83 protein-coding genes and 1 riboswitch (1 of these 84 running past the window's edge) are annotated in these 115,343 nt (G+C 71.3%); of the genes, 29 read left to right on the forward strand and 54 right to left on the reverse strand.

Going from position 1 to position 115,343, the window contains the following annotated elements:
- Positions 1–664: 664 nt before the first annotated feature.
- From ACYSUO_RS00005 to ACYSUO_RS00025, 5 genes are all read left to right on the forward strand, one after another.
- On the forward strand, positions 665–1,141 hold the full coding sequence (locus ACYSUO_RS00005) for an NUDIX domain-containing protein (RefSeq protein ID WP_461773858.1): 477 nt from the start codon (positions 665–667) through the stop codon (positions 1,139–1,141).
- Positions 1,138–3,117 carry an ABC transporter ATP-binding protein gene (locus ACYSUO_RS00010; protein WP_461773859.1) on the forward strand — a complete coding sequence of 660 codons (1,980 nt, stop codon included), beginning with the start codon at positions 1,138–1,140 and terminating at the stop codon, positions 3,115–3,117. Before ACYSUO_RS00005 ends, ACYSUO_RS00010 begins: the two co-directional genes overlap by 4 nt.
- Positions 3,118–3,138: 21 nt before the next feature.
- Positions 3,139–4,095 carry an NUDIX hydrolase gene (locus ACYSUO_RS00015; protein WP_461773860.1) on the forward strand — a complete coding sequence of 319 codons (957 nt, stop codon included), beginning with the start codon at positions 3,139–3,141 and terminating at the stop codon, positions 4,093–4,095.
- A gap of 70 nt (positions 4,096–4,165) precedes the next feature.
- Positions 4,166–5,035: an NUDIX domain-containing protein gene (locus tag ACYSUO_RS00020; RefSeq protein ID WP_461773861.1), complete on the forward strand. Its 870-nt coding sequence runs from the start codon at positions 4,166–4,168 to the stop codon at positions 5,033–5,035.
- 22 nt (positions 5,036–5,057) lie between these two features.
- Entirely contained in the window at positions 5,058–6,266 is a 1,209-nt protein-coding gene (locus ACYSUO_RS00025; protein ID WP_461773862.1) for a bifunctional class I SAM-dependent methyltransferase/NUDIX hydrolase, read from the forward strand.
- 47 nt (positions 6,267–6,313) lie between these two features.
- Here ACYSUO_RS00025 and ACYSUO_RS00030 read toward each other — a convergent pair whose 3' ends face one another.
- The 9 genes from ACYSUO_RS00030 to eccD all read right to left on the reverse strand — a co-directional run bounded on the left by ACYSUO_RS00030 (position 6,314) and on the right by eccD (position 31,352).
- Entirely contained in the window at positions 6,314–21,811 is a 15,498-nt protein-coding gene (locus ACYSUO_RS00030) for a WXG100-like domain-containing protein (RefSeq protein ID WP_461773863.1), read from the reverse strand.
- 81 nt (positions 21,812–21,892) lie between these two features.
- Positions 21,893–22,276: a hypothetical protein gene (locus tag ACYSUO_RS00035; protein WP_461773864.1), complete on the reverse strand. Its 384-nt coding sequence runs from the start codon at positions 22,274–22,276 to the stop codon at positions 21,893–21,895.
- 2 nt (positions 22,277–22,278) lie between these two features.
- Positions 22,279–22,737, reverse strand: coding sequence for a YbaB/EbfC family nucleoid-associated protein (locus tag ACYSUO_RS00040; RefSeq protein ID WP_461773865.1), 459 nt, complete (start codon positions 22,735–22,737; stop codon positions 22,279–22,281).
- A gap of 152 nt (positions 22,738–22,889) precedes the next feature.
- Positions 22,890–26,720 carry an AAWKG family protein gene (locus ACYSUO_RS00045; protein ID WP_461773866.1) on the reverse strand — a complete coding sequence of 1,277 codons (3,831 nt, stop codon included), beginning with the start codon at positions 26,718–26,720 and terminating at the stop codon, positions 22,890–22,892.
- 34 nt (positions 26,721–26,754) lie between these two features.
- Complete coding sequence (locus tag ACYSUO_RS00050) at positions 26,755–27,228, reverse strand: type VII secretion system-associated protein (protein ID WP_461773867.1); 474 nt, start codon at positions 27,226–27,228, stop codon at positions 26,755–26,757.
- Between the two features lie 98 nt (positions 27,229–27,326).
- Entirely contained in the window at positions 27,327–27,635 is a 309-nt protein-coding gene (locus ACYSUO_RS00055) for a WXG100 family type VII secretion target (protein ID WP_461773868.1), read from the reverse strand.
- Positions 27,636–27,663: 28 nt separating this feature from the next.
- Positions 27,664–27,999: a hypothetical protein gene (locus ACYSUO_RS00060; protein WP_422428805.1), complete on the reverse strand. Its 336-nt coding sequence runs from the start codon at positions 27,997–27,999 to the stop codon at positions 27,664–27,666.
- Between the two features lie 354 nt (positions 28,000–28,353).
- The gene (gene eccB, locus ACYSUO_RS00065; protein ID WP_461773869.1) at positions 28,354–29,877 is read right to left on the reverse strand and encodes a type VII secretion protein EccB; all 1,524 of its coding nucleotides are present in this window, start codon (positions 29,875–29,877) and stop codon (positions 28,354–28,356) included.
- Positions 29,878–29,945: 68 nt separating this feature from the next.
- A complete protein-coding gene (gene eccD, locus ACYSUO_RS00070; RefSeq protein ID WP_461773870.1) occupies positions 29,946–31,352 on the reverse strand; it encodes a type VII secretion integral membrane protein EccD in 1,407 nt (468 codons plus the stop codon).
- 462 nt (positions 31,353–31,814) lie between these two features.
- Here eccD and eccCa point away from each other — a divergent pair, with 462 nt between their 5' ends.
- Positions 31,815–35,798, forward strand: a complete 3,984-nt coding sequence (gene eccCa / locus ACYSUO_RS00075) for a type VII secretion protein EccCa (RefSeq protein WP_461773871.1) — start codon at positions 31,815–31,817, stop codon at positions 35,796–35,798.
- Positions 35,799–35,874: 76 nt separating this feature from the next.
- Here eccCa and ACYSUO_RS00080 read toward each other — a convergent pair whose 3' ends face one another.
- The 4 genes from ACYSUO_RS00080 to ACYSUO_RS00095 all read right to left on the reverse strand — a co-directional run bounded on the left by ACYSUO_RS00080 (position 35,875) and on the right by ACYSUO_RS00095 (position 42,463).
- Positions 35,875–37,104, reverse strand: a complete 1,230-nt coding sequence (locus tag ACYSUO_RS00080; RefSeq protein WP_461773872.1) for a S8 family serine peptidase — start codon at positions 37,102–37,104, stop codon at positions 35,875–35,877.
- Positions 37,101–40,418 carry a right-handed parallel beta-helix repeat-containing protein gene (locus ACYSUO_RS00085; RefSeq protein ID WP_461773873.1) on the reverse strand — a complete coding sequence of 1,106 codons (3,318 nt, stop codon included), beginning with the start codon at positions 40,416–40,418 and terminating at the stop codon, positions 37,101–37,103. The genes ACYSUO_RS00080 and ACYSUO_RS00085 overlap by 4 nt, the downstream gene beginning before the upstream one ends.
- Before the next feature lie 144 nt (positions 40,419–40,562).
- A complete protein-coding gene (locus ACYSUO_RS00090; RefSeq protein WP_461773874.1) occupies positions 40,563–41,720 on the reverse strand; it encodes a ricin-type beta-trefoil lectin domain protein in 1,158 nt (385 codons plus the stop codon).
- A complete protein-coding gene (locus ACYSUO_RS00095) occupies positions 41,717–42,463 on the reverse strand; it encodes a type VII secretion system-associated protein (protein ID WP_461774349.1) in 747 nt (248 codons plus the stop codon). The genes ACYSUO_RS00090 and ACYSUO_RS00095 overlap by 4 nt, the downstream gene beginning before the upstream one ends.
- A 411-nt stretch (positions 42,464–42,874) precedes the next feature.
- On the opposite strand from ACYSUO_RS00095, the gene ACYSUO_RS00100 reads away from it, so the two are divergent.
- On the forward strand, positions 42,875–43,864 hold the full coding sequence (locus tag ACYSUO_RS00100) for a mannose-binding protein (RefSeq protein ID WP_461773875.1): 990 nt from the start codon (positions 42,875–42,877) through the stop codon (positions 43,862–43,864).
- A 72-nt stretch (positions 43,865–43,936) separates the two neighbouring features.
- On the opposite strand, the gene ACYSUO_RS00105 is transcribed toward ACYSUO_RS00100, so the two are convergent.
- Positions 43,937–44,533, reverse strand: coding sequence for a DUF4352 domain-containing protein (locus tag ACYSUO_RS00105; RefSeq protein ID WP_461773876.1), 597 nt, complete (start codon positions 44,531–44,533; stop codon positions 43,937–43,939).
- Between the two features lie 304 nt (positions 44,534–44,837).
- Here ACYSUO_RS00105 and ACYSUO_RS00110 point away from each other — a divergent pair, with 304 nt between their 5' ends.
- The 3 genes from ACYSUO_RS00110 (at position 44,838) to ACYSUO_RS00120 (ending at position 48,403) form a co-directional block, all read left to right on the forward strand.
- Positions 44,838–46,949, forward strand: coding sequence for an ATP-binding protein (locus tag ACYSUO_RS00110; protein ID WP_461773877.1), 2,112 nt, complete (start codon positions 44,838–44,840; stop codon positions 46,947–46,949).
- Between the two features lie 91 nt (positions 46,950–47,040).
- Positions 47,041–47,364 carry an antibiotic biosynthesis monooxygenase gene (locus tag ACYSUO_RS00115; RefSeq protein ID WP_461773878.1) on the forward strand — a complete coding sequence of 108 codons (324 nt, stop codon included), beginning with the start codon at positions 47,041–47,043 and terminating at the stop codon, positions 47,362–47,364.
- Between the two features lie 133 nt (positions 47,365–47,497).
- Positions 47,498–48,403 (forward strand): alpha/beta fold hydrolase, encoded by a 906-nt coding sequence (locus tag ACYSUO_RS00120; protein WP_461773879.1) that lies wholly within the window; start codon positions 47,498–47,500, stop codon positions 48,401–48,403.
- A gap of 21 nt (positions 48,404–48,424) precedes the next feature.
- Here ACYSUO_RS00120 and ACYSUO_RS00125 read toward each other — a convergent pair whose 3' ends face one another.
- From ACYSUO_RS00125 to ACYSUO_RS00145, 5 genes are read right to left on the reverse strand one after another with little or no spacing between them, the layout of a single operon-like run.
- Positions 48,425–49,252, reverse strand: a complete 828-nt coding sequence (locus ACYSUO_RS00125) for an SCO6745 family protein (RefSeq protein ID WP_461773880.1) — start codon at positions 49,250–49,252, stop codon at positions 48,425–48,427.
- Between the two features lie 22 nt (positions 49,253–49,274).
- Positions 49,275–50,300 (reverse strand): NAD(P)-dependent alcohol dehydrogenase, encoded by a 1,026-nt coding sequence (locus ACYSUO_RS00130; RefSeq protein ID WP_461773881.1) that lies wholly within the window; start codon positions 50,298–50,300, stop codon positions 49,275–49,277.
- Positions 50,297–51,016, reverse strand: a complete 720-nt coding sequence (locus ACYSUO_RS00135; protein WP_461773882.1) for a metal-sulfur cluster assembly factor — start codon at positions 51,014–51,016, stop codon at positions 50,297–50,299. Before ACYSUO_RS00135 ends, ACYSUO_RS00130 begins: the two co-directional genes overlap by 4 nt.
- Before the next feature lies 1 nt (position 51,017).
- Positions 51,018–52,019 (reverse strand): amidohydrolase family protein, encoded by a 1,002-nt coding sequence (locus ACYSUO_RS00140; RefSeq protein ID WP_461773883.1) that lies wholly within the window; start codon positions 52,017–52,019, stop codon positions 51,018–51,020.
- A gap of 58 nt (positions 52,020–52,077) precedes the next feature.
- Positions 52,078–52,872: an acetoin reductase gene (locus tag ACYSUO_RS00145; protein WP_461773884.1), complete on the reverse strand. Its 795-nt coding sequence runs from the start codon at positions 52,870–52,872 to the stop codon at positions 52,078–52,080.
- Between the two features lie 218 nt (positions 52,873–53,090).
- Here ACYSUO_RS00145 and ACYSUO_RS00150 point away from each other — a divergent pair, with 218 nt between their 5' ends.
- Positions 53,091–54,896 (forward strand): sigma-54-dependent Fis family transcriptional regulator, encoded by a 1,806-nt coding sequence (locus ACYSUO_RS00150; protein WP_461773885.1) that lies wholly within the window; start codon positions 53,091–53,093, stop codon positions 54,894–54,896.
- A 17-nt stretch (positions 54,897–54,913) separates the two neighbouring features.
- Here the strand turns inward: ACYSUO_RS00150 and ACYSUO_RS00155 are convergent, their stop codons facing one another.
- Entirely contained in the window at positions 54,914–56,350 is a 1,437-nt protein-coding gene (locus ACYSUO_RS00155) for a DEAD/DEAH box helicase (protein ID WP_461773886.1), read from the reverse strand.
- Between the two features lie 281 nt (positions 56,351–56,631).
- Here ACYSUO_RS00155 and ACYSUO_RS00160 point away from each other — a divergent pair, with 281 nt between their 5' ends.
- Complete coding sequence (locus ACYSUO_RS00160) at positions 56,632–57,330, forward strand: phosphatase PAP2 family protein (RefSeq protein WP_461774350.1); 699 nt, start codon at positions 56,632–56,634, stop codon at positions 57,328–57,330.
- 2 nt (positions 57,331–57,332) lie between these two features.
- Here the strand turns inward: ACYSUO_RS00160 and ACYSUO_RS00165 are convergent, their stop codons facing one another.
- The 25 genes from ACYSUO_RS00165 to rpmB form a co-directional block, all read right to left on the reverse strand.
- A complete protein-coding gene (locus tag ACYSUO_RS00165) occupies positions 57,333–58,652 on the reverse strand; it encodes a glutamate-1-semialdehyde 2,1-aminomutase (protein ID WP_461773887.1) in 1,320 nt (439 codons plus the stop codon).
- A 10-nt stretch (positions 58,653–58,662) separates the two neighbouring features.
- The gene (gene rfbC / locus ACYSUO_RS00170) at positions 58,663–59,214 is read right to left on the reverse strand and encodes a dTDP-4-dehydrorhamnose 3,5-epimerase (RefSeq protein ID WP_461773888.1); all 552 of its coding nucleotides are present in this window, start codon (positions 59,212–59,214) and stop codon (positions 58,663–58,665) included.
- Positions 59,211–60,422, reverse strand: a complete 1,212-nt coding sequence (locus tag ACYSUO_RS00175) for a polysaccharide pyruvyl transferase family protein (RefSeq protein WP_461773889.1) — start codon at positions 60,420–60,422, stop codon at positions 59,211–59,213. The genes rfbC and ACYSUO_RS00175 overlap by 4 nt, the downstream gene beginning before the upstream one ends.
- The gene (locus ACYSUO_RS00180; RefSeq protein WP_461773890.1) at positions 60,419–61,366 is read right to left on the reverse strand and encodes a glycosyltransferase family 2 protein; all 948 of its coding nucleotides are present in this window, start codon (positions 61,364–61,366) and stop codon (positions 60,419–60,421) included. The genes ACYSUO_RS00175 and ACYSUO_RS00180 overlap by 4 nt, the downstream gene beginning before the upstream one ends.
- A complete protein-coding gene (locus ACYSUO_RS00185) occupies positions 61,363–62,655 on the reverse strand; it encodes a hypothetical protein (RefSeq protein WP_461773891.1) in 1,293 nt (430 codons plus the stop codon). The genes ACYSUO_RS00180 and ACYSUO_RS00185 overlap by 4 nt, the downstream gene beginning before the upstream one ends.
- Positions 62,652–63,935: a DUF4910 domain-containing protein gene (locus ACYSUO_RS00190; protein ID WP_461774351.1), complete on the reverse strand. Its 1,284-nt coding sequence runs from the start codon at positions 63,933–63,935 to the stop codon at positions 62,652–62,654. The genes ACYSUO_RS00185 and ACYSUO_RS00190 overlap by 4 nt, the downstream gene beginning before the upstream one ends.
- Positions 63,936–63,937: 2 nt before the next feature.
- Positions 63,938–64,963 (reverse strand): NAD-dependent epimerase/dehydratase family protein, encoded by a 1,026-nt coding sequence (locus tag ACYSUO_RS00195; RefSeq protein ID WP_461773892.1) that lies wholly within the window; start codon positions 64,961–64,963, stop codon positions 63,938–63,940.
- Positions 64,964–64,966: 3 nt separating this feature from the next.
- On the reverse strand, positions 64,967–65,644 hold the full coding sequence (locus tag ACYSUO_RS00200) for a PIG-L deacetylase family protein (RefSeq protein ID WP_461773893.1): 678 nt from the start codon (positions 65,642–65,644) through the stop codon (positions 64,967–64,969).
- A complete protein-coding gene (locus ACYSUO_RS00205) occupies positions 65,641–66,435 on the reverse strand; it encodes a glycosyltransferase family protein (RefSeq protein WP_461773894.1) in 795 nt (264 codons plus the stop codon). The genes ACYSUO_RS00200 and ACYSUO_RS00205 overlap by 4 nt, the downstream gene beginning before the upstream one ends.
- Positions 66,432–67,682, reverse strand: a complete 1,251-nt coding sequence (locus ACYSUO_RS00210; protein WP_461773895.1) for a class I SAM-dependent methyltransferase — start codon at positions 67,680–67,682, stop codon at positions 66,432–66,434. The genes ACYSUO_RS00205 and ACYSUO_RS00210 overlap by 4 nt, the downstream gene beginning before the upstream one ends.
- Positions 67,679–68,944 carry a glycosyltransferase family 4 protein gene (locus tag ACYSUO_RS00215; protein WP_461773896.1) on the reverse strand — a complete coding sequence of 422 codons (1,266 nt, stop codon included), beginning with the start codon at positions 68,942–68,944 and terminating at the stop codon, positions 67,679–67,681. The genes ACYSUO_RS00210 and ACYSUO_RS00215 overlap by 4 nt, the downstream gene beginning before the upstream one ends.
- A gap of 2 nt (positions 68,945–68,946) precedes the next feature.
- Complete coding sequence (locus ACYSUO_RS00220) at positions 68,947–70,167, reverse strand: O-antigen ligase family protein (RefSeq protein WP_461773897.1); 1,221 nt, start codon at positions 70,165–70,167, stop codon at positions 68,947–68,949.
- A 16-nt stretch (positions 70,168–70,183) separates the two neighbouring features.
- Positions 70,184–71,719, reverse strand: a complete 1,536-nt coding sequence (locus tag ACYSUO_RS00225; protein WP_461773898.1) for a right-handed parallel beta-helix repeat-containing protein — start codon at positions 71,717–71,719, stop codon at positions 70,184–70,186.
- Between the two features lie 16 nt (positions 71,720–71,735).
- Entirely contained in the window at positions 71,736–73,673 is a 1,938-nt protein-coding gene (locus tag ACYSUO_RS00230) for a heparinase II/III family protein (protein ID WP_461773899.1), read from the reverse strand.
- Positions 73,670–75,841: a bi-domain-containing oxidoreductase gene (locus tag ACYSUO_RS00235; protein WP_461773900.1), complete on the reverse strand. Its 2,172-nt coding sequence runs from the start codon at positions 75,839–75,841 to the stop codon at positions 73,670–73,672. The genes ACYSUO_RS00230 and ACYSUO_RS00235 overlap by 4 nt, the downstream gene beginning before the upstream one ends.
- 18 nt (positions 75,842–75,859) lie before the next feature.
- The gene (gene asnB, locus ACYSUO_RS00240; RefSeq protein ID WP_461773901.1) at positions 75,860–77,794 is read right to left on the reverse strand and encodes an asparagine synthase (glutamine-hydrolyzing); all 1,935 of its coding nucleotides are present in this window, start codon (positions 77,792–77,794) and stop codon (positions 75,860–75,862) included.
- 3 nt (positions 77,795–77,797) lie between these two features.
- The gene (locus ACYSUO_RS00245) at positions 77,798–79,315 is read right to left on the reverse strand and encodes a Wzz/FepE/Etk N-terminal domain-containing protein (protein ID WP_461773902.1); all 1,518 of its coding nucleotides are present in this window, start codon (positions 79,313–79,315) and stop codon (positions 77,798–77,800) included.
- Entirely contained in the window at positions 79,312–80,679 is a 1,368-nt protein-coding gene (locus ACYSUO_RS00250; RefSeq protein WP_461773903.1) for a Wzz/FepE/Etk N-terminal domain-containing protein, read from the reverse strand. The genes ACYSUO_RS00245 and ACYSUO_RS00250 overlap by 4 nt, the downstream gene beginning before the upstream one ends.
- The gene (locus ACYSUO_RS00255) at positions 80,676–81,923 is read right to left on the reverse strand and encodes a glycosyltransferase family 4 protein (RefSeq protein WP_461773904.1); all 1,248 of its coding nucleotides are present in this window, start codon (positions 81,921–81,923) and stop codon (positions 80,676–80,678) included. The genes ACYSUO_RS00250 and ACYSUO_RS00255 overlap by 4 nt, the downstream gene beginning before the upstream one ends.
- 4 nt (positions 81,924–81,927) lie before the next feature.
- Complete coding sequence (locus ACYSUO_RS00260) at positions 81,928–83,253, reverse strand: nucleotide sugar dehydrogenase (RefSeq protein ID WP_461773905.1); 1,326 nt, start codon at positions 83,251–83,253, stop codon at positions 81,928–81,930.
- A gap of 73 nt (positions 83,254–83,326) precedes the next feature.
- A complete protein-coding gene (locus ACYSUO_RS00265; protein ID WP_461773906.1) occupies positions 83,327–84,790 on the reverse strand; it encodes a sugar transferase in 1,464 nt (487 codons plus the stop codon).
- A gap of 630 nt (positions 84,791–85,420) precedes the next feature.
- Entirely contained in the window at positions 85,421–87,427 is a 2,007-nt protein-coding gene (locus tag ACYSUO_RS00270) for a beta-N-acetylhexosaminidase family protein (RefSeq protein ID WP_461773907.1), read from the reverse strand.
- Between the two features lie 130 nt (positions 87,428–87,557).
- Positions 87,558–89,393, reverse strand: a complete 1,836-nt coding sequence (locus ACYSUO_RS00275) for a SpoIIE family protein phosphatase (RefSeq protein WP_461773908.1) — start codon at positions 89,391–89,393, stop codon at positions 87,558–87,560.
- 150 nt (positions 89,394–89,543) lie between these two features.
- Positions 89,544–89,849 (reverse strand): 30S ribosomal protein S14, encoded by a 306-nt coding sequence (gene rpsN, locus ACYSUO_RS00280; protein ID WP_461773909.1) that lies wholly within the window; start codon positions 89,847–89,849, stop codon positions 89,544–89,546.
- Positions 89,849–90,085 carry a 50S ribosomal protein L28 gene (gene rpmB / locus ACYSUO_RS00285; protein ID WP_426896065.1) on the reverse strand — a complete coding sequence of 79 codons (237 nt, stop codon included), beginning with the start codon at positions 90,083–90,085 and terminating at the stop codon, positions 89,849–89,851. Before rpmB ends, rpsN begins: the two co-directional genes overlap by 1 nt.
- Positions 90,086–90,168: 83 nt before the next feature.
- Here rpmB and rpmG point away from each other — a divergent pair, with 83 nt between their 5' ends.
- Genes rpmG through rpsR form a run of 4 tightly spaced genes read left to right on the forward strand, consistent with a single transcriptional unit; the run spans position 90,169 to position 92,060 of the window.
- Entirely contained in the window at positions 90,169–90,333 is a 165-nt protein-coding gene (gene rpmG / locus ACYSUO_RS00290) for a 50S ribosomal protein L33 (RefSeq protein WP_266718001.1), read from the forward strand.
- A gap of 59 nt (positions 90,334–90,392) precedes the next feature.
- On the forward strand, positions 90,393–90,647 hold the full coding sequence (locus tag ACYSUO_RS00295) for a type B 50S ribosomal protein L31 (protein WP_399238602.1): 255 nt from the start codon (positions 90,393–90,395) through the stop codon (positions 90,645–90,647).
- Complete coding sequence (locus ACYSUO_RS00300) at positions 90,647–91,801, forward strand: CobW family GTP-binding protein (protein ID WP_461773910.1); 1,155 nt, start codon at positions 90,647–90,649, stop codon at positions 91,799–91,801. The genes ACYSUO_RS00295 and ACYSUO_RS00300 overlap by 1 nt, the downstream gene beginning before the upstream one ends.
- Before the next feature lie 22 nt (positions 91,802–91,823).
- Complete coding sequence (gene rpsR, locus ACYSUO_RS00305) at positions 91,824–92,060, forward strand: 30S ribosomal protein S18 (protein WP_461773911.1); 237 nt, start codon at positions 91,824–91,826, stop codon at positions 92,058–92,060.
- A gap of 18 nt (positions 92,061–92,078) precedes the next feature.
- Here the strand turns inward: rpsR and ACYSUO_RS00310 are convergent, their stop codons facing one another.
- The 3 genes from ACYSUO_RS00310 to ACYSUO_RS00320 form a co-directional block, all read right to left on the reverse strand.
- Entirely contained in the window at positions 92,079–93,344 is a 1,266-nt protein-coding gene (locus ACYSUO_RS00310; protein ID WP_461773912.1) for an amidohydrolase, read from the reverse strand.
- Positions 93,345–93,407: 63 nt separating this feature from the next.
- Positions 93,408–94,196, reverse strand: coding sequence for a class II aldolase/adducin family protein (locus ACYSUO_RS00315; RefSeq protein ID WP_461773913.1), 789 nt, complete (start codon positions 94,194–94,196; stop codon positions 93,408–93,410).
- On the reverse strand, positions 94,193–95,185 hold the full coding sequence (locus ACYSUO_RS00320; RefSeq protein WP_461773914.1) for a C-terminal binding protein: 993 nt from the start codon (positions 95,183–95,185) through the stop codon (positions 94,193–94,195). The genes ACYSUO_RS00315 and ACYSUO_RS00320 overlap by 4 nt, the downstream gene beginning before the upstream one ends.
- A 177-nt stretch (positions 95,186–95,362) precedes the next feature.
- On the opposite strand from ACYSUO_RS00320, the gene ACYSUO_RS00325 reads away from it, so the two are divergent.
- The 3 genes from ACYSUO_RS00325 (at position 95,363) to ACYSUO_RS00335 (ending at position 99,596) form a co-directional block, all read left to right on the forward strand.
- The gene (locus ACYSUO_RS00325) at positions 95,363–96,262 is read left to right on the forward strand and encodes an Lrp/AsnC family transcriptional regulator (RefSeq protein ID WP_461773915.1); all 900 of its coding nucleotides are present in this window, start codon (positions 95,363–95,365) and stop codon (positions 96,260–96,262) included.
- Positions 96,263–96,474: 212 nt separating this feature from the next.
- The gene (locus tag ACYSUO_RS00330; RefSeq protein WP_461773916.1) at positions 96,475–98,118 is read left to right on the forward strand and encodes an amidohydrolase; all 1,644 of its coding nucleotides are present in this window, start codon (positions 96,475–96,477) and stop codon (positions 98,116–98,118) included.
- 131 nt (positions 98,119–98,249) lie between these two features.
- The gene (locus ACYSUO_RS00335) at positions 98,250–99,596 is read left to right on the forward strand and encodes an MFS transporter (RefSeq protein ID WP_461773917.1); all 1,347 of its coding nucleotides are present in this window, start codon (positions 98,250–98,252) and stop codon (positions 99,594–99,596) included.
- Here the strand turns inward: ACYSUO_RS00335 and ACYSUO_RS00340 are convergent.
- Positions 99,593–100,183, reverse strand: a complete 591-nt coding sequence (locus ACYSUO_RS00340; RefSeq protein ID WP_461773918.1) for a hypothetical protein — start codon at positions 100,181–100,183, stop codon at positions 99,593–99,595. The two genes, ACYSUO_RS00335 and ACYSUO_RS00340, sit on opposite strands and share 4 nt — an antisense overlap.
- Complete coding sequence (locus ACYSUO_RS00345; RefSeq protein WP_461773919.1) at positions 100,183–101,277, reverse strand: baeRF3 domain-containing protein; 1,095 nt, start codon at positions 101,275–101,277, stop codon at positions 100,183–100,185. The genes ACYSUO_RS00340 and ACYSUO_RS00345 overlap by 1 nt, the downstream gene beginning before the upstream one ends.
- A gap of 182 nt (positions 101,278–101,459) precedes the next feature.
- Here ACYSUO_RS00345 and ACYSUO_RS00350 point away from each other — a divergent pair, with 182 nt between their 5' ends.
- The 6 genes from ACYSUO_RS00350 to ACYSUO_RS00375 all read left to right on the forward strand — a co-directional run bounded on the left by ACYSUO_RS00350 (position 101,460) and on the right by ACYSUO_RS00375 (position 109,606).
- A complete protein-coding gene (locus ACYSUO_RS00350; RefSeq protein ID WP_461773920.1) occupies positions 101,460–102,911 on the forward strand; it encodes a basic amino acid/polyamine antiporter in 1,452 nt (483 codons plus the stop codon).
- A 35-nt stretch (positions 102,912–102,946) separates the two neighbouring features.
- A complete protein-coding gene (locus tag ACYSUO_RS00355; protein WP_461773921.1) occupies positions 102,947–104,209 on the forward strand; it encodes an arginine deiminase in 1,263 nt (420 codons plus the stop codon).
- 30 nt (positions 104,210–104,239) lie between these two features.
- Positions 104,240–106,426 carry a PI-PLC domain-containing protein gene (locus tag ACYSUO_RS00360; RefSeq protein WP_461773922.1) on the forward strand — a complete coding sequence of 729 codons (2,187 nt, stop codon included), beginning with the start codon at positions 104,240–104,242 and terminating at the stop codon, positions 106,424–106,426.
- A gap of 52 nt (positions 106,427–106,478) precedes the next feature.
- Positions 106,479–106,668: riboswitch (cobalamin riboswitch) on the forward strand.
- 36 nt (positions 106,669–106,704) lie between these two features.
- Positions 106,705–107,760, forward strand: coding sequence for an ABC transporter substrate-binding protein (locus ACYSUO_RS00365; RefSeq protein WP_461773923.1), 1,056 nt, complete (start codon positions 106,705–106,707; stop codon positions 107,758–107,760).
- A 59-nt stretch (positions 107,761–107,819) separates the two neighbouring features.
- Complete coding sequence (locus ACYSUO_RS00370; protein ID WP_461774352.1) at positions 107,820–108,833, forward strand: FecCD family ABC transporter permease; 1,014 nt, start codon at positions 107,820–107,822, stop codon at positions 108,831–108,833.
- Positions 108,830–109,606 (forward strand): ABC transporter ATP-binding protein, encoded by a 777-nt coding sequence (locus tag ACYSUO_RS00375; protein ID WP_461773924.1) that lies wholly within the window; start codon positions 108,830–108,832, stop codon positions 109,604–109,606. Before ACYSUO_RS00370 ends, ACYSUO_RS00375 begins: the two co-directional genes overlap by 4 nt.
- A gap of 26 nt (positions 109,607–109,632) precedes the next feature.
- Here ACYSUO_RS00375 and ACYSUO_RS00380 read toward each other — a convergent pair whose 3' ends face one another.
- Positions 109,633–110,253: an L-threonylcarbamoyladenylate synthase gene (locus tag ACYSUO_RS00380; RefSeq protein ID WP_426896095.1), complete on the reverse strand. Its 621-nt coding sequence runs from the start codon at positions 110,251–110,253 to the stop codon at positions 109,633–109,635.
- Between the two features lie 158 nt (positions 110,254–110,411).
- On the opposite strand from ACYSUO_RS00380, the gene ACYSUO_RS00385 reads away from it, so the two are divergent.
- Positions 110,412–111,551: a hypothetical protein gene (locus ACYSUO_RS00385; RefSeq protein WP_461773925.1), complete on the forward strand. Its 1,140-nt coding sequence runs from the start codon at positions 110,412–110,414 to the stop codon at positions 111,549–111,551.
- Between the two features lie 62 nt (positions 111,552–111,613).
- Here the strand turns inward: ACYSUO_RS00385 and ACYSUO_RS00390 are convergent, their stop codons facing one another.
- Positions 111,614–111,976, reverse strand: coding sequence for a hypothetical protein (locus ACYSUO_RS00390; protein ID WP_426896099.1), 363 nt, complete (start codon positions 111,974–111,976; stop codon positions 111,614–111,616).
- 74 nt (positions 111,977–112,050) lie between these two features.
- Between ACYSUO_RS00390 and ACYSUO_RS00395 the strand changes: the two genes are divergently transcribed.
- Both ACYSUO_RS00395 and ACYSUO_RS00400 read left to right on the forward strand, forming a co-directional pair.
- Positions 112,051–112,407, forward strand: a complete 357-nt coding sequence (locus ACYSUO_RS00395; RefSeq protein ID WP_461773926.1) for a DUF779 domain-containing protein — start codon at positions 112,051–112,053, stop codon at positions 112,405–112,407.
- Between the two features lie 38 nt (positions 112,408–112,445).
- Positions 112,446–113,678, forward strand: a complete 1,233-nt coding sequence (locus ACYSUO_RS00400; RefSeq protein WP_461773927.1) for a phosphodiester glycosidase family protein — start codon at positions 112,446–112,448, stop codon at positions 113,676–113,678.
- 70 nt (positions 113,679–113,748) lie between these two features.
- Here the strand turns inward: ACYSUO_RS00400 and ACYSUO_RS00405 are convergent, their stop codons facing one another.
- Together ACYSUO_RS00405 and ACYSUO_RS00410 are read right to left on the reverse strand one after the other, a co-directional pair.
- Entirely contained in the window at positions 113,749–113,943 is a 195-nt protein-coding gene (locus tag ACYSUO_RS00405) for a hypothetical protein (protein ID WP_425840184.1), read from the reverse strand.
- Between the two features lie 111 nt (positions 113,944–114,054).
- Positions 114,055–114,948, reverse strand: a complete 894-nt coding sequence (locus ACYSUO_RS00410; RefSeq protein ID WP_461773928.1) for a phosphatidylinositol-specific phospholipase C/glycerophosphodiester phosphodiesterase family protein — start codon at positions 114,946–114,948, stop codon at positions 114,055–114,057.
- Positions 114,949–115,140: 192 nt separating this feature from the next.
- On the opposite strand from ACYSUO_RS00410, the gene ACYSUO_RS00415 reads away from it, so the two are divergent.
- Positions 115,141–115,343, forward strand: the 5' end (the start) of a protein-coding gene (locus tag ACYSUO_RS00415) for an aminoglycoside adenylyltransferase family protein (RefSeq protein WP_461773929.1). 550 nt of this gene lie beyond the right edge of the window; 203 of the gene's 753 nt are visible here — the first part of the coding sequence; its start codon is at positions 115,141–115,143; its stop codon lies off the right edge, out of view.

The raw sequence follows: 115,343 nt of genomic DNA on the forward strand, positions 1-115,343 counted from the left end.
GCCCCCCCCTGCGGCCCCCCGCGGGGGGGGCGCTCACCCGCCCCTCCGGGGCGGGGCGGGGCGGGGGGGGGCCCTCGCCCCCCCCCTCTGTACCCATCGCACACCGGCCGGGCCCCCGCCCCCGTCTGTGGGGGGTCAGACGCCCTTCCGTGTCTCCTCAACGGCGATGCGAGCGAAACACGCGCCTCCTCCCGGAAGCACCCAGCACCCGGACCTCTCCGGCTCGGTCGTCGACGGCTCCTCGGCTCACCCCGGCCGCGCCGCCCGCACGACCCGCCTGACGGCCCATCACCCCCGGTAGCCGCAACCTCCGACACGGGGCGAGGGCGGCGAGACCCCCACACGCGTGACGGACGTGCGGCCTCCTTCCCGACGCACGCCGGAGCACCTGGGCAAACCGGCAGAACAGCACATACGTTCCAAGAAATACCCCTGCCGTGCCCCGAACGACTGGCGCGAACGCCCGTTATTCCGAGCACCTGTCCGAGAAGCACGCACACCGAGGAGGCCGCATGCCCCGCCAACTGATCACCATTGGCGCGCACACCACGCTCGAAATCCCCGTGCCCGTGCACCTCGGACCTCCTGGAACCCGCCCTCCCCATCCCTGTACGTCCGTCGGCGCTCCGGAGCAGCTCGGAGGGACATCCCAGGCGGTGTCCGCGTGAGGGACCGCTACACGAGCATCGTCGACGTGCTGATGCTCCCGTACCGCGACGACGGGCGAATGCCGCTTCTGCGCCGGGCAGAGGGGCGGTACGCGGCGGGTCAAATCACCGTTGTGGGTGGTCATTTGGAGGCGGGTGAGTCACCGCTGGAAGGGGCGATCCGGGAAGCCGAGGAGGAGCTGGGGATCCGGATCGATCCGGCTGACGCGGAGTTCTGCGGGCTCTTCCAGTTCGTCGCCGCCGACAGGTCACGACGACTCGGTGCGGCCTGGGTGACCCGCCGCTGGGGAGGGACCGCGACGAACAAGGAACCGGAGAAGCACGCGGAACTGCTGTGGGCCGAGCCGGGCGACCCGCCCGCGAACTGCCACCCGTACACGCAAGGCGTGCTACGCCATTTCGTCGAGGGGACGTTGTACGCCGAAATCATGGACGCCCCCGCCACGGCTCCCGCGGCCGGTGATGCGACATGAGCGTGCTGCGCCGTCCACGGGTCGTGGAGCCCAAGGTCTCCGCCTCTGAGCAGGAGCTGTTCGGAGGGCCGCTGCGCTACGACATGGGGTGGACCGAACACGAGCACGCACGGGTGGAGTTGACCCTGTGGACCGCCCTTCGCTCTACGCCCCGCCAAGTGTGGGGCACCCTGCGACGAGCCTGGCGGGCCGACCGGGGCGCCCTGCTGAGCGTCGGCGTCTGCGAAGTCGGCCAGGGGATCGTCACGGCGGTGAACCTGCTCGTCCTGAACGCCGTCATGCACGCGTTGCTGGACACGGGAACGCCTGCCGACCGCGTCCGCACGGCTCTGCCCGCGCTGATCCTCGGCGCGGGCGCCGCCGTGGTCAACTCGGCCCTGGCCGGCTGGTCGACCTCCCGCGCGGGCCGTCTGGAGCCGCTCGTCGAACGGATCACCACGACGGAGTACCTGGACGCGGCACAGGCGGTCGAGCTGGAGGCGATCGAGGACCCGGCCTTCCGGCGTCTCCTCGACGTCGCCTACTACGGCCCCACCAACGCACGTCGCATGATCTCCACCTGCGTGGCCGGCCTGAACAGCACGATCGGGCTCGTCTCCACCGCCGGCATCCTGCTGGTGCTCCACTGGGCCCTCATCCCGATGCTGCTGCTGATCGTGGCCCCTCGGGGCTGGGGCGCGATGCGGGTCGCGCAACGCCGCTACGTATCGGTACTGAACTGGGTCGAGCATCTGCGGGCCAGCCGCCTCATCGGCAACCTGCTGACCGAGCGCAGCGCGGCCCAGGAAGTCCGGCTGCACGGCGTGGGGCCCTACCTGCTCACCTGCTACCGGGACATGGCCGAGAACGCGGAGGAGGAGCAACAGCGGCTCGCCAACGGGAAGGCGGCGACGGAGCTGCTGGCGACCGCGCTGTCCGGCCTCGCCACGGCGGCGACGTACGCGGTGATGTTCTGGTTGATCACGGGCGGGCGGATGAGCCTGGCCGTTGCCGGCACCGCGGTCTTCGCCATTCGTTCCGGCTCGGCCAGCCTCGGCTCCCTGGTGATGAACGTCAACGACCTCCACGAGGAGTCGTTGTACGTCCAGGACCACGAACGCTTCTTGGTCGAGGCCGCCCGGCGTGCCATCCCCACAGGCGGCGAGGCACCGCCGGAGCGCATCGACGCGATCGTTCTGGACGAGGTCACGTACCACTACCCCGATCGGGACGAACCAGCTCTGGACGCCGTGTCGTTGACCTTGCCCATGGGCAGCGTTACTGCTGTGGTCGGTGACAACGGCGCGGGCAAGTCCACCCTGGTGAAGATCATCAGCGGCCTCCTCGTCCCCGGCACCGGCTCGGTCTCCTGGGGCGGCTCCCCCGTCACCGGCCTTGACCGCTTCCAGCTCTTCAAGCGGGTGGGACAGCTGACCCAGGACTTTCAACGCTGGCCCATGACTGCATCGATGAACATCCGCATCGGCCGCCCCGACCACCCCGCCACCGAGGGCGAGTTGAACCACTCGGTGCAGTTCGCCGGGGCCGCGCCGGTACTCGCCAAACTGCCGGGCGGGCTCAACACCCTGCTGGCACGCATGTTCCGTGGCGCGAGCGAGTTGTCCGGCGGCGAGTGGCAGAAGGTGGGCCTGGCCCGCTCACACCGGCGCACCGAGACATCCACCGCGGACAGCCTCCTGATCGTCGACGAGCCGACTTCCGCCCTCGACCCCGAGGCCGAGATCCGCGCCTTCGACCGCATCCGGGAACTGGCGTCGCCCGACCGCGCCGTGGTGCTGGTGACGCACCGCATGTCCGGCGTGCGATGGGCGGACCAGATCTACGTCCTGAACAAGGGGCGCGTCGTCGAGCACGGCACTCACGACGAACTCATCGCGGCCAACAAGCAGTACGCGTCCATGTTCCGTGTCCAGGCCGCCCAATACGCCGGCGCCCTTCCCCGCCCCGCCCGGCCCACGACCGCCGAGCCCGCCTGACCGACCCTCCGAAGGAGCACTGTGTCCCTCCCCTCCACCGACACCGACACCGTTGCACGTCAGGCGGACGCAACCCCGAAGAACGGCACCGCCGCCCTGCTCGTCAACGACGCCGGTGAGTACCTGCTGCACCTGCGCGCGGCCAACAAACCGATCTGGCGCGCCGGCCACTGGTGTCTGCTCGGCGGCAAGCTCGAAGCCGGAGAGGGCGCCGACGACTGCATCAGGCGCGAACTACTGGAGGAGGTCGGCCTGGTCGTCGAGGACCTCGTCCCGTTCCGGGACCGGGACACCGTCGACGCGAACGGTGTGCTGACCGCCCGTGTCCATATCTACCTCGGCACGCTCAACCGGCCCATCCACGAGATCGAACTCCGCGAAGGCATCCAATTGCGCTGGACGCGCATCGAGGAGACCGCCGAGATGACGATGGACCCCAGCACCATGACGATCCTCGACGAGCACCAACGTCATCCGCAGCCCCTCCTCGACGACGCCGGCCTGCCCGCCGTCGTACAGGTGACGGAGCCGGCCGGACACCGTGATCGCAGCATCGTCGGCGCGCACCTCGTCCTCGTACGCGACGGTGCGGTGCTGCTCGGCCGACGCCATCCCGACAGCGCGTTCGCGCCCGGCGCCTGGCATCTTCCGGCAGGACACCGTGAGTCCGGGGAATCAGCTCTCGCTTGCGTCGTACGCGAGTCGGCCGAGGAGGCCGGACTCACCATCGCCGCCTCCGATCTCCAGCTGGCCCACACCCTGGACCTCCTTGACCCGGACCGTCCCATCTCGCGCATCCAGATGTTCTTCACCGCCTCCCGATGGAGCGGCGAGCCACGGGTGCTCGAACCCGACCGGTGCACGCAATGGCGGTGGTGGCCGCTGGACGCCCTGCCCGAGCCGCTCGTGGAGTACACGCGCGTCGCGCTCCGCGCCATCTCCGACAACAAGCCCTACTCGGCGATGGGTTGGAAGTGATCCGGCGCCTCCCGTTTCCCACGCGATACCGCGGCGGACCCCTCAACCACCCACTCGACAAAGGAAGTCCGTGACTGATCCGAATCCCGGGGCGATCGCGCCGCAGCACCGGCTGAGCCTGTATGAGCGCTACTACGCCCAGGTTGCTTCCGGCCGCAAGACCATCGAAGTCCGCGTGCGCACACCTCGGATGGAGGGCGCCGCGGTCGGCGACGTACTCGTGTTCCACGGCGCAGACTCGGGACGCGAACTCGACGTGAGAGCCGCACGGATCACCCGCTACGCCGACTTCGCCGAATTGCTCGCTGCGGAGGACGCCTCCCGCATCGACCCGGACGCCACGCGCGAGGAACAACTCGCCAACCTGCGCCGCATCTATCCGCCGCAGAAGGAAGCGCTGGGGCCGATCGCGATCGAGTTCGATCATCGTCCGGCGCTCGCTGGACAGCCCATGCCCATGTCCCCCGAGGCGTACGTGCAGACGCTTCCGCACCACACGGTGTACAGCTGCTTCTATCTACGCGACGAGCGCGACCGGCCGTTCCAGCTTCGGTCCGTGTACCAGGGCCGGGCCTGGCAGTTCGCCGGCGGGAACACCGACACCGACGAGGACCCCCTGGAGACCGCGCGCCGCGAAGCAGTTGAGGAAACCGGGCTCCGGCTCGGCCAGGGCCACCCCTGCCTGCTGCTGACCCACTACCTACGCCCCACCGCGCGCTGGCCGATGGGCAAGATCGGCTTCATTTTCGACGGCGGCACCCTCACGTCTGATCAGCTGCGGAAGATCCAACTCGACCCGGCCGAGCACGACATGTGGGCGATCCACACCCTCGACGAATGGCGACACCTGATGGGCGCGGACCCATTCGCGCGCCTGGAAGCCGCCGAACAGGCCCGCATCGGCGATGGTCCGCGTTACCTCGTCACCGGTTCCGCCTGATCCCGCCCCCCTTGGAGTCCTCATGTCCATCGAAGCGTTCCCCAACCCCGAGACCTGGACTGCCTACGGCCAGTTCCAACTCGACCGGTCCTACATGCCGCCCGTACCTGAACAGCTGCGTTGGGGCTTCTCGGACGGTGTCGGACCGGGCGACGACGTGCTCGGCCCCCTGGCCGGCAAGCGGGTCCTGGACATCGGCTCCGGCGCCGGCCACTACGCCGTCCACCTCGCCCGGACCCACGACGCACTCGTCGATGCGGTCGAGCTCTCGCCCACCCAACATCGACGCGCCGCCGAGCACTTCGGCGACGTACCCGGCGTCCGGTTCCTGCACGCGGACGTGATCGAGCACCTTCAGCAGGCTCGGCCGTACGACGCGGCGTACGGCATCTGTACGCTCGCCGGAATCGACCCGCACACCACGCTGCCCGCGCTGCGCGACGGACTGCTGCCCGGCGCCCCGCTCGTCTTCTCCGTGCTGCACACCAACTGGCTCGGCCAGGGCCCCTCCGCCACCGTGGCCCCGCGCGCGGAGACGGTCGGCCTCAAGGGAATGGAGCCGCTGCCTCTCCAGGCCTGGGTACTGACCGCGCAGGTATGGGAAGACCTGTTGACGGACTACGGATTCACGGTAGAGGCGATCACCCGGCTCCATGCGCCCGAGCCGGACAACCCCGTGATCTGCCAGCTCATCCAGGCGCGACGCAGAACCGTCCTACCGGCGCGAATCACCAGCCGTCCCCGCAGTCGGCGCCCGCCCGCCCCGCACGCGGCGATCGGAGTGGGCGCCATCGTCCTCGGTGAGCGCGGTCTGCTCCTGGGGCGCCACCGCCGCGGCACACTTGAACTCCCCGGTGGATCGCTCGAGGTCGGTGAAACCTTGGAGCAGGCGGTCGCGCGCGAGCTGGCCGAGGAGACCGGCCTGTCCGCGCGCACCCAGGACGTCACCCTCCTGGGCACTCTCGTCGATCACGTCGGCGACGTCGTCCGCGTCACGGTGGGCGCCCTCGTCACCGCCTGGGAGGGCGAGCCCGCCACCCAGCCGGACGAGAGCGTCGGGGACTGGGCCTGGTGGCCGCTCGACGAGCTACCCGACGGGCTGTTCGAGTGCAGCGCCCAGATCCTCACCGCCTGGCGCCCCGACCTGCCCATCTCTCATGCGCCGGCCCACTTCACCGCCTACGCCCACCGCACGACACCGTCGTGTGCCGAGGGAAGTGCGAGGGCGTGAACCCTTCGGCGTGCTCGTGGAAGGCTGCCCCGGGGTCCGTCCGCCGGTCAGACGGACTGGATGCTGTCGCCGTTGTTGTAGAGCGTGGCGTTGGTGCCGAGGCGGCGGAAGTCGTTCAGGACGCCTGCGAAGGTCTTCCGCGACGGCAGGAATTCCAGCAGGGCGGTCCGGCCGTTCTCCGTGAGGTGCTCGCGGAGCAGCTGGTTGTAGGCGTTGAAGGACGCCGCGGTGTTCCGCGGCGCCTTCGCCGCGTCGCCCCGGTGGTCGTTGGTGACGGCGATGGACGCGAGGTCCATCAGGAAGCAGTCGAACAGGTCCCTGACGTCCCGGGGATGTCCCTCGGTCCGGAGCAACTCGGCCAGGCCCAGGACGACATCGCGGTAGATGCCGTGTCGTCTCGTGAGGTGGTAGGCCGCCATGATGTGGTCCTGCTGCCCGGCGCCCTCCGTCGTCATGAACCTCCGGGGGTTGTGCCCCTCGAGGCCCGGCACCGGGAGTTCCGCGCCCTCGAACATCGCCTCCTCGACCGCGATCCGCGTGTCACGGGAGGCCAGGGGGTGCAGGCCGATCTCGTGGGCGAGCATCCCCATCACGTGACCGATGTCGTACGTCTCGAAGTAGTAGCTGGCGAGGTTGATCCGCACGCCCTCGTCGCCGAGGTCCTGCACGTCGGCGGGGGGCTCCTGCTTCAGTAGGTCGCGTTTGTGCAGCGTGATGCGGCAGGGGCGGTTGCCGAGGTAGGTGCTGATGACCTCGTGGTCCTGGAGCAGTTCGATGATGCGCACCGCCTTGTCGCGGTAGCGCTGATCGGTGTGCTTGAGGTTGGTGAACTCGATGTTCCCCGACCGCAATGGGGCGTAGGCGGGGGTGACATCGGACGCGGCGTTCGGGTCCGCCGGTGCGCGCGCCGCGACCTCCGTCGCCGTCCCGGTGGGGTCGGTTCCTTCGGTGGGCCGGGGCAGGGAGACCGGGTCGACCCATACGGCCTCGCGCGGTGCGGGCGTGGTGTCGAGGCGGGCCGCGTCCCAACTCTGCGCGTTTGCCTGCTCACTTGAAAGCAGGTCGACTGAATGCGGGTCGACGTCGCCGATCAGCCTGCTGATCAGTGCGAGGTGCCGACCGCGCAGCCCGGCGGCGAGCGGAGACGGGTCCTCGGGACTCTCGTTCACCGCTCCCAGCAGACTGCCCTGGATGTGGGGCCGGTGCGGCGTGTCGGCGTCCCGGTATTCGTCGCGCAGACCCAGCTGGTGCGTCAACTCGTGCACCAGACGCACCGGTTCGGCATCCGCCCACCACACCGTCTGATCCATCGGCCGGTCGCGACCCACCAGGTCCACCGTCAGATGCGGGGACTCCCCCGGCGCCACACGCTCCACCGTCACGTGCAAACGGTCGCCGTTCGGCAGGTGATAGGACGGACCGTTCAAGAACTCCGACACACCAGCGAGCAATGTGTCGAACACTTGCTGCGAATCGCCTTCCTCGCCACCGCGCAGCGCCAGCCGCACCGTCAGATCCGTGACCGGCTCGCCACCGAACACGAACCGCCGCGCGTCGAAGCCGGAACGCACCACGAAACGAGGTCTCTCGTCCCGCGGCCCCAACAGAACCGGCGGAGTGACCTGTTGAACCGGCGGCTGGGTGCCCTGCGTCCCCTGCGGAAGCCGGGGGCGCGCCGCTCCCGACGGAGGCAACGGGCGCTGAATGCTGTCGCCACGGTTGTTCGTACCGAGACTGGCGGCCAGCGTCGTGAAGTCCCTCGCGACGCCGAACCAGCCCTTGTCCGCAGGAACCAGTGCACGCACCGGGCTGTCCGCCGCCAACTGCTGGACGAACATCTCCTTGTACGCGTTGTAGACCTTCGCCGTGTTGGCCGGCTCCTTGGCCGCGTTCACCCGGTAGTCACTGGTGATGGCGATCGACGCGACGTCCATCAGATAGGTGTCGATCAGATCGGTGACGTCCCTCGCCTTCGCGCCCTCCTCACCGGTGCGCGCATCCGCCGCGAGAATGTCCGCCATCCCGAGGACGATGTCCCGGTAGATCCGGTGCCGCGTACTGCTCGGGAACGCGGCCATGATGTGGTCCGCCTGTCCCGCGCTCTGCGTGTTCATCGTGCGCGGCGGATTCAGATGTTCCAGACCGGGCACCGGCAGCGGGATCCCCTGGAACATCGACTCCTCGTCCGGGATGTCCGTGTTCCGGGAAGCGAGCGGATGCAGTCCGATCTCGTGGGACAGCATCCCCATGACGTAGCCGATGTCGTACTTCTCGAAGTAGTAGCTGGCGAGATTGATGTCCACGCCCGCGTCACCCCGGTCGATGACATCCGCCGGGGTCTCCGTCGTGCGGACGTGCAGCGTGATCCGCACCGGACGGCCGCCGACGTAGTCACGAATCGTCTGGTGCTTCTTCAGCACATCAATGATCTGTACCGCCTTGTCGCGATAACGCTCATTCGTGTGGTTCAGGTTGGTGAACTCGAAGTTGCCGGACTTGAACGGAACGAACGTCGGGCCCTCGTCCGGGTCGGGCGTGGCGTCCGTGGCCTCCGTGGTGGGGCCGGCACCCGACAGCGTGTCCAGCTCGTATGCCTCGTCCGGCTTCGGGGCCGGGGTGCGTTCGAGTAGCGGTACGAAGTCTCCTCCGCGGCGGCGGAGCCGGATGTGGGTGCTGTCGGAGGACGGGCCCGCGTAGGTGTGCGCGGTGCCGTTCTCCTCGATCAGGGTGAGCGTGGTGCCGGTCGCTGAGGCGGCCCATTCGGCGACCGCGCGGTCCGCGTCGTGTTGCCAGGGAGCCTCGGCGAGGTGGCGGCGCAGATGGCCGTCGCGGGCGTCCTGGCTGGGCGCGGGCGTGTTCGGTGCCTGCTTCAGCGGTGGGGGCGAGAAGAGGGAGGGGCGCTCGTCCGGCTTGCCCGGAAGGCCGTTCATGCGCATCAGTTGCGCGGCCGACACCCCGGTGCGGACGCGCAGCCGGGCCGCCTCGTGGCGTTCCGTTCCGGGGTGGGCAGCGGCCTGCCGCAGTGCCGTGCTGAGCGCGCCGAAGAAGCCGTTGCCGCGGCCGGTGGGCTCGCCCTGGGTGTACGTGGCGCCGTCGGGTGCGGTGAGGACGCCGTCGCGGTCGAGGCGGTAGCGCGGGCCGCTGGGGTCGGTCGGCGGCGACCAGGGTGGGGTGGCGTGGCTGCGGTGCGCGGGCGGCTTTGGGGACTGTTCCGTAGTCGTACTCGTCCCGGTAGCGGGCGTCGGCAGTGGCGTCGCGACCGGCGCCGGTGTGCCGGGCACCAGTGCGGCGTGGAAGAAGCCGTCGGTGGTGAACAGGACCGGGTCGCCGACCGGGTCGACGGCCGCCGGGTCCGCGCCGTGCGGCAGGAACACCTGGTCGCGGCCCTTACCGGTGACGACGGTGAGCGGAGTGCCGAGGACGCGGGCGGCGAGCGCGGGCAGCAGGTCGGCGCCGCCGTGGTCGCCCGCGACGCGCTGGGGCGGGGTCTGCTCCCCCTCCGGCCGGGTCGTCGAGGTGTCCGGGGTCGGCTCGGCGGCGAACGGGCGGGCCAGCGCCGCGACGGCCAGGGCGACGCGCTGTGCGGGCGTCGGCCAGAAGGTCTGGGGCAACCGCCCGAACGCGTCGAACTCGGACTGCTGGGCGGGGCTGAACTCCACTCCGGCGGCGTCGAGTTCGTCCTGTGTGAAGGTGTCGGCAGCATCCAGGGCGAGCGCGTCGAGGAGGTCCTCGTTGCCGTCGTCGCCCAGCGCGGTGGCGAGTCGGTCGCGGGCGGCGCCGATGGCGTCGGCGGTGACGTTCGGGGCGCCGGGTGTGTGCGTGAACCGCCCGGCGAGGTCGTTGCCGATGAGGTGTGGCAGTCGGCCGTGCGCGGCAGCGGTGGCGAGCAGCGCGTGGAAGAACGAGGCGCCGTCGTGCGGCATGTCGTGCACCTCGCGCACCGTGGTGCCGTCCGGGGAGGTGAGGGTGCGCGGGGTGGTTCCCTCGGCGTCCGTGACCTTGTACGGGTCGGGGGCCTCGGAGCGCCACGTCGGCTCGGTGTACTCCTGCGGCCGGTCCGGCACGGGGACGGCCGTCGAGCCCTGGTGGTGGGCGGTGAGCCGGGACGCGGCGAGGTGCAGCCGGTGGTGGTCCGCGGCGGCGGTGTCGACGCGTTGCTGCCAGAGTCGTACCTCGTCGCGTGCGGCCTGCCAGGCGGTCACGGCCGGGGACTCGGCGATCGTCTTCGGCAGGACGGTCGCCCGGTCGGGGTCGCCGTCGCCGAGCGCGGCCTGCTCCTCCGGGCTCAGGCCGAGCCAGGTCTCGCGGGCACGGGCGCGGACGTCGTAGTAGCGCGACTCGGCCTTGGCGAGGTCGCCGGCCGCCTCGGACATGGTGTCCCAGGCGGCGCCGACCTCGTCGGGGAACGAAGTGTCGTCCAGCAGGCCGTAGTCGCGGGCGATGTCCTCGCGCAGCCAGACCAGGGCGGTGGTCTCGGCCTCGGCGGCGCGCGGGCCGCGCACGGGCTTGCCGAGCGCCTGCATCGGGCGGCTGTCGGTGAGCCGGTGGTCCGCCTCGGCGACCGTCAGCCAACTCACCGGCACGGCGAAGAGCATGCTGCGGTCGGTGACCACCTTGAGGTGGGTGCCGAGAGTGGTGTCGTTGGTGCCGCGGAGCGCGGTGGTGTCATTGCTGCCGCCGAACGGAACCGTGGTGCCGGGGATGACCAGACCCGCCTCGGTGGTGGTGAAGATGGGGCCGGTGCCGATGGCGCCTTCGACGTTGTCGGTGATGCCGGTCTCGTCCGCGTCGGAGGTCTTCGCCCGCTGCATGGCCTCCATGCGTGGCTTGCTCTCGACGGCGAGGAGCCGGGCGCCGGTGCGGTGCATCTTCGCGTACAGGCGCGAGTCGGCGGTGTGGGACTGGCCGAAGAGGCGGGCGGACGCCTGTGTCGGCAGCTGCGAGCCGTGTGCGCCGAGCGCCTCGCGGAATCCGGCGGTCAGTCCGCCCTGGCTGGTGGCCTCGTGCTGGGCCTGCGCGGCGGCGGTACCGAGGCCCGTGAGCGGGGTGTGGCGGGCCATGCGTACCCGCTCGTCGAGCACGTTGCCGGTGTGCAGCGTGCCGGGGTCGCTGTCGCCGAAGCCGTCGGCGCGGGCGGTGGCGAGGGTCAGGGCGTCCTGCACATTGGCCGCGCCGCGGATGTCGACGGCGAGGATGCCGGAACCGATCCGGTCGTCGAAGGGCAGGACGTCGGACGCGCCGGGGGTGTTGCCCGCGGGTGCGGTGCGCCACGCGGCGATGCCGTCCGGGCGGGCCTGCCCGGACGTCAACATCCTTACGGCGCGGCCCGGTTCGGGCACGTCGCGTTCGGTGAGCGCGCCTTCGGCACCGTCGGCGTCCGGGGTGAGCAGACTGGCCGGGGCCATCTCGTGCAGTTCGCCGACGTGCGACACCGCGCGCGGCGCGAGCCGCTGCCCGGTCGCGTCGGTCATGGTGACGCTCAGGATGTAGTCGGTGACGATCTCGGCGTGCGCCTGAGTGGTGGCGATGTTCGGCATCGCCGTGCTGCCCGCGGTCCGGGTACGGGTGGTGGCCTGCTGCTGGGTGGCGGTGCCCTGGACCGCGGGTCCGGCGATCAGGGGGCCGCCGCCCATGCGTTCGCCCATGCCGAGCGTCACGTCGCCGCCGCGGTCCTGGGTGGTGGCATCGGCATGGTCGCGCGCGTTGGTGCGGTAGTCCTCCAACTCGTAGCCGGTACGCAGCCGTTCGACGGTGGTGGTGACCGGCGTCAGCTTGAATTTCAGTTGGCCGGGGCTGCCGCCGACGGCCAGGTGGTGCGGGCTCGACCAGGAGCGGTAGCGGACCGGCAGGGTCATTCCGTCGGTGGTCAGCTCGTGCAGATGGGCGCGGAGGAAGTCCGGGGAGAGCCGCTGGAGCACCTGCTCGCGGTCGTGCGAGGGCACGCCGATCTTCTCCAGGCGCGGCAGCAGTTGGTGTGCGGCGTGACCGGCGTCGAGTTGGCCGCTGGGGTGGGTGGGGAAGCGGCGGCCGCGCAGGAACGCGGGGACGCGGTAGCCGCCGCCGAGGTTGCGCGGGGTGTCGGTGCTCAGCCCGTCCGGGGCGAGTCCGGCCTCGATGGCGTCCTGCATCGGCAGGTGCATCATGACCGCGTCCTTGATGCGCTGGAGCGCGGCGGCCGCCTTGCGCGGGGCGAGTCCCTGCCCGAGGCGGTCGGAGACACGTCCGGCGACGGAGCCGATCGCGGTGCCGGCGCGGGTGCCGATCGTGCCCATCGCGGCGGTCCACCGGTCCCGTACGGCGACGGTCTCGGTGGCGTCGGCGGCCAGCAGATACATGCGGCCCGCGTAGCTGATGGTGGTGTTACGGCCGCGGGTGACGGTCTGCGAAATGCTGCGGCCCTTGCCCCAGGCGTACTGGAGGGCCGTCTGGTACGTGCCGGTCACGCCCGGTTGGCCGGGTGTCTGCTGGTTGTGCTGATAGGGGATGTCGCTGCCCTGGAGGCCGACGGTGGCCCGCGTGGTCGTGCCGGAGCTGCCGAGGATGCGGTGCTCGTTCCCGAGGGTCGCCTCCAGGCTGCCCGCCTTCGGGTCGCTCTTGACCCGTACGTTGGTCAGCTCGCCGCGAACCGCGGCCTTCAGGTAGTGCGTGCGCAGCGGTCCCGCGCCGTTCAGTCCGGTGATCCGGGAGCCGAACGGGCCCAGGTACTGGCCGAGTTGACCGGAAATGCTCAGGTTGGCCATCGCGCGGCGCAGTGCGGTGCGCACCGGGGCTCCGGGAGCGTTGACGTGCCAGGTGGTGCCGGAGGCACGGTCGGCGGTGTCCTGCATGAGTTGGGTACGTGGGCCGGCGCCCTCGGTACTGAGGACGACGTGCGGGGATGTGAGCAGCTTGCGGGTCAGCTCCCGGTCGGCGCTGCTGGAGTGCGGCAACGGGCGGTCGCCGTCGAGGAGTTGATCGGCCTCGATGCTGGAGAGGCGCTGTGGGGGCAGGGTCGAGTTCGGGTTCGGCGACGGCGTGGTGGTGGGTGGGGCGTGGCGGTCGGAGCCGTGGGCGGAGGGTATCGCCAGCTCGACGCGGCCCACGCTCTCGCTGCCGTGGTCGAACAGTGGGCGTTCGGCGATCTTGCTGACGAAGATGCCGCCACCGAGAAGGCCGGCCGTGGCGAGTCGGGCCCAGCCGCGCGGGCGGCGGTGGCCCTCGAAGGTGGCACCCAGCTCGACGCGGTAGCTGTAGAGGTCGGCGGTGGACTGGAACGCCAGGTTGTCGTGGGTGACCGCGGACATGCTGCGGGTGGCCGTCTGGTCGGTCCTGCCGTAGCGGGCACCGAGGGTGACGTTGCCTATCTGGGCAAGGGAGTTGGTGCCGGGCACGGGGGTGTGGTCGCGGGGCGAGATGCCCAGTTCGACGCCGCCGGAGAGGGTGTTGGAGGCCTGCTCGCCCTGGCCGGACACCTCGGTGCCGATCACTCCGTTGCGCAGGGAGCGCTCGCTCATGGTGCTTTCGAACCGGCGGTCGGTGAGCCGGGCCCGCAGGATCAGCGTGTGGTGACCGCGGCGTACCTTGCCGTCCTCGGTGAGGGTGACCGGCACGCCGGTGGTGGTCAGGTCGTCCAGGCTCTGCGCCAAGGTGGGGCGGTTCAGCGCCTCGCGCACCTGGCGGTCGTTGTGCAGCGCGGTGCGCATCCGGCCGTCGCCGTACCAGAGCTTGGCGAGCCGGGGGTGACGGAGCATCAGTGGCGGGGCGAACAGGGTCGGGTAGGACCGGTGCAGGGTGTCCAGGACGGTGTCCGCGAAGACCCGGAGGGGGTCCTGGGGCCGGGTCGGGTCCGGCGTCGTCTTCGGGTCCGCGGCGACGTCCGGGGGCGTCTTCGGGTCCGGGGGCGTCTTTACGGGCGAGTCCGTGACCGGTGCCGGGTTCGGGGTCAGGGCTGGGTCCGTGACCGGTTCCGTGGGCGGGGTCGGCGCGGGGTTTCGCGGGCGGTCCGGTCGGAAGCCCTCGGCGCGGATCTGTCCGCCGAGGTGCACCGGGTCCTCGCGGGTGAGGTACCACGGCACGGGCGGCTCGGCGTCCGGGTTCGGGCCGGACTGGCCGGGCGTGCGGCTGTCCCAGCCCGCGAGCCGTCGCGCGTCCTGGGTGGGCATCCAGTCCAGGCTGACCACGCGCACCGGCTGGGCGGCGGAGGCGGGCTGTCCGGCCTTGCGCACCATGAGGGTGCGCTCCACCCGGTACAGCGCGACCGGGTGGTTGCGGACGCGGCCGGTGACCTTGCGGGCCGCGTCGGCACCGTAGTAGTGGCCGCGTCCGGAGCTCAGGTCCGAGCGGATCTGGGGCCCGCCCTGGAGGCGTACGTCCACATCGGGGCCGACCAGGCTGTGGTTGGGGCCGGAGGTGACCTGGACACCGAAGCGGGTGTCACGGACATGGGCGCGCTGGTTCTGGTACGTGGTCTGGGTGAGTTCGCGCACCTCCGCGCCGACCGACTCGGCGACCAGCGTGGCACGGTGCGGCACCGACCGCTCCACGATCAGATGACCCAGTGGGTGGTGCCCGCTCCCCCGGGTCAGCTCGGGGCTGCTGACCGGTCCCGAGAGCCGCCCGAACAGTCCGAGCAGCCGGCCCGGCCGCACGTAGGAGACCAGTGTGCGGTGCGCCGAACTGCCGGGCCGCGCACCGGAGATGGCGAGCGCCAGGTCCTCCGGCGGGTCCGTCAGATGCAGTCCGGTGGTGTCGCTCATGCGCGGCCCGACGCCGTCCGGGAACGTCAGTGTCTCGGGTGCGCGTCGGGTGCCCTTGTACGGGACGGTGAGGTCGTCCGGGAGCCGCCAGCTCAGGCCGTCCCGCATCGCGAACTCGGACGTGTGCACGGGCGTGCGCCGCCAGTTGGGGGCGCGGTTGTCGCCGGTGCGGTCACCTGTGGTCGGGCCGGTGGCCTTCGGTGCCTCGGTGACGCGCTCGACCCGCACCCGGTAGTGCACGTCGTCCAGGTGCAGATGCGAGCCCTCGAAGGCGCGCCACTCGGACTGGTGGAAGCCCTGGGTGCCGAGCGTGTAGTCGGTCCTGCGGGTCCAGCCCAGCGAGACACCGATTTTCAGCAGCCAGTTGAGCGGCGGGCCCATGCTCAGCGCGGCGGCCATCCGGCGGCCGACGCCGACGCTGCGACCGCCGCCCGTACCGGCCTGACCGCGGCGCATGGTGTCGAGGCGTGTGGTGCCGCCACCGATGTCGTTGAACCGTTCCCAGCGGTGGTACGGGACGGCCTCGACGGTCATCTCGTGGCCGACGCCGGACTTCTCCCGGCCCACGAAGCGGGCGCCGCGCGGGGCGGTGAAGGCGCCGGGCTGTTCGGTGAGCAGCCGCAGCAGCTCGGCCTCGTCGAACTGGGAGCGCAGGTTCGGCGGCAGTTGGTCGAGGATCTGCCGGGCCGCCAGGTCGGCCGCCCGGAGGTTGAGCGTGCCCAGGCCGGTGAAGAGGCCGGTGCGGATGCCCGGTGTCCCGGTGTCGGTGGTGCCGTCCGTGCTCTTGTCGTTCGGGTCCGAGTCCGGGCTGATGAGCACGGTGGGCAGTCGGCTGCCGTCGTCGAAGGTGACGGTGCGCGGGGCCGGGCCCGGCGGGGCGGCGTCCGGCCCGGTCATCAGGCGTGCGGGACGGTGCCGTTCGAGCTGGGTCTCCAACGGGACCGTCTCGCCACTGTCCTTGGGCCTGGTGTCGGAGGCGAAGACGTCCGTGACCCCGCCCATGCTGCGCAGCCACTCGCCGAAGGGGTCGGAGCGGTCGGTGTCGGTGTCGGTAACCGAGTTGGTGTCGGGCTCGGGCGTGACGGTCGTGTCGGTGGTGACCGGCATCGTCCCGGTCGCCGGCGGTGCGGAGGCAGGGATCAGCGCGTCGTAGTGGTCGCTGCCGTTGTACGCCAGGTGCAGGGTGCCGTTGCCGCCGCCCGGGTTGAGTGGGGTGACCAAGGTGTCGCCCGGCGCCCCGTGCGGGTCGGCCTGGACCAGTCGCAGGTCTACGTCGAGGGTGTGCGCCAGTGCGTGCGGGAGGAGGTCACCGAAGGGCGAGGACCACAGCCCCGTGTGCTCGGCAGCGGCGGCGATCAGCCCTTCGGTGCCGATGCGCCGCGCGTCGCCGGGCGTGGGCGCTACCTCGGCGAGCTGCGGGTAGCCGCTGTCCGTGAGGATGTGTCGCCACTGGGCGGGGTCGCCGTCGGTGACGACCCGGTCCGCGATCCGGTTCCAGTCCTCGGTGATTCTCACCTGCTCGCCCGGGCCCGTGACCCCGGCGATGGCGGTCATGCGCAGATCGTCCACCACGGAAAGCACCGGGTCGGGCGTCGCGGCAGCGGCCGCGGCGACCAGTTCGGAGCCGGAGAGCCGGTCACGCAGCAGACCGCGCAGCCCGGCGACGTTGCGGGCGGCCCAGGCGGGTGGGATGTCCTGGCTGCGCGCGCTGTCGAGCAGGGACCTGAAGAGGCAGTCGCCGTCGGCGCGGGTGTCCAGCCGGACCAGCGAACGGCCGTCCACGTGGATGGTGTTGGCGGAATCGGGTGTCGTGGAACTCTTACTGAAAAGGGCGACGTTGTCGGCGAGGCTCCCCCGACTGCTCGGCACGGGGCCCAAGTCGGGCCTGCGGCGCAGCAGTTCGGCGGTGGCCTCGGGGCTGAGGGACAGCTCGGACAGGGGCAGCGGGTCGTCGGAGAGCGACCAGGTGACGCGTGCGGACGGCGCGTAGTCGAGGCCGCGTACGTCGTCGGGTGAGACCAGTGTGCTCGGCGGCAGTTCGGCGGGCGGTGGTGGCAGTAGCACGTCGAGGGTGGTGTCGGGCCGGGCTTCGGCGCGCAACTCGGCGGCTGCGCGCAGGAATTCGGTGTATTGCCGGGCGGTGGGGCCGGCCGTCGGATCGGCGAGGGTGTCGCCGGTCGTGTTGAGCCGGTCGGTGGCCATGCGGTTCAGCAGGTCCGGGGTCATCCGGCCGTCGCCGTAGCGGGCCGCGCTGCGCGGGCCGTGCCAGCGCAGGGCGTCTACGTAGGCGAGGCCGGACAGCAACTCGCGGTTCTCCGGGCGCTGTTCGGCGTCCGGGCCGAGCGCTTCGCGCAGCGTGCGGACCTGCTGGAGGGTACGGGCGAGGGCGAAGGCGTCCGCTGGTTCCGGGCCGCGGTGCAGGCCTGCGTCGCGGGCCAGCTGGTCGAGGGTGGCACCGGTGGGCTCGGGAGTGAACATCCGCCAGCGGCCGGGGCCTTCCGCGCCTTCGGTGAGCACGGCGCGTACGTTGCCGTCCCGGTCGCGGGCGGTGCCGACCTCGGTGGTCGGCGCGTACACCGGCCGTCCGGTGCGGTTGGCGACGTGCTGGGCGACGGGCAGTCCCGCCACCGCGGGCTGCTGTCCGGTCTCGCAGGAGAACAGCACCAGCGGCCGGTCCTGGTGCCCGTCGTGCTGCCCTTCCTGTGACCAGGACTTGAGCACCTCGCCTAGCTGCACACCGCTGACCTTGACGCTGGGGTACGCCGGGTCGTCGGTGCCGAGCGTGACCGTACGAGGGGTGCCGTGCCCGGCGAAGTAGTCGGCGCCGCGTTCGGTATCGGAGCCGGGCAGCGCGGTGGGCGGGTCGGTGAACACGGTGCGGGAGGTGTTGTCGGGCCCGGACGTGGTGCGTACGCCGCGGAAGCTGTCCTGGTCGAGGAGTTCGGCCCGGCGCTCGCTGAGCGGGGTGCCGTCCTCGGCCGGGCTCTGCGAGATGGTCAGCGTCCGCACGGGCCGGCCCGGCGCCGGGTGCGCGGCCGACTCGGGTATCCAGCGCCGCAGTTGAGCGACCGGCACCGTCTGTCCGTCCAGGGTGGTGACGACCGGGTCGGCCGGGGTGGTCCCGCTGTGGGTGACGGGCCGTACGACGATCCGCGCCGGGGGCGGTGGGGTGCCGCCGGCGCCGCGGCCGGAGCCCGGGGCGTGTGCGCCCGTGCCGTGGGCCGACTCCAGGTGCGGGTCGGTCGCCTCTTCGGTGAGCGCTCGGGACGCGGTGACGGTCTCCCGGGCCGGGCCTGAGGTCGTCGTGCTCTCGGTGGCGGGGCGGGTGGACGGGCTGAGGGCGTCGGCGAGCGGGAGCAGTACGTCCGCGCCGGGGAACTCGGTCTCGGTGGCGGCGTTCGGGTGCGCGGTCGGCGGAGGGCCGGCGAGCGGGCGGGCCCGGACGGGAGCGTCCGGGCCGACCCGGGTCAATTCCACGGCGGAGCGCACTGGGCGGCCGGTGCTGTCCGGGTTGGCACCGGGCCCGAAGACGACGGCCCGGTCGGTTCCGGCGCCGTCCAGGACGGCGGTCGCCTCGGGGGTTCTCTCCGGTGGTGGCGGCGTCTGCGAGACCACGATCGTCAGCGGCGGCATCTGCGCGGCCGGGTCCGCCTTGGGCGTCGACTCGGCCCGTACGGTGGCATCGCCTGCGGTGCCGCCGTCTTCGGTGTAGGACCCGGTGGTGGTCACCTTGGGCGGGGTGGTGCGATGTCCGTCGGGGCCCGAAGTGACGTTGTGGCCGGACGTGTTGGAGGCGGCGTCCGGCGGCGTTGCGAGGTCCGTGGACGTCGTCGTGTCCGAAGACGTGATGGTCCCCGAAGACGAGGTGGGGGTGACGGGTGACGTCGTGGTGGTGTCCGGCGTGCTGCCGGTCTCCGTGGTCGTGTTCGTGTCGGGTGGGGTGCTGGTCTCAGGGAGCGGCGGGGTCTGCAAGTCCCCGGCGGGCGCCGTGTTCTCCGGGCTCGTGAGAGTGCCTTGGGGCTCGGTGGTGGCCCCGGGGTCGCTCCTCGGAGTGGGGGTGGCGCCGGTACGGGGGCCATTGGCGGTGCCCGCGCCGGGCGCAGCGGAGCTGTTGGGGCCGGGCGTGGGCACGGCGTTGGTGCCGTTGGCGTTCGCGGCCGGGGTGCCCGCCGGGGGCGGGGCGACCGATGCGGGGCCGTTGCCGGTCTCGGTGCCTGGCCTGTTCGGCGTGTCGGCGTTGCGCGCCGTCGAGCCGTCGGCGGCGAGCGACGTCGACGTGTGGGAGACCGGCGTGGTCGAGGGGCCGGAACCAGCTGCTTCGGAGATGTCGGTGCCGAGTCCGGTCGAGGCGTCCGTGTCAGGCGTGAGGAACGTGTTGGCGCCCGGTGCGGGCGAGTTGTCGGGTGTCGGAGAGGTCCGGGCGCCGGGTGCGTCGGAGACCTCGGCGCCGCTCTGCGGCGAGCCGTCAGCCTCCGGCGCGTTGGAGGTGTCGGAGTCCGGAGCCGTCGAGGGAGCGGAGCCGGTTGCCTCGGAGGTGTTCGTTCCGGACGCGTCCGAGGTACCGGAGCCGGGCACAGCGGACGCGTCCGTGCCGGGAACGTTCGAACTACCGGAGCCGGACACAGCGGACGTGCCTGTGCCAGGCCCGTTCGATGTGCCGGGACCGGACACGGCGGATGTGTCCGGGCCGGGGCCGCTTGATGTGCCGAAGCCGGGCACAGCAGACGTATCCACGTCCTGCCCACCCGAAGCACCAGAGCCGGACACGGCGGACGCATCCACGCCCGGCCCACCCGATGTGTCCGGTGTGGGCGCACCCGACGACTCCGGGTCCGTCGCCGTCTCGCCCTCCTGGCCGGCCGCACCGTTGTTGCCGCCCGGCGCGCTCGACGGCCCGGAGCCGGGCGTCGTGGAGGAGTTGGGGCCGGTGCCGGACGTGGAGCCGGCGCCGTTGCCCGGCAGTGTGGTGGGCTGGTCGTTGTGGGCCGCTCCCCCGGGCGCGTTGCCCGGGTCCTGGAGTCCGCTCCGGCCGTCGCCCGGCGGGACGACCTGCGTGCCGCCGCCGTCGGTGACGATGCTGCCGCCACCGGGGGCGTCCACCGTGACCGGCATACCCAACCCGTCCAAGACACCACGGACATGGTCGACGTCGGCCTGCGCGGTGGGCCCGCCCGGGGACACCACCCGGACCTCGGGGACCTGCGACAGACTGCGGTGCAGCCCATCACGCAACCCGATCTCGTCGCTGCCGGGCGGCTGCGTGCCGCGCAGCGCGCCCAGGTCGTCCAGCGCCTGTTGGCGGACGTCGGCCGGACCTGTGAGTACCTGCTGCCACAGGTGGCTCTCGTTGGCGGACACCGAGGGCGCGAGCGGCGTGTACGGCGGCGGGGCCACGGGCGCGTAAGGCGGCGGGCCGTCCGTGAACACGGATTCGTTGGCAGGGGTCTTCTCAGCTCCGCCGGTGGGCGGGGTCTGCGTGGAGCCGGGAGCGTCGTCGCCGCCCCCGCTCTCCGTGTGCGGACGGCCGCCACCGCCGTCGACGGACCGCGTGGAGCCACTGTCGCCACCGCTGACGGTCGGCGGCGTACGCATGTTGTCGATGGTGTTGCGCAGTTCGGCGCCGCTGTTCAGGGCGGTAGAGGTGAGCGAGGACTCGACCTGGCTGCTGACACCCGCGCCGACGAACGTGGACCAACTCGTGGACCAGTCACCGTCGAACACACCCTTGATGAAGATCTCCGCGAGCGCCTCACCTGCACCTGCGGCGACGAAGTCGGTCGTCCCCTTCAGCCCGTAGTGCCCCGCGAGGCCACTCAGGTTGTCCGCGTTGTCGCGCAGGATGGTGCTGTTGCGCCACAGGTTCGGGTTGTTCAGGAACGACAGCGAGTTGTTGTGCAGCAGGGACGGCGGATTGCGGGTGATGCCCGAGCCTTCCGGCATCGGAGTCGGAGAGGGCTTCGGCGTCGGATCGGGGCCCGGGCCGGAGCCGGGGTCGTTCGGCTTCGGGTTGGGGCCCGGGGTGTGGTCCGTGAGGCCGGGGCCCAGGTCGTTCTTCAGGTTCGGGTTGTTCTTGAAGTCGAGGTCCGGGCTGTTCTTGAGGAACGAGTTGTCGTAGCTCTTGACGATGTTGTGGGCGAAGTTGTTGAAGACACTGGTGAGGAACCCGGCGGCGGCACCGAACGCACCGTCCTTCAGGATCTGGTTCCAGTCGAAGCCGTCCGGGCGGCGGTTGTTCGGCGCGAAGTTCATCATCGCCAGGCGCACCGCGAACGTGGTGAACGCCTCGGCGAACGCCTCCGTCAGCGACGGCGCGAGGTGCAGCCGCTGCAGCAGATGGCTGAGCGTCGTGAGGATCATGAAGCGGCTGCGCAGCTTCGCCATCATGATCTGGCTGGCCGAGGCGCCGCCGGTGAAGAACGACATCGCGAGATAGATGGCGATCTCGATGAGCAGCCGGATGACCTCGGCGATCACCTGCCACTTGGACTCCATGATGTCCATGGAGGTCTTGCGCCGGCCCTCGGCGATCTTGTCGAGCTGCTCGGCGAACTGACGCAAGTAGTTCGTGCCATTGTCATCGGTGAGCGTGCCCATCGCCCTGGCGTACGACTTGGCCAGGTCGTCCGGCATGGCCTCGGCGATGTCGTGGACCGACTTGTCGATCAGCGACGAGAGCCGGTCCATCTTCCGGCCCAGGCCGGAGTAGGGCTGACGGCTGTCGTAGGCGAGGTCCTCGTCGGCGTCGATCAGCTTCTCGCCGGTGAGGATGAAGATCATCGCGTTGACCTCGGGCGAGGCCTTGATGCTCATCGGGGGCCGCCCGCGGGGTCGTACGGGCAGGCCTGGGCGACCGCTGCCGCCGGGAGGCGGGAGCGGCCGGTGCGGCGTGTGTCAGTGGCGACCACGGTTCCCGACACCGTCGACGCCGACGTCCCCGAGTCCCTCGGTCTCGATCCGGTTGTTGCCCCGCTCGACGTCCTCGATGTTCTGGTCGCGGGTGCGCTTCATCATCTCGACCTGGCTGAGCGTGGAGTCCGTGATGCCCACCAGGGCGTCCCGGATGGACATCATGGTGTCCTTGGTGGTCTGCCGCTCCTTCTGCTCCTGCGGCTTGGCCTTCTCTGCGAACTCCCCTTCGTGGCCGGGCCAGTTGACGGTGGGCGCCAGACCGTCGAGGAACTCCTCGGTCATGCTCCGGACGAGGTCGGAGATCTCCTCCAACTGACCCGTGCAGGCTTCGATGCGCTGCGGGTCGACGTAGTACCGCTGTCCCATCGTCAGTCCACCCCGTCCTCGCCGAGCGCGTCCCGCCAGGCGGGCGTGGCCCGGGTGTCGTCGCGTGCCGTGTCCTCGTCGTCGTCGCGCAGCACCTCGGGGCCGAAGATCCGCTCCCAGTCCAGCTCGAAGCCCTTCAACTCCGGTACGTTGCTGCTCGGTTCGGCGAAGGGGGCCATCGCCTTCATGACATGCCGGTTCATCTTGGTACGGGCCGCGCTCGACGCCTCCAGAACGCTGGCGGCCAGCTCCTGGGGCGACATGTCGCGGTGCTTGTTCTCCAGGAACTCGATCCCGGTCAGTTCACCCTGAGGACCCACCGTGGCGCGGACCGCGCGGTCGGAGGAGAGCACCGAGAACGATGCCTGGCGCAGCTCGCGCTCGGTGCGCGCGATCGCCTCCTGGGCCTCCTGGAGCTCGACCATCGCCTGCTCCAGACGCTTCTCCAGCGGTTCCGCCATGCCGGCTCGGCCCTTTCGCGTCGGTCTCTTCGTGCTGTGGGTGGTCAACTGCCCTGCTGAACAATGATCTTGCCTGGTGAGGGGTGTGCTCCGGAAGTCGGGGCCGAGTGGTGTTCGTCTCCGTAACCGGCCGGTACGCGGCACACCCGCGCTCACCGTCCGATGACGGCGGGCGCGCCGCCCTCGTCCGTGCCCCACACGTCCGCGTCCTCCTCCAGGTAGTCGGCGGAGCTGGTGGTCCGTCGGCCCGTGGTGTCCGCGTCCTGGTCGGCGCTGTCGTGGCCGCCGCCGCTGGTGGTGGTCGCGACGCGGGAGGCCGGCGAGAGGAAGGTGTCACTGTCCTCCTGGCGGTTCCACGGGTTGCGTCGCCGGCGGTTGCGCCGCTCGCTCTCCTCGGCCGCGTCGACCAGCACGGCACGTACCCGCTCACCGTTGCCCTTCTCGGCGCCGCCCGCGCCCATGCCGCCCGCGCCACCCATCGGCATACCGGGCGTGCCCGGCGTACCAGGGGCGCCGGGGGTACCGGACTGCTGTGCGCCGCCCCCGCCGTTGTTCAGCGAGGAGTTGCTCGCGGGGCTGTCCGAGAGCGGCGCTACGTGGCTGCCGCCCACCGCGCCGAGCGAGTCTGAGCCGTACCCGCCCGGCCCCAGGGACGAGCCGAGGGACTGAGTGCTGCCGTTCGACCCGACACCGCCTCCGCCGAGATTCAGGTCGGAGGTCGGGATGTGCTGGGTGCTCGGATGGTCGCCGCCGGTCAGGTTCAGGTCCTTCAGGTCCCCCAGTGGATCCGAGGTGTTGCTGCCGCCGCTGTTCGGGCCACCGTTCAAGTCGCTGTTCAGGTCGTGGAGGTTGACCTTCTCGGTGTGGCCCTGGGCGTCGGTGGTGGTGGCGAGGCCGGTGTCCGGGTCGATGGTCTGCGTGCTGCCGTCCGGGTACGTGGTGGTCAACTGACCGTTGTCGAGTGTGGTGGTGGAGCCGTCCGGGTTGTGCACCGACGCACCGTGGGTGAGGTCGGTGGTCGTGGTGGCGCCGTCCGGACCGGTCAGGGTGAGCGCCCCGGTGTCGGGGTCGAACGAGGAGTGCCCGCCGTCCGGGAACGTGGTGGCGAAGTCGTTGCCGTCCATGCCGGTGTGGCCGCCGGTCGGGGTGGCCAGGCTGTTGCCGCTGTTGAGGTCGCCGAAGTTGCCGAGGTCGGACGTGGTCGGGATGTGCGAGTCGATGTTCCCGAGGTCGCCCAGGTCGTTGTTCCCGAGGCCGTTCAGGTCGTTCAGGTCGTTCGGGTTGTTGTTGCCGTTGAGATTGCCCAGGTTCCCGAGGTTGGTCGTGGTGGTGTGACCGTCCGGGTCCGTGGTGGTGGCCTGTCCGTTGGACGGGTCGACGGTCTGGCTGCTGCCGTCGGGGAACGTGGTGGTCAGCTTGCCGTCGTCGCCGAGGGAGGTGACCGAGCCGTCCGGGTTGGTCACGGAGTGACCGTCGCCGAGGTCGACGGTGTTGGACGAACCGTCCGGGTTGGTGGTGGTGAGCGTGCTGTCGCCCGGGTTGAACGCGGACTCGCTGCCGTCCGGGAAGTCGGTCGCCAGGTCGCCGTTGCCCGTCAGCTGGGTCTGGCCGCCGGTCGGGGTGTCCAGGGTGCTGTTGCCGAGCGGTTCGTTCAGCGCGTTGTTCGCGGCGTCGATGTTCGCGTCGTTGTTCAGGCCCTGGAGACTGCCCAGGTTGTCCGTCCGGGTGGACCCGTCGGGGTTGGTGGTGAGGCTCTGCCCGGTCCCCGGGTCGACGGTCTGGGTGGTGCCGTCGGGGAACGTGGTGGTCAGCTTGCCGTCGTTGCCGAGCGTGGTCCTCGACCCGTCCGGGTTGAGCAGTTCCTTGCCGTTGCCCAGGTCCGTGGTGGTGGTCGTACCGTCCGGGTTGGTCGTGGTGACCTCACCGGTCTCGGGGTCGAACGAGGTCTTGCTGCCGTCCTCGAAGTCGGTGTTCAGCTTGTTGCCGTCGAGGTGCGTGCTGCCGCCGGTCGGTGTCTTGAGCGTGTTCCCGACGCTCCCGCCGCCCCCGTTGAGGCTGCCGAGGTTGCCCAGGCTCTGCGTGATCGGAACGCCGGGGTTGTTGCCGAGTCCCTGCGGGTCGCCGTTGCCCTGCTGCTGGTCGCCACCGCCCCCGTTCAGGCCGTCGAGGTTGCCGAGGCTCTCGGTGACGGGATTGTTCTGGCCGCCTCCGTCCAGGCCGCCTCCGCCCAAGCCACCACCACCCAGGCCACCCCCACCCTGACCGCCTCCGTTCAGCCCGTCGATGCTGCCCAGGTTCTCGGTGCTCGGACCGTTCTGCTTCAGGTACTCGTCGAGCTTGTCGAGGTTCTGGTCGCCGCCGCCACCGGCCCCTCCCCCGCCGTTGATGTCGCCCAGGCTGTTCTGCAGGTTCTTGGCCTGCTCGTCGGCCTCGCGCTGAGCCTCCTCCTGCTCCCGCTGGGCCTCTTCCTGCTGCTTGCGCTGCTCCTCGCGCAGTTCTTCCTGGTAGGCCTTGTCCTCGTTGCGCTGCTCCTCCTGCTCTTTACGCAACTCGTCCTGGTAGGCCTTGTCCTCGTTGCGCTGCTCCTCCTGCTCCTTGCGCAACTCCTCCTGATAGGCCTTGTCCTCCTCACGCTGCTTGTTCTGCTCGTTGCGGAGGTCCTCCTGCTCCTGGCGGTTCTTCTCGTTCTCCTCCTCGATCCGCTTCTTCTCGTCCTCCGCCTGCTGCTTCTCGTAGTCGTCGGACGCCGTGCCGGTCGACTTGGGCTCCGGCACGTTGCCGGAGAAGTCCTTGGAGAGGTCGAGGAAGTGGTTGTTCAGGTTCGACTGCACCGTGCGGGCGGGCTCGCCGAGGTACTGGTCGATGCCCTGGTTCCAGATCTTGACGGCCTTGTCGCCGACCTTGGACCAGTTCGCGATGTCGGTGAGGTCGCCGTACTCGGGGTGGCTCTGGCTGAAGCCGTCCTTCGGGGTGTGGTAGGTACTGGAGGAGTACATGCTGGTCGTCGTCTGGATCTCCGTCTGGGCGACGTTGTGCTCGTCGACCCACATAGCCAGGTCGTCCAGTACGTAGCGCAGCACCTGAAGTGGGTCGTAGTACGGGGAGTTGGCCCACTTGCTCCACGCCTGGAGCAGTTCCTTGGCGGAGTTCTCCAGGTACGTGCGGCCCAGCGAGAGGGCGCGCGAGTACACGGTGGCACCCTTGCCGGTACCGTCCGCGTCGCCGGCCGTCTCGTCGAAGGTCTCGATGTAGTTCTCGTAGTTCTCGCGGACTTTCTTGAGCAGGTTGCGGAAGACCTCGGCCGCCTCGCCCTTCCAGCTCGCGCCGTCGCCGCCGAACCGCTTCTCCCAGTCCTCCAGCACTTCCTTGGTCTCGCGGAAGAACTTGGCGGCGTAGTCGAAGGATTCCCCGGTGCGGTCGAACGAGTTGAGGTCGACCGCGGCGTCCTCGGCCACTCCCAGGTTGCTGAACCGGGCGTCCCCGGTGCCGCCGGCCAGCAGCTTCATGAGTGCCTCACGCGGCCCGTTCATGTACCGGGCGAGCGCGACGGTGCTCATCTTGTCCTTGTTGTAATCGGTGAAGTCGTTGCCCGAACCGACCGAGGCGTCGGCGTAGTTGTCGCTCCCGGGGTCGGCGAAGTGGATCTCGTCGCCCGACTTGACGCGGCCTTCGAAGACGATGCGGGCCTGCTTGATCACCGTCTTCTTGCCGCTGTCGAAGAAGTAGATGTCGTAGTCTTCGCCGCTGTTCTGCAGGAAGCCGGAGTCCTTCACCGCGTTGCTCAGGCTGTGCTGCTGGATGTCCATCCGGAAGAGCTTGCCGCCGTGGTCGGAGCGGAGTGTGTCGAAGACGGTGGCACGGTCCGGCACCGGGTAGCCCGTGATGTGCGTGACGAGGTTGGCCCAGATGTCGCTCTGCGGGTCCTTGGCGTCCTTGAACTCGCCTATGTGGTCCCGAGAGTTGTCGTCGTACCGCTCCGCCACCGGGCGTCCCTTCTGGTCAGTGGTCGTGTTCTGCTCAGGTGGTCTCGTCGCCCGATCCGGAGCTGCCGGAGGTCAGGGTGTCGACGTCCTCGAAGTTCTGCAGCAGCGTCTGCGCGTCGATCGCGTCGAGGTTCTTGTCCTTCGTCTTCTCGGCCTCGTCGATGGTGTCCGTGAGCGCCTGTTGCAGCTCCTTGAACAGGTCCATCTGGTCACCGAGCAGTTTGTCGATGGCCGTGGCCGCGGTGGTGATGCCCTCGATCAGCGTCGGGCCCGAGACCAGGGGCTCCTTGTTCATCTTGCCGAGACGCAGGAGCTGTTGGTCCTGGGAGAGGTTGTCCGGGGTGGTGTGACCGTCGATGAGCTCGCCGAGCGGGCGGACGCTGCCCCCGTCGCCCTCCTCACGGTGCTTCTTCGCCGAGGTGTGGACCGGCTGCACCTCGTGGTCCCGGAAATTCTCCATCTGCTTGAGATCGAAATGCTTGACGTCGGCCTTGCTGTCATCAGCCACGAGACGCCTCCTGCCGCTTGCTGCCTGACGGGGGTGGGGGTGCCCCGACGGACGCCCCGAGCAGGGGCCCCGGCCACAGTGCCGGGGCCCGGAAGAACCTAACGGGCCCGCACACTGCCCCAGTTGTCGGCGCTCCTGCGCTCGTCACGGGAGTGGTTGTCGTGGATGCTCTGGATCAACTCGCCGTTGTCGCCGAGGAGCTGGGCCATGTTCTTGGTGGCCTGGTCCCACTCCGCCTGGACCCCGCGGTACATCTCCTGGTCCGCACCCTCCCAGGAGGCGATGAGCGGCTTGAGCTCGTCCTCCAGGTTGTTCAGGGTGGTGATGATGTGCTGGGTCTGCTCGGTCAGCTCCTCGATCGCCTGCCGGACCTTGGGGTACTGCACATCGATAATGCCGTCGGCCATGACGTCTCCTCTTCGCGGGGGGGGTGGTTCAGCGCAGCGCTTCGAAGACGCCCTGGCTGGTCTTGCTGTTGAGGACCTCGGTCAGGTCCTGGTTCTCCTGCGCCAGACGATTGGCGGAGGTCACGTTGTCCTGGAGCGCGTCGACCATCTTGCTGATCTGGACGACGACCTTCTGCGCCTCGCCGTTCCAGCTGCGGAAGAGCTTCAGCAGGGCCTGGCCCTCGTCGCCGCCGACGCCCGAACGCGCCGCGATCTCGGCGACGTTGTTCTGGATTTTCTCGACCTGGTCCCGGGCGGTCTCCAGGGAGGAGACACCTCCAAGACCCTTGGCATATTCCGCTTTCCTTGCGGCGCTGTCCGCCATGTCGCGTTCCCTTCGCTCAAGCGAGTCTCGTCGCACGTTGCTCGCTGAGGCTAAAGAGAACTTACCGTTCCGCGCAACGCGTGCCGGAAAGTTCCGGGCATCCGAGCTGTCGTCAGAATTGCTGTGTGGCATGCGAGTTGAGCGCATGTTTCAGCGCGATGAACGGTCTCGGGACAACCGATTCGGGCAGCCGGACATGAACCGTTCACCGACACACGCGATGCGGGCGGAAAACGGGCGCGCGCGACAGCCGAACGGGCGTCAGGAAATTCTGAGCTTTATTTGAGGTTTCCAGGGTGGGCGCGGGAAGCGGACATAAGGTGGCGAAGAAAGAGAAAAGGGTGGCACGAGAAATTAGTTCGGCCGTGCGGAACCCTCTCCACACGCCGGCGCTGTGACCTTGGCCTCAGCGGCGCCGGTCGCGGCGTCCGGGTCGAGGTCGGCGCCGGTCGGCAGGGAGGCGAGCAGCGGGGCCGGTACCGAGTCGATGTCACCGGTGGCGAATCCCAGCGCCGTCAGCGAATCCTCGTTGGCGACGCGGTACTTCACCCCGTTCTCGGCCACCAGGTAGGTGGTCCCGGCGTGCGCGGCGCCGCTCGCGTGCAGCGCCCTGACCAGGGCGCCGCGGCCGGGCCGCACGACCGTGGCGTCTGTGCGGACACAGGCGTCCTCCACCGGGCCAGCGGTGCCGGCGGGCACCGCGACCGGGGACAGGGAGGTCAGCGGGACCAGGACCGACCTGATCCGGACGCCGCCGTCACCCCCGTCGATCTGGGCGCACAGCGCCGTGCCGCGCGGCGCGGACTGCGGGGCGGGCGGCGCGTCCGGCAGCTCCGCCGAACCGGCCGCAGGGGCGTTCTCGGCCCGGTGCTCGCGCAGCGCGTCGGCGCCGACCGTGCGGGCCTCGGGCGAGCGTCCCTGGTAGGCGTCCTTCTGCGTGGCCGGGTCGCCGAGGACGAGGGCGGCGCCGAGCCGGGTCAGCGGCACCAGGCCGTCCTTGCGCAGCAGGTGGTACGTGCTGTCCCCGCCGGGCACGCTGACCTTGAAGACCTGACCGACACGGCTGGCCCCGCCGCCGATGTCGGGGCCCTTCTCGCCGCGCCCCGGGACCGCGGGCGGCTTCAGGGCCGGCCCGGAGGCCAGTGCGTCCAGGAAGGCCGCCGAGACGGGCATCGGGCGCTGGGAGCCGTATCCGAGGGCGTTGCGGGCGTCGGACGCGCGGTCCAAAGGCAGCCGGCTGCCGCGCCAGACCAGGTACTCGGTGCCGTCCGGGCCGCGCACCAGCATGCCGCGGTCGGCGGCGATGCCGGTGGAGTCCAGCGGCGCCCCGGCCACCAGGGTGGTCGCGCCGGGCTCGTTCACGCCGGTGTCCGACACCCTGCCGGAGGTGTCGGCTCGTGCTCCTCCGGGGCCTGTGACGCACATGTGCCAGGCCTCCGCGTCGAGTTGGCCGGACCCTGGCACGGAATCGGGGGCGCCGGGGATGCCGACCGGGGAACCCACCGGGACGCCTTCCAGGGAGGGCGTGTGCACGTCCGACGTGGCCAGGTCGGAGCCGCCGATCAGGCGCGCCGAGGCGTAGTTGCGCACTGGGTGCAGCACGTCGTCGGTGTCGGTCCACAGGTAGCGGGCGCCGGTGTCACGGTTGACCACGAGGTGCTTGCCGTCGCGCCAGCTCTCGTTGCCGCCGGGGCGCAGCAGGCCGTAGACGGTGGCCCCGGCGCCGATCAGGAGCGTGGCCAGGACGCCGAAGACGACTCCGCGGGTGGTGCGCCCGAGCGGGCTCTCGGGGGCGTCCGGGTCGGCCATCAGCAGGCCCGAGCTGAGCCTGCCCATCATGAAGGTGTGGGCGTGTACCTGGTCGCGTTTGGACTGCACGGCCTCTCCTCAACGTCTTTCTCGTGTCCGTCCGCGCGTGCGCTGGGCTCGCGCGAGTACGGGTGTGCTCAGCCGAACAGGCCGCGGAGCCAGCCGAAGAGGCCCGCCACCCAGAGCGTCAGCGGCAGCACCGCCACCGCGAGCAGGGTGTGCAGGATCTCGGCGGCGCGGCCCCAGTAGGGCAGCATCCGGCGGCCGGGCACCGTCCACGCGGCGATCACGAGCCCGGCGGCCGCGGCCAGCAGCACCGCGAAGACCACCATTCGCCCGGTGCCCTCGGCGTCCACGGCCCAGCCGCGGGCGAGGAGCAGCAGCCCCCAGATGCCCGGGACGGCCAGGGTGAGGCGCTGCCCGATGTGCACGAGGCCTCGGGAGTGCAGGAGCAGCAGCAGGCTGAGCGCGGCGGCGGCCAGCACCTCGGGCAGGTTGGGGTGTTCGGTGAGGACGACCAGGGCGGCCGCGACGACGGTGCCGGTGGCGGCGAACAGCGCGGCGACCCAGCGTCCGGCCAGTTCGGTGCGCTCGGCGACCTCGTCACCCGCGTACGGCTCGATGCCCTCCTGGAGCTGGCCGGCCGACGAGGGCAGCGCGGGCAGCCGCATCCCTGCCAGCTTGAAGGCGAACGGCGCCACGGCTCCGGCGGCGAGCGCGACGACGGTGGCCACCACGGCCACCGCGGCCGGGACGTGCAGTCCGGTGTAGCCCATCAGCGCACCGGTGATCGCGGCGGCCACCGCGACGACGGCGGTGGCGAACAGGGCCGGGGCGCCCACCGCGGTGGCGGCAAGCGCGAGGACCGCGCCGCCAGCGCCCGCGGCGCCCGCGGCGAGCAGCCGGGCACCGGCGACGCGCGCCGCGTCCGGCCCGGTCAGGTCGCCGCCGGGCAGGAGCCAACCGGCCAGGGCCAGGCAGGGGGCGACCAGCAGGCCGAGGGCGGTCGCCGAGAGCCGGTCGCCGACCGCGCGGCTGGCGCAGCCGGCGCCCGCGAGGACGAGCAGCCCGGTCACGGCGGCGCAGGCGGCCCGGCTGGATTCGGTGGCGGTCACGCCGGGCCACAGCAACAGGACGAGGGCGGCCGCCACGGTCACCAGGGCGGTGACCACCAGGGTCCAGCGGGCGGCCTCGGGGCGCCAGGTGTGCAGTCGGCGACCCGCGGTGTCGGCGATGCCGTCCACCAGGTCGTCGAGCCGGGCCTCCGGCAGGGCCTCGGTGTGCGGGCGCAGATGGAGTACGTCGCCGTCGGCGAGCCCGGCGCGTTCGAGGGTGGTCTCCTCGTCGAGCGGGGTGTCACCGAGTCGTTGGAGCACCCAGCCCGCATGGTCGAGTCCGGATTCCTCGGCCTCTTCGCCGACGTAGCGCAGCAGTGTGGGGAGCAGATCGGCGACCGGGACATCGGCGGGTACGGCCAGATCGACGGAGACGCTCGGCGCACGTACGGTCAAGCGGCACAGGGCGGCCACCACACTGTCGGTCATCTGCTGAACTCTCGTCTTCCGTGGGGGATTTGCCGGAGGACTTCCCCGAGAGGGGACTTCCCCGAGAGGTATGTGCGAAGAGTACGGAAAGCCCCCGCGGTGCAGAACGGCGGGTCCTGGCAGTGGAATTGAGCCACGCTGCCCGGCGGCCGACTCGTCCCGCGTGGACAGGGCGCGTTCGGTGAATGCAGACTACTGCCTGTGCCCGCCGGATCGCACTGCCGACCGGACTCCCTTTGTCCGGTGCGGACTTGCCCTCGGACTCGGCTGCCCTGTTATGCGCTCGAAGTTTTCATCCGGTGTTCACCGCGCGAGCGGTGAGGCGGAGAATCGGCGTGGTGCGGTCATTCCGAGTACCGGTGCACCGGTACTCGGTCCGGGCCGGAAAGTCAGTGAAACCGGAGGTTCTGTTCCTTGAGTGTGGTGCTGTTTCGCCGGCCGGCCCGTAGGCGTGGGCCGGAGATGCCCGACGGGCAATTGACCCTCCAGGAGCCACCGGTCCTCGCCGAGACGGTGCCCGACACATCGGCTGTCTGGACGTATTTGCCGATGGCCCTGATGTCGGTGTCGATGATGCTGATGTTCCTGCGGACCGGCGGCGGCAACGGCGTCTTCATGTATCTGGCGATGGGTGTCATGGTGCTCGCCGCCGCCGCGATGCTCGTGGGACAGCTGATGCGCCGCGCCGGTGAGCGCAAGCAGCGCCTCAAGGGCGAGCGGCGCGACTACCTCCGCTATCTGGCGCAGATCCGCAAGCGGGTGCGTACCACCATCGTCGAGCAGCAGCGGGCCCTCGCCTGGCGCCACCCGGAGCCCTCCTCGCTGCGTTCGGTGGTCCGTACCTCACGCTTGTGGGAGCGGCGTCCGGCCGACGAGGACTTCGGCGAGGTCCGGATCGCGGTCGGCGAGCAGCAGCTCGCGGTGACCCTGGAGCCCGTCTCCACCCGACCGGTGGAGGACCTGGAACCGCTGTGCGCGCACGCGCTGCGCCGTTTCATCCGCGCCTACTCCACCATCCCCGAGCAGCCCCTCGGCCTGTATCTGCGGTCCTCGGCACGGGTGTTGCTGCGGCCCGAGGAGGCGGCCGGTGAGGAGGGTGCCGAACAGAACGGCGCGCGGGACACCGAGGCGGTACGGGACCTGGTGCGGGCCGTGCTCGGCCAACTCGCCGTCTTCCACGCGCCCGAGGAGCTGTGGCTCGCGCTGTGCGTCAGCGACGAGCGGCGGGCCGACTGGGAGTGGACGAAGTGGCTCCCGCACGTGCTGCACCCGCACGAGGAGGACGGCGCAGGCCAGGTCCGCCGGATCACCGGTGACATCACCGAGCTGGACGATCTGCTGGGCGCCGAGTTCGCCGAGCGGCCGGGCTTCGACCCGGACGGCCGCCCCGGCCGCGACGAGCCGTACACGGTGATCGTCCTGGATGGTGTCACCGTGCCCGAGGGACACCGCTGGGAGGGCCACGGCTACCGCAACGCGCTGGTGCTCGATGTCTCGGGCGCCCTGCGCTGGCGTCCCGGCCGCAACACACTGCGGCTGACGGTCGGGGACGGCCGGGTCAGCCTGGTGCGCACCGACCGCAGCCGCAAGGAGCGCTCCGTGCCGCTCGGCACACCGGACCGGCTCGGTGTGCTCGGCGCCGAGGCGCTGGCCCGGCTGCTCGCGCCGCGCCGGATCAGCCTGGGCGGCGACATATCGCAACCGCTGGACAGCGACGTCGAGTTGACCACCCTGCTCGGCATCCCGGATCTGCACCGGCACGACCCGCAGACCCTGTTCGACCGGCACACCGGGAGCGGCCGGCTGCGGGTCCCGATCGCGGTCGGCGAGAACGGCCGCCCGATGGAACTCGACATCAAGGAGTCCGCGCAGGGCGGCATGGGCCCGCACGGCATGCTCATCGGCGCCACCGGCTCCGGCAAGAGCGAACTCCTGCGCACCCTCGTCCTCGGCCTGGCCCTCACCAACTCCTCCGAGACACTCAACTTCGTCCTCGTCGACTTCAAGGGCGGTGCCACCTTCCTCGGTCTGGACGAACTCCCCCACACCTCGGCCGTCATCACCAACCTGGCCGACGAGGCCGCGCTGGTGGAACGTATGCAGGACGCCCTGCACGGTGAGCTCATCCGCCGCCAGGAACTGCTGCGCGCCGCCGGCAACTACACCTCTGCCCTGGAGTACGAGCGGGCCCGCGCGGCGGGCGCGGATCTGAAGCCGCTGCCCAGCCTGTTCGTGGTGGTCGACGAGTTCAGTGAACTGCTGTCCGCGCACCGGGAGTTCATGGACCTGTTCGTGATGATCGGCCGGCTCGGCCGGTCGCTCGGTGTGCATCTGCTGCTCGCCTCGCAGCGTCTCGACGAGGGCCGGATGCACCAGTTGGAGAGCCACCTCTCGTACCGGATCGGTCTGCGCACCTTCTCCGCCATGGAGAGCCGTGGTGTGCTGGGTGTCCCGGACGCCTACGAGCTGCCGGCCCAGCCGGGCAGTGGCTACCTCAAGTCCGGTGTGGAGTCGCTGACCCGGTTCCGTGCCGCGTACTCCTCCGGCACCTACCGGCGCCGCACCGGTGCCGTCGTGCAGGCCCGGGTGGCCAGCCAGGTGGTGCAGTGGACCAGCGGCTGGGTGGTGCCCCGCACCCTGGAGGCCGCCCCCGAGCCGGAGCCGGCCGAGGAGGAGAGCGGCGACGAGGAGACCCTGCTCGAGGTCGCGCTCGACCGGCTGCGCGGTTCAGGACCCGCTCCGCACCGGGTGTGGCTGCCGCCGCTCGGCGCGCCCTCGCCGCTGGACGAACTCCTGGGCGGGGTCGTGCCCGACACGGAGCGCGGGCTCACCGCGGCGAAGTGGTCCGGCACCGGCAAGCTGCGCGTCCCGGTCGGTCTGGTGGACAAGCCGTTCGAGCAGCGCCGTGACCCGCTGGTCGTGGATCTGTCCGGGGCGGGCGGCCACGTCGCCGTCGCGGGCGGTTCGCAGAGCGGCAAGTCGACGCTGGCCCGGACGCTGATCGCCGCGCTGGCACTGACCCACACGCCCCGCGAGATCCAGTTCTACTGCCTGGACTTCGGTGGCGGTGGCCTCTCCCAGTTCGCCGCTCTGCCGCACGTCGGCGGGGTCGCGGCGCGGCTCAACCCGGAGCGGGTGCAGCGCACCGTCTCCGAGGTGATGACGCTGCTCGCCCGGCGTGAGCAGTTCTTCGTGGACCACACCCTGGACTCCATGCAGTCCTACCGGCGCCGCCGGGCCGCGGGCGAGTTCCCCGACGAGCCGTTCGGCGATGTGTTCATGGTGGTCGACGGCTGGTCCACGGTCCGTCAGGACTACGACGAGCTGATCCCCAAGTTCAATGAACTCGCCGCCCGCGGACTGAACTACGGCATCCACCTGATCATCACCACCACCCGCTGGGTGGAACTGTCCGCGCAGGTCCGTGACCAGTCGGCCACCCGTCTCGAACTGCGCATGGGTGACCCGATGGACTCCGAGATCGACACCCGCAAGGCCCGCTCGGTGCCGCGCAGCGGCGGCCGGGGCATCACCGCCGACAGCAAGATGCACTTCCTGGCGGCCCTGCCCCGACTGGACGGCAGCGGTTCCCTGGAGGACCTCGGCGAGGGTGTCTCACATCTGGTCTCCGAGATGTCCCGCGCCTGGACGGGCGCCCGCGCCCCGCAGGTCCGGATGCTGCCGCACCGGCTCCCCCTGGCCGAACTCCCGGCGCCCGAAGGCACGGACGGCGGAGGGATGCGGCTGCCGCTCGGTATCGACCAGGACGCCCTGGAACCGGTCTGGCACGACTTCAGCCGCACTCCCCACCTGATCGTGGTCGGCGACACCGAGAGCGGCAAGACGAACCTGCTGCGCCGCGTCACGGACGGCATCGTCAGCCGGTACGCCCCGAACGAGGCGAAGATCATCGCGGTGGACTACCGCCGCACCCTGGTCGACGCCATCCCGCAGGAGTACCGCATCGGGCACGTGATCTCCCTGGACAACCTCACGGAGACCATCGACGGCGCGGCCCGCGCGCTCAAGACGCGGGTGCCCGGCGCGGACATCGCGCCCGCCCGGATGCGCCGGTGCGACTGGTGGACGGGCCCGCGCCTGTTCCTGCTGATCGACGACTACGACATGGTCTCCGGCAGCTCGTTCCAGAACCCCTTCGAGCCGCTCTTCGAGCATCTGACGCTCGGCTACGAGATGGGGCTGCACGTGATCGTCGCCCGCAGCGCGATGGGCGCGGGGCGCGGTCTCAGTGACGCGCTGGTGCGCCGCCTGGACGAGGCCAACAACCCGGCGGTGCTGCTGTCCTGCCCACCCACAGAGGGCCGTCTGTTCGGCAATACGAAGCCGCTCAGCCTGCCGCCGGGCCGGGCCCAGTACATCGCCCGCCGCCGGGCGCGGCTGATGCAGACCGCGCTGGTGGAGGAGCTGCCGGAGCAGGAGAGCTGAGCCGGCGCGAAACGAGAACGGCACAAAGGAGCGGGGGCCACCAGTGGTGGCCCCCGCTCCCCTGTTTCCTACGTACTCACTCCGTGCGCTGCCCGGCCGGGCGCCACCCACGGGCCCGCGCCCGAGGCAGCGCGAACGCCAGCCAGACGACCAGCAGGACGACGGCGGAGCCACCGAGCAGCAGGACGGTCGCACGGCCGGTGGCCCGCTCGGTGTCCGAGGTGTCGCGCACACTCACCGGCTGCGCGGCGCTCTTGGAGCCGGACGACCCGGACCGCCCGAAGACCGTGGTGACGGCCGCGTACGGGTCCAGCTGTGGGGTGTCGGCCGGGTAGGCGGTGGCGGTGAGCCGGTGTGTCACCTCGGTGGCCGAGTCGTCGGGGCGTGCGGCACGCACCACGGCGGCGGCACCGGCCGTGAAGGCGGTGGCCACCGAGGGGCCGCCGCCGAGGTAGTGGCCGGTGCCTTTGGCTCCGCCGGAGACCACTCCGGCGCCGGGCGCGACCAGGTCGACGCCCTCGGTCGGCAGCGCGTCCTTGGGCCGGGAGCCGTTCGGCAGCATGTCGGCGACCGACAGGACTCCGGGCTCGGCGGCCGGCCAGTAGAGGCGGGGCGGGGGCTCGTCCTCTGCCGGGGTCCTGGGCGGGTCCGGGGTGGCCGCGGCGATCACGACCGCGCCCTTGGCGCGGGCTTCGGCGATCGCGCGGGTCAGGTCCTTGTCGCGCCGGGGCAGCGCCACACCGATCGCGATGACTCCGGCGCGAGCCCGGGTCGCAGCGCGGACCGACGACGTCACGAGCGAGGCGTCGGCCCGGCCGTTGCGGTCCGTGCCGCGCAGCGCGAGGATCTCGGCCCCTGGGGCGACCCCGGCGAGCCGGGAACTCGCCCCGCCGTCGCCGGCGATCAGACCTGCCAGGAAGGAGCCGTGGCCGACGCAGTCCTCACCGGCGGTGCCGGACGCGGTGACCCGGCCGGCGAGCCCGGTGGCGTCCGTGGTGACCCCGGTGTCGATCAGGGCGACGGTCACACCCGCACCGGTGCCCTCCCGGCGCACCTTGTCCAGGTCGAGGCGCTGGCGGGACCAGTCCTGCTTCTTCGCCCGCTCCTTGGAGGCGGGCATGCAGGACGCCCCGCCGTTCCTGGTGTCGAGCGCGGACGGCATCGCGGGCAGCGCCTGGCCCTTGTCGCCGTCCGCGGCCGGCAGCCGCAGCGGGGCGGCCCCCACCGGCGGGGCCACCGACACCAACAGGGCGGCGACCGCGGCGCCGCAGAGCGCACGGGCGGCGCCGCGCGCGGGCGGCCTCATCGGGGTGCCGCCTTCGACCCGGCGGCGGTGACGTCATCGGGCAGCAGGATGCGCAGGTCGTCCAGGGTGGGCGAGGCCAGCGAACTGAGCCGTCCCGCCTGCCGGGTGACCATCGAGTCGACCACCTGACGGGCCAGCCGGGCGTTGCCGAAGGTGCGGTCCCTGGGCACCGCGTCGAAGTACTCCTTGAGCAGCGGGCCCGTGCCGGGACCGCACTCGTAGCCCATGGCGGTGGCCTGGGCGCGCACGATGGTGACCAGTTCCTCGGACGAGTAGTCGGCGAAGGCGATCCGGCGCGGGAAGCGCGAGGACAGGCCGGGGTTGGAGCCGAGGAAGCGTTCCATCTCGTCGGTGTATCCGGCGACGATGACGACCACCTCGTCGCGGTGGTCCTCCATCAGCTTCAGCAGCGTGTCGACGGCCTCCTGGCCGAAGTCGGCGCCGCCGCCGCGCGGGGTGAGGGTGTAGGCCTCGTCGATGAACAGGACGCCGCCGCGGGCCCGTTCGAAGACCTCCCGGGTGAGTTGCGCGGTGTGGCCGATGTAGCGGCCGACGAGGTCGGCGCGGGCCGCCTCGACCATCTGGCCGCGCTCCAGGATGCCCAGTTGGGTGAGGATCTCGCCGTAGAGGCGGGCCACCGTGGTCTTGCCGGTGCCGGGCGGTCCTGTGAAGACCAGGTGGTGGCTGAGCGAGGGCACCGGGAGTCCGGCGGCGGCCCGGTGCCGGGCCGTGGTGATGAGGTTGACCAGGTCGGCGACGTCGCGCTTGACCTCGGACAGACCGATCATGTCGCCGAGGCGGGTCAGCGGGTCGTCCTCCTGGACGGCGCTGGCGCCGCCCTGGGCGACGGCCGTCGCGGACACGTCCTGCGGCAGCAGCAGTCGCAGATCGTGTTCACCGACCTGCTGCTCGCTCGCGAGCCGCACCGCCTGTCTGTCCACCATCTCCTCGAACACCCCGCGCGCGGCACGGCCGTTGCCGAACCCGGCGTCGCGCGGCATCGCCTCGAAGTGCGCGGCCAGCGCTTCCGCGGTGCCCTCGCCCAGCTCGTACTGGTGCTGGGCGCACATGCTCTCCATGATCGCGACCAGCTCGGGCACCGAGTAGTTCTCGAACTCGACGGTGCGCGAGAAGCGGGAGGCGAGGCCCGGGTTGGAGGCCAGGAACGCGTCCATCTCGCGGGAGTATCCGGCGGCGACCACCACCACGTCGTCGCGGTGGTCCTCCATCAGCTTCAGGAGCGTGTCCACGGCCTCGCGGCCGAAGTCGGCGCCTCCGTTGCCGCTGTCGGCGGCGAGGGTGTACGCCTCGTCGATGAACAGGACGCCGCCGAGGGCCCGTTCGAAGGTCTCGGTGGTCTTGATGGCGGTGCCACCGACGACCTGGGCGACCAGGTCGGCGCGGGACACCTCGACGAGGTGGCCGCTGCGCAGCGAGCCCAACTCGGCGAGGATCGCCCCGTAGAGGCGGGCCACGGTCGTCTTGCCGGTGCCGGGCGGCCCGGCGAAGATCAGGTGCCGGCTCATCGGCGGTGCGGTCATGCCCAGTTGCTCGCGGCGCTGGGCGAGTTGGGTCAGGCTGACGAGCGTACCCACCTGCTGCTTGACGTTCTCCAGGCCGATCAGCGCGTTCAGCGCGCCGAGCGGGCCGTCCTCGCGGTCCGGTGGCGGCGCGTCGGCGGCGCCGGAGCCTGCCGGGTCGGTGTTCTCGGCGCTGCCACTCCCCCAGGCGTCGCGCTTGCCGTTTTCGACGCTGTTCAGGCCCTCGACCGCGAGCCGTTCGCCGGGGGCCGTCTGTACGAGGCCGCCGCCCTCGTTCTCCCGGGCGGTGCAGTTCACCAGCGAGACCGGGGCGGTGGACTCCACCCGGAAGCCGTCCTGGGCACCGCCGTTCGCCTCGCAGCCGCTGAGCGAGGCGAGCGCACCCTCACGGAGCAGGTAGCCGTGACCCTTGGCGGCGTGCACGGTGGTGCGGTTGGCGGTGAGTTCGCCTCCCCCGGCGACGACCACACCCTCCTCGGCCGGTATCTCCACGCGGAAGTCGCGGACGGTGACGTTGCCGCCGTCCTCGACGACCAGTCCGTTCCCCGCGGCCTCGGAGACACCACCGCCCGCCAGGTAGAGGGTGCTGCCCGCGGCCACGCGCACACCGGCACCACCAGGCCGCACGATCTCGCAGTCCTCGGCGCGCCCGCGGGCGTTGTCGGTGGCCGCGATGCCGTCGCCGTTCGGCTCCACCAGGCGGGCCCGGCGCAGCATCGGGTTGGCGCCGCCGCGCATGTGGACGGCGGGCGATCCGCCGATGACCTCCAGTCGGTCCAACTCCGGTGCCGCGTCCTCCTCCAGGAGCAGTCCGCACTGGTCGGCGTCGCGCACGGTGAGGCCGGTCAGCGCCGGGGAGGCGGCTCCGGCGACGCGGAGGGCGGCGCCGCGCGCGCCGTCCACCCAGCAGTCCTCGAAGGTGCCGCGCGAGCGGTCGGTGACCAGGATGCCGTTGCCCCGGGTGCGCGAGACGCGGCAGCGGCGCAGCACCGGGTCCGTACCGGCGGCGAGCGCGATCCCGTTCCCGGACGCCCCGGTGACGCGGACGTCCTCCAGGGTCGTGCGGCCCGCGGTGCTCAGGTGCACACCGGTGCTGGTGTCGTGCACGACGGTGCGGGTGACCGTGAGGGCCGCGTTCTGTTCCAGGGCGACGGAGGGCTTGTCGGTGGAGGAGATGTCACAGTCCTCGACGGTGCCGCGGGACTCGCCGTTGGCGAGCACGCCGTTGCCGCGGGCGTTGCGCACCGTGCAGTCGCGGATCCGGGCCTCGCCCTGCTCGGCGAGGACCACGCCGCTGGTGCCCAGGTGCTCGAAGGTGCAGGACTCGACCGTGCTGGGCACGGTCGAGGTGATCACGACGCCCGCGCCCTGAGCGTTGCTGACCCGGCACTCGCGCAGCGCGAGCGAACCGGTGCCCCCGGCCAGCATCGCCGTCCAGGCGGCGCCGACGATCTCGCAGCCGTCGAACGCGGCCTGGCCGCGCCGTACGTCCACCGCCGGCAGCTCGGCATCGCCGCCGCGCAGGGTCACCTCGGAGATCATCACGGCGTCGGCGCGCAGCGCGATCACGCTGCCCGTACGCGGCCGGATCTCGACGGTGCCCCGCCCCTCGGCGGCGGTGAGGGTGACCCGGGTGGAGATCACCAGGTTCTCCGCGTACGTCCCGGGCCGCACGCTGACCAGCGCGCCGGTGCGGGCGGCCGCGAGTGCCTCACCGATGGTCCGGTAGCGGTCCCCGGTGCCGGGACCGACCGTCAGTACCTGGCGCGACACGCACCAACCTCCTTGCTACGGCGGCGTCTTGGACGGGCTCCCCCGCTCACCGGGGGCGCTTGTCGGCGAGCCGACGGTGTCATCATGCCTCGTCGTGGTGACAGGCAGGGGGCCGAGGGTGGTGCCCCGGTCCCGAGCGTCCGGTCAGACACTCCACTTCTGGGCGTCGGCGCCGTTGCAGGTCCACAGCTGCACCGGGGCCTTGTTGTCCGGGTTGCTGCCCTTGATGTCGACACACTTGCCCACGACGGTGTTGACCAGGTCGTGGGCCTCGTTCAGGACGAACTTCTGGGCGTCGTTGCCGCTGCACCGGGCGATCTGCATCGGTGTGCCCGGGGTGAAGTCGGCATTGGCGACGTCCAGGCACAGGCCGTGGATCCGGACGGTGCCGTCGGAGGCGAACTGCCATTGCTGCGCGGGGCCGTTGTTGCAGTCCCACATCATCAGCTTCGTGCCGTCGCTGAAGTTGCCGGCCGGCACGTCGAGGCAGCGGCCTGCGAGATGGCTGCGCAGTGCCATGGGGGCGCTGAAGGTGACATTGCCCGCCTGGGCGGGCTTGTCCTTCCCGGCGTTGGGCTTCTTCTCGGCCTCGGGCTTGTTCGCCGGGGCCTTCTTCTCGCCGGCCCCGTTCTGCTGCTTGTCCGTGCTCTTGCCGTGCCCGGCGGAGGGAGAGGCGGCGTCGTGGCCCGCCGCCCCCTTCTCGTTCTCGCCGGAGCCCTTCTTGTCGTCCTTCGAGGCACCGGTGCCGGGCGTGGCCGTGGACTCCGTGAATGCTCCGGGGTCCTCCGTCTCGTCGCCGCCGAGGACGGTGCCGGCCGCTGTCGTCTCCTTGCGGTCGTTGTCGTCCTTGTCGCCGCCGAGCACCAGGAACGGTACGGAGACGAGCAGCGCGCCCGCGACCGCGGCGCCTGCGAGCACCGCCTTGCCGGGACGCCCCACGGTCGCGGTGGTGCCCGGCTTGTCGATGGCTGTGGCGGTCATGGTGCGGACGAGGGCGGGCAGCCGGCTCTTGGCGGCGGCGGTGGCGTCGGGGTCCGTGCCGGTGTCGGGGCCGTGGGCGGCTACACCGTCGCCGCTTTCACGCTCGCTGCCCGAAGCGGCCTCGGGGCCGGTGTTCACGCTCTGCGGATCGGCCGCCTCGACGGCGGCGGCACTCGTCTCGGACGGGGACTCGGCCCCGGCCTCTTCGCGCACCGGTACGGGTTCGGACGCGACGGCGGTCACGGCCTCGGCCGTCTCCTCGCCGTCCGACCCGGTGTCCGCCTTGGCGGACGTGGGGGGCTGGTGGGCCGAACGCGTCACGGGGTCCTCCCTGTGATGTGGGGCCGGGGTTCAGGAGACCGGGCTGCGGCGTCCGTCACGGGCGACTCTTCCGCGCCGGGCCCCGCCTCGGGGCCGAGCAGACGCTCCGCCGGGACGAGCAGAGGTGCCGCCGCCCCGGCGTTGGCCAGCAATAAGGCGCCCGATCCGCTCAGGGACCGGGCCAACTCCCGCGCGGGCACCCTGTCATGGCGAAGTATTGCGGACATGAACTCGTGTGCCGAGGAGGTGAACAACAGCACCACCGACTCGCCGTCCCGTCCGGCGGCCGTGAGCGGGGCACCGTCCGGTGCGCGCACCACGGTGACCTCGGCATCGGCGAGCGCCGCGACCACGTCGTCCGCGGTGCCGTAGCCGGTGGCCGCGCGCTGCGCCGCCGTGTCCACCGGGTCGGTGGGCTCGGGCCAGCCGAGCATCCGGGCCGACGGCCGGTACCCCGGGTTGGCGCGGAACTCGCCGACTTCGCCGCTCTCGTCCGACTGCCATTCGCCGAGCACCGCCCACTCCGGAGGGGTCCGCTCCTCCGTCCACCCCGGGTCGGTCACCCCGATCCAGTGCCCTGGCGCGCGGCGGGCGGCGGCCCGTATCGCCTCAGGTATCTCCGGTGCTTCGGCCGCATCGGCGTCCGGGGTGACGACGGGTTCGGTGCCATCGGCCTTGCCCGAGCCGTCGGACGCCGCAGGCAAGGCCTCATGCCTGCCGTCCTGACGTCCTTGGGGCCGCATCTCCACCTGAACTCTTTGGTCCTTACGAATTCCTGGGTGCCGCATGACATGCGCACACGCCGACACTGATCAGATCAGGCGTCAACAGGATGCCACACACGCCCCTTCCGTATCGGACCCAGGAGGACCCGTATCGCGCCGGGGCCTGCCCGTTTGCCGCCCGAGTGCCGAACCAACCGGGAGCAGTGGGGTGTTGGCGGACATAGCGTCGACGGGGTGGGGCAGGAGAAGCGGTCGTGACGGACGTGACGGGCTAAGTTGGTGTACGTCTTCGACCTCTCGGCCGCACCGGGCCCTGTCGGCCGTGCGTGCCCGGTGCGGCGCCGAACTGCTGGCCCCCCACGCGGCGTTCACCCCACACCACCGTGGGGCGCCGCACACCGACAGCTCCGCCCCGAGTAGGAGTACCGCATGTCCACCGAGCAGCAGCCTCCTGGTTCGAACGGGGTGGCGGCCGCGGCCCCCCACAAAGCCGGTACCGAACCGGCACCGGTCGCCGCGCCCACCGAACCCGGCGCCTCCACACCACACTTGAGCGCCCCTTCGAAAGACACGGGAGAATCGGCTCCCGCGACCTCCGAGTCCGGCGCGCTGCCACCGGAGACCACTGGCGCCGACTCCTCGCCCCCGGACGCCGCGCCGACCACCACCGGTGCGCGGAAGCCGAAGGAGGGTGTCACGGTGGCCACGGCCGTCGCCACCGTGCAGCCGAACACCAAGACCCGTACCGGTGTCGACGGCGGACGCCCACGCAAGCCGGTCCTGGCCGGGGCCGCGCTCGCCGGGGCCGCGCTGATCGCGATACCCATGCTGCTCATCGGCACGAACGACGACAGCCCCCGCGACGACAAGAGTTCGACCGCGGCGGAGTCCGACACGGTCCTGGGCGCGGACTCCTCCCCCGACGACCTCGGCGACTACGTGGCGAAGGAGCCAAAGCCCTCTCCCACCAAGGAGAAAGAGAAACCGAAGACGGTCACCAAGTCCGTCGCCCCGCCGCCCGCACCCACGACGAGCGCGCCCGCGCCGAAGGCGACACCCAAGCCGAAGCCCAAACCGAAGGCGGCTCCGAAGCCGGACTGGGGTGTCACGACCATCGGTGCGCCCAGTGTGCTCGAGGTCAACCAGGCCTGGACCACCAACCGCATCCGCATGATCATGCAGCCCGACGGCAACCTCGTCGTCTACAACGAGAAGAACAAGCCGATCTGGGCCTCCATGACCTTCGGCGAACGCCACCGGGCGATCTTCCAGAACGACGGCAACCTCGTCATCCACAACGCCGACGACCGTCCCATCTGGGCATCCAAGAGCCATGGCCACGAGGGCGCCCGCCTGATCCTGCGCGCAGACGCCAAGGTGGTCATCGTGCACAACGGCAAGGTCATCTGGTCGACCTGAGCCGCGCACCTTGAGTTCCATCGCAAGACTGCGAGGAGGACCGACTTCCAGACCGAGCGGGGTGGGCCCCGTTCAGGACTTCGGCAACTCCACACGGAAAACGGGGGCTTTGGGGGCCTCGGCGTCGAAGAACGTGACGACGCCCCCTCTGGCCCCGACGTCCAGGATGACTTCCCCGTCGACGGACCGGCCCGGTTTGTATGTGGTCACATGCGTCGCCGCGTCGTCGGCCCTGGAGGTTGCCGCGTCGCGCTCCGCGAACTTCGAGCTTTCCCACACCGCTCCGGAGGGGTCGAACTCTCCTGCTGCCTTCCCGGTGTTCTCCACGGTGATGTCGAGCCGGACGAACTGCTTACCGTCGCCCATGGCCGTGGACCCAGCGTCGTTGGACTCGCGGCCGTATTCGATGTCCCGCACGGTGACCGTCATCGCCGTAGCGCCGCTCTCGAACACGGCTTTCCCGCCGGGCTTCGCGACCGGGATGCCATCGACTGAAGGCGCCTTGTCGGCCGGCTTGCCGACGTCGGTCTTCGCGGATGAGGCGGACGCTTCGACCGGTGACAGCTTCGTCTTCGCCGTCGTCTCGCCCCCGCTGGAGCATCCGGTCAGCACAGCGATGAGCACGGCAGGAACGGCCATGAAGAACGCGCGACGAACGTAGATGCTCATAATCAATCCCCCATGAACCAGCGGACTCCCCAGGCCACGTGAAGCGCAAGCGTAAGGCAAACGCGGGGGCTGCGGGGGCGCTTGGTTTACCGGGTCATCTGTGGTCGGACCGGCGGCGGCCCACGCGGCGCAAGCACCTAAGCGAACGCGATCTCGGGCAGAGCCGAGCGGTCGGCCGCCGTTCTGCAGTGGCCTTGCGGCCAATTCCGATCGCTTTGCGCCTCGTCGTCACGCCGTGTGACCAGAGCCGTCAGACTGTCCGGCATTTCCTGGTGACAGGTAAGCAGGGGCGGAGAGGGACGGTGTGGCCACGCGGAAGCAGCGCGCGGGGAATCTGCCCGCGGCGACGCCGGAGTTGATCGGGCGGCGGGCGGAACTGACGGAGATCCGGCGGCTGTTCGCGGATGCGCGGCTGGTGACCCTGACGGGGGTCGGTGGGGTGGGCAAGACGCGGCTGGCGTTGCAGGCCGCGCACGAGGCGCAGGAGTCCTTCCGGGACGGCGCGTGGTGGGTGGAGCTGTCTCCCGTGCGGTACGAGTCCGTGCTGGCGCTCGCCATCGCCGAGGAGTTGCCGCTGGCGGATCAGACGACGCGTCCGATGCTCGATGTGCTGGTCGACTATCTGGCGGATCGCGAGATGCTGCTGGTACTGGACACGTGCGAGCACCTCGTCGGCGCTTGCGCGCTGGTGGTCGAGGCGTTGCTCCGCGGGGCGCCGGGGCTGCGGGTCCTGGTGACGAGCCGCCGCCCGCTGGGCATGGTCGCGGAGCGGACGTTGACCGTCGCGCCGCTGGCCGTGCCGGAGAGCGACGAGGACGTGGCCGGGGCGGCGACGGACGCGGTCGTCCTGCTGGCTGCCCGCGCGGCCGAAGTGGCGCCTGGTTTCGCCATGACCGATGCCAACCGGCAGGACCTGGTGCGGCTGTGCCGGCGTCTGGACGGTCTGCCGCTCGCCATCGAGCTGGCCGCCGCACGACTGCGCGAGCTGTCCCTGGCGGAACTGGCCGAACGCCTGGAGGACCGTTACGAGGTCCTGAGCAGCGCGGAGATGGTGATGCGCGACGCCGCCCCGCCGTGGCACCAGGCGCTGCGCACCGCGATCGGCTGGAGTCACGAACTGTGCACCCCGGCGGAGCGACTGCTCTGGGCACGCCTTTCTGTCTTCGCGGGCGGCTTCGACGCCGAGTCGGCCCGGCAGGTGTGTACCGACGCGCACCTGCCGGGCACCGGGATCCAGGCCCTCCTGGACGCCCTCATCGACAAGTCCATCCTGAACTGGCAGCCGACCGGGAGCACCGAGCGATACCGGATGCTCGACACCATCCGTGAGTACGGCGCCGGGTGGCTGGAGGCCATCGGCGAGCGCGACGACTGCCGCCGTCGCCACGTCGGCCGCTATGCGTCGTTGCTGCGCCACTTCGCCGACCGCTTCCTCACCTCCGAACAGGTGCCGCTGTACTGGGGACTTGTCCCCGACCGGGAGAATCTCCGCGCCGCCCTCGGCTATGCCCTCGACGGGGAAGGCAACGAGGCCGTGGCTGTGACGTCGGCGATGTGGGCGTACTGGGTGTGTGCCGGGCAGCCCCGCGAGGCGGGTCACTGGATGGACCTGGCACTCGGGCACGCGTCCGGTCCGTCGGTCGACCGGTTCACGACGCTGGTGTGGAGCTGCACCTTCGCGACGTACCGCGGCGAGCACACGGCCGCACGACGGTTCGCGGATGCGGCGCAAGAAGACGCCGACCTGCTCGCGGACCGGCAGCTCGCCGGATACGCCGCCATGAGCCGCGGCATCGCACTGGCCTACTCCGGCGAACCCGACACGGGCCTGGATCTGCTGCATCGGGCGACCGAGATCTTCCGCGAAGTCGACGACGCGTCGGGCACATGCCTGGCCGCCATCCGCCGTGGGATCGCCCATACGATGGCCGGCAACCCCGGCGCCGCGCTCGCCGACTTCGACGAAGCGCTCGACCTCTTCGGCGAAGGCAGCGAGGAGAGCTACTTCACGGCGTTCATCCTCATCGCCGGCGGCATCGCCCACATTCTCCTCGGGGACACCACCGCCGCCGACCGGGCGGGGCGCCGCGCCCTTGAACTGCAGTACACGCGCGACGACTTGCTCGGCCAGGCGGCCTCCCTCAGCCTGTTGGCATGGGTCGCCTCCCAGGACGGACGCCACCCTCGCTCGGCCTGGCTGTTCGGCGCGGTGAGCGCGGTGGAGGAGCTGGCGGGTTCGGCCCCGTTCGTCGGCAACCCGAAACTGGGGGCATTGCACGCCCAGTTCGATGCCGCTGCGCGTCAGGCACTCGGCGACCGGCGCTACGAGGCGCTGCACCGCCATGGCGCCGAGCAGCCGCGCCCGGCCGTGGTGCGCTTCGCTCTGAGCAACCACGACACGCCTCCCGCACCCTGACGGCGAGACCAGGCATCGGACCCCAACACCCCAGCCCCGCAACGCCGTTAATCAGTTCACGGGCTTGCGCAGCTCGCTTTACACTCTGCCCATGATCTGTCGACTGTGGCGTGGCTGGACAACGAAGGAAAACGCCGACGCGTACGAGCGCGTCGTCCGGGGGCAGGTCATCCCCGGTATCGAGGCACGGCGCATCCCGGGGTTCGTGTCCATCGATCTGATCCGGCGCGAGCGGGACACCGACGTCGAGTTCATGACCCTGATGTGGTTCGACGCCCTGGAATCCGTACGGGCGTTCATGGGCGAGGACTACGAGGCGGCGCACGTTCCGGCAGCCGCACAGGCCGTGCTGTCGCACTTCGATGAACGGTCGGCCCACTTCGACGTACTCGACCGCCGCGAGCAACCACGCTGAGTGATCACCCGATCCTCTCCGGCAACCCACCTTCTGTACGTCTTGTGTTGATTGACCTGTTGATCCATTACCCCGTCAGCCGATGTTCGTTGGGCTTGGTGACCGTTGCCCTGCTACGAGGAGTCACCTGCTCATGCCTGAGGAATTCGTGCGTCGGATGCATTTCAAAGGGTTCGGCTATGAGTGCCGAATCGTCGAGAACCCCGCTCCTCGGACAGAGCCCATCGTTCTGCTGGGCGGCTCCTTCCAGGACATGTACGCCTTCCGGCGACTGGAGAAGCCCTGGACGGAGATCGCGACGGTCATCACCGTCGACCTCCCGGGGTCCGGCAAGGCCGACGACCTGCCGGCGGAGTACGGCTTCGACTTCCTCGCCGAGGTGCTGGGCGATCTGCTCGGGCAGCTGGAGCTGGATTCCGTAAATCTGTTCGCCGCTTCCTACGGTGTTCCCATCGCGTACCGGCTGACCCAACGGCAGCCCGAGCGCGTCAAGCGCCTGATGCTCGCCGGGGCCTCCATGGAGTACCCGGCGGAGTGCCGTACCGCGCTCCGCGCCATGGTCGACAGCCTCGCCTCCGGAGACATCTCGAGCGCCTACGGCCGGGTGACGGTCGAGGCGCTCATGGCACACCCGGACCGCCCCGTCCGCAAGCGCGCCGTGACCGCCCGGCTGCTGGCGTGCACGATGAGCGCCATCACCGAGGCCGACGTACCCCGGCACGTCGCCATCCTGGAGCGCGTCCTGGCCACTCCCGGCCTCCCGCCCGGTGGCATCCCCGACGTACCGGCCCTGTGCTTCACCGGTGAGTACGACGAGTTCTCCACCCCCGACCGCGTACGCGAAGTAGCCGCAACGATTCAGCAGGGGCAGTTCGCCCTGATCCGCGAGGCCGACCATCTGCCCAACCTCGAACGGGGCAAGGAGTTCTCCCGGCTCATCGCGGACTACTTCACCGACCAGCCGATCGACACGCTCGACTTCCTGACGGAGATCGAGCGTCCGGCCCTGGAACGGGTGCCTGTCGGCGCCGCGTCGTAGTCCGCGCAGTGCGGCTCCTCGTCACTGGGACCCTGCGGCCACCAGCGTCTCGGTGATGGGTTCGAGCTCGGCGACCAGTTCGCCGAGCTCCGCGGCCGAGAGGGCTTCGTACGGCGGCAGGGCGAGTTCGTCGGTCAGGGCTTCGATGCGCTGCTTGGTCTCGCGGCCGGTGTCGGTGAACCGGCCCTCGGTGTCGACGAGCCCGCGCTCGCGCAAACCGTCCATGACCGCGGCCAGCCGCTCCTTCGGCAGATGGTGGATGCGCCCGAACGACTCCGGCGGGTGGATGCCCATCTCCAGCGCGGACAGCACATGTGCCTCCGTGCCGCCGATGCGCGCCCCGACGAGAGCGGCGATGTGCCCGTCGGCGCGGTGCTCGCGCAGCATGGTCGCGGAGTGCCACAACCGGGCGACCGGGTCGCTCGGCACCGCGAGCCCGCGCATCCCGGCATACATCACCCGGCCCGCCGTGGGCGCGCTCGTCGCCGCCTTGGTGGTCAGGTCGGCGGCGCGCACCAGGCCAGGCGACCCGGCCAGCTCGGCGCCGAGGATCCGCCGCACGGAGGCCGCGCTGCCCCGCTGCCGCGCGGCGACGGACGCCTCGGGCGGGATCGTCTCCCACGCGCTGGGGATGTGCCGCGCGGCCTCCCCCTCGGCGAAACTGTAGAAGGCCGCGTGCACGACCTGCGCCGACACCCTCCCCAGCGGAGCGGCCCGGCTCGCGAAGTAGCCGTCCCAGTACGTGCGGTGCCCGAGCGCGGCCAACTCCTCATTGCACTCGTCCGCGAAGTACGTGACGAGGCAGATCGGCTCCAGGAGCTCGAACATGCGACGGGCTGTGTGCGTCATGACCCACATCATGCCCGGACACTCAGGGCGTGAGGATCGCCCTGCCGCGGATCCGGCCGCTCTCCAGGTCGTCCAGCGCGTCCTGGAAGCGGTCCAGGGGGTACTTGGCGGTGTGCAGGCGGACGCGGTCCTGTGCGGCCAGGACCATCAGCTCGCACAGGTCGTTGTACGAGCCGACCAGGTTGCCGATGAAGTTGATCTCGGCGGAGATGATGTCGATGGTCGGGACGTCGATGTTCTCGCCGTAGCCGACCACGTGGTAGTCGCCGGCCGGGCGCAGCATGCCGACGCCGTCCTTGGTGGAGCCGCCCTCGCCGACGAAGTCGATGACCGTCTCCGCCCCTTGCCCGCCGGTCAGTTCGCGCACCCGGTCGACGTGCCCGCCGTCGGCGACGACTCCGTGGTCGGCCCCGATGGACGTGGCCAGGGCCACCGCGTCGGGATTGCGGTCGACGACGAGGACCTCGGCGGCGGTGAGGGCCTTGAGGACCTGTACGCCGATGTGCCCGAGCCCGCCCGCGCCGATCACCACGCAACGGTCCCCCGGCCGCAGCCTGCGGGCCGCCTTGGCCGCCGCGTGGTACGCCGTGAGACCCGCGTCGGCGAGCGCCGCGACGTCGGCCGGTTCGAGGGAGTCGTCGATCCGCACCACGCTGCGCGCGGAGGTCTTCAGGTACTCGGCGTAGCCACCGGCCGTGTCGATGCCGGGGAACTGGTTGTTCTCGCAGTGCACGTCGTCGCCCGCCCGGCAGGCGCGGCACAACCCGCAGGTGATCAGCGGGTGCACGATGACCTTGTCGCCCTCGGCGACGTTGGTGACGGCGCTGCCGACGGCGTGCACCCAGCCGGCGTTCTCGTGGCCGATCGTGTAGGGCAGTGTCACGCCGGACTTCTGCGCCCACTGCCCCTCCAGAATGTGGATGTCGGTGCGGCACACGCCGGCGCCGCCGATCCTGACGATCACGTCGAACGGGCCTGTGACCTCGGGGGCCGGGACCTCGGCCATTTCGAGGTTCTTGCCGTAGCCCACGACCTGGACTGCTTTCACGAGACGTTCTCCTTCGATTGGTCGTCCGCGGCTTGCGGGTAGCGGGTGCGGAGCAGCCCCCGGCAGAAGTGCGCGTTGCCGTCGATCGACACCCGGACCGCGCGGGCGAAGCGCAGCCGGAGCGGGATCTCGCCCGGCGGGACGCGTCGTCCCTCCTCGTCCACCAGTACCGGGTCGGACGGTGCCGTGCCGAGGCCGAGCGCCTCCCGACGCCGCAGCAGCGCACTGGTTGTCGCCGCGTCGGGGAGGTCCCCGAGGACCACGTCGTGCAGGTCCTCCTCGGTGAGGTCGGGGTTCTCGCGGAGCAGGCGGGTCAACGCCCGCTCCATCGCGGCGACATGGGCCTTGCGGCGGAACGTCAGCCGCAGCGCTTCCAGGTCCTTCTCGGCCTCGGCGCCGAACGTGCCGCGGTAGCCCGCGTCCGCGGCGAGCCCGCCGTTGATCAGGTCCGAGTCGTGGTGGTCGTCGAGCAGCACGTCGACGTCCCGTGTCCAGGGCAGTGCCGTCAGCGCGTCCTTGGAGTCCGAGGCCATCAGGTACGCGAAGTTGGGCGAGCAGAAGGACGTGGGGAGCCTGAGGCGGACGGTGAGCGCCCCGTCGGGGGTCAGTGTCACGGAGCGTACGAAGCCCAGGTCGGTGATCGGTTCGTCCAGCTCCGGGTCGAGGACCGTGTCCAGAGCGGCGCGGGCGGAGCGTTCCCGTGCGTCGGCGCGCATGTCAGGCCACCGCCGGTTCGGTGACACCGAGCCCCGCCGGGACCTCGATGTCGTACATGGCCGCCGCGTTCAGCCCGAGGATCTTCTTCTTCTGTGCCAGGGTGATCGGCGCGTACTCGGGCGTCATGTCCTCGGGGATCTGGAAGTCGACGAACCGCTCGATGAGCCAACGGGGCGTCCAGAGCGCGTAGTCGCTGGAGAACTGGATGCGGTCCTCGTCCAGCCAGTAGAGCAGTTCGCCGATGATCTGCGCGAAGTACCGGGGCCGGGAGTGGATGAAGGGGATCGCGACGGCGAGGCCGGCGTGCACGTTGGGCTCCTGCGTGGCGATCCAGCAGAAGTCCTCGAGGCGGGGCAGTCCGCAGTGCTCGACGACGAAGTTCATCTCGGGGAACTGCGTGGCCACCTTGTCTACGTCCGCCACGTCGAAGGCGTCCCGGTCGAGCGGACGGATCGTCGGCCCCTTGTGGATGTGCACGTTGTTGATCCCGAGTTCCTGGCACACCTCGAGATAGCGGTACGTCCACGGGTCGTCGAGCTTGTAGCCGCGGCTGTCCCCCTTCCACTCGGCGGTGTACAGCTTCACGCCCTTGAGCCGGAACCGCTCGGCGTCGCGCCGCAGTCGGTCGAGCCCCTTCTGCTCGTAGCGGGGGTCCCAGGAGTGGTTGTACGTCAGCTTGTCGGGGTGCTTCTGGGTGAGCGCGAAGGCTTCCTCCGTCTGCCCGAAGCCGCCGCGGTAGAACGCTCCCAGGCGCGCGGGCTGGAAGATGGCGTGGTCGACGTACCCGTCGACGAAGAGGTCCTTCATCAGGCGCTCGCCGCCGTAGTAGAGGTACTCCTCGTACGTCCAGAGTTCCGATTCCGGGCTCAGGTTGCGGTGGTAGTCGTAGAAGCAGTCGATGAACTGCTTGCCGTGGATGTTGAGTTGGTTCTCGGGTCGGGCGTCCCAGAGCGCGATGTGCGCGTCGACGATGAAGTAGTTCTCGCCGTCCTTGGAATACATCTGTCTCCTCGGGTCCTCGGGTCCTCGGGTCCTCGGTTCCTTGGTTCCTTGGTGCGCGTCAGGAGAACTGGATGCCGCCGTCGATCATGACGGACTGGCCCGTCATGTAGTCGGAGTCCCGCGAGGCCAGGTACGAGACGAAGGACGCGACGTCCGTGGGCTCCTCGACGCGGCCGAGCGCGATCGCCTCCGCGTACTTCTTGATGGCCCGGCCCTTCTGCAGGCCCTCCTCCTGCGCGAGACGCTCGTCGATCAGGTCCCACATGTCGGTGCCGACGATGCCCGGGCAGTACGCGTTGACGGTGATGCCGTGCTGCGCCCACTCCATGGCGGCGGCCTGGGTCAGTCCGCGTACGCCCCACTTCGATGCCGAGTAGGTGCCGAGCAGCGCGAACGGGCGGTACGCGACGATCGAGGCCGCGCCGATGATCTTTCCGCCGCCGCCCTGGGCGATCATCTGCCGTGCGGCGGCCTGGTAGGAGAGGAAGACGCCACGCAGGTTCACGGCCATGATCTGCTCGAACTCGTCGAGCCCGGTGTCGATCAGCGGAGTGACCCTGGCGATACCGGCGTTGGCGACGTAGACGTCGACCCTGCCGAAGCGGCCGGCGACCTCCTCGACGAGCGCGTCGGTCTGCTCCTTGCTGGACACGTCGGCGTGCACGGCGAGGGAACGGCGGCCGGTCTTCTCGACGCCGGCCGCCACTTCGTTCAGTTCCTCGCTCATGCCGGGGAGGTCGGCGACGGCGACATCGAGTCCGTCCGCGGCCAGCCGCTCCGCGATGCTGCGGCCGATGCCGCGGGCGGCGCCGGTGACGATCGCGGTACGGGGTGCGTTGTCGGCGGAAGTCATGGCGGGCTCCTGTGCTCGACGGCGGCGACCGCACCCGTTGTGCGGCGCCGACCATCAGCGTGGGGGCCGGGGGCTCCGTCGAGTTTTTCAATGTGGAACACAGCCGGCCCGGCTCCTGTAGCAGTGCACGGAAAACGCTCAGGGCGTCTTGGCGAACGGCCGGTTGTCGGGTACAAACACGTTCGTAATATGGCGGAAACACGCCCATCGGAGACGCCATGCTCAGTGACAGCACGGAGCGGGACCGGACCATCGCGCGAGCGCGCCTGCAATTCCTCACGCATGCGGAACCGCCTGCGCAGATCGTGCCCGAGGGCATCCGCAACTCCTGGCAGCGTTCCAAGTACTTGGGGGTCGGCACGGACGAGGTGGTCGTCCCCTACCAGCCGGATTACGACCGGGAGAGCCGCCTGGTCCGCGCCGCCGCGCCCGTCCTCGACCGGCTGGAACGGACGCTGGCGGGTTCGGACGCCTCGGTGATCGTGACGGACCGCAAGGGCTGGGTGCGCGACCGCCGCGTCGGGGAGAAGCGCCTCTCGACGCACCTGGACCGGGTGCATCTGGCTCCCGGCTTCAATTACGCCGAACAGTTCGTCGGCACGAACGGCATCGGGGTCGCCCTGGAGGAGCGCCGGCCCAACGTGGTCCTCGGCACCGAGCACTTCAACGAACGCCTTCAGGGCGTCTCCTGCGCGGCGGCCCCGATTCGCAACTCGGTCACCGGGCGAGTAGAGGGGGCCATGAACCTGACGTGCTGGAACGGTCCGGCGCGCACCCTCATGGCGGCTCTGGTGCAGGAGGCCGCGGGCGACATCGCGCGCGTGATGTACGAGTTCAGCAGCTCGCACCAGCGTGCGCTCCTGGAGGCGTTCCAACAGGTGAGCCACTACGGCGATCGGCCGGTGCTCTGTCTCGGCCAGGATCTCGTACTCGCCAACTCCGCCGCCTCCGCGCGGCTCACGGGCGACGACCATCGGCTGCTGCACGAGGCCGCCGCCGAGCTGGGGCACGCGCCGCGCACTCGCCAGGAGGTGCAACTGACCGGCGGGGAAACCGTGTTGATGCGCTGCCGCCAGGTCGACAGCTCGGCGGGCGCGGCCGGGTACCTGCTGGAGCTGGCCTTCACGGGCCTCCCGTCCGGCGGGCACAGGACCCGCTCCGGCTCCCGTACTCGGACGGAGCAGGACGCGTCCCGGCCGTGGCCACTACCGGGTCTGGTCGGGACGGACCCGGCGTGGAACACCGTCTCCCGGGCGGCGTCCCGCTGCGCCCGCGAACGGACGCCGCTCCTGCTCCACGGCGAGGCGGGAACGGGCAAGTGCGCGCTGGTCGGCGCCGCGCACGCGCTGACCGGTGCGACGTCGGCCCCCGTCGTCGTGGATGCCAAGGCCGCCGGGGCAGCGGACACCGGACCCGACCTGCCGACCGCGCTGCGCGAGGCGCCCACGGGCCCTGGCCGCGCCCTGATCCTGCGGAACGTCGACGCCGTGTCCCCCGAACACGCACCCTCCGTCGCCCAGGCCCTGGAATCCGCTGCGGCACAGGGCACCTGGATCGTGGGCACGCTCCACCGGGCACAAGGCGTACCCGAGCCCCTGAGGCGCTGCTTCGTCGAAGCGGCGGCGGTACCCGCTCTGCGGCACCGCATCGCCGACCTCCCCGCCCTGGTCGACTGTCTGCTGCGGCGCGTCGGCGCGGACGTCGAGTGCGCTCCGGAAGTGCTGCCGCTGCTGCGTCGGCACGACTGGCCCGGCAACATCCGTCAGCTGGACGCGGCCCTGCGTGAGGCCGCTGCGGGCCGCCGCACCTACCGGATCGAGCTCCACGACCTGCCGCCGTCGCTGCACAGCGCGGGCGGCCGCTCGCTCAGCGCCTGGGAGGCGTCCGAGCGCGACACCCTGGTCCAGGCACTACTGGCGGCGGACGGCAACAAACTGCTGGCGGCGCAGCGGCTCGGCATCTCCCGTACGACCATCTACCGGAAGATGCGGGCGTACGGCATCACGCTGCCGGGACGCGGCTGAGGCGGGCGGCCGGCGGGTCAGCCCCCGCGCCGCACCCGCGCGGCCTTGCGCGCCTCCGCGAGCTTGCGGGCCTCGTTGGTCTTGCGGGAGCCTCGGGCGCCGGAGCCGGAGCCGGTGCTGGATCCGGTCCCGGAGCCGGAGCCGCTCTTCGGGTTCTTGGTGCTGCCCAGACCGCGGAACGGGGTGTTCTGGTTCTTGGGGCGCTGGGCGGGGCCGCCGTCGAGGGGCTTGCCGGAGGGGGCCTTCGCGCCGGTGATGCGGCTCAGCTCCGCCTCGCCGGACCGTACCTTCGTGACCTTCGCGGTGACGTCGGCGTCCGCCATGACCTGGCTCGTCTCGCGGCGCTGGCCCGACAGGACCAGCGACACGACGGTGCCGGAGCGGCCGGCGCGGGCCGTGCGTCCCGCGCGGTGGAGGTAGTCCTTGGGATCGGTAGCCGGGTCCACGTTGACGATGAGGTCGAGGTCGTCGATGTGCAGGCCGCGCGCGGCGACGTTCGTCGCCACCAGGGCGGTGATCTCGCCGTTCTTGAACTGGGCCAGGGTCCGGGTGCGCTGTGGCTGGGCCTTGCCGCTGTGCAGCGCGGCGGCGGCCACTCCGCTGGCCCGCAGGTGCTTGGTGAGCTGGTCGACGCCGTGCTTGGTGTCCAGGAAGAGCAGGACGCGGCCGTCCCGTGCGGCGATCTCCGTGGCGACGGACCACCGGTCCGGGCCGTGCACGACGAGGACGTGGTGCTCGATCGTGGAGACGGAGCTCGACGACGGGTCCACGGAGTGCTCGGCCGGGTCGCGCAGGTAACGCTGCACCAGCTGGTCGACGTCGGCGTCGAGGGTGGCGGAGAACAGCATCCGCTGCCCGTCGGGCCGCACCTGGTCGAGGATCTCGGTGACCTGCGGCAGGAATCCCATGTCGCACATCTGGTCGGCCTCGTCCAGGACCGTGATGCCCACCCGGCCGAGGCGGCAGCCCTTGCGCTCGATCAGGTCGTGCAGCCGGCCGGGCGTGGCGACGACGACCTCGGCGCCGTCCCGCAGCGCGGCGGACTGCCGTCCGATGGACACGCCGCCCACCACGGTCGCGAGCCGCAGCCGCAGCGCCTCGGCGTACGGGGTGAGTGCCTCGGTGACCTGCTGCGCCAGCTCGCGGGTGGGGACCAGCACGAGGGCGAGGGGCTCCTTGGGCTGGGCGCGCCGCCCGGCGATGCGGGCGAGCAGCCCCAGGCCGAAGGCGAGCGTCTTGCCGGAACCGGTGCGGCCCCGGCCGAGGACGTCGCGTCCCGCGAGCGCGTTCGGCAGCGCCGCCGCCTGGATGGGGAAGGGCTTCGTCACCCCCTGCTCGTCGAGCGTGCGCAGCACCGCGGCCGGGAGACCGAGCTCCGCGAAGGACGTCACGGGAGCGGTGCCCGGCGTCTCGTCCTGCGGTCGGGCGTCGTCGGCACGTGCTGATTCGCTCACAGAGAGCCTTCCTGGCGAAGAGGGGGCCGTACCGAGGAAGGCGCGGCGGGGACGCGGCGGACGGCCGGCGGCACCCGACGGGGCACCGGCACAGCTGCGCTGCAAACGCTCAACGCTAGCACGGGACGCCGGGCGGCCTTCACCCAGCGCTCCGGCGCCCCTCCGCTCCCCTGTTTCAACTCCGGTGTCCACTTGCCGAGTTGAACAGGTGCCATGGCCACGGGCCGGATAGGGTCACCGAAAGGTGGGTGGGACACGACGGGGGGAACGCGTTGGATCACCTGACTGAAGCGGAGCCGGGCCACGGCCACAGCGGCGGGACTGCTTCCGAACCCGAACCGGTGCTGCCCAACGCACTGCGCGCCTGGCTCGGCGTGGTCGCGGCGCTCTCCGCGCTCGTGGTCGTCGCGCTCGGGGTGATGTACGCCGGGCACAGCGAGTCCGGCCGGGTGGACCGGTGGTTCGTCCAGCCGACGGACGACAGTGTGCGGCCGCCGTGGCGGGGCGTCGCCCTGGCCGTCGACTTCCTGGGGGAACCCGTGGGTGCGGCGGTGCTGGTCGCGGCCGCCGTGGCGTGGTGCCTGCTGCTGCGCCGTCCTCGCGCGGCGGTGCTGGTGGTGGCCGCGGTCGCCCTGACCGTGGGCGTGGGGACGGTCGTCAAGCCGGTGGTGGGCCGCACCATCCATGGTCCGGGCAACCTGTCCTATCCGAGCGGGCACACCGCCTTCCTCACCGCGTTCGCCCTGGTCGTGGCGCTGGTAGCGGTCGGGCGGCTGGGGCTCGGCAGAGCGGCCGGGGCCTCACTCGTGTTCGGCGCGGCGCTGGCCGCGGGCGCCGTCATGGGGTGGGCGGAGGTCGCCCTGAGCGCCCACTATCCGACGGACACGGTCGGCGGCTGGTGCACGGCGCTCGCGGTGGCGCCCGCGACCGCGTGGCTGGTCGACCGGGTGGCGGACGCCGGTCGACCAGCTCGCCGCTGACGTCACGCCAAGCGGCGGAACACCGGCTTCACCGGCCGTCCGGCCAGCCACGGCGTGGGGTCACCGGCGTCGACCGCCTTCCGGTACACCGCGCACGCCTCGGCCACCACGTCGACGGTGCGGTCGATGTCGGCGTCGCCGAGCGCGCTGCTCACCACGAACGACGGGGCGAGGACACCGCCCATGAGCAGGTGGCGCAGGAACAGGGTGCGGTACTCCTGGGACGGCTGCCCGTTCTCGTCGAGGGTGGCGAAGACCAGGTTGCTGGACCGGCCCCGGACGAGGACGTGTTCGCCGACGCCCATGCTCGACGCGGCCTCGCGGACCCCGGCGGCCAGGCGCTCGCCGAGGGTGTGCAGGCGGGCGCTGATGCCCTCCTCCACGTAGGTGCTCTGGACGGCCATCGCCGCCGCCAGGCAGTGGGTCTCCGCGCCGTGCGTCGTGGAGAGCAGGAAGACCCGCTCGCCGGAGTGGCGCAGCCCGCCGTGCTCCATCAGCTCCCGGCGCCCGGCCAGCGCCGAGACCGCGAACCCGTTGCCCAGCGCCTTGCCGAACGTGGAGAGGTCGGGCACGACGCCGTACAGGCCCTGGGCGCCCGCCTCCGACCAGCGCAGACCGGTGATCATCTCGTCGAAGATCAGTACGCAGCCGTGCCGGTCGGCCAGCTCGCGCAGGCCTTCGAGGTAGCCGGGCGGGGGCTCGCTGTGGGCGGCCGGTTCGAGGATCAGGCAGGCGACGTCGTCCGGGTACTGGGCGAGGAGTTCCTCGGTGGCGGCCAGGTCCCCGTACGGGAAGGACACCGTGAGGTCGGTCGTCGCCGTCGGAATGCCCGCCGACATGGGCGTGGTGCCGATGAACCAGTCGTCGGTGGAGAAGAACGGATGGTCGGCGCAGATGGCGACCCGCCTGCGCCCCGTGACGGCGCGCGCCAGGCGCACCGCGGCGGTGGTGACGTCGGAGCCGTTCTTCGCGAACTTCACCATGTCGGCGGTCGGCACGGTGGCCAGGAAGCGCTCCGCGGCCTGGACCTCGACGATGGACGGCCGGACGAAGTTGCTGCCGCGGTCGATCTCCCGCCGCACCGCCTCGTTCACGCGCGGGTGGGCGTGGCCGAGGCTGACCGAGCGCAGCCCCGAGCCGTATTCGATGTAGCGGTTGCCGTCGATGTCCCACACGTGGGAGCCGCGTCCGTGGCTGATGACCGGGGCGAGGTGTTCGGGGTACTGGTCGTCGCCCTTGGCGTACGTGTGCGCGCCGCCGGGGATCATGGCGTGCAGCCGCTCGTTCGCCGACCGCGACCTGGGCAGGTCCAACTCTTCCATGGGTACGCCCTCAACTCCGCTTCTGCTTCAGGACGTCGGCGAGGCTCGGCGCCTCCCGGTCCCGCTTGGACATCGACGTGGCCGGCAGCGGCCACGGAATGGCGAGCTCCGGGTCGTCGAACGCGATCGTCACGTCCTCGGAGGGGTCGTGCGGGCGGTCGATCCGGTACGAGGTGTCGGCGGTCTCGGTCAGCGCCTGGAAACCGTGCGCGCACCCCGCCGGGATGTAGAGGGTCACCTGCGTCTCGCCGGACAGCTCGAAGGTGGCGCGGTTGCGGTACGTGGCCGAGTCCGGCCGCAGGTCCACGACGACGTCGAAGATCTTCCCGTACGAGCAGCGCACCAGTTTGGCCTCGCCCTTGCCGGCGCGCAGGTGCATGCCGCGCAGCACGCCGCGGACCGAGCGGGACACGCTGTCCTGGACGAAGGCGTGCGGGTCGAGGCCCACGCTGCGGAGCACGTCGGCGTCGAAGGTGCGGCAGAAGAAGCCGCGTTCGTCGGCGTGCGGCGTGGGTTCGAGCAGGAACGCCCCGGCGATCTCCGGGACTTCGGTCAGTTTCATCGATTCCCCCGAGGTGCGTGGTTCCGGCCGGTGGCCGGGAACAGGGTGTCGGTCAACGCGTTGAACTGGTGGGTGAGTTGCTGTGTGGTGGCCTGGTTCCGCTCGACGAGGGTCTGGCGCAGTTCCGCGGAGCGCTTCTCCAGCTCCCGGAACTGTTCGAGGAGCCGGTCGGCGTCGATCTCGCGCGCCGGGTGGCAGTAGGCGCCGAGGCCCATCCGCTCCATGAGCGCGTCGCTCTTCGCCGCGTATGTGAGGGCGAGGGTGGGGGTGCCGGACTTCAGGGCGCAAATCAGGTTGTGGTAGCGGGTCGCGACCACGGTGTCGGCGGCGGCCGTCTCCTTCATCAGGTCGGCGAGGGAGGCCGTCTCGGCGGCGGTGACCAGCGGCGAGTCCACCGCGTGGAGGATCGCCTCGACCACCGACGCGTCGCAGTCGTCGCCGGTGAGCAGCCTGACCCGCCGGCCGTCCTCGACGAGGGTGCGGACGAACCGGGTCGTCCCTTCGAGGTAGCGCCGGTGGATCTCCTCGGCCCGCGCCCGGTCGTCGTTGCCGCCGTGGAAGTCCATGACGCCGACGCAGACCGTGCCCTCGCCCGCCGTGGCCGCGGGCACCGGCAGGGCGAACGCCAGGTCCGGATAGACCGCGTCGCGCGCGGTGTTCACTCCCATCGCCCGCATCGCGTCGCGCGACTGGGCGTCCCGGTACGAGCGGTAGGCGGCGAGCCGCGCGGACCAGCGGACCAGGACCCGGGTCGGCCTGACCCGGATCTCGGCGGCGCCGACGCTGACCAGCGCGACCTTCGTGCCGAGCAGCCGGCCGCTCGCGCAGAGCAGGAACAGTGAGTACGGGAACCCCCACGGCCGCAGCGGCAGGGTGGCCTCCAGGACGCCCATGCCGGGCACGATCACCACGTCGTGCCGGCGTACCCAGGCGGCGGTGCGGACGACGTCCACGAGTTTACCGAGGCCCTTGGTCACGAGCGCGCCCGCGCGTGACGCGGTCCGGTACTCGCCGCGGTTCCAGTGCAGCCGCTGCGCGGGGATCCCGTACCGGGCGGTGACGACGTCGGGTCCGCCGCACAGCGCGTCCACGGGCGCGTCCGGGTGCTCGGTGCGGAGGTAGCCGAGGACGGCCTCGAGCGAGCCGTCGTTGCCGAGGTTGCCAGAGCCGAGCAGGCCGAACACCCCGACGCGTGGGCCGGCGTTCACAGGCGCCGCTCCTTGCGGCCGGCGACGAGGTCGTCGATGGAGACGTTGAGCTGGGCCGGGTCGACCGGCGCCCGGTCCTCCACGCGCTCCCCCGCCCCCCGCCGGGTGCGGCTGGCCGCCCAGGCGGCCAAGTGGCCGTAGCACGCGCGGCGTTCGGCCGAGGACAGCGGCGCACGCCGGATCGCCGAGACGAAGCCCAGGACGTACTCGGCGAGCAGCCGGGGCGTCGGGTGCAGCGGTCCGGCCCTGCGCGGGTCCAGGTTGACGCAGCGCGAGCGCTTGGACGGATTGGCCCGCTCGGCGCGAGTGGGGTGGTCGCGGCGGAAGTACAGCAGCTCCGGCACCTGGTAGAAGGGGCCGTGCAGACCGATCTCGGCGACGAACGTGCGGTCGGCGTGGTGGTAGCTGTCGTGCGGCTTCACCTTGCGCAGCACGTCGGCCCGGATCACGCCGTAGAAGTCGTCGCCGCCGGGCTCGAACAGCATGCTGCGGAAGCGGGCGGGCGCGCGCGGCGAGTCGGTGTTGAGCGTGTACGCGTAGGGGACCTTGACCTTGCCGTTCTCGTCGATGACGGCCTGGTCGGCGTGGGCGAGGATCACGTCGGGGTGCTCGTCCAGGGCCTGTACGCAGCGGCGCAGCAGGTCGCGGGCGTAGAGGTCGTCGTGCGAGGCCCATTTGAACAGCTCGCCGTGGCACTGGGTGAACACGTAGTTGTGGTTCGGGGCGGCGCCGATGTTGCGGGGCAGCCGGATGTAGCGGATGCGCGCGTCCCGGGCCGCGTAGTCGCGGCAGATGGCCTCGGTCCCGTCGGTCGAGGCGTTGTCGGTGATGACCAGCTCGAAGTCCTCGTAGGTCTGGCCGAGCAGCGCGTCGAGGGACTCGGCCAGGTACTCCTCGCCGTTGTAGACGGGCAGGCCGATGCTCAGTCGGGGGTGGGCGGTCATGTGGTCCTCACTTCGGGGGTGGTGTTGTGGTGGTGCTCGCGCAGGGCGTACCGCAGGTGCAGCCACCACACGACGGAGCCGGTGACGGTCGCGGCGGCCACGCCCCAGGCGGAGCCGACCGTGCCGCCCGCGGCCGCGCCGCCGAGCCCGCCGCCGACGTAGCAGGCGGAGGCGATCAGTTGGGAGCGCAGGCTGAGCCGGGCCGCTCCCAGCGCGCGCAGCCCCGCGGCGGCGCCGCTGCCGAGCCCCGCGCCCGCGACACCGATGGTGACCGGCACGATGAGCTGCGAGGCGGAGCTCCACACGTCGCCGAGCACCAACTCGCCCGCCCGGTCCGGCACCAGGAGCAGCGCCCCGCCCCACAGCAGCGCGGCGACGGCCTGCCCGCCGCCGAGCAGCAGGCAGAACCTGCCGAGGCGGTGCGGGGCCCGCCGCAGCACCCGGGCCGCCTCCGCGACGGTGACCAGGGAGAGCCCCATCAGCACGGCCATGAACGGACCGAGCAGCAGTTCGGCGCCGCGGACCACGCCGACCGCGCCGACCCCGACGATCACGCCGAGCCCGTACGCCCGCAGCTGGCCGCCGCCGCTGTTGCTGACGTTCTCGACGAGGTAGCGGGTGCCAAGGTCGCGGTGGTCGCGCAGCCACGCGCGCGCCCCGGTGAGCCGGGGCCGGATGCCGGACTGGAAGCAGCCGTACACGGCGGCGACCGCGGCGGAGCCGCCCCAGGCGAGCACGAAGGCAGGCACGCCGCCCACCCGGCCCGCCACCACCAGGGCGGGGACCAGAGCGACGCACCACACGATGTCGTTGACGAACGCCTTGCGCCCGGCGCCCGCCGCGAAGAAGGCGAACCGCCAGGAGTCCTGCAGCAGCAGTCCGGGCAGGACGATGCCGAGGCAGGCGAAGGCGGACCCCATCCGGCCGCCGACGGCCAGGCCGATCACCAGGCAGGCCGCGCCGAGGGCGACACCGACGCCGAGCGCGGTACCCGACGACCGGGCCACCGCCCCGCGCCAGGTCGCCTTCGGCACCGCGCTGAAGCGCACCATGAGCGGGTCGGTGGCCAGACCGCGGGAGACGTTGAGCACCACGCCGTACGTCACCCAGGCCAGGCTGAACACGCCGAACGCGGTCACTCCCAGGGAGCGCGCCACGTAGATGCCCACCGCGAAGTTGGACACGCTGGAGGCGGCCTGGTCGGCGAGGCCCCAGGACAGCCTGCCCGCGAGGGCGCGTCTCGCGGATCCGACCTTCGTCTTCTCCTCCTCGGTGGTCATCGACGTCATTCCTTGACCAGCCCCGCCCTGTGCAGGGCGTCGGCCGCGTCGGCGACCGTGTCGAACGGCAGCCCGGACCGCTCGGCGACGTCGAGCAGACTGTGCTCGCCGTCGGAGAGGTTCAGCACCCAGAGCATCGCCATCTGGGCCTGCTTGGTGTCGCTGCGCCCACCGAGCGCGTCGTACAGTCCACGCCGCCCCAACTGCGGCTCTCCGTAAGGACTCTGGTTGAGGTAGCGCCGGTTGCGGTCCAGGACGGCGAACGCCTCGCGGCAGACGGCGAAGGTGTCCGCCATCGCCTCCGGGGAGACGAAGTCCAGGTCGTCCGCCGAGGTGTGGTACTCGGGGTAGCCGGCGTACGGGGTGCGGGTCAGCGAGCCCACGCCGAGGTCGAATCCGGGCGAGCAGTACTGCCGCTCGTCGTATCCGTACGGAGTGAACTCGGTGACGCGGTGCGGGCGTTCGGAGGCGGTCAGCACATGGCGCAGCACCCGGTCGATCTCCGCGTCGCCGCGTCTGCTCCGCTTGTACGTGAGGTCCCCCCGGTCGCCCGCACAGGCCAGCACGAGGCCGTGCTTGACTCGCTCCACGCGGTCCTTGTTGCGGGCGAGCCAGGTGATCGCGCCGATGGTGCCGGGCGCGAAGATGAACCGGTAGGTGTAGTACGGCGTGTGTTCCGCCAGCGCGCGGGCCAGGTACGTCGCCACCGCGATGCCCGCCAGGTTGTCATTGGCGAGCGACGGGTGGCAGGTGTGGCAGGAGACGATCACCTCCTCGGGAACCTGACCGGGCACGATGTGCTCGGCGTAGGTGAGGTGGCCGTCCTCCAGGGTGGAGTCGACGCGGACCTCGTACTCGCCGTCCGGCAGCGCGTCCAGGGTCTCCTGGGACAGGCAGAAGCCCCAGTCCGGCTTGTAGTAACTGGTGCGGTACGGCACCAGGTTCGGCTGGTCCGGCAGCGTGTGCAGGTGGGCACGGAGCTCGGACAGCGGCATCGTCGCCGACACCGGGACGCTGTAGCCGAGCACGTGCAGGCTGGACGCGGCGAAGTCGACGACCCGCCTTCCGGACGCGTCGGCGATGTACGCGTCGCGGATGTTCCACTCCTGCGGCACCGTCCAGTCGAGGACCTGGGTTCCGGTGGGCACCTCGTGCACGTCGAGCGGGATGTACTCCCCGACGATGTCCAGGGTGGCGCGCACACCGTCGCCGGTGATGCTCCGGCAGAGCGGATACATCCGCTGCACCAGCTCGTGCATCGCCGCACCGGCGCCTTCGTTCACCTGCATGGTCACGGGCGCCACCGCAGGGTGTCGTCGACGGTACCGGCCTCGGACGCCGCGCGCAGCACGGCGAGGCGGGTGAAGCGGCTGTCGAATTCGTCCTTGGTGAGGCCGAAGTTCCGGTAGGCGTCGCAGAGTTCGAGTGCGCCCCGCTTCACGTTCCATTCGCAGTCGAAGCCGGGTATCGCGGCGCGGAAGCGGGCGAAGTCGACCCGGTAGGAGCGCGGGTCGGCGCCGTTCTCCCCGGTGATGCGCACCTTCGACCCGGACACCGCCTCGGCGACCTGCTCGGCGATCTCGGCGACCGTGACGTTGTTGGTCTCGCTGCCGATGTTGAACGCCCGGTCGTGCACCGCCTCGCGGGGCGCGGTCAGCGCGGCCGTGAAGGCCCGAGCGATGTCGGCGGCGTGCACCAGCGGACGCCACGGCGTGCCGTCGGAGAGCACAAGCACCTCGCCGGAGAGCAGCGCGTGGCCCACCAGGTTGTTCAGCACGATGTCGGCGCGCAGCCGCGGCGAGAAACCGAAGGCGGTGGCGTTGCGCATGTACACCGGGGTGAAGTCGTCGTCCGCGAGCGCGTGCAGGTCGTCCTCGACCCGCACCTTGGACTCCGCGTACGGGGTCACGGGGCGCAACGGGGCGTCCTCGCCCACGAGTTCGTCGCCGCCCGCCGCGCCGTACACCGAGCACGTCGAGGCGTAGAGGAAGCGCTTGACCCCGGCCTCGCGGGCGAGGCGGGCCAGACGGACGGAGGCGTGGTGGTTGATGTCGTAGGTGAGTTCCGGCGCGAGCGAGCCGAGCGGGTCGTTGGAGAGCGCCGCCAGGTGGATCACGGCGTCCACCCCGGCCACGTGCTCGGCGGTGACGTCGCGCAGGTCCACCCGGTGCCCCTGCGGGTCGTCGGGGGTCGGGCCGAGGACGCAGTCGGCGAACAGGCCGGAGTCGAGGCCGACGACATCGTGTCCTGCGGCCTTGAGGACCGGGGCCATCACGGTGCCCAGGTAGCCCTGGTGTCCGGTCAGTAGTACGCGCAAGGTTCAATCCCCCAGAGTGAGGGCGCCCGCTGCGGGAGCGCCCAGGTCGAGCGTGAGTTTGGTGACGGCGAACGCCTCTGCGTAGCGCTCGTGGCATTCGATGCCGCGGATCCGGGCGAGGCCGAGGAAGGCCTCGCGGTCGTACCAGGGGCGGTGTCGCTGCGAGCCGTAGTGCTCCTGCAGCAGCCGCACCTTCTGTTCGGCGATCTCCGGTTCCAGCGGCTGGTACGCGGACATCCGGCCGAGGTCGCCGTCCCACTTGACGATCTCGTAGCCGAGCACGAGGTGGTCGCGGAAGGCGGTGGGCATCAGCTGCGCGAGGCCGCGGTGGTCCTGGTGCGCGTCGTCGGCGCGCGGGGCGAGGACGAGGTCCGGGTCGCTCTGCAGGCGCAGTTCCTCGACCGCGGACTTGGCCTCCTCCCAGTGTGCGGGCAGCCGTCCGTCGGGCAGCTTGTGCACGGTCAGGCGCAGGTCGGCGCCCGGGCAGAAGGCGGCGAGCGCGGCCCGCTCCTCCTGCTCGCGCTCGGTGCCGCCGCCGGAGAGCACCAGTGCGTCGACGCGCAGGCCGGGGTGTGCCCGGCACAGCGTCAGGAGGGTGCCGCCGGCGCCGATGGCGATGTCGTCGCAGTGGGCGCCCACCGCGACGATCCGGCCGGGGCGGCCGGCTCCGAGCCTGATCACGCGCTCACCCCCGCCTCGTCCCGCTCCCACACGGCCCACGGGCGGTCACCGCGCGTGTAGCCGGCGTCGAGCGCGGCCCGCTCCTTGACGGTGTCGGTGGGCTTCCAGAAGCCGCGGTGCTGGTGCGCCACGAGGCGTCCCTGCTTGGCGAGTTGGGCGCAGCCGTCGGCGACCAGGTCCCCGTTCTCCGGTATGTGGTCGAAGACCTCCTGGCGGAGCACGAAGTACCCGCCGTTCTCCCACAGCGGCATGTCGCTGACCGCGGTGATGCCGCCGACGAGGCCGTCCTCGCCCAGGTCCACGCAGTGGAACGAGGACTGCGGCGGGACCACCATCATCGACGCGCCGGCGTCGCGCACCGCGAACCGGTCGACCATCTCGTCGAGCGGGGCGTCGGTGAGCACGTCGGCGTAGTTGGCGAGGAACATCTCGTCGCCGTCGAGGTGGTGGCGCACCCGGCGCAGGCGTTCCCCGATCGGTGACTCGATGCCGGTCTGCGCGAACGTGATCGTCCAGTCGGCGATGTCATTGGACAGGAGCTCGGCCCGCCCGTTGCGCAGCACGAAGTCGTTGGACGTCGTCTCCTCGTAATTGAGGAAGAAGTTCTTGATGTGGTGCGCCCCGTAGCCGAGGCACAGGATGAACTCCTTGTGCCCGTAGTGCGCGTAGTAGCGCATGACGTGCCAGATCAGTGGCCTGGGGCCGACCATCGCCATCGGCTTGGGCACGTCGTCGTCGGCGCCGCTGCGCATCCGCATCCCGTAGCCGCCGCAGAACAGAACGACCTTCATGCTGTTACCTCTTTCGCGGGCACCTCGACGACGCTCAGTTCCGGGATGGGGAAGACGAGCCGGCCGCCCCAGTCGTGCACGAACGCCAGCTGCTCGGTCAGCTCGGCCCGCAGGTTCCACGGGAGGACCAGGACGTAGTCCGGCTTGTCCTCGGCGATCTGCTCGGGCGGCAGGATCGGGATCCGGGTACCCGGGGTGAACCGGCCGTGCTTGTAGGGGTTGCGGTCGACCGTGTACGCGAGCAGGTCGGGGCGGATGCCGCAGTGGTTGAGCAGCGTGTTGCCCTTGCCGGGTGCGCCGTAGCCGACGACCGTCTTGCCCTGCTCGGCCGCCGTGATGAGGAACTTGAGGAGGTCGCGGCGGACCTTGGCCACCCGGGCGGAGAACTCGGTGTACCCGGACAGCTCCTGAAGCCCTGCCGCCTTCTCCCGCGCCAGCACGTCGGCGACCCGCTGCGAGGGCTCCCCCGCCACCTCGGCGGGCCGGGCCCACAGCCGGATGGAGCCGCCGTGGGTGGGCAGCAACTCGACGTCCACGAGGGCGAGTCCGCCGCTGGCGAGCGCGCGGATCGCGGAGGCGACCGTGTAGTACTGGAAGTGCTCGTGGTAGATCGTGTCGTACTGGTTCTCCTCGATCAGCGTCAGCAGATGCTGCACCTCGATGGAGACCCAGCCGTCGTCGGCGACCAGGGCGCGCAGGCCCTGCGTGAAGCCCACGACGTCGGGGATGTGCGCGTACACGTTGTTCGCCGCGACCAGGTTCGCCGGGCCGTGCTCGGCGCGGACGTCCGCCCCGACCTGGGGCGACAGGAACTCGGTGAGCGTGGGCACACCGTTGTCACGCGCGGCGGCGCCGACGTTGACCGACGGCTCGATGCCCAGGCAGCGGATCCCCCGGTCCACCACGTGCTTGAGCAGATAGCCGTCGTTGCTCGCGACCTCGACCACGAAGGCGTCGGGGCCGAGATCGGCGCGCTGAACGGCGTCGGCGACGTACGTACGCGCGTGCTCCACCCAGGACGTCGAGAACGACGAGAAGTACGCGTACTCCTTGAACGTCTCCTCCGGCGTGATCAGCGGCGGGATCTGCGCCAGCCAGCAGTCGGTGCACACCCGCAGATGCAGCGGGAACGCGGGCTCCGGCGCGTCCAGTTGATCCGCGGCGAGAAAGCTCTCGCACGGCGGTGTCGCCCCCAGATCGACGACGCTCGCCAGCGTCGCCGAGCCACAGAGTCGGCACTGTGTCATTTACTGCCCCCCATTGATTCCGTCCCCCATGTGTTTCCTTGTGCGGTGTTCCCTGGTGCGGTGTTTCCTTGTTGCGACCGGCCCGCGATCGCGGAGCGGTACTCCTCTTCCAGGCGCGCGAGCCCGACGGCCGGGCTGAAGCCCCGCTCGTAGCGGAGCCTGGCCGCCCGGCCCATCTCCCGGTTGGCGGCCGGTTCGGCCGCGATCCGGCGCAGACAGGACGCGAGCGAGGTGCGCTCGCCCGGCCGGTGCAGCAGCCCGGTGCCGCCGTCCTCGACGAGTTCGACGAAGGCGCCGTGCCCGGACGCGACGGCCGGGACCCCCGCCGCCATCGCCTCCGCGACCACCAGGCCGAAGGTCTCCGGGGCCAGCGAGGGCGCGACCACCGCGACCGACCGGGCGATGGCCTTGCGGACCTCGTCCGGTTCGAGCAGTCCGACGTAGCGCACGTCGTCCCGGCCCTCCGCCCAGGTGCGCACCTCGCCCTCCAGCGGGCCCGAGCCGGCGAGCACCAGTGGCACGCCCACCCCGCCCTCCGCGGCGATGATGTCCCAGGCGGCCATGAGCACCCGTACGCCCTTGGCCTCCGCGAGGCGGCCGAGGTAGAGCAGTTGCTCACCGTCGCCCTCCCTGCCGACGCCCGGGTCGGGTACGAAGTTGTGCTTCACGGTCAGCAGCTCGGCCGGCAGGCCGGAGCGCACGAGGACGTCGCGCTGCGCCGCGGAGATGCAGAAGAACCGCTCGACGCCCGTCCACCACCGCCGCCGGTTGACCGTCAGGTTGACCGCGAGCGGCACCGTCGCGAGCCGGGAGCCCCGGTAGCAGCCGTGCCGCACGGCGGGCAGCGGCAGCCGCGAGCCGATGCAGTCGGTGCACAGCCGCCCGTCCCGCTGCAGGGTGCCGGGCGGGCACACCTGGTAGTAGTTGTGCAGCGTGGCGACGGCGGGCACCCCGGCGTCGGCGCAGGCGGCGAGGACCGCGGGCGACAGCAGCGGGAAGACGTTGTGGACGTGCACCACGTCGGGACGGTCGGCGCGGAGCTTGGCGGCCAGTTCCTTGCGGACCGCCGGGTTCCACGGCACGAGCAGCGGCACCGCGACCTTGCCGAGCAGCGACCGGTCCGCGATGTCGTCGCTGCGCCGTTCGAACAGCTCGACCCGGTGGCCCGCCGCGCGCAGCAGCCCGACCTCCTCGTCGACGACCCGGTTCTCGCCGCTCGGCTGCCCCGAGGAATAGCGGTTGTGCACCACGAGTATGTACATGGTCAGCTCACCTCCCGTTCCCGCGCCCAGCGCGGGGTGTGCCGCCCGGGCACCGGGGGTGCCTGGAACGGGGCGGCCTGTGCGGGGACCGCCAACAGCGTTGCGGCCAGGGCCAGATGCAGCAGATACGGCGAGGCGTCGCCCAGGCCCGCCTCGGTGTACGACGACAGGGCGACATAGCTGATCAGGAAGATCGCGCAGGCCCTCTGCAGCGACGGTGGCCGCAGCAGTGCAACGCCCCCGAGGACTATGAGGACGGCGGCGACGAGGGTGACACCGATCAGGCCCTGTTCGTTGTAGGCGGCCAGCCAGCTGTTGTCGATCGGCAGCCCGCCGAACGACTTGTCGCCGAGGCCCATGCCGAAGAACTGCTCCGTGTTCGACCGGGGCGCCGACAGCAGCGCGTCCCAGACCTTGGCCCGGCCGGTGAGGCTGGTGAAGTACTCCTGGGTCTGCCCGCGCAGGAACCACGCCTGGAGCGCGGAGGCGAACCCCACGCCGGCCACCGTCACCACGAGCACCGACCACGCGAAGAAGCGGCGGGCGGCGGCGCTGGTCAGCAGCAGCGAGCAGACCGCCAGCACGAGCCCGACGAGCAGGCCGACCGTGGCCGTACGGGTGTGGGTGAGCGCGAGCAGCACGAGGGACGGGACGATGACCACCGCGGCGCTCGTCCTGTCGATCCGGCGGCCGACCAGCAGCAGCACGGTGAGTCCGATGATCACCGCTGTGTACTGGCCGATCTGCGGCGGGGTGAGCGGCCACAGCGCGCCGACGAGCCGCCCGCCGTACAGCTCGGGCATGGCGGCGCCGGGTGAGATGAGCAGGCCCGCGACCACCGTCAGGAGAATCCCGGAGTACATCCGGATGTGGTACCGGACGAAGGTCAGGCTGCCGTCCCACCAGCAGCTCAGCAGCCACAGGGTGCCGATGAAGAGCGCGAGGCGGGTGCAGCGGAACAGCCCGCCGGGGCCGATCCCCAGGCTGGAGATCACGCTCGGCACGAGCAGCAGGGTCAGCAGGAACACGAAGGCGCTGGGCCTGATCCGCAGCCGCCTGTTGAGCGCGAGCGCCAGGGCGAACGCGGCGACCAGTGAGCCCATCGTGACCAGCTGGATGATGGAGCGCGGCAGCGGGAGGATGGTCTTGGCTCCCGCGGAGCCCATGGTGTTGATGCCGAGCAGCAGCCAGACGATGCCGACGGCCTTCGGTGTGGCAGGCATCTGCCGTTCTTCCATCTCAACCACCGGCCTTCCGGCCGAAGGTGCTGCCCGCGTCCTGCTTGTACGGCGCGTCCTGCCAGTCACCGCGGTCGATGACCCGGCTCATGTCCTCGACGACGAACGTCCACGGACCCCGGTAGACGTTGTCGTGCCAGCGGTTGTCCTGCTTCAGGGTGATGGCTCGGGCGACCCGCTCGCCCTTGTACGGCGACCAGTCCGGATAGGAGCCATAGACGGACAGGATCCCCATGCGGCCGCAGTTGTCCGTGCACTTGACGACGGAGGTGTCGAGGACGAAGCGGTTGTCGTGGATGTCGACGCGCTGGGTCTTCCACCGGCAGTCGTCGTACAGCGGTGGCTTCGTGATCGCCGGCCGGGCGCAGGTCTTGACGTCCTTCACCATCGGCGTGCACTCACCGGTGGACGTGTTGGCGGGGCTGTTGCAGAACCGGTTGGAGTTCTCCCAGAGGGTGATGCCGTTCCAGTTGTTCTCCATCAGGTTCCGGTAGATCTCGAGCTTGTCGGTGCGGGCCTTGACCCGTGGCTCGCCGCCCGCCTCGGAGATGTAGATCGTCCCGTACGGGAAGCTGTCGCCGCGCTTGGCCGGCTTGCCGCCGCTGACCCAGTTGTTGCGCCGCATCGTGTTGTCCCGGATGACGGCGTTGTAGCTGGTCTCGTACATCAGGGCGGCGCCGTCGTTGGCCTCGATCAGGTTGTCCTCGATGAGGAAGTCGTTGTTGTTGTTGTCGGCCCAGATCCCGACTCCGCGGTTGTCGTGCACCCAGTTGCCGCGGATGTCGGCGCTCTTGACGGCCCAGAACTTCATGCCGCCGGTGCAGCCGCAGCCGGGCTGCTTCTTCTCCCAGTTCTGGGTGTTGTTGCCGACGACCTCGTTGCCCTCGATGACCAGGCCGCGGGCCGTGTCGCCATCCTTGTAGCCGTTCACGCCGTACTGCCCGTTCTCGCGCAGGCAGTTGGAGCGGATCTTCTGGCGGTCGCCGGTCATCATCCCCGCGCCCGCGTTGTGCTGGATCGTCGCGTGCTCGATCACCCAGCCGTCGGCCGAGCCGGGGTTGACGACGCCCTCGTTCTGCTGCGGGACGAAGCGCTCCACCGTCAGAGAGCGGATGACGACATCACGGGCATGGCCGCCGAACGCGTACTGGTTGACCTTCCGGCCGTCGAGCACCGCGCCGGGCGCGCCGATGTAGCGGTTCCCCTTCTTGGGGATGACCTGCGCGTAGCGCGCCGACTCGAGGCGGTGCTTGCCGGGACGCAGCCAGAACGTGGTGCCCGCGGGGTTGCTCTTGGTCTTCTCCGCCAGGTCGTTGACCTTCTTGGGGTCGACGGTGACCGCACCCTTGGGCGCTTTCTCCGGCCCGCCCGACGGTTTGTCGCAGACGCGGGCCACGGCCGCCTTGGACCCCGTCCTGCTCGGCGACGCCGACGCCTTGGATCCGGCGTCCGACGTGCTCGTGCAGCCCGTCGCCGCCAGCAGGACCAGCGTCAGCGGTGCCGCGGGGCCCGCCCAGTGCCGCCACTTGATACCCACGTCTCTCCCCTCCCCTCTAGCCCAGGAACCTGAGCACGGTGGTGAACTCCCCCGCGCCGTCGGCGTGTCCGCTGCCGATCAGCGTCGTGGCGGGTTCCTTGCGGCCGAATCCGGCGGAGTACCAGCCCAGCGGTGGTTCGGTGTCGCCGCGGTGCGCCCGCCAGGACAGCCGCTCGGGCAGCTCGATCTCGGCCGAGCGGTCCTCGCCGTCGCGCGTCCAGGCCAGCAGGGCCCGGTTGCCCGACAGCTCCGCGCTGACCTCCGGCCCGAGGTGGAACGCCAGGCGCATGTCGCGGCGCGGCCCGTCCACCTCGTCGACGACCGTCAACTCCTGTATCTCCACGTTCAGTTCGACGCGGCGGCGATGCACGGAGGGCCGGTAGCCGTCGTGTTCGGCGCGCCAGCGGTCCGCGCCCGCCTCCAGGACCTCGGTGCGCGCGTGCCGGGTCCACAGGAACGGTCCGCCGGATTCGGACTGGTCGGTGCCGTCCAGCTCCAGGGTGTTGTGGCCGACGGTCGACCGGAAGTAGCGCCGCCACTCGGGCTGCCCGTGGTAGCAGTACGTCCCCGGGTCGGCGAGCACGTCGACGCCGTCGTGCCGGACCTCCACGGACAGCGCGTCCGCGTGGGCGTGCGCGGCGATGGACAGGAAGCCGTGCGGTCCGCCGTCGCAGCGGCACCAGATCTCGCCGCTCCTGCCCTGCCCGCGAAGGATGGTGAGCCCCGCGTCCGCGAAGTGCGCCGGTCGGGCCACCGGGCGCCGGACGGTGGGTGCGGCGGGCTTGATCAGCGCGGCGAGCAGCGGGGTGCGCACATCGGTCGAGGTCACCTCCGGCCACCAGTCGAGCCGGCCGAACACGGCCTCCCCGGTGGCGAGGAGCGAGCCCCAGCGGTCGGTGCCCGCGCCGTCCACGATGAGGCCGTGTCCGTCGTCCGCGTCGCCCTGGCGGGGCGGCCGCAGCCTGTTGTCGACGACGGCCGCGAGCGCGTCGGTCATCCGCAGCAGCACGATCCGTACGGTCGGGGGCAGCGGCACTCCGGCCGCGTCCGCCTCGGCGACCGCCGCCAGGCCCAACTCCAGGACGAGGCCGTGGTACTCGGTGGCCAGTTCGCGGTTGAGGCCGGAGTGGAAGGTGTTGCCGCGCAGGTGCCGCTCCAGCGACTTGAGCGCGCTCGCGCGCCAGCGCCGCGACGAGGGGAACCAATCGAAGGCGCAGGACGCCGCGAACTGCCCGGCGGCCTCGGCGACGACGTGGTTGTTCGCCGAGGAGCCCCGGCTGGGGAAGGCGGCGAGCCAGCGCTGGTGGTGCCAGATCTGGTGCACCGCCACGGAGTTGTCCTCGAACAGGTCGACGACGCCCGGCCAGCCGTCGAGCAGCCGGCGGATCCACACCCAGGACAGCAGCCGGATGCCCAGCTCGATGCCGCTGATCCAGTGCACGCCGCGCAGCGGCGGGTTGGCCGCCCACCACGAGCGCAGGTGCTCGGCCACGCGCTCGGCGTAGCGGTCGTCCCCGGTGAGCGCGTAGGCCGCGGCGAGCCGGGTGAGGTACTGGTGGCGGGACGGCTCCCAGATCTGCTTGATGTCTCCGACCACGTCCTCGTCCCGGTACGGCACGCCGAACGCGTAGCCGAACGGCGCCCGGCGGCCCGTCTTCGGGTCGTGCCACCAGTCCGGATCGACCAGGTCGTCGCGGACCACGCCGAAGAACTCGGCGTGCCCGTACATCAGCCGGTCCGCCTCCGCCACGAGGCGCTTCACGGCTTCCGGCGGCACCGCGGCGAGCGCCCCTGCGGGCAGGACCGCGGTGAACCGGGCGCCGGAGACGCTCGGGGAGACGGGCCGCGCGGAACGCCAGCGCCGCCTGCGCGCCGCGTCGCCCACCCGGCCCGCGACCTCCCGCGGCCCCATCCGGGACAGGCGCCGCAGATACCAGCCCGCGCTCATCGTCATCGCGGCCCCGCCAGGGTGACAGGCGCGCCGCCGGCCAGTCCCGCCTGCACGGCGAGGGTGGCCGCCGTGGTGGCGACGAGCGACTCCAGCGGTACGGGCATCGGGCCGCCGGTCCGTACGGCCCTGATGAACGAGGCCAGTTCGGCGTTCTGGCCCTTGTCGCGGGCCTTGGGGAGCCGGGAGCTGACCCAGCGCTTGCGGCCGTAGACCGACGCGCGCACGAAGTCGTCGAGCCGCAGCGCCCTGCCGTCGGCGACCAGGTCCAGCGTCTCCTTGGGGAAGGCAGCCGGGCCGGAGGTGACGTAGCTGATCGTGGCGGTGGACCCGTCCGGGTAGCGCAGCACGACCTGGAGGTCCTCGTTGCCGGACGTGGCGGTCGCGTACACGGAGACCGGGTCGGCGTCGAGCAGCCAGCTCGCCGTGTCGATGAAGTGGCCGCCCTCTCCGGCGAACCGGGAGCCCTCGGTGCCCTGTTGGAGGTACCAGCTGCCGTGGTCGAGCCGGCCCGCGTTCACCAGATAACGCAGGTGCGCCGGTCCTGAGCGGGCGCCGAAGCGCTGCTTGGCCTCCCGCAGCAGCGGTGAGAACCGGCGGTTGAAGCCCACCTGGAGGCGGTCGTTGCCGGACTCCTCCACCGTGGCGAGGACGCTCGCCAGCTCGTCCTCGCTGAGCGCGAGGGGCTTCTCCACGAAGACGGTCTTGCCGGCGAGCAGGGCCTGCCGGGTCAGGTCGGCGTGCGAGCTGTGCCGGGTGACCACGAACACCGCGTCGATGGACTTGTCGCCGAGGACGGCGTCGAGGTCGGTGGTCGCCTCGGCAAAGCCGAACTTGCGCTGCGCGTTGGCCGCGGACAGGGCCGTCGTGGTGACGACGGTCGACAGCTCGACGCCCTCGCGCCCGGTGAGGTGCGGCAGCAGCATCGACGTCGCGTAGTTCCCTGCGCCGACGAACGCGAGGCGCACCGGCGTCCTGGCGGCCCGCACCGGACCCGGCCGCACGGTCACGGCGGGCACGCTCACCTCGGGCGCCTCGGCCCGCGGGGCCTGTTCGGCGTAGCGGAAAAGCGCGGTGACGGCCTTGAGTTCGCCGTCCTTCAGGCGCTGGTACGTCTCGACGGCGTCGTCGAAGTCGGCGACGTGGGTGATCAGCGGCTCCACGTCGACGTTGCCACGCGCGAGCAGGTCGAGGAAGCAGGCCAGGTTGCGGCGCTCGGTCCAGCGCACGTAGCCGATCGGGTAGTCGCGCCCCTCCAGTTCGTACGACGGGTCGTAGCGGCCGGGGCCGTACGAGCGGGAGAACCGGACGTCGAGTTCCTTCTCGTAGTACGCGTTCCAGGGCAGGTCGAGGCGACACTTGCCGATGTCCACGACGCGGCCGCGGTCCCGGCAGAGCTTGGCGGCCAGCTCGACGGGCTGATTGCTGGAGCCGCCGGCCGCCAGATACACCTGGTCGACCCCGTGGCCGTCGGTCAGTTCGGCGACGGCCGCCGTCACGTCGGCGGACTCCGGGTCGCCGCAGGCAGCGGCGCCCTGCCCCGTGGCGAGTTCGCAGCGCGCCGGGTCGGGGTCGACGCCGACGACGCGGACGCCCGAGGCGGCGAGGAGCTGCACCACCAGCTGGCCGATCAGGCCGAGGCCGATGACGAGGGCCGTCTCGCCGAGCTGCGGCTCGCCCTGGCGGACGCCCTGGAGGGCGATCGAGCCGACGGTGCCGAAGGCGGCGTGCCGGGGCGCGACGCCCTCCGGCACACGCGCGTAGAGGTTCTTCGGCACCCAGTTGAGCTCGGCGTGCAGCGCGTGCTCGTTGCCGGCGCAGGCCACCAGGTCGCCGACCTTCACGTCGTCGACACCGGCGCCGACCTGCTCGACGACCCCGCACAGCGAGTAGCCGAGCGGCGTGTAGGAGTCGAGCTTGCCCATCACCTTGCGGTAGGTGGCGGGCAGGCCGTTGGTGGCCACGCTCTGCATGACCTTGCCGACCTGGTCGGGCCGTGAACGTGCCTTGCCCAGCATCGACATGCCGGCCTCGGACACCTTCATCAGCTCGGTCCCGGTGGAGATCAGCGAGTAGCCGGTCCGCACGAGCACGCCGCCGGGCTTGCACCCGGGCACCGGCACGTCCAGCACCGCCAACTCGCCGCTCTTGTAGTTCTGAACAACTTGCTTCACCCGAACTCCTCTGAATTCCTACGCTGTTGACCGAGTGCTCTTGTCGGACCCAGAGGTCGCGTCGCGATACCAGTACTCGAGAGTCAGTACGTGCCACAGATGCTTGGAGTAGTCGCTCTGCCCGGCGGCGTCCGCGGCGACCATCCGCTGCAGCGCGTCGCGGCGCAGGAACCCGGACCTGACCAGCTCCCCGTCGTTGATCACCTCGCGCACGAGCGGCGCCAGGTCCCGGCTCATCCAGGCCCGCAGCGGGGCGCTGAACAGGCCCTTGGGCCGGTGGACGATCTCGCGGGGCAGGATCGAGGTGGCCGCCTCCTTGAGCACGGCCTTGCTCTGCCGGCCGACGATCTTGCGGTCGCCGGGGAAGGCGAACGCCGCCTTGACCACCTCGACGTCGACGTAGGGCACCCGCACCTCCGTCGACGCGGCCATGCTCGACCGGTCGGTGTACGTGAGGTTCAGGCCCGGCAGGAACATCCGGGCGTCGGCCAGGCACATGCGGTTGACGAAGTCGTCGAGGTCGTTGTCCTTGTAGACGTCCGCGTGCTCGGTCAGCACGTCGTCGACCGTCCCGGCCAGGTCCGGGTCGACCAGCGCGAGCAGCTCCGGCTTGTCGTACATGGTGTAGCTGCGCCGGAACGCGGTCTCCTCCGGCAGATCGGCGAAGGACAGGAACCGCTTGGCGAAGCGCACCGACCGGAAACCGCGGCGCGACGTGGCGACCGGCAGCCGGTCCACGGCCGCGGACACACCGCGCCGCAGCGGCCGGGGCACGCGCTGGTAGCGCAGCGCGATCAGGTTCGCCAGGTGCTTGCGGTAGCCGGCGAACAGTTCGTCGGCGCCCATCCCCGAGAGCATCACCTTGACGCCGGCCTCGCGGGCGGCCTGGCAGATCAGATACGTGTTGATCGCGGCGGGGTCGCCGATCGGCTCGTCCAGGGAGTACGTCATCTGCGGCAGCAGGTCGAGGACGTTCGGCGCGATCTCGATCTCGTGCAGGTCGACGCCGAATCGCTGGGCGACCTGCCGGGCGTAGCGCAGATCGTCCGGCATCGCCTCGAACTTGGCGTCCTCGGCGCGGAATCCGATCGTGTAGGCGGAGATCCCCGGCTGCTGCCGGGCCGCGATCGCGGTCAGATAGCTGGAGTCGAGGCCGCCGGAGAGGAAGGTCGCCACCGGTACGTCGGACATCAGGTGTCGCTTCGTCGACTCCTCGACGATGGCGGCCAGGTCCGGCTGTTCACCGCTGCGGGCGCGCTCGCGGCCCTCGGCGGCGACGTCCTTCATCTGCCAGTAACGGCCGCGCTCCACCTGCCCGTCGGGCCGGAATCTCATCCAGCTGCCCGGCGGGAGCTTCTCCGCCTCGCGGTACGCGCAGCGCGAGTCCGGCACCCAGTAGTAGAGCAGCGAGGCCACCAGGGCCGCATGGTCCACCTCCAGCTTTCCGCCGGTGGCGGTGGCGAGCGCCTTCAGCTCGGAGGCGAACACCAGGCCCCCGCCCCGCCGCAGCAGGAACAGCGGCTTGATGCCCAACTGATCGCGCACGAGGACCAGTTCACCGGTGCGCTCGTCGAAGATCCCGAACGCGAACATGCCGCGCAGCCGGGGCAGGCAGTCCGTGCCCCAGCGCCGCCAGGCCTCCAGGAGCACCTCGGTGTCGGAGGTACCGCGGAAGCGCACCCCGGCGGATTCCAGTTCGGCACGGAGCTCGGGTGCGTTGTACAGCTCGCCGTTGTACGTCAGGGCGAGCCCGTCGCGGACCATCGGCTGGGCGCCGGTCTCGGACAGGTCGATGATGGAGAGGCGGCGGTGCCCGAGCTGCACTTCGCCGTCGCCGACGGGGTGGCCGTAGCGGCCGGCCCCGTCGGGCCCGCGGTGGGCGAGGGTGTCGGTGAGCCGGTCGGTCACGACCTTCCCGTCCGGCCACCTGTAGGTGCCTGCGATGCCACACATGTGCTAGCGAGCCTCCTGGTCGTTGTCCGCGCCCCGTGCGGCCCACGCGGGCTTGCGCTCCGTGCGCCGCGGGCCCGAACCGTTCTGCCGTGCCTGTCGGTCGCCCCGGCCGCGCAGCGCGGTGTGCAGCCCGTCCCAGAGCGTGCCGTCGGTGCGGTCCCGGGGGTCGGGGTCGATCAGCACCACACCGATCACCGGGATGCGCTGCTCGGCGAGCTGGCGCGCCACGGTGTGCAGCCATGCGGCGCTGCCGTACCCGGCCCGTACGACGAGCACCGTCTGGGTGCCGAGGTACTGGAGGTCGGTCCACGCCGTGCCGGGCGCCACCGAGCCGACGCCGATCCGGCGGTCCTGGGGCGACAGGGCCGCGGCGTGCTCGCCGCTGACGACCCTGGGGCCGCCCGGCTGCGGGCGGTGGTCGGCGAGCTGCGGTCCGGGCAGTCCGTCGATGACGACGACCGGTCCCTCCGCCGTCAGGGCCCCCGCGAGGTCCAGGGCGATCGCGCTCGTGCTGTGCGCGCAGCCCAGTTCGAGCAGTGACAGCGGCTCCGCCGAGTCGTGCACCGTGCGGGCCAGGGTCGCGGTCAGGCGTTCGCGTGTCGCCCGCGTCCCCCTGCGCCGCCACGGCCTGCCGGACCGCCGGGGCAGCTCCGCAATGACGGAGGCGCCCAGGTTCGCCGAGATGTCCCGGCGCAGCACGGGGCGGTCCGCCACCACCGCGCCGACCGCGGACAGGGCGAGCCCGAGGACCAGGCCGAGGACGAGGCCGATCCCGGCGTTGGTGGCGGCCGACTTGGGCAGCGAGTGCTCCACCGCGCGCGGCGCGTCCACGATCTGCGTACCGGCGACGACCTTGGGCGTGCCCGTGCGTGCCTCCGCGGCGCGCTGGTCGAAGTCGGCGATCCGCGAGTTGAGTTCGGCACGGCGGGAGAAGAGCGATTCGGTGCCCGCCGCATCCTGCGGTTGGTCTTCCGGCGCGCCCTCGCCGATCTCCTTGTTGACCCGGGCGAGTTCCTCCCGCATCCGGTCGCGCTGGTCGAGCAGGGCCTGGGACTCGGCCTTGGCCGCCGCCTGCATCCGGCGCACATGGTCGGCGATGAACGCGTCGGCGATCGCCTTGGCCCGGTCCACCGCCAGCGCCTCGCTGTCGGCCGTCACGTCGATCTGCAGCACGTTGTTGGTCAGTCCCGTGCCCCGGTAGTCCCGCATGAAGTCCTCGGGCTTCTCCTGGGACTTGAGGGTCTGCAGGGCGTCCCTGGCGATGCGAGAGGTTCCCAGTACCTCGATGTCGGTGCGGATGAGTGTTCCCGTGTCGTTGGGCTGGTCCTCCGCGTGCGCGACCAGCACCTTGGTCATGGCACTCGGCGGGGGCGGCATCAGGACCGCCACCGCCGCGCCGGCGATCAACCCGAGCAGCGCCAGGGCGCCCCACAGACGGCGGCGCCTGCGCACGGCGACCACCAGCGCGTGCAGATCGAACAGCGGGGTGCCCGCCGACTCCGAACTCCTGCTCGTCGTCACGCCGAGCCTCCCGTCGCGTGGCCGCGCACCGCGAGTGCGGGCGTGGCATGGTCCGGCGGCTGCTCGGCAGAGCCGGTCGGGCGGACCCTGACCGGTCCCGCCACGACGATGCCGACGATCTCGTGCCGGGCGTCCGCGCACGCCTCGGCGATCCCGGTGAGCTCCTCGGCGGTCCAGCTGCCGGCGCTGAGGACGACCACGGCGCCCGACTCGGCGCCGCGGTCCGGCACGACCGGCCGGTCGACCGGAACCACGACCACGCGCAGCACCGGATCGCCCTTGGCCTCGGCGACGAGCTGCCCCGCGGCGCGCAGCGCGAGTTCGTCACCGTCCGGTACGACGACCAACAGGCGCCGGGTTGATGCCAGTTGGGCGCGGATACGGGCGCACACCCGCCGGTAGCGGGTGCGCCTCGCGGCCTCGTCGCCGGACGGCTGCGGAGCCGGCACGTCCCAGCGGGTGTCGGTGCCGAGCAGCCTGCGCAGCCGGGCCCGCGCACCGCCCCCTTGGGTCGGCTGCGCCCGCTGTTCCCCGGGCACGTCGACGGCCCCGAGGAGCGTCGAGCCGAGCGCGGAGGTGATCTCCTGCTCGGTCCGCAACCGGCGGTTCATGCGGGCGGCGGTGAGATGGCCGATGACCGCGAGCAGGAAGAACAACAGCGCCCCGGCGACGACGAGTTGCGTCCTCGTCGGCGGCGACTGACCGGTGGGCCGGGCGGCCGGCCCCATGACCACCATGCTCGCCTTGTCCGTCGCCGGGTCGGCCTCCTCCAGCTTCTTCATGGCCGCCTCCAGCGAGTTGCGCAGGTTCTCCAGCGCGGTGCGGGCCTGCACGCTCTCCACGGTCCCGCCCGCGTCGGCCCCCTCGGCCAGGTCGGTGATCCGGCGGTTGGTCTCCTGCACCTTCTTGCGCAGCGCCTCGGGTCCCGCGGCCGCGTCGGCGTCGGTCGCGCCGCCCGCGATCCGCGCGGAGAACGCGACGAACTGCTCGGCCACCCGGTCGGTGAGCTGCTGCGCGCGACGCGGGCTCTCGGCCGTGCCCGAGATCGTGATGATGTTGCCGTCGGCGGCCTTGGCGGCCACCCGGTCGCGCAGGTCGGTTCCGTTGACGCCCGACCAGTCGAGCTTGGCCGCCGCACGGTCGACCACCGAGGAACTCGTCGCGATGTCCACCTGGGTGAGCAGCTCGCGCTCCTCCCACTGCCCCGGCAGCAGCACCGAGGCCGACGCCGTGTACCGCGGCGGGAACACCACGGAGATGCCGTAGCCGACGAGCGCGCCCACCACGGTGAGGACGGCGAGAAGCCGCCACCTTCTACGGAGAATCCGGCCGATCGTGACCAGGCGGATCGTGTCCTCGCTCAACGACCCCGCCCCCTCCTTGCCTGGGTGGGACCGCGCTTTGCCACCGCGGCGGCATAAGCGGCGATCAGGGACTCCTGCGAGTTCCGCCACGACAGCGGGCCACCGATCCGCTCCTGGCCGAGCTTGCCCATCCGGGCCCGCTGCTCCGGATCGTCAAGCAGCTGCGCGACCAGACCCGCGAATTCCGCCTCGTCGTTGGCACGCGCGTAGACCGCCGCCTCACCTGCGGAGACGCGCGCCTCTCTCAGATCGAACGAGACGATGGGCCGACCCATGGCCATGTACTCCAGAACCTTGTTCATCGTCGACACGTCATTGAGCGGGTTGCGCGGGTCGGGCGAGAGGCAGACGTCCGCGGTGGACAGGTAGCGCACCAGGTCGGCGTCCGGGATGCGCCCGGTGAACTCCACCTGGTCGGCGAGCCCGAGCTCCCGGGACAGCTCCACCATCGCGTCGAAGGCGTCGCCGGAGCCGACGAACACCGCGTGCCAGTCGGTCCGCCCGAGCTCGTCGCGCAGCTTGGCGAGCGCCCGCAGCGCGTAGTCGACGCCGTCCTGGGGGCCCATCACGCCGAGGTAGCACAGCAGATGGGGCTTGCCGCGCTTCAACTCCGGCTCGGGCGGCACCGGTTGGAAGCGGTCGACCTGGGGCGCGCTGCGCACCACGAAGACGTCCTCCGGACGCTTGCCGCCGCGGCCGAGCGCGACGTCCCGGTAGCTCTCGTTCGTGGCGAGCACGACGTCCGCGGCCCGGTAGGTACTCCGCTCGAGGGCGCACACGGCGCGGTACAGCAGGTCCTCGCCGCGGTCGAACCGCGAGAGGTACAGCTCGGGCACCAGGTCGTGCTGGTCGAAGACGAACTGCGCGCCGCGCCGCCGCAGCCACCGCGCCGCCAGGAACAGCAGGTCCGGGGGGTTGCAGGCGTGGACGACGTGGACCGGTCCCACCTTGCGGGCGAGCCGGGCCGTGTGCCACAGCGCCGATCCGTACTCCCGCAGGTAGCCGGCCGGTCCCCCGGTGGCGGCGCGCAGCGGGTAGCGGTGGATCCGCACCCCGTCGATCACCGTCTCCGGTTCCGTGTCCCGCTTCGTCCCCTGCGGGCAGATGACGTGCACCGTCCAGCCCGCGTCGCGCAGTGTCGTGCACTCCTGCCACACCCGTCGGTCGAAGGGGACCGACAGGTTCTCCACCAGGATCAGGGCGCGCCGCTTCGGCCCGCCGCCGGGGGTTGTCTCTTCGTTCATCGCGTCACCAAGCAAGGCCCATGTACCCCGGTTCGGCCCGACGCGCCTCGGCGTCGGGAAGGCGGACGAGGTCGACGATCGCCGGGCCACCGCTGAGGGGCAGCGCCGACAGGACGGACTCGTCCCTGGTGCCGACGAGGCACACCTCCGCGTGCTCGAGCACCTCGTCGACGGAGTCCGCGAGCAGCTGCGCGAGGTGCGGAAGGCGGCCCTCGATGTACTCGCGGTTGGCCCCCATCAGCCGGGAGAGGCTGACGTTGGCGTCGTAGATCTTGAGGTCGTATCCCTTGCCGTAGAGCCGCTCCGCGAGCTCGACGAGCGGGCTCTCGCGCAGATCGTCGGTGCCGGGCTTGAAGGACAGGCCGAACAGGCCCACCTTGCGCTTGCCGGTGCGCTCGACGAGCTCCACCGCTCGCTGCAGGTGGTCGGCGTTGGACGCCAGCACGTGGGACAGGATCGGCACGGAGACATCGGCCCGCCGCGCGGCGTGCACCAGGCTGCGCAGGTCCTTGGGCAGGCAGGAGCCGCCGAAGGCGAAGCCGGGCCGCAGGTACGCGGAGCTGATGTTGAGCTTGCGGTCGGCGAGGAACACGTCCATCACCTGGTGCGAGTCCACGCCCAACGCCTGGCACACGGCGCCCAGTTCGTTCGCGAAGCCGATCTTGAGGCCGTGGAACGAGTTGTCCGCGTACTTGATGGCCTCGGCGACCGGGACCGGCACCCGGAACACCTCGCCGGGCAGCCCCTCGTACAGCTGGGCCACGACGTCGCCGCTGGCCTGGTCGAGCTGGCCGATGACGGTCTTGGGCGGGTCGAAGAAGTCCCGCACGCTCGTGCCCTCGCGCAGGAACTCCGGGTTGACCGCGACGCCGAAGTCGACGCCCGCCGTGCCGCCGAGGCTCTTCTCCAGGATCGGCACCAGCAGGTTCAGGCAGGTGCCCGGGAGCATCGTGCTGCGGAACACGACCGTGTGCCGACCACCCTCCCCCTTGCGTTCGGCCAGCGCGGCGCCGATCTGCTCGGTGACCCGCTCCAAGTACGTGGTGCACAGGCTGCCGTTGGGCTCCGACGGCGTACCTACGCAGATCAGCGACACATCGCTGTTCATGATCGCCTCACGGACGTCGCGGGTGGCGCGCAGGGCGCCGGTCCGCACGACCTCGGCGGTGAGTTCGCCGATCCGCTCCTCGACCACGGGGGCCCTGCCGCTGTTGACCAGGTCGACCTTCGCCTGGTTCACGTCCACGCCGATGACCTCGTGGCCCTGTCCTGCCAGGCATGCCGCCGACACACAGCCGACGTATCCGAGCCCTAGGACGCTGATCCTCATTGCCGTTCCTCCCCCCAGAGCAGGCCCTTGTGACCTGCCGTTCATACGCCGACGAATCGGCGTCCCCCCTGCTTCAGTACGCCCCTTGTCCGTGGAGCACGGCCCGCAGCGTCTTCCACAAGATCACCGTGTCCAGGGCGAGCGACCAGTCCTCGACGTAGCGCAGGTCGAGGCGGACCGCCTCCTCCCACGGCAGGTCGCTGCGCCCGCTGATCTGCCACAGGCCGGTCAACCCGGGCTTGACCAACAGCCGCCGCCTGATGTCCGGGCCGTACGCCGCGGACTCCTCCGGCAGCGGGGGCCGCGGGCCGACGAGCGACATCGATCCGGTCAACACGTTGAACAGCTGCGGGAGTTCGTCGAGCGAGTAGCGGCGCAGTACGTGCCCCACCCGGGTCACCCTCGGATCCCGCCGGAGCTTGAACAGCAGCCCCGCCCCCTCGTTCCGCTCGGCGAGGCCGGCCCGCTTCCCGTGGGCGCCGGTGACCATGGTGCGGAACTTGACGATGGTGAACTCGCGGCCGTCCTTGCCCACCCTGCGCTGCCGGTAGAACACCCCGCCCCGGCTGTCCATCAGGACGCACAGGCCGACGAGCACCATCAGCGGCGTGAACAGCAGGATCAGCAGCAGCGCGCCGAGCCGGTCGACCATCTCCTTGATCGCCCGGCGTCCCCCGGTGAACGCCGGCATGCTGACCCGCAGCAGCGGTATGCCCAGTACCGCGTCCACGTGCAGCCGCGGTCCCGCCACCTCCATCAGCACGGGGGCCACGACCATTTCGGCGTCGCTGCCCTCGAGGTTCCAGGCGAGGCGCTGCAGCCGGTCCGGCGTCCAGTGTGCGTCGGGGGTGACCGCGACGACCCGGTAGCCGTCGCGCTGGACGTGGCTCGCGACGTCCGTCAGGGGGCCGACGACCGGCACCCCGTCCAGGTGGTCACCGTCGAGCCCGTGACCGTCCGTCGTGCAGACCGCCTCCACCTGCCAGCCGATGTGCGGGAACTTGCGTGTTCTGCTGATCAGGTCGCTGACGGTGGCCGGGCTCCCGGCGGCGAGCACCGGTCGCAGGCAGCGTCCTTCCTTGCGCTGTCTGTGCAGCCACAGCCGCAGCAGATAGCGCGCGGTCATGGTGACGACCGCGATCGCGGGGATCGCGACGAATATCCAGAGCTTGATGTTGCGCGAGGTCAGGGCGATCCCGCCGAGCGCGAGCACGACGGTCGCCGCGAACAGCGAACGTCCGAGTCGGCGGAATTCCTCGGCGCCCTGGCCGAGTACGGCCGGGGCCCACGAGCGGCTCACCGCCAGCGCCCCCAGCACCAGTAACTCGGTGCCGAACGCGAGGATCTTCCATTTCTCGTGCCAGTTGGCCGCGTCCCTGACCCCGAAGAAGCCTCCGATGGCCGCCACCACGAGGGCGGTCGCCACCGTATCGCTCATGATCACGATGCGGCGGTAACGCTGCTCCCAGTCGCTCGCGGGCCGGCGCAGTGCCCCGTTCACCGGACGCCCGTGGTCCGGTGGGAACGGGCTGACCAATTCCCCCTGCTGTACAGCCCCGTCCCGGTCACCAGCGGGTTCGACGTGCTCGCCCCACACGGTTACTCCCCCCTCGGGAGGCCGCCGCCCCCCGTGCTGTTTCCCCTCCTCGGGAGGCCCCCCGCCCCCCGCACCGCACCGCGCCGCTCCTCCCCCTCAGGAGGCCCCCGCCTCCCGTGATGCCGTACTGGTTGATTCAGCGCCGCACGAGCAGTCCGCTCACTCGTCGGCGGACTTGGCTCACTGCCGGGGATCCGAGGGCCGAGCCGCTCGGGATTCCCTCGACCCGTGGGGCGCTCCCCGCGCCTCCAGGGCCCTGGTCGGGCACCACGAAACGATCACCCCCCGTTCGATTTCGGTGCGGCCGCGGTCGGTCGCGCGCCACACCGGCCCCCATAGATCGTTATTTGTCGCCTAGTGTCCCGGCATGTGAAGCACGGTCAATCTAGACCATTGAGGCCGCCCATAGAGAGTGATGTGTGGAATTTGTGGTCAAGGTTTGAAGTTGCCTACACGATCAGCCAATTTCGGCGCGAAGACGCCCCCGCACGTCGGTACGGAACCCGGAAAAGACAACGCCCGCCCCGGTCACGTACCGGGGCGGGCGTCGGCGGTGGGGCCACCGCTGGGTCACATCTGAGGCGCCTGCTCAATAAAGGTGTCCAGCACTCCGTCGGCCACCTTGATCGGGCCCTGCGGACGGGTGGTGTTGGGGATGGTGGTGATGGCCGAGGCCTGCTTCGCCAGGTCGGCCGCCTTCGCGAACTCCGCTTCCCCACTACCGGAGTTGAGCTGGGCACGCAGCCCGTCCAGTGTGGCGTTCAGGGCGCCGCCCCACAGTTCGAGGGCGTCGAGCCACGGCTTCGTCTGCGCCAGGAAGGCCTGATCCTTCATTCCGGCGCGAATCCGCTCCGGGGCGTCGGCTAGTACGTCGGCGTAGGCCGAAAACTGACGCAGCGCCGCCCGCCGCTCGGCGCCGGACCCGCCGTCCCACGCCTTGCGGAACTCGTCGATGCGCGCGGCGAGTTCGGGCGCCTGCGGCTGCCAGTTCGTGTCGCCGAAGGTCGGCGCGAGGTGCTGGGTGTCGAAGAAGGCGAGCAGGGCCCGCGCGGTGTCCCGGTCGCCGCCGGCCAGGTAGTCGGCGGCCGCGCGCCACGTGCGGTCCGGATCGTAGTTCTCGTCGTTCCAGGCGAACGAGGCGCCGCCGAAGAGCGCGACCTTGCTCGGCGCCGCCTGGTTCATCGGGTTGAGCACGATGCCGCTCAACTCCTTGTGCAGACCGGCTTCCCGCTTGTCGTACGGGGCCATCAGGAGCCGTCCCGTGGTCTGCCCGTAGTCGTTCACCGGATAGTTGTCCCAAAGGAACACCTTGCGACCCCACACCGTGGACGCGGCCTTGGCGTCCGCGAGACTGATGGAGGGCGGCACGACGTCGGTGCCGGTCCACTGCACGACGACCTTCGGGTCCAACTTCTCGCGCAGCACCGACTTGTACGCGGAGTCCGCCGTGTCGGAGTACTCGGTGGGCACGAACTGGAGCGGCTTCGCGCCCTCGTGGGTGTCGATGAAGTCCTGCTGCACCGCGTTGAGCAGATCGGTCTGCGCCTGCCCCGCGGCGGCCCGCCCCGGCGCCCCGTACTTCGCCTGGTCGGCGTCGCAGTTCCACTTGGTGTAGCTGATGTCGTCGAGCGCCACATAGAAGCTGCGGGCCCCTTGGTCGTACAGCGAACCCAGCTTCTCCTTCAGGGCCTTGACGTCGTCGGGGTCGCTGTAACAGACGGACAGGCCCGGGGAGACCGCGTACGTGAAGTCGACATGGTGGGCGGCGGCCTTCTCGATCAGTTCGCGCAGATCGGCGAGCTTGTCGGCGGGATAGGGCGTACGCCACTTCTCCCGCAGGTACGTGTCGTCCTTCGGCGTGTAGATGTACGTGTTCGCCTTGACGTCGCCGTAGAAGGCGAGTTGGTCGACGCGGTCGCTGTGCGACCAGGGCGCGCCGTAGAAGCCCTCGATGCTGCCGCGCAGCGGCATGCTCGGGTAGTCGGTGATCGAGACGGCCGCGATGCTGTGCGCCCCGGTCACCAGCTGACGCAGTGTCTGGGCGGCGTAGTAGACACCGTCGCCGTCGTTGCCCGCGAGGACAACGATGTCAGAACCGGCGGCGCCCCGGGACGCGAGGGAGTAGCCCTCCGGGTTCAGGGTGTCGGGCACGGTGCCGCCCGCGGCCTTGAGCGCGGCGGCCACCGCGGTGTCCTTGATGGAACCGGCCACAACGGTCAACACACCAGACCTCGGTGCCGACTTGGCGGCGTCACCGGCCTTGACGGTGTCGACGGACCGGGCCCCGGCGGCGGCCAGCGCCCGCTTGATCACCTCGATGCTCGACGCGTCGACCCCGTCACCGAGGACGAGCCGCACCCGGTCCGGCACGCGCAGGTCGGCGCCCGCCGATCTCATGTCCTGCGGAGTGGGCGTGACAACGGGCAACTTCGCCGCCGAGCCGGCACCGACCGCGCCCGGCGCACCCTGGAGCGCCTGGGCGGGCACGGCGACCGCCCCCAGGGTGAGCAGGAGCGCGGCGCCGACGAGAGCGGGGCGGGTGACACGGGGAAGACAGGACGAATGACGTTCAGGCATACGGGACACTGCACCTCCACGGAAGCGGACCCTCGCCTTCGGGCGGGGGCACGTGGTCTAAACCACCACCCATCCATGGCGGTGTCAAGATCCCGTAACCGACGAGGAGTTGCCCAACGGCCAAGTTGCCTTACGGCTCCTCGGGCCCGTCCTCGTCCAGTTCGAACCACACCGTCTTCCCCTCCGGCTCCGGGCGGAGGTTCCAGCGGTGGGCCAGGAGGTCGAGGAGGACGAGCCCGCGGCCGGAGGAGGAGAGTTCGCCGGGGGCGCGGCGGTTCGGGACCTCGTCGCTGCGGTCGGAGACCTCCACGCGCAGCCGGCGGTGGCCCTCGGCGCCGCTGATGTCGGCGCGCAGCACGGCGGCCTGCTCGGTATGGATCAGTACGTTGCCGAGGAGTTCGGAGACGAGGAGCAGGGCGGTGTCGACCTGTTCGGGGCGGGCCCAGTCGTGGAGCAGCCCCTGGAACTCGATGCGGGCGTCGGCGATGCCCTGGGCCTGGTCCTGTTCGAGGGTGAACCGCAGGTTGCGCCCCGTCCGGTCCGCGTGGTCGCCGAGGGAGTCGCGGCGCAGGAGCAGCAGGGCGATGTCGTCCTCGGTGAAGGAGGTGACGGGGCGGTCGCCCGGCTGCGTGGACTGCGGGGCGACGACCGCGTTCAGGAGCCGGTCGGCCATGCCGTCGATGTCGTCCGCGCCGCCCGGCGTCAGCGCGCCCCGGACCCGGAGCCAGCCGGAGTACATGTCGTGGCCGCCGGACTCGATCAGGCCGTCCGTGCACAGCATGAGGATCTCGTTCTCCCGCAGCGTGAGAAGACTGACCGGGTAGTCGTCCTCGCCGAGGTCGAGCCCCAGGGGCAGCCCGCCGCGCACGTGCTTGAGCAGGCAGGTGCCGTCCGGCAGCCGCAGGACCGGGTGCGGGTGCCCGGCGCGGGCGATGCGCAGCGTGCCCGTCGCGGGGTCGGCCTCCAGGTAGATGCAGGTGGCGAAGCGGCCCTCGCCGAGAGATGCCAGGAAGTGGGAGGCGCGCACGAGGACGGCGTCGGGGCCGTGGCCCTCGGCCGCATAGGCGTGGATGGCGGTGCGCAGCTGTGACATCAGTCCGGCGGCCTGCACATCGTGGCCCTGGACGTCGCCGATCACCAGGCCGAGGCGCCCGTTGGGCAGGGTGATGCTGTCGAACCAGTCGCCGCCGACCATGAGCCCGCCGCCGGTGGGTACGTAACGGGCGGTGACGGTGACCCCTTCGGGACCCGGGCCGATGCGGCCCATGCTGCTGCGCAGGCTCTGCGAGAGGGTGCGGTCCGCCTGGCCGTCGTAGGTCTGCTCGATGCACTGGCCAAGCAGCCGGGCGAGGGTCACCAGGAAGGTGCCGGTGCCGCCGGTCGTCTCCACCGGGGCGTCGAAGGCGGCCATCCACACGCCGGTGAGCTGGCCGTACGTGGTGAGCGGCAGGAACGCCCACGACTCGTACCGCGCCGGCTCCGCGTAGCCGCTGGCGGAGGGGAACCGGTCCCGGTAGTCCTGCGGCGAGGGCAGCACCACGGGCCGCCCGGTTCTGGCCACCTGGGCCGCGGGGTGGGCCGTGCGCAGCGGCAGCCGGAACGCGTCGGCCTCGCCGTCGCTCAGGCCGAACTGGCCGACGCAGTGCAGCACTTCACGGTCCGCCCGAAAGACCGCCTGCCCGCGCAGCGGGAAGGTGTCGTCGGCCAGCTGGGAGATCAGCGTGAGGGCCTCCCCCAGTGACGCGACGCGGGCCAGCGCGTGCCCGGTGACGACCAGGTCGGTGTCCCGGTGGCTCGTACCCGGGCGCCGCGGGGGCCGCTCCGAGCCCGCGCCCGGCCCTCCGGAGGCCGGTCCTGCCAACCGGTTGAGCACGTCGACCTGACGGACCTCGACGTCGTACGCCTCTGGTTCCTCGTGCCCCTCGGGCTCCTCTTCGGGGATTCCGCGCTCGCGCCCGCCACCCACCTGCGGCACTCCCCTCGGCTCGACGCACTCCGGTTTCACACCATCGTCCGACGATCGGCCGTACCGCGCCCGCTCGCGCACGCCATGCGGGCGACCGCGCCGGGCGCGCGACCGGCGCAGAGCCCTGCCGCGCGCCCGGACGTGACCGTGTCACCAGGAGGACTTGGTGACCCCCGGCAGGTGTCCCGCGTGTGCCTCCTCCCGCAGCCGCACCCGGGAGAGGCCGAACTTGCGCAGGTGCCCGCGCGGCCTGCCGTCCACGCTGTCGCGGTTGCGGACCCGCGTCGCACTGGCGTCGCGCGGCTGCCGGCGCAGTTCGGCCAGGGCCCCGTCGCGCTCGGCCTCCGGGGTGTCGGGGCGCCGGACGATCTCCTTCAGCGCCGCGCGCCGGACGGCGTACCGCTCGACGATCGCCTTCCGCTTCTCGTTCTTCGCGATCTTGCTCTTCTTCGCCATCAGACCTTCCCCCCTCGCGCGCGGATCCGCGCGACCGCGGCCTCGATGCCGATGACGTCGACGGTCTTGACTCCCCTGGCGCTCAGGGTGAGCCGCACGCTGCGGCCCTCGCTGGGCAGCCAGTAGCGCTTGCGCTGGATGTTCGGGTCGAAGCGGCGCGAGGTGCGCCGGTGCGAGTGGGAGATGCGATTACCGAAGCGCGGTGCGGCTCCGGTCAGTTGGCAGTGGGCGGACATGCGGTCCCTCTCCGTTCGTCCTGTGTCGTGCGTGACCATGGCCCCGTTATTGAACATGGAAACCATTGCCATATAGTAGCGGCATGGCACGCAACGAACTGCGCCCGATCGTCAAACTCCGCTCCACGGCAGGCACGGGCCACACCTACGTCACCCGCAAGAACCGCAGGAACAACCCGGACCGCCTGGTCCTGCGCAAGTACGACCCCGTGATCGGCCGGCACGTCGACCACCGCGAAGAACGCTGACCGCCGGCCCGCACAACCACCCGATCCACCTGAAGCACCCGAACCATCTGGAGTCCGCCATGAAGCCCGGCATCCACCCGGCCTACCGGCCCGTTGTCTTCCGCGACAAGGCCGCCGGATTCGCCTTCCTGACCCGATCCACCCTCACCACCGACCGCACCGTCGAGTGGGAGGACGGCCGGACCTACCCCGTGTACGACGTCGAGGTCTCCTCGGCGAGCCACCCCTTCTACACCGGCACCGCCCGCGTCATGGACACCGCGGGACGGGTCGAGCGCTTCGAGCGCCGCTTCGGCCGCCGAGGGGCCCGATGATGGGCGGCGACGACCGGCTGCCCGTCGTGATCGTCGGCGGCCTGCACAGCGAAGCGCGCCGGGAGGTGGTGCGGGGCCTGCTCGACGCGGTGCCGTCCAGCGTGGCCCTCCACCACGACCTCGGCACCGCCCCGTCGGGGACCGTGACCCGCACGATCCGGAACGCGTCCGGTGAACTCGGCCGCGGCGAGGCGCCGTTGGTCAACGACTGCGCCTGCTGCGCCCTGCGTGAGGACCTCGTGCCGGAGCTCGAACGCCTCGCGGGCGACGGGCTCACCCGCCTCGCCGTCGTGGAACTGTGGGACTCCGTCGAGCCACAGGCCATGGCGGATGTCGTCGCCGCGCACGGTGCGCCCGCGCTGCAGTTGACCGGTGTCGTCACGGCCGTCGACCCCGCGCTCGTCCTCCCTTATCTGGGCAACGGGGACGACCTCGCCGAGGCGGGACTCGCGGCGGCCGCGAGCGATCAGCGTACGGTCGCGGACACCTGGGCCCGGCAGCTGGAGTACGCCTCCGTCATCGCCGTCACCGAGAGTCCGGAGGCGGACGAGGAGGACCGGGCCCTGCTCACCCAGCTGCACCCGACGGGGCGGCAGGTGCCGTCCCGGTCGACCGAACTGGCCCGGCTCGTCCTCGCCGGGTTCGACGTCGAGGCGGCGCGCACCGCGCAGCACCCGGCCAGTGCCCGGCTGCCGCAGGAGGCGGACGAGGCCGGGGTCGGCACCCTCGTATGGCACCGGCACCGGCCGTTCCATCCGCAGCGTCTTTTCGACGCCCTGGAGGATCTGTGCTGCGCCGCGGCCCGCAGCCGGGGGCGGTTCTGGCTCGCCGACCGGCCCGACACCCTGCTGTCCTGGGACGCGGCGGGCGGCGCGCTCGGCGTCGACGACTGCGGGCCCTGGCTGCACTCACTGCCCGACGCCGCCTGGGAGTTGGTGCCACCCGAACGGCGCGCGGCGGCGGCCATGGACTGGCATCCGGAGCACGGCGACCGCTGCCAGCACCTCGTGTTCACCTCCCCCGCCCTCGACCGTGAGGGACTGACCGCGCTCCTCGACTCCTGCCTGCTCACCGACGACGAGTACCGCGCGGGTCCGGACGGCTGGAGCCGGCTCCCCGCCGCCTTCGACCCGCTCCTCGACCCCGCACGCTGACCCACCGGAAGGAAGCACCGACATGCCCCGCCCCCGCATCCCGCGCAAGCCCGCCAAGCCGCGTCCGAACCCCCTCGACGCGGCCGGCATCACCTACGTCGACTACAAGGACACCGACCTGCTGCGCCAGTTCATCTCCGACCGCGGCAAGATCCGCAGCCGCCGCGTCACCCGTCTCACGGTCCAACAGCAACGCCAGGTGAGCGCCGCCATCAAGAACGCCCGCGAGATGGCACTGCTGCCGTACGGGAACAGGTGAGCGGGGCGGCCGCGCCGGTCAGTCCTCCGGTGCGGCCAGCCAAGCCAGCGTGGCCGCGGTGAGCGCGCGGATCCCCGTGTCGAGCGTGGGCTGGAGGACCGGCGCGAAGTGCGGGCTGTGGTTCACCGGGATGTACGAGGTGAGCCGACCCGCCGCGGCCGCCTTCTCGTAGGCCGCGGGGTCCGTGCCGCCGATCCCCCAGTACGTGAAGGGGACGCCGAAGGCCTCGGGGATGCGGCTCATGTCCTCGCTGGCCGTCTGCCGCTCGATGGTGTGGGCCTGGTCGCCGAAGTGCTCGGTGAAGGCGGCGGCGACGGTGCCGGTCGGGGCCTCGTCGTTGACCGTGGGCGGAAAGGCGGCGAGCGTCTCGAACTCCGGGTCGCGGGTCGCGCCGGACGCGGCGGCCTCGGCCCGCACGATGCGCTCGACGGCGGCGCGGACGTCGGCCCGCGTCTCCTCGTCGTACGTACGGACGTTGAGCTGCAGCACGGCCCGGTCGGGGATGATGTTCGGTCCCGTGCCGGCCGTGATGCTGCCGACGGTGAGCACGGCGGGGGTCGCGGCCCCAAGCTCGCGCGAGACCACGGTCTGCAGCCGGACGACGGCCATGGCGGCCATCACCACCGGGTCGATGGCGTGCTGCGGCATGGAGCCGTGGGCGCCGCGCCCGTACAGCGTGACCTTCGTGCTGTCGGCAGCGGACAGGAAGGAACCCGGCTTGATACCGACGTAGCCCGCCGGGTACGGCAGGACGTGCTGGGCGAGGACGACGTCCGGCCGGGGCGAGCGGTCCACCAGGCCGTCCGCGACCATCGCGTCGGCGCCCACCCCGTCCTCCTCGGCGGGCTGGAAGAGCACCACCACGGTGCCGTGCCAGGCGTCGGGGGACCTCGCCATCAGCCGGGCGAAGCCCAGCATCGAGGCGACGTGCACGTCGTGGCCGCAGGCGTGCATCACGGGCACCGATGTGCCGTCGGCGTTCTGCGCGGTGGCGATCGAGGCGTAGGGAAGGCCCGTCGCCTCGGCCACGGGCAGGGCGTCCATGTCGGCGCGGAGCAGCACCGTGGGGCCCTCGCCGCCGCGCAGTACGCCGATCAGGCCGGTGCCGCCGATGCCCTCGGTGACCTCGTAGCCGTCGGCGCGCAACGCCTCGGCGGCCTTGGCGGCGGTGCGGTGCTCCCTCAGCCCCAGTTCGGGGTGGGTGTGGAGGTCCTTGTAGAGGTCCTCCACCCAGGGGCGGATCTCCTCAAGTCCCTTGAGGACGGTGTCGGTTGCGCGGCTCACGAAGGGGTCCCTTCACCTGGGGGCGTCCCTTCAGTACACCCCGGCCCCGGCACCGCCGCACGCTCACTCCTTGTAGTCCGGCGCGATCCGCTCCACGAGCCGCAGCAGCGCGCCCCAGGCCAGGTCGTACGCGATGTCGTCCTCGACGTCCGAGGACGCCTCGCCCTCGCCGGTGAGCTGCTGGGCGGTGTACTCGCAGACCTGCTCGGACGGGATGATCAGCTGTCCGCCCGCCTGCGCGGTGACCTGGATCTCGCAGGCCTTCTCCAGGTAGTACATGCGCAGGAACGCCTGCTTGGCGCTCTCGCCGACGGTCAGCAGGCCGTGGTTGCGCAGGATCAGCGCCGGGTGGGTGCCGAGGTCCTCGACGAGGCGCTCCTGCTCGGCGAAGTTGAGGGCGACGCCCTCGTAGTCGTGGTAGCCGACGCGGTTGTGGAACTCCATCGACATCTGGTTGACGGGGAGCAGCCCGCCCTGCTGCGCGGCGACGGCGCAGCCGGCCTTGGTGTGCGTGTGCAGCACGCAGTGGGCGTCGGGGCGGGCCTTGTGGATCGCGCTGTGGATCATGAAGCCGGCCGGGTTGACGGGGTGCGGGCTCGGCTCGACCGCGTTGCCGTCGAGGTCGATCTTGACGAGGTTCGAGGCGGTGATCTCCTCGAAGAGCAGGCCGTAGGGGTTGATCAGGAAGTGGTTGTCCGGGCCCGGGAGGCGCTGCGAGATGTGCGTGAAGATCAGGTCGGTCATGCGGAAGTGCGCGACGAGGCGGTAGACGGCGGCCAGTTCGCGGCGCAGGCGCAGCTCCTCCTGGGCGGCGTCGTCGGCCGTGACGGGGGCGGTGAGGGTGTCGGTCACGCGAGTGCTCCTTGCGTACGAGAGGCGTTACGAGAGGTGGGGTCGACGACGGGGGTGTGCGGGCGCCCTGTGGTCTGCCAGGCGATGACGTTGCGCGCGGGCTCGGTGACGTAGGCGCGCAGCGAGGCGTCGGAGAGGAAGGCGCTGTGCGGGGAGAGCAGGAGGCGCGGGTGGCTGCGCAAGCGGTCGTCCGGCGCGGGCGGTTCGACGGGGAAGACGTCGAGGGCGGCGCCCGCGAGGTGGCCACTGTCGAGGGCGGCGAGCAGGGCGCCAGGGTCGACGAGGTCGCCCCGGGAGACGTTGACGAGGACGCTGCCGGGGCGCATGCGGGCCAGCAGTTCTGCGTCGACCATGCCCCTGGTCTGCGGGGTCGAGGGGACGTGCAGCGACAGGACGTCGGCGCGCTCCACGAGCGTGTCCAGGTCGAGGCGCTCGACACCCTCGGGCCAGTTTGTGGCGCGTGGGTCGTGCGCGGCGACCGTGCCGAAGAGGGGCGCGGCGAGGCGGGCGAGGGTGCGGGCGATGCGGCCCATGCCGACCAGTCCGAGCGTCAACTCGCTGGCACGGCGCGGCACTTCGTGCAGTTCGGTGTTCCAGCCGCCGGAGCGGACCACGGCGTCGGCCTGCGGCAGGCGGCGGGTCAGCGCGAGCGCCTGGGCGAGGGCGTGCACGGCGACGTCCTCGGTCGCGGAGTGCGGCAGGTTCGCCAGCCACAGCCCGCGCCGCTCCACCTCCGCGACATCGATCATGTCGTAGCCCGCCGACATGGTGGCGATCATCCGCACCTTGGGCGTGCGGTCGAGCAGGTCCGCGTCCACGCGCGCGTACCCGACGATCAGCGCGTCGGCGTCGTGCGTGGCGGCGCCGATCGCCTCCGGGTCCCGGCTGCCGACGACCCGCACCTCCCAGCCGGCATCGACGAGGAGACGGACGCCAGGCTCGGGGTCCAGCTCCTCGGTGTCGGTGATCACGACGACGGGTCGCGGCACACCATCCTCCAGGGCACTCAGAAATGATTCGATCGACTTACGGGAACGAAACCTACGTTTCGACTGCCACAATTGTCCAGACCGAACGAGACGGTCGCCCATCCGGTGACCGACAATGATCGGGCGCCCGGCCGGTCCACGGCCGGGCCGCAACCGAACCGCCGAGGGGAACAGCACGTGGATCTCGACGAGACCGACCTGCGCATCGTGCGCGAGCTGCAGAGCGACGGCCGCCTCACGTACGAGACGCTGGCGCAGCGGGTGGGCCTGTCCCGGCCCGCGGCACGGATGCGCGTGCAGCGGCTCCAGGAGTCGGGCGCCGTACGCGTCGTGGCGATCGTGCACCCGGCGGTGCGCGACCTGTCGGCCTCCGCGCATCTGGCGATCGACACCGAAGGACCCGCGGGCCCGGCCGCCCGCGCGATCGCCGCGCTGCCCGAGGCGCCGTTCGTGACACTGACCAGCGGGCGGCGCGCCATCATGACGGAGCTGCGCACGGCGGGCTTCGGCGCGCTCGACCGGACCATCGAGCAGATCCGGGCGCTGCCAGGGGTGCGCGCGGTGGACGCGCTCGTCGCGACGCGCCACGTCAAGGACCCGTACCTCCTGACGCGGGAGCCGACCGTGAGCGCGCTCGACGCGATGGACGAGCGGATCCTCGCCGAACTCGAGGAGGACGGCCGCCTCGCGTTCGCCGAACTCGCCGCCCGCGTCGGCCTGTCGGCGGGCGCGACCCGCGCGCGCACCCTGCGCCTGCTGGAGGGCGGAGTCGCCAAGGTGGTGGCCCTGGTCCGCCCCGACGTGCTCGGCATGGGCTACCTGTGCGGGTTCAGCCTGCGGGTCGACGGCGCGGCGGCGGACGTCGCCGAAAAGGTCGCCCCCTTCGAACGCGTGACGTTCCTGTCGACATGTCTGGGCGGCGCCGAACTGGTCGGCACGATCACCGCGGAGTCGTTCGCGGCGGTGCGCGCCACGCTCGAGGAGATGCGCGAACTGTCCGCCGTGCGGGAGGTGGAGAGCTGGCTCCACCTCGAACTGATCAAGGAGCGCTACGACCTGGGGCCGCGCACGGACTGACCCTGGGGACGGGCCCGGCGGACGGGCCGCGCGGACCGATCACCGGTCCGCGCCGGGGTGCACAGTCGATACGTAACCCATCTGGCGATTCGACTTTACAAACATTCTTGGCCGGACCCTCTGGTCAACCAGTCGTTCGCTATCTATGGTTCAGCGAGCCGAATCGTCTGTCGGCACACCCCCGTACGTTCCCGGTCGAAAGCAGGCCTGCCATGCCCCGCTCCCCCGAGCACACGCTCCTCGTCACCGGCGCCGCCGTAGCCGCCGCCGGCACCACTGTCCGGGCCGAGGCCCTCGCCGTCCGCGGCGACCGCATCGTGCATGTCGGCACCGTCGAGGAGGCCCGCGCCGCGCTCGGCGGCCGGGTCGACGAGGAGCTGACGCTCGACGGCGGCCTCGTCCACCCCGGCTTCGTCGACGCCCACTGCCACCCGGTGATGTACGGGCAGGCGCTCGCCTGGGTCGACCTGCGCCCCGAGCGCGTGCCGGACATCGACACGCTCGTCGAGGTGCTGCGCGAGGCGGCCCGCGAGCTGCCCGCCGGCGTCCCGGTGCGCGGCTTCGGCTACGAGCACCGGCGCCTCGCCGAGGGCCGCCACCCCAGCTGCCACGACCTGGACCGCGTCGCCGACGACCGCGAGGTCTACGTCATGAACGCCTCCGGGCACGGCGGCGTCGTCAACTCCCATACGCTGCGCACCTGTCGGATCACCGCGGGCACCCCATCGCCCGAGGGCGGCAGCATCGGCCACTTCGAGAACGGGGAGCCCGACGGGCAGCTCTGGGACGCCGCCTGCGACCTGCTCACTGGACCGGCCGGCGTGAAGATCGGCAACCACGGCCCGAACTTCCACCTCTCCGAGCCCGAAGACATCATGGCCGACCATCTGCTGCGCGCCCAGGAGGTGTTCCTCGCCGCCGGTGTCACCACGATCGGCGACGCGCAGGTCTCGCGGCGCGAGATGGAGACGTACCTGCGGGCGCGGTCGGACGGTTCACTGCGCATGCGGGTGAGCGCCTATCTCACTTCGGCGTTGCTCGACACCGCTCTGGAGCTGGGCGCTGTGCGTGGCTTCGGTGACGACCTGTTCCGCATCCAGGGCGTCAAGTTCTACGCCGACGGCACGCTCGGCGGCTGGACCGCGTACTTCCCCGAGGGGTACGCCGCCGACTGCTGCCACCATGGGCAGCTGTACCACTCGGTCGAGGAGTACGCGGAGATCGTCCGCCGCGCCCACGCCGCCGGTCTGCAGACCGCCACGCACGCCCAGTCCCCGTACGCCATCGGCATGGTCCTCGACGCGATCGAGAAGGCGCAGGCCGACCGGCCGCGGGACGACATGCGTCACCGCGTGGAGCACTCGGGGCTTCCGACGGACGAGCAGATCGAGCGGATGGGCGCGCTCGGCGTCGTCCCCGTCATGCAGCCGCAGCACCATCTGCGCACCGGCGACGGCACGTTGACCGCGATCGGCGAGATGGGGCACCGCTATAACCCGGCGGGCCGCTGCGCCGGGGCCGATGTGCCGGTCGTGTTCTCCTCGGACGCGCCGGTCGCGCCGCCCGCGCCGCTGGAGGCGGTGTCCGCGGCGGCCACTCGGCGCACGGTCCTCGGCACCGTCCTCGGTGACGAGTCGCTGCGGCTGTCGGTCGCGGACGGTCTGCACGCGCACACCGCGGCCGCGGCGAGTGCGCTGCATCGTGAGCACGCGGTGGGCGCGCTCGCGCCGGGCATGCTCGCCGACTTCTGCGTCCTCGACGCCGATCCGCTGACCGTGGCCGCGGATGAACTGGCCGGGATCCGCGTGCGCGAGACGTGGATCGGCGGCAGCCGGGTGTGGTCGCTTCGCGGGTAGCCGGGGGGCCTGGCCGCCCCGTGGATGGCAGGGCCCCATCGCGCGCCACACCGTGGCTGGGGTTGCGCAGTTCCCCGCGCCCCTAAAAAGCACGTCACGTCCCCGACCGCACTCATTTGCCGGAGGTCCCCTTGACGGACCGCACCACGTCCCGTTCGCCGCAGAGTCCGTTCAGGACGGCGTTCGCCGCTCTGTCCGGTACCTCCATCGAGTGGTACGACTTCTACGCCTTCGCCACCGCCGCGGCGATCGTGTTCAACGACGTCTTCTTCCCCGCCGACATGCCGACGGCCCTGAAGACCATCTCGTCCTTCGCGACCTTCGCCGTCGGCTTCCTGCTGCGTCCGCTCGGCGGCATCGTCTTCGGACACATCGGTGACCGCGTCGGCCGCAAGAAGACGCTCGTCATCACGCTCCTGATGATGGGCATCGCCTCGTTCGCGATCGGCCTGCTGCCGACGTACGACCAGGTCGGCGTCCTCTCCCCCATCCTGCTGATCACGCTGCGCCTCATCCAGGGCATCGCGATCGGCGGCGAGTGGGGCGGCGCCGTACTCATCGCCGTCGAGAACGCACCCAAGGGTAAGGCCACCTTCTTCGGCTCGTTCGCCCAACTCGGCTCCTCCGTCGGCGCGTTGCTGTCGACCGGCATGTTCAGCCTCATGAATCTCTTCGGCGACTCCGCGTTCAACAGCTGGGGCTGGCGCGTGCCGTTCCTCGCCTCCGCGGTCCTCGTCGTCATCGGCCTGGTGGTGCGCACCAAGCTGGAGGACTCCCCGGTGATGGACGACATCCACGCCGCCGAGGCCGCGAAGGAGACGCCGAGCCGGCTGCCCGTCGCCGAGGTGCTGCACAAGGACTGGAAGACGGTCCTGACCGGGGTCTTCGCACTGGCCACCGCGACCGGCGGCTACTACGTGGTGACCAGCTATCTGCTCTCGTACGGCACCGAATCGCTGCACCTGTCGGAGTCGATGCTGCTCAACGGCCTCTCGCTGGCCGCGTTCCTGGAACTCGTCGTCACCCCGCTGCTCGCGCTGCTCGGTGACAAGGTGGGCGCGCACAAGGTCGTCGTCGCGGGCCTCGCCGGTGTCGTACTGCTGTCGATCCCGCAGTTCATGGTGCTCGGCGGCGGCAGCGTCGTACTGATCTATCTGATGATGCTGGCGATGCGCCTGGTGATGTCGGCGCTGTACGGGCCGATGGCCGCGATCCTCGCCGACGGCTTCGCCCCGCACGTGCGCTACACCGGCATCTCGCTCTCCTACCAGGTCTGCAACATGATCTTCGCAGGCTTCGCCCCGGTCACCGCGGTCTGGCTGTCGTCCCTGGCCGGCGGGGCGTACTGGCCACCCGCCGCCGCGCTGATGGTGGTCTCCGCGGTCGGCATCTGGTGCACGCTGCGGCTGCGGGTCCACTTCGAGCGCAGGGTCGCGGCCGAGTCCACGGCCGTGACCCAGGCGAAGGTCCCTGCCTAGTAGCGCTGTGCCTTCGCCACACTCGCCTTGAGATGCGGCTCGGGGGGCTTGGTGCTGATCGCCAGCGGCTGCGCCCTGTCCCCCGCCTTCAGGTCCTCGGCTCCGACGACCTTCGACTCGACCACCTTGCCGTCGGAGTCGCTGAAGTCGACCTGTACCGCGTACGAGGCGGTCTTTTCGGTGGTGTTGGTGATGTGGACGACGACGGCGCGCACGCCCTTCGTGTCCGCGAGGCGCTTGCCGGTCAGCTCGACGTCGCGCACCGCGTTGCCCTTGCCCTCGGCCTTGTCCAGCTGCTTGGTGAACTCCTGTCGCTTGCGCTCCAGGTTGGCCGAGACGGATGCCTCGAACGAACTGGCCCGTGCCGAGGCCGACTTGGCGGCCTCGGATGCGGAGGCCTTGATCGACTCCTTCTTCGAGGCCAGCGCCGAGGGCGGCGTACCGGAGAACCTCGACGCGTCCGGTGAGGTGGGTCGCGCGCTGGCGCTCGCGCCCGTGTCCTGCTCGCTTCCTGAGCCGCATGCCGCGAGCGCCAGCACACCCGCCAGCGCGCAGGCGATCGGCGCGACCGTCGTCCGCGCGCGCATCAGAACCTCAACACCGCTGCGACGCGCCCGGCGTCCGCGAGGGTGTCGTCGGGGACGAACACCACCTCCGCGCCGGTCTCCAGGGCGGACTCGACGACCTCGTCGACGATGTCGTGCACGGCGTCGAGATCATCCTCGGCGGCCGGTTCCAGGTGGCCGTCGCCGGCCCGCACGGTGATCCGGTAGTTCTCCTCGACGACGAGGCGGCGGATCCGGCCGTCCTGGGCCTCCTGCCACACCTCGTCCACGCCCGCCGCGTACTTCCGCTCGCCGCGCGCCTGCTCCAGTTGGTCGAGCGCCTCGGCGACGACCAGCCGTGCCGCTTCGTCCCGGGCCGGGGCCACCGCCTGCACGACCTCCTCCGGTGTGGCCTGCGCGAGCCCGCCGACCGAGACCTCGATCGCACCCTGCGCGGCGCTTCCGACCTCCGTCAAAAGGGTCAGTGCGGCCGACTCCCCGGTGACGTAGAGCGGCCTCGGCTCCTCGCCGAGCACATCGCTCAGCTCGGTGTCCGCGTCCCGGAAGAACTGGCGGGTCTGCTCGTCGCGGAACGTGCTGGGCACGTCGCCGACGCGCTCCTTGCGTTCGGCGTCCGGGTCCTCGAGGCTGCGGGTCAGCGGGAAGCCGTGCTCCGTGTTCTCGGTGACGCTGTCGCCGCGGCCGTCCCACAGCGTCACCCGGCCGGCGGCCAGCGCCAGCACCCAGTAGGGGCGCATCGCGGCGTCCGCGGCGACCAGGTTGCGGGTCAGGAAGGTGTCGGCGACCACGACCCGCTCGGGCACGCCGCGGTCGACGGCCCAGGCCTGGTGCTCGCCCGGCGCCGCGAAGACGATGAGGCCGTCGCGCACCTCGGCGGGGTCGACCTCCTGGACCGCGGCCCGCAGCTGCGCGAGGACGTCCTCCTGGCGCTCCTTGGTCACCGCCGGGTCCGCCGCCAGCTGGCGCTCCGCCTCGCTGACGAGGTTGCCGAGCCGGACCGGGTCCTGGTCGTTCTCCGGTCGTCGCCGGTGGGTGGGCATCGCCAGGGACACGGCGGGATAGGAGCGCGGCTCGCGCAGCTCCCGAAGGATCACCGGGGTCAATGAGGATTGCATGGATGCTTGTCCTTCTCCTGAGACGGCTCGCACCATGCTGCCCACAACTCGCACAAACGGCCATTTGGAATGAACGTCTTGTGACACCGGAACACCTCTAAAAGGTGCAGGCCTCAACATATTGGTAGAAAACTGTTCCCCGAGCGTCCCAGCTCCCCCGCACCACGACCGAAGGGGACGTGATGGAGCAGCAGGCCTCCACGGAGTCCGAGACCTCCCGACCGCCCGCGAAACTGGCCCTGTTCACCCTCACCACCATGGTCATCGGCTCCATGGTCGGCGCCGGGGTGTTCTCCCTCCCGGCGCGTTTCGCCGAGCAGACGGGGGTGGCGGGGGCGCTCATCTCCTGGGCGATCGCCGGTACCGGCATGCTCATGCTCGCCTTCGTCTTCCAGTCCCTCGCCATGCGCAGGCCCGACCTGGACGCGGGCGTCTACGCCTACGCCAAGGCGGGCTTCGGCGAGTACGTGGGCTTCTTCTCCGCCTTCGGCTACTGGGCCAGCTCGTGCGTGGGCAACGTGACGTACTGGGTGCTGATCATGTCGACGGTCGGCACGATCTGGTCCAGCCTCGGCGAGGGCGACACCGCGCTCGCGGTGATCCTCTCCTCCGTGGGCCTGTGGGCGTTCTTCCTGATGATCCGCCGCGGCGTGAAGGAGGCCGCGGCCATCAACAGGATCGTGACCGTGGCGAAGGTCGTGCCGATCATCGTCTTCGTGATCCTGGCGCTCGTCTTCTTCGACCCGAGCGTGTTCGCCGAGAACTGGGGCGGCGCCGACTACGCCGGCTCCCTGTTCAGCCAGGTCAAGGGCACGATGCTGGCCACCGTCTTCGTCTTCCTCGGCGTGGAGGGCGCCAGCGTCTACTCGCGGCACGCCAAGCGCCGCGAGGACGTCGGCAGGGCCACGATCCTCGGCTTCCTCAGCGTGTTCGCCATCTTCGCCTCCGTCGTGATCGTCAGCTACGGGATCATGCCGATGGGCGAGATCGCCGAGCTGCGCCAGCCGTCCATGGCGGGCGTCCTGGAGGAGGCGGTCGGCACCTGGGGCAAGGTCTTCATCAGCGTCGGGCTGATCGTGTCCGTGCTCGGCGCGTATCTGGCCTGGACGCTGATGGCCGCCGAGGTGCTGTTCGTCGCCGCGAAGGACGACGACATGCCTCGCTTCCTGCGGCGCGCCAACGCCGCGGACGTGCCGGTGCCCGCCCTGCTGATGACCACGATCCTGACCCAGGTCGTGCTCGTCGTCACCGCGTTCTCCGACGACGCGTTCAACTTCGCCCTCGACCTGACCAGCGCCCTCTCCCTGATCCCGTATCTGCTCGCGGCCGGCTTCGCTGCGAAGATCGGCATGCGCCCCGATCCGCTCACGGCGGGCGGCCACGCCTCGAACCGTGAGCTGACCATCGCGTGGGTGGCCGTGATCTACACGGCGTTCCTGCTGTACGCGGCGGGGCTGAAGTTCGTCCTCGTCTCGCTGATCTTCTACGCCCCGGCCACCATCCTCTTCGTGATGGCCCGCCGCGAGCAGGGCCGCCGCCTGTTCTCGCCGCGTGAGTTCGTCATCCTCGCCGTCTCCGTCATCGGCGCGGTGATCGGCATCGTCGCCCTGGCCGCAGGCTGGATCAGCCTGTGACCGTCCCGTCCCACCCCCGCCCCGGGAGGCTCCCCGTGACCGACCCCGACAGCTCCGCTCCCGCTCCGTACGGCGTCCACTCCGAGGTGGGCCGGCTGCGCAAGGTCCTCGTATGCGCGCCGGGGCTCGCGCACCGCAGGCTGACCCCGACCAACGCGGACGATCTGCTCTTCGACGACGTGATGTGGGTGGAGAACGCCCAGCGCGACCATGCCGACTTCGTCAACAAGCTGCGCGGGCGCGGCGTCGAGGTCGTCGAGCTGCACGAGCTGCTCGCGGAGACGATGGCGCTCCCGGGGGCGAAGTCCTGGCTCCTGGACCGGAAGATCGTCGCCAATCAGGTCGGGCTCGGCCTGATCGACGACACCCGGGCGTTCCTGGAGGATCTCGATGACCGGCAGCTCGCCGAGTACCTCATCGGCGGGCTCGCCACCACCGACCTGCCCGACGACTACCGCTCCCCGTACGTGTCCCTGGCCCGCGAATCCACCGGCGTACGCGAGTACTTGATGCCGCCGCTGCCCAACACCCTCTACACCCGCGACACCACGTGCTGGCTGTACGGCGGCCTCACCCTCAATCCGCTGTACTGGCCCGCGCGGCACGACGAGACGCTGCTGATGAAAGCGGTGTACCAGTTCCACCCGGACTTCGCGGGCTCCACCGTGTGGTGGGGCGATCCCGAACAGGACTGGGGGCAGGCGAGCTTCGAGGGCGGCGACATCATGCCCGTCGGCAAGGGCGTCGTCCTGATGGGCATGAGCGAGCGCACGTCGCGGCAGGCCATCACGCAGGTCGCGGCCTCCCTCTTCGAGCGCGGCGCCGCCGAGCGCGTCATCGTCGCCGGGATGCCGAAGCTGCGCTCCGCGATGCACCTGGACACCGTCTTCACGTTCGCCGACCGCGACATCGTCACGCTCTATCCGAAGATCATGGACGCGGTGCACACGTTCTCGCTGCGCCCCAGCGACAAGGCGCCGGGCCTGGAGATCACCGACGAGGGCTCTGCCGCGTTCACCGACGTCGTCGCGAAGGCCCTCGGCATCGGCGACCTCCAGGTGATCGAGACGGGCGGCGACGTCTACGCGTCCGAGCGCCAGCAGTGGGACAGCGGCAACAACGCGGTCGCCCTCGAACCCGGCGTGGTCTTCACCTACGACCGCAACACCCAGACGAACACGCTGCTGCGCAAGGCGGGCGTCGAGGTCATCACCATCGTCGGCGCCGAGCTCGGCCGGGGTCGCGGCGGCGGCCACTGCATGACCTGCCCCATCAGCAGGGACCCGCTCGACTACTGAGACGGCCCCGGGACCGGTACCGTCGACGCCATGGAGAAGGGCACGCTCCATACGCTGCTCCGCATGGTGGCCCTCGTCGTGGCCGCTGTCGCCACGCTGACCGTGTGCGTCACGGCCACCGTCCGCGGCACGCTGCTCGACCCCGGCTTCCACGCGGCGGTCCTCGACGAGCAGCACGCCTACGACCGGCTCTACAACGAGGTTCTGGTGGACCCGGAGGCCTCCCCGGTCACCCGCGACCTGCTGGCACGGCTCGCGGTGCCGGAGGCCCAGATCACCTCCAACATCAAGCTGGTCCTGCCGCCCGACACGCTGCGCGACCTGACCCGGCAGCAGATCGACGCGGTGGTCGGCTACCTGAACGGCGACCGGGACGACCTGCGCCTCGTCGTCGACCTGCGCCCGGTCCTCGCCAATCTCGACGGCCTCGCGCACACCTATTTCGGCGATCTCGTCGCGGGCGTCCAGAACCGCTCCGAGCCCGACTTCGACCGGTTCCGGGCGACACTCGCCGACGAGGTGCGCGAACTCGCCGCCGGGCGGGCGCCCGAAGGCCTGCCGCAGCTGCCGTTGACGCAGGACCAGGCGAGCCGCGTCGCCGACACGCTGCTCGCCCTCGTACCGGCCGGGGAGCGCGCGGGCCTGCGACCGGAGGTCGAGACGGCGCTCGCGGACGGGGACGTCGGCACCGCGCTCGCCGCCGTCGCCCCGGCCACCGTCACGGACCGCGTCCAGGGCGCCGCGGCCCAGCTCCGGACGCTCGTCGACGGCGGCACCTGGGACCTGACCGACACCCTCGAGGCGTCCGGCAACGATCTCTCGGGCCTGCACGAGGCGCGACCGTACACGGCGGTCGGCCTCGGGGTGCTCGAAGTCGTCGCGACGGTGCTGCTGTTGCTGTCCCTCACGGCGCTGTGGCTGCTCGGTCCGCGGCAGCCGGGGCGCCGCCTGATCCTGCTCGGGATCCCGCTCGTGGCGGGCGGGGTGCTCGCCGCGCTGGCCGCCTGGGTGACGCGTCTGGTCACCGACGGGCAGCTCGTGGCGCCTCCCGACTCGTGGCCGCCGAGCCTCACCCGTCTCGTCGACGACGTGCAGCGCGCCGCCGTCGGCCATCTCACCGGCACCGCGCTGTGGGCCGCGCTCGTCCCCGTGCTCGCGGGGGCGCTTCTCGCGGGTGTCGGTCTGCTCATGAGGACCGGCCTCGCCGGCCGGGTCCCGCGGGTGGCGCGGGAGCGGCTCGGGTCGCCGCGGCGGGCGGTCGGCCTGGGGTTCGGGGCGACGTGCCTGGCGGTCGCGGGGATGGTGCTGATGCCGCTGGCCGCCTCCCCCGCGGCGGCCCGCGAGTGCGAGGGCAGCACCGAGCTGTGCGACCGGCCCTACGACGAGGTCGCTTATCTGACCTCGCACAACGCGATGTCGACGACGGCCGACAACTTCATCGGGCCGCTGCAGGACCCGCCCATCAGCACACAGCTGGACCATGGGGTGCGCGCGATGCAGCTGGACACCTACCGCTGGGAGACCCCCGAGGAGATCACCGAACGCCTGGACGACTCCGACTTCACGGCCGAGCAGCAGGCGCTGGTGCGGTCCGCGGTCAACCGGATCAATCCGCCGCGCAAGGGGCTGTGGCTGTGCCACGCGGTGTGCAGGGCCGGGGCGATCTCCCTGGTGCCGACGCTGCGCGAGATCGGCGACTGGATGAAGGACCACCCGAACGAAGTGGTCACCCTGATCGTCCAGGACGCGATCTCCGCCGAGGACACCCGAAAGGCCTTCCGCCAGGCCGGGTTGGACAAGCTGGTCCGCCGTCCCGACGCCGATCCGGCGAAGCCCTGGCCGACGCTCGGCGAGATGATCGACAGCGGCCGGCGCCTGGTCGTCTTCGCCGAGAAGGCGGACGGCCCGGCCCCCTGGTACCGCAACTTCTACCGCTACGGCATGGAGACGCCGTTCTCCTTCCGTTCCCCGGACCAGATGAGCTGCGTCCCCCACCGCGGCGGCGACGACAAACGGCTGTTCCTCCTCAACCACTTCATCACCAACAACGGCGGCAGCCGCATCGACGCCGGCGAGGTCAACGCCCGCCGCTACGTCCTCGACCGGGCACACCGCTGCGAACGCGAGCGCGGCAGGCCGGTGAACTTCGTCGCCGTGGACTACGCGACGATCGGGGACGCGCAGGGCGCGGTGGACGCGCTCAACGAGGGCCGCTGACCGGTTCCGACACTGCCGCCGGGACCACGATCGCCTGCGCGTGATAGTTTCGCCGAGCCAGTCGTACCTTTGTGTGTTTTTCTACGCACACGGGTCAGGGAATCCGGTGCGAACCCGGAACTGACGCGCAGCGGTGAGGGTGACGGGCGGAGCCACTGCCACTGGGTCGGCACATCGACCCGGGAAGGCGCTTCGCGCGGACGACCCCGAGTCCGAAGACCTGCTGGCGGCCTCCAGTGCCGCGTGGCATGGGGGCGGACCGTAGGCCGGCTCCGCGTATGAGCCCTGGACGCGAAGGAACTTCCGTGCTGTTCGCACGTCAACTCCGCCGATGCGCCCCGCTGTTGGCGGGCGCCCTGCTGCTCACCGGGTGCGGCACGACCGCCGCCACCGAGGACGGTGCCGACAAGGGCGGCGGTGTCACGCTCGACAACTGCGGCGAGAAGGTGCGGGTCGAGCACGCCCCGCGTCGCGCCGTCGCCCTCGACCAGGGCTCCGCCGAGATCATGCTCTCGCTCGGCCTCGAGGACCGGATGGTCGGCACCGGTACCTGGACCGACCCGGTCCCCAAGGATTTGGCGAAGGCCAACGCGAAGGTGCCGCGCCTGGCCGACCGCTACCCGTCGTTCGAGAAGGTCCTCGGCACCGAACCGGACTTCGCCGCGGCCTCGTTCACGTACACCCTCGGCAAGGGCGGTGTGGCGCCGCGCGCGGAGTTCGAGAAGCTCGGCGTGCCCACGTACCTCTCCCCCAGCGACTGCGTCGGCAAGGACAACGGCGGCGACGGGGACGGGGAGCGGACCAAGCGCCTGGGGCTCGACGTCGTGTACGGCGAGATCCGCGATCTCGCGCGCGTCTTCGACGTCGAGGAGCGCGGCGAGAAGCTGATCGACAAGCTCAAGTCCCGGGTCCGCAAGGCCACTTCCGGGGTCGACGCGCACGGCGTGGACGTCCTCTACTGGTTCGCCAACTCCGACTCGCCCTACATGGCGGGCTGTTGCGGCGCCCCCGGCGTCGTCACCAAGGAGCTCGGGGCGCGCAATGTCTTCGACGACACGCGCGCGGAGTGGCCGCAGGTCAACTGGGAGACGGTCGCCGATCGCGATCCGGACGTGCTGGTGATCGGCGATCTGACGCGCCGCTCGCAGTCGGCGGAGTCCGCGGCGCAGAAGATCAAGTTCCTGGAGTCCAACCCGGTCACCAAGCACATGACCGCCGTGAAGAAGAAGCGGTACGTGCGCCTGAGCGGACAGGCCATGAACCCGACCATCCGCACGGTCGACGGCGTGGAACAGGTCGCCGCGGGGCTGCGCGAGTTCGGCCTCGCCAAGTGACGGCTCGCACGGTTCCGGCGCCCGCGGTGACGGCGGCGCCCGCGAAGGCCTCTTCCCGGATCTCGCTGCGCGCCACGCTCGCCTGGGCGGCCGCCATCGCCGCGCTGTGCGCCTCCGTGGCCTTCGCCATCACGATCGGTCCCGCGCAGATCCGGGTCGGCGACGTGTGGGCCGCGGTGGGCGACCGGATGGGCCTCGCGACCTCGGACCTCTCGCCGATCCGGGACGGCATCGTATGGAATCTGCGGCTGCCGCGGACGCTGCTCGCGGCGGTGTGCGGGGCGGGGCTCGCGGTGTGCGGCACGGTGCTACAGGCGCTGCTGCGCAATCCGCTGGCCGATCCGTTCGTGCTCGGTGTCTCGTCGGGCGCGTCGACCGGGGCCGTGCTCGTCGTCGTGCTCGGGCTTGGCGGGGGCGCCATCTCGGTCTCCGGTGGCGCGTTCGTCGGCGCCGTCTGTTCGTTCGCGCTGGTGCTGGTGCTCAGTCACACGCTGGGCGGCAGCACGGACCGGGTGGTGCTGTGCGGCGTCGCGGCGATGCAGCTGTTCTCGGCGCTGACCTCGTTCGTCGTCCTGACCTCTGCGGACGCGGAGACGACGCGCGGCGTGCTGTTCTGGCTACTCGGCTCACTCAGCGGGGTCGGCTGGACCGAGGTGTGGCTGTGCCTGGCCGTGCTCGCCGTCACGCTCGTGGTGTGCCTGGCGTACGGGCGCACCCTCGACGCGTTCGCCTTCGGCGCGGAGGCGGCGGCCACCCTCGGGGTGCGGGTGGCCCGTACCCGGATCGTGCTGCTGTGCGTGACGGCGCTGCTCACGGCGGCCCTGGTCAGCGCGGCCGGCGCGATCGGCTTCGTCGGCCTGGTGCTGCCGCACGCGGCGCGCGCCCTGGTCGGTCCGGGGCACACCCGGCTGCTGCCGGTGACGGCGCTCGCGGGAGCCGTGTTCCTGGTGTGGGTGGACACGGTGGCGCGGACGGTGCTCGAACCGCAGGAGGTTCCGGTGGGTGTGGTGACATCGCTGATCGGTGTGCCGGCGTTCGTGCTGGTGCTGTACCGCGGGCGGGGTGTGCGGTGACGGCGGGGCTGCGCGCGGAGCGTGTGTCGTGGTCGCCGGGTGGCGCGCTGGTGCTCGACGGGGTGTCCGTGGCACCCGAGCCCGGCACCGTCACCGGAATCCTCGGCCCCAACGGCTCGGGCAAGTCGACCCTGCTGCGCCTGCTGTCCGGAGTGCTCGCCCCGGACAGCGGCGTCGTCACGCTCGACGGTGACCCGCTCGCCTCGGTGGGCCGCAGGCAGGCCGCGCGGCGCATCGCCATGGTGCAGCAACAGTCCGACGCCCAGGTCGAGTTGACCGTCGCCGACGTCGTACGCCTGGGCCGGGTCCCGCACCGCCGCGCCTGGCAGCCCGCGTCGGCGGCGGACGAGGCGGCCGTGCGCTCCGCCCTGGAGCGCAGCGGACTCGGCGACCGGGCGCACCGCCTGTGGCACACGCTGTCCGGCGGCGAGCGCCAGCGGGTGCAGATCGCGCGGGCGCTCGCGCAGGAGCCGCGCGAGCTGCTGCTCGACGAGCCGACCAACCACCTCGACATCCAGCACCAGCTCGAACTCCTCGACCTGATCGGCACGCTGGGCATCACGTCCGTCGTCGCCCTGCACGACCTGAACCTCGCCGCCACCTACTGCGCGCGGGTCGTCGTGCTGCGCGAGGGCCGGGTGGTGGCGGCCGGGGAGCCGGGCGACGTCCTGACCGAGGAACTGATCGCCGACGTGTACGGGGTGCGCGCCGAGGTCACCCGCCCCGGCGCCCGCCCGCACATCCGCTACCTGGGCACGACGTCGCCGCGCTGAGCCACCCGGGCCTCACTGGACCCGTGTCACTCGAAGCGCTCGGTGTCCCCGGCCCCGCGCCGTACGATCTCGGCCTCCCCACCGGAGAAGTCGATGACCGTGGTGGGCACGGTGCCGCAGTCGCCGGAGTCCACCACGGCGTCCACCTGGTGGTCGAGCAGCTCCTTGATCTCCCAGCCCTGGGTGAGCGGCTCCTCCTCGCCGGGCAGCAGCAGCGTGCTGGACAGCAGCGGCTCACCGAGCTCGGCGAGCAGGGCCTGCGTCACCACGTGGTCGGGGATCCGCACGCCCACGGTCTTCTTCTTCGGATGCTGCAACTGCCGCGGTACCTCGCGCGTCGCGGGCAGGATGAAGGTGTAACTGCCGGGCGTGGCCGCCTTGATGGCGCGGAACACGTCGTTGTCGATCTGGACGAACCTGCCGAGCTGGGCGAAGTCCTGGCAGACCAGTGTGAAGTGGTGCCGGTCGTCGAGCTGCCGGATGGTGCGGATCCGGTCGACTCCCGCCCGGTTGCCGAGCCGGCAGCCGAGCGCGTAGCAGGAGTCCGTGGGGTAGGCGACGAGCGCGCTGTCGCGGATGCCGTCGGCGATCGCGGAGATCAGGCGCGCTTGCGGGTTTGCTGGGTGCACGTCGTAGTACCTGGCCATTCGGCGAGCGTACGGGATCGGACGCGCCACGCCGGGGTACACGAGGGGCGAATCGGGCACGCACGCGCGACAATCCCGACACCGGACCACCCTGCCCTGGCCCCCGCGCGCCCACGGACCCATACTGGTCGCGCCCCGATCACTCACAGAACGACTCCATGGCGAAGAAGAACTCAACCCCGACACCCGTCCCCGACACCGTGTGGCTCGGACGCGGACGCCACCTCGGGCCCGACCCCGAGCGCGACGTCCGGCGCAACCTGATCGCCCTCAAGGCGGCGGGTGTGCTCGACGACTTCCTCGACCTCGACCCCGAGGACGCGGCGCGGTCCACCGTGCTGCACCCGCGCGCGGAGGAGGCCGGGCCAGGCCCCGGCGCCCGCCGGGTCTTCGAGGCGCGCTGGCGCGTCGCCGAGAACGTCACCGTGCGCGGCCAGCTCACGACGTACGACCCCGACACCCGCGCCAAGGACTCCGAAGGCGTCACCTGGATTCTCGCCGCGGAGGCGGAGCGGGCCTGGGAGCTGGCCTGGCCGTCGCCTGCGCCGATGTTCTGGCCGGACAGCGAACGGGTGCCCTGGGACCACGACACGGTGGCGGGGCTGCGCCTCCGTGTCCCGAACCACCTCCCCAAGGACGACGACGCGCTGCGCCGCCTCCTCAAGGACTGCTCGCGCTCCAGTTGGTACGTGCATGTCGTCATCCATGAGGCGATGACGCCGGACGCTCGCGGCCAGCGGTCGATCACGCAGTATCTGCCGCCGAGCCTGCAGCACCGGGTGATCGAGCACCGGGCGACGCCCGACCAGGCGCAGATCGTGGACTTCGGGCTGCGCAAGGACTTCAAGGCCGGCATGCCGCGCGGCGGGGGCGTCGTGCTGCCGACCACGCCGCCGCACCCGGACTATGTGGCGGACCGTTTCACCGTGCGCAGCGTATTCCTCGACGGCAGCGAGCCGACCGAACTGATCGACCGGATCCGGGAGTTCACCGCGTTCCCGCGGCCGCTGACCGACGAGGCGCAGCAGGCCCTCACGCGCCTGCGCGACGGCTGGCATCTGCTCACGCCCGACGAGGAGCTGACGCACGCGCAGGACATGGTCACGAAGTACGCCGAGGCGCTCGACGCGATGACCAGGTCCCGGGACAGCTACCGCGAGGCGGCCGAAGCGGCGCGCGCAGCGCTCGCCGAGGTGCCGCGCGCCGAGAGCGCGCCGCACACGCCGACGGACGCGGACGCCTCACCGTTCGGCACGCTCGGCAAGGCGTTCGGACGCTTCCGAGGGCCGCACAAGTAGGTTCCCGGCGGCATTGACGGCCAGTTGGTGGGGCGCCCGCACGGGGCGGGCGCCCGCTCCCCTCACTCCTCCTCTGCCTCCGCCGCACCCGGATCGGACATCCGCAGCGCGATCTCCTGCAGCAGCTCGCTGGAGTTGACGTCCGTGCGGCCCTCGTCGTGGACCTTGGCGAGCTGCGTGAAGAGGAACGCGAACGCCTCCACGAGCGACACACTCGCCGGCATCAGCGCGGCGATGGCCAGTTCGGCCGCCTCCTCCGCGGTGGCCCCCGACGGGATCTCGATGGTCGGGAACACCTCCGACACGAGCCGCCCCAGTTGCGTCAGGTCGGTGTCGAGTGCCTCACCGTCGCTGAGCCTGCGCACCATCTCGTGCGTCTCGGTGAGCACGCCGATGGCCCGCAGAATGATCTCCCTCTGTTCCATGTGGGGAGCTTATGCCGGGGTCCGGGTCGCGCGTGCAACGTGGTCGCAACGTCCCACACCTTTGACTGGGTGACATGACCGACGTACCCCGCGTGGAGCTGACGGACGCGGCCGCCGAGCTGGTGCGGCGGCTGCGCGAGGCCCACGGTCCGCTGATGTTCCACCAGTCCGGCGGCTGCTGCGACGGCAGCGCGCCGATGTGCTACCTGGCGGGCGAGTTCCGCACCGGAGCCTCCGATGTGCTGCTCGCCGATCTCGCGGTGGAGGGGGTGGCGGAGCCGGTCCCGTTCTGGATGTCCAAGAGCCAGTACGAGGTGTGGAGCCATACGCGGCTCATCGTCGACGTCGTCGAGGGCCGCGGCAGCGGCTTCTCCCTCGAAGCACCCGAGGGCGTACGTTTCCTGATCCGTTCCCGCCTCGTCGGCACCTAGCCATCGACGCGCGACCCCGCGTCTGCTGAACTCCCCACATGCAGACGAGAGTTGGCAAGCGAGGCAGAAGAGTCCTTGCGGCCCTCGGGGTCGCTTCGATGCTGGCCGGTGCCGCCCTGACGGGTGCGGCACCGGCCGGCGCCGCTTCGGGCGAGCGGATCGCTCCGGGCGTCACGTACACGGAGTTCGACGTTCCCGCCGCCAAGGGCACCGCGCACGCCCATGTCCTCACCGTCGATCTGACCGACCCGCGCGTGCGGGTCGACCTCCTGCACCCCGGTGCGGTCGGGGCCCGCGCCACCGTCTCCTCGATGTCCGACGCGGCCGGCGCCGTCGGCGGGGTCAACGGGGACTTCTTCAACATCACGGAGAGCCAGCACCCGGGTGTCGAGGTCACCGGCGCCTCCGTCGGACCGGCCATCGCGAGCGGGCACACGCTCAAGGCGGCCGTGCCGAACGGGCAGCGCTTCGGCCCGGCCCTGCCGCCCGGCACCTCCACCCGGGACGTCCTCGGCGTCGGGGTCGACCGGCGGGCCCGCCTCGACAGCCTGGAACTCGACGGCTCGGTACGCACCCGGGACGACCGGATGCCGCTGGGCGGGCTGAACCAGTACGCGCTGCCGGTCGGCTCGGTGGGGGCTTTCACGTCCGACTGGGGCAGCGTGTCGCGGGTGCGGGCCACCTGCGGCACGGACACCCAGCGGGCGGCTCCGTGCACCACGGACACGTACGAGGTGACGGTGCGCCGCGGGCGCGTCGTGGCGTCGGCCGACACACCCGGCAGCGGGCCCATAGCGGCCGGCTCCACGGTCCTGGTCGGCAGGGAGGCCGGCGCGCAGTGGCTGCGCAAGCTGTCGCCGGGTGACCCGGTCACGGTCCACCACCGGCTCGTCGCCGCTCGCTCGCAGATCCCGTACCGCTTCGCGATCGGCGGCTATCCGGTACTGCGGGACGGCGCGCCGCTGCCCGGCCTGGACGCGACGACGTCGGCGGTGCGCACGGCGGCGGGCATCGGGGACGGCGGCCATGAGCTGATCCTGCTGGCCCTGGACGGCGCCCCCGCCTACCGCACCGGCATGTCGATGACCGAAGTGGCCGCCACGATGCGGTCCTTGGGCTCGGACGACGCGTTCAGCCTGGACGGCGGCGGTTCGTCGACCCTCGTGGCCCGCGCACCGGGCGCCCCCGCGGTGTCGGTCCGCAACCACCCCAGCGATCCGCCGGAGCGGGCGGTCGCGAACGGGATAGGGGTGTTCTCGGCGACGAAGTAGCGCCACGGGAGGGCCGCAACGGCCGGTCAGTCGTCATACTCCAATTACCCGGCTTGCTCAGCCCGTTGCCTCACGGGCTGAGGCTGCTGACCAGCCCCGCGGTCGAGGTGATGCCGTCGTGGATGGTCGGCGCCGCGTCCGTGCCCGCGAGCAGGAAGCCGAGCAGCACGCAGACGAGCGCGTGCGAGAACTTCATGGCTCCGTTGCGCAGGAAGATCACCGCGACGATGAGCAGCAACAGCACCACGGAAATGGACAGAGACATCGCCGAACCTCCTCCGCCACGTCAACACCGTGGCTATCGGCCGCAAGTGTGACGCAGCGGAGGGCGCCGACCGGGGCATGACCTGTCCCCCGAACGGGTGTTAACCCGGGGTCACCGGCCGGAACTCCTGCCGCGGGCCTTGTCGTGGGCCGTGTCGTGGGTCTCCAGGAACGCCCGCAGGCCCGCGAGGTCGTCCGTGTTGAGGTGGTCGACGTCGGCGGCGATCAATTCGGCCCAGACGGCGTCGCGTTCGGGCCCGGCGACGTCGGGTGTCGCCCAGAAGCGGACGCGCTGGCCGCGCGCATGGGCGGCGCCGACGATCCCGCGCAGCTTCTCGCGTTCGGCGGCGGGCATGGGACCGCTCCCCAGCCAGGTGAAGTTGTTGGCCCAGTTGTCGCTGATGAGCGGGATGAGCGAGGCGGGCGCCGCGCTGCCGAGGTCGGTGAGGCGGCCGTCGTAGAAGGCGCTGCGCCTGGTCTGCGCCTCCATCGGCGGGCGGGCGGCCCGGTCGCCCGAGACGACGACGGTGACGGCTCCGCCCCGCACACGCCCGCGGTCGTACGTGGTGAAGAGGCGGCCGTAGCGGCGCAATTGGCGGTCGAGTTCCTGGTACGTCGCCGCGCCGTCGGTCTTGATGTCGACGAGGAGCTGCAGCGGGGTGCGCCAACCCCGGTACACCGACCCGTGGTTGGCCTTCACGCGGGCGGCGAGCGGGGCGAGGTAGAGGGAAGCCAGGGTGCGCGAGGGGTCGAGGTCGACGGGGTCGTGGGCGACGAGGAGGTCGCCGTTCACGAGGTAGATGTCGGCCTCGACGCTGTTGAAGCGTTGATCGAGCGCGTCGAACAGGGGTCTCGGGTGCTCGTAGTCGTTGTGGGCGTGGGCGCGCCGCAGGGGCGCGGGGCCGCGCTTGGCCTGGGCGGCCTGGGCCAGGTCGGGCGTGGTGACACCGACGGCGAGCGCGGCGGCGAGGGTGCCGAGGGCTCTGCGGCGGGTGGTCGGGGCCATGCGTGCCTCCCGTGGTGGGTCGGTGGGACACGGTGAGTATGCGGGGCGTGGGTCGTCAACCGGCAGAGGCGTGACGGGAGTTGGCGTGACCGGCACCCCCGGTTCACCGCGGGGCCACCACGAGTCACTGGTCACGGGCGTGCATGATGGCGGGGACGGGCGAAGATCGACGGAAAGCGAAGGGAGTCGGCGGTGCGCCAGGTGGAGTGCGTGGTGGAGGTGCTGCGCGAGGTGCTCGGGCCGGATCTGGTGGCCGCGTATCTCTACGGCTCGGCGGTCTCCGGCGGCCTGCGCCCGCACAGCGATGTGGACGTGTTCGCCGTGACCGGCGCTCCCACGGCACCCGAACAGCGCGCACGACTCGTCGGCGGGCTGATGGACCTGTCCGGGGCGGG

The organism is Streptomyces sp. UC4497 (genome assembly GCF_054871485.1).

Bases quoted from the DNA above. Each gene is read 5' to 3' on its own strand.
- ACYSUO_RS00030 (WP_461773863.1), bottom strand. From the start codon at position 21,811: ATGAGCATCAAGGCCTCGCCCGAGGTCAACGCGATGATCTTCATCCTC.
- ACYSUO_RS00165 (WP_461773887.1), bottom strand. From the start codon at position 58,652: ATGGAAGAGTTGGACCTGCCCAGGTCGCGGTCGGCGAACGAGCGGCTG.
- ACYSUO_RS00350 (WP_461773920.1), top strand. From the start codon at position 101,460: ATGGAGCAGCAGGCCTCCACGGAGTCCGAGACCTCCCGACCGCCCGCG.
- ACYSUO_RS00400 (WP_461773927.1), top strand. From the start codon at position 112,446: ATGCAGACGAGAGTTGGCAAGCGAGGCAGAAGAGTCCTTGCGGCCCTC.
- ACYSUO_RS00385 (WP_461773925.1), top strand. From the start codon at position 110,412: ATGGCGAAGAAGAACTCAACCCCGACACCCGTCCCCGACACCGTGTGG.
- eccCa (WP_461773871.1), top strand. From the start codon at position 31,815: ATGCCCGACGGGCAATTGACCCTCCAGGAGCCACCGGTCCTCGCCGAG.
- ACYSUO_RS00215 (WP_461773896.1), bottom strand. From the start codon at position 68,944: ATGTACATACTCGTGGTGCACAACCGCTATTCCTCGGGGCAGCCGAGC.
- rpsN (WP_461773909.1), bottom strand. From the start codon at position 89,849: ATGGCGAAGAAGAGCAAGATCGCGAAGAACGAGAAGCGGAAGGCGATC.
- ACYSUO_RS00340 (WP_461773918.1), bottom strand. From the start codon at position 100,183: ATGCGCGCGCGGACGACGGTCGCGCCGATCGCCTGCGCGCTGGCGGGT.
- ACYSUO_RS00205 (WP_461773894.1), bottom strand. From the start codon at position 66,435: ATGAAGGTCGTTCTGTTCTGCGGCGGCTACGGGATGCGGATGCGCAGC.
- ACYSUO_RS00300 (WP_461773910.1), top strand. From the start codon at position 90,647: ATGGGCGGCGACGACCGGCTGCCCGTCGTGATCGTCGGCGGCCTGCAC.
- ACYSUO_RS00395 (WP_461773926.1), top strand. From the start codon at position 112,051: ATGACCGACGTACCCCGCGTGGAGCTGACGGACGCGGCCGCCGAGCTG.
- ACYSUO_RS00230 (WP_461773899.1), bottom strand. From the start codon at position 73,673: ATGACGATGAGCGCGGGCTGGTATCTGCGGCGCCTGTCCCGGATGGGG.
- ACYSUO_RS00220 (WP_461773897.1), bottom strand. From the start codon at position 70,167: ATGCCTGCCACACCGAAGGCCGTCGGCATCGTCTGGCTGCTGCTCGGC.
- ACYSUO_RS00080 (WP_461773872.1), bottom strand. From the start codon at position 37,104: ATGAGGCCGCCCGCGCGCGGCGCCGCCCGTGCGCTCTGCGGCGCCGCG.
- ACYSUO_RS00180 (WP_461773890.1), bottom strand. From the start codon at position 61,366: ATGACCGCCCACCCCCGACTGAGCATCGGCCTGCCCGTCTACAACGGC.
- ACYSUO_RS00100 (WP_461773875.1), top strand. From the start codon at position 42,875: ATGTCCACCGAGCAGCAGCCTCCTGGTTCGAACGGGGTGGCGGCCGCG.
- ACYSUO_RS00380 (WP_426896095.1), bottom strand. From the start codon at position 110,253: ATGGCCAGGTACTACGACGTGCACCCAGCAAACCCGCAAGCGCGCCTG.
- ACYSUO_RS00055 (WP_461773868.1), bottom strand. From the start codon at position 27,635: ATGGCCGACGGCATTATCGATGTGCAGTACCCCAAGGTCCGGCAGGCG.
- ACYSUO_RS00255 (WP_461773904.1), bottom strand. From the start codon at position 81,923: ATGAACGAAGAGACAACCCCCGGCGGCGGGCCGAAGCGGCGCGCCCTG.
- ACYSUO_RS00390 (WP_426896099.1), bottom strand. From the start codon at position 111,976: ATGGAACAGAGGGAGATCATTCTGCGGGCCATCGGCGTGCTCACCGAG.
- ACYSUO_RS00365 (WP_461773923.1), top strand. From the start codon at position 106,705: ATGAGCCCTGGACGCGAAGGAACTTCCGTGCTGTTCGCACGTCAACTC.
- ACYSUO_RS00010 (WP_461773859.1), top strand. From the start codon at position 1,138: ATGAGCGTGCTGCGCCGTCCACGGGTCGTGGAGCCCAAGGTCTCCGCC.
- rpsR (WP_461773911.1), top strand. From the start codon at position 91,824: ATGCCCCGCCCCCGCATCCCGCGCAAGCCCGCCAAGCCGCGTCCGAAC.
- ACYSUO_RS00060 (WP_422428805.1), bottom strand. From the start codon at position 27,999: ATGGCGGACAGCGCCGCAAGGAAAGCGGAATATGCCAAGGGTCTTGGA.
- ACYSUO_RS00210 (WP_461773895.1), bottom strand. From the start codon at position 67,682: ATGACACAGTGCCGACTCTGTGGCTCGGCGACGCTGGCGAGCGTCGTC.
- ACYSUO_RS00135 (WP_461773882.1), bottom strand. From the start codon at position 51,016: ATGCGCGCCGACGCACGGGAACGCTCCGCCCGCGCCGCTCTGGACACG.
- ACYSUO_RS00330 (WP_461773916.1), top strand. From the start codon at position 96,475: ATGCCCCGCTCCCCCGAGCACACGCTCCTCGTCACCGGCGCCGCCGTA.
- ACYSUO_RS00125 (WP_461773880.1), bottom strand. From the start codon at position 49,252: ATGACGCACACAGCCCGTCGCATGTTCGAGCTCCTGGAGCCGATCTGC.
- ACYSUO_RS00105 (WP_461773876.1), bottom strand. From the start codon at position 44,533: ATGAGCATCTACGTTCGTCGCGCGTTCTTCATGGCCGTTCCTGCCGTG.
- ACYSUO_RS00145 (WP_461773884.1), bottom strand. From the start codon at position 52,872: ATGACTTCCGCCGACAACGCACCCCGTACCGCGATCGTCACCGGCGCC.
- ACYSUO_RS00185 (WP_461773891.1), bottom strand. From the start codon at position 62,655: ATGACGTCGATGACCACCGAGGAGGAGAAGACGAAGGTCGGATCCGCG.
- ACYSUO_RS00115 (WP_461773878.1), top strand. From the start codon at position 47,041: ATGATCTGTCGACTGTGGCGTGGCTGGACAACGAAGGAAAACGCCGAC.
- ACYSUO_RS00295 (WP_399238602.1), top strand. From the start codon at position 90,393: ATGAAGCCCGGCATCCACCCGGCCTACCGGCCCGTTGTCTTCCGCGAC.
- eccD (WP_461773870.1), bottom strand. From the start codon at position 31,352: ATGACCGACAGTGTGGTGGCCGCCCTGTGCCGCTTGACCGTACGTGCG.
- ACYSUO_RS00260 (WP_461773905.1), bottom strand. From the start codon at position 83,253: ATGAGGATCAGCGTCCTAGGGCTCGGATACGTCGGCTGTGTGTCGGCG.
- ACYSUO_RS00140 (WP_461773883.1), bottom strand. From the start codon at position 52,019: ATGTATTCCAAGGACGGCGAGAACTACTTCATCGTCGACGCGCACATC.
- ACYSUO_RS00405 (WP_425840184.1), bottom strand. From the start codon at position 113,943: ATGTCTCTGTCCATTTCCGTGGTGCTGTTGCTGCTCATCGTCGCGGTG.
- ACYSUO_RS00270 (WP_461773907.1), bottom strand. From the start codon at position 87,427: ATGCCTGAACGTCATTCGTCCTGTCTTCCCCGTGTCACCCGCCCCGCT.
- ACYSUO_RS00095 (WP_461774349.1), bottom strand. From the start codon at position 42,463: ATGCGGCCCCAAGGACGTCAGGACGGCAGGCATGAGGCCTTGCCTGCG.
- ACYSUO_RS00150 (WP_461773885.1), top strand. From the start codon at position 53,091: ATGCTCAGTGACAGCACGGAGCGGGACCGGACCATCGCGCGAGCGCGC.
- ACYSUO_RS00360 (WP_461773922.1), top strand. From the start codon at position 104,240: ATGGAGAAGGGCACGCTCCATACGCTGCTCCGCATGGTGGCCCTCGTC.
- ACYSUO_RS00345 (WP_461773919.1), bottom strand. From the start codon at position 101,277: ATGCAATCCTCATTGACCCCGGTGATCCTTCGGGAGCTGCGCGAGCCG.
- ACYSUO_RS00035 (WP_461773864.1), bottom strand. From the start codon at position 22,276: ATGGGACAGCGGTACTACGTCGACCCGCAGCGCATCGAAGCCTGCACG.
- rfbC (WP_461773888.1), bottom strand. From the start codon at position 59,214: ATGAAACTGACCGAAGTCCCGGAGATCGCCGGGGCGTTCCTGCTCGAA.
- ACYSUO_RS00025 (WP_461773862.1), top strand. From the start codon at position 5,058: ATGTCCATCGAAGCGTTCCCCAACCCCGAGACCTGGACTGCCTACGGC.
- ACYSUO_RS00410 (WP_461773928.1), bottom strand. From the start codon at position 114,948: ATGGCCCCGACCACCCGCCGCAGAGCCCTCGGCACCCTCGCCGCCGCG.
- ACYSUO_RS00120 (WP_461773879.1), top strand. From the start codon at position 47,498: ATGCCTGAGGAATTCGTGCGTCGGATGCATTTCAAAGGGTTCGGCTAT.
- ACYSUO_RS00040 (WP_461773865.1), bottom strand. From the start codon at position 22,737: ATGGCGGAACCGCTGGAGAAGCGTCTGGAGCAGGCGATGGTCGAGCTC.
- ACYSUO_RS00190 (WP_461774351.1), bottom strand. From the start codon at position 63,935: ATGCAGGTGAACGAAGGCGCCGGTGCGGCGATGCACGAGCTGGTGCAG.
- rpmB (WP_426896065.1), bottom strand. From the start codon at position 90,085: ATGTCCGCCCACTGCCAACTGACCGGAGCCGCACCGCGCTTCGGTAAT.
- rpmG (WP_266718001.1), top strand. From the start codon at position 90,169: ATGGCACGCAACGAACTGCGCCCGATCGTCAAACTCCGCTCCACGGCA.
- asnB (WP_461773901.1), bottom strand. From the start codon at position 77,794: ATGTGTGGCATCGCAGGCACCTACAGGTGGCCGGACGGGAAGGTCGTG.